A 111,637-nucleotide genomic window follows, 5' to 3' on the forward strand; every position below is an offset into this window, starting at 1 on the left:
GCGTGTTGGAGGCCAACCAGCTCGCCGCCGAGTTCTACGCCGGCCAGCTGGTCAGCGGCACCGGCCTTCCCGGCCGCCAGTTCCTGGACGGCCGCGGCTTCGACAAGGCGGCCGCAGAGCAGTTCGGGATCGGGTACGCCCCGACCGGGGGGCGCGAGCTCGGCGCGCACCTGAAGGCGAAGGGCTTCACCGACGACGAGCTGGTCAAGGCGGGCCTGGTCAGGGAGAACGGCTGGGACTTCTTCCAGGGCCGGGTGCTGTGGCCGATCCGGGACGCGGGCCGCTCGGTGCTCGGCTTCGGGGCGAGGAAGATCTTCGACGACGACCGGATGCCGGCCAAGTACCTGAACACCCCGGAGACCATCGTCTACAAGAAGTCGAACGTGCTGTACGGCCTCGACCTGGCCCGGGGCAACATCGCGCGCAAGAACCAGGCCGTGGTCGTCGAGGGCTACACCGACGTGATGGCCTGCCACCTCTCCGGTGTCGACACGGCGGTCGCGTCCTGCGGCACGGCGTTCGGCGACGAGCACGCCCGGCTCCTGCAGCGTCTGCTGGGCACCGGTGACGTCACCGGGGGAGAGGTGGTCTTCACCTTCGACGGGGACGCGGCGGGGCAGGCGGCCGCGCTGAAGGTGTTCAAGGGCGACCAGAACTTCCTCGCCCAGACCTACGTCTCGGTCGAGCCGACCGGTCTCGACCCCTGCGACCTGCGGATGCAGCACGGCGAGGCCGCGCTGCGCGAGCTCGTCGGCCGCCGGGTGCCGCTGTACCGGTTCGTGATGCGCAACGTCGTCTCCGGCTACGACCTCGACAGGGTGGACGGCCGGCTGGCCGCGCTGCGCGCTGCGGCGCCGCTGGTCAGCAGCATCCGGGACGCGTCCCTGGTGTCGGGCTACCTGCGTGAGCTGGCCCAGCTGCTGGGGATGGACCCGGAGGAGGTGCGGCGCGAGGTCAAGGTGACCGTGCAGCGGCGCGCCCGGCCCGACCAGCAACAGCGGCGGCCCGGACCGGACGACACCGACGCGTTGCCGGGGATGCCGGAGCCGCGTCCGTCCCTGCCGGTGCCGGACCCGCGGGACCGGCGCCTGGAGGCCGAGCGGGGGACGCTTCGGCTGATCGTGCGCGCGCCCGAGACCTTCGGCGAGGGGTGGAACGGACTGGCCGCGGACAACTTCCTGCACCCGGCCTACCGGGCGCTGTTCGAGGCCGTGCTGGCCGCGGGCGACGGCCCGGGCGGGTGGACCCAGCGGATCCTGCAGGCCCACCCCGACCCGGTGCTGGAGCAGCTGGTGATCTCGCTGGCCGTCGAGCCCGTCCTGCGGGAGCCGACCGAGGCCTACGCGCGCGAGTACTCCGCCCAGCTGCGCGTCCAGGCGCTGTCCCGGCAGATCGCGGACGCGAAGTCGAAGCTCCAGCGGACGAACCCGCTCGACGACCAACCCGCCTACAACCGGATGTTCGCCCAGCTGGTGGACCTGGAGAAGCAGCGCAAGGAGCTGCTGGCGCTGGCCACCGGGCCCGCCGTCTGATCGTCCGGGCCGGGGGCGGCACGGCAGGAACCGTCCCCATCGTGCCGCGGGCGGGGTGTGAGTGCGTCCACAGGAATCAGGTGTTGTCCGAATGTTGCTGCACAGTTGCGGCCCCGGCGGGTGAAACCGGACGTCGCGGTCGCAGGGTGGTGCCATGCACACCAGGTCCACCACACTGCTCGGCCCGGACAGGGAGCGGACGCTCGCCCGGGCCATCGAGGCCGGGCTGCTGGCCCGACGGCTGCTCGAGACCGGCGAACGGCCGGTCCCGGCCAGCGCGGACGAGTTGCGGGCTCTCGTCACCGAGGGTGAGCGGGCGTGGCAGGAGTTCCTGCTCGCCAACGTCCGCCTGGTCTGGAAGCTGACCGGACGCGAGGTGCGCCGCAGCGGGCTGTCGCCGGACGAGCTGTTCCAGGAGGGCTTCGTCGCGCTGGCCGACGCGCTGCGCCGCTACGACGTCGAGCGCGGCCGGTTCTCCACCTGGGCGACGGTCCGCGTCCGCCAACACCTCGCGGAGGTGGCGTCCGCGCGGTTCGGCGAACTGGCGCTGCCGCCGGGGAGGGCGTTGCGGATGCGGAGGGCCCGAGGGCTGGAGGACGCGCTCGGCCAGGAGCGCGGGGGCACCGTCGACACCGCCGCGCTGGCGGTCGAGCTCGGCCAGCGCGTCGACGACACGCGGCGGCTGGTCCGGTACCGGGCGCCGGTCGGGCTGGACCCCCTGGTGGACCCACCACAGCTCGCCGACCCGGACCCGCCCGACCCGGACGCCGCGATCTACGCCGCGCAACTGCGCCGGCTGCTCGCCCGGCTCGACCCCGAGCAGGAGCGGGTCCTGCGGCTCCGCTTCGGCTTCGTGACCGGCGATCCGATCGACCAGGCCGCCGTGGCCGGGCTGCTGGGGATCAGCGTGAGCACGGTGCGCCGCCTCGAGCAGCGGGCCATGGCGTCCCTGCGTCCGCTGCGCGCCGCGTTCGACCCCGACTGCGACGCCCCGCTCGCCGGGTGAGGCGGCGCGTGGTCAGACGGTCCGGGGGTCCAGCTTGCGCATCACCTCGTACGGGTCCCGGTCCAGCCGGCGTCCGGACCAGCCGAGCGCGCCGCGTCCGGCCGCGACCGCGACCAGCAGCATGATGACCCCCGTCGGCACCGGCCCCGCGAAGCCCTGCATGGCCCACCACACGCCGCCCCCCACGCCCGCGACGGCGAAGAACCCCATGAACCACCCGAAGACCTTGAAGAACGACCCGCGCCGCTGGCCCACCCGGGACTGGTCGCTCGGGTTCAGCACGCTGGAGGCGGCGCCGACCCCGAGCCCGAGCACGACGACGCAGGTTCCGGCGAGGATCGCGGTGAGCTGCGCGGCCCCGTCCTGCCCCTGCAGCGAACCCTCGACGATGCTGAAGCCCACCACCAGGGGGAGCAGGTACACCAGCGGCGCCAGCGCCTTCCCGCGCAGGACGCGGTGCAGCGGCGCCCCGCCCAGGACGAGGTAGGTGAACCCCCGGCCGTCGTAGCCGAACAGGTTGAAGCTGCCGGCCACGACGGACATCGCGGCGAACGCGGCAGCCTGGGCCGGCAGGCCGTACACGGCGAAGCTGGTGTGGGCGACGACGATGCCCATCACCGGCGGGATCACGAGGGTCTGGATCGCCCGCGGGGACCGGAGGAAGAAGTAGCGCAGCTGCTGGGACGCCGCCGCCGTCGTCGGCCCGGGGCGCAGGCCGCGCAGGATCGCGGGCGTCAGTGGCAGGGTCACCGGACCGCGCCGGCGACGCAGGTCGTGCGGGGTTCCGGTGGTCCCGTTCACCCGCTCGCCGAGGACCCAGGCCCAGGCCAGCACCGCCAGGGCGGTCACGGCCGCCACCACGCCGAGGCGGGCCAGGGCGTCGAGCCAGTCGCCGTCCCTCGCGCTCAGGATCGCCCGCGCCGCCGCGCCGGGCGGCGTCCAGCCGAGCAACGTGCCGATCGGGCCGTCCACGGGCTGCGTCCCCAGCGCCTCGGTGGCGGAGTGGGCCTGTTGCGCGAACAGGTACACCGCCAGCACCAGCAGGCTGGCAGCGAACGCGGCGATGTCGGTGCCGCGGCGCGACCGCATCGCACCGGCCAGCAGGGCCTGGGCCGATCGCGAGACCGTGACGCACATCACGGTGAAGGCGAGCGCGAGCACCAGCGAGGCCAGCCGCGCCGGCCACGACGCCCCGACCGCGACGACGCCGCCGGCGGCGAACAGGAACGTGAAGGTGGCGGTGGGGGAGGCGAGGGCGCCGAGGAGCAGCCCACCCACCTGCTGCCGGCCGGTGAGGGGGAACTGCTCGAGCCGCTGCGGGTCGACCACGCCGTCGGCGAGGGTCGGTTCGACGATCGGCCCGATCACCCAGGGCAGGAAGATCGAGAAGAAGGAGACGAGCAGCAGCAGGTCGCCGGCGCCGTCCCCGGACACCAGCACCGCGCTGCCGAGCCCGGCGAGCAGCCCGCCCACGCCGCCGATCACCCAGGACGCGGCGAAGTAGAGCTGGGCGCCGCTGCCGTGCCCGCGGGAGCGGCGGGCGATCGCGAGCCTCAGCCGGAGGAGGACGAGAGCCACGACAGCTCACCCTCCTCGAGGTCGCGGCCGCCGACGAGGTCGACGAAGGCGTCCTGCAGGTTTCGTCCGCCGGAGACCTCCGCCACAGTGCCCTCGGCGAGCACCCGGCCGCCGCCGATCACGACGAGCCGGTCGCACAGGCGCTGCACGACGTCCATCACGTGGCTGGCGAACACGACCGTCCCGCCGCCGCGCCGGTAGAGCTGGAGCATGTCCTCCATCACCTGCGTGTTGACCGGGTCGAGGGCGCCGAAGGGCTCGTCGAGGACGAGGACGCGGGGGCTGTGCAGCAGCGCGACGGCGAGTCCGATCCGCTTGATCATGCCGAGGGAGAAGTCGGCGATCAGCTTTTCGCCCACGTCGGCCAGGTCGAGGACGCGCAGCAGTTCCGCCGACCGGGTGGCGACGACGTCGGGGTCCATCCCGCGCAGCATCCCGGCGTACTCGAGCATCTCGGGCGCGGTCAGCCGGTCGAAGAGGACGGGGTTGTCCGGGACGAAGCCGACCCTGGCCTTGGCCGGCAGCGGGTCCGGCCACACGGGGACGCCGTCGAGCACGGCGTTGCCCTCGTCCGGCCGCAGCAGGCCGGTGAGCATGCGCAGCGTCGTGGACTTGCCCGCGCCGTTCGGGCCCGCGATGCCGTAGAAGGTCCCGCGCGGGATGGCGAGGTCGATGCCGTCCACCGCGCGCAGGTCACCGAAGGCCTTGACCAGCCCGTGCGCCTCCAGCGCTGTCGACATGTGTGCAACCCCACCCGCACCGGACGCCGGACGTGTCTCGTCCGCGGCGGCCCGCTGCGGGCGCGAGCCTATCGGGGCCGGGCCGGTGCCCGCTGTCGCCCGTACTGGGACAGCTTCGCCGCTCGTCAGCGGGCGAGGAGCGTCACAGACTCACGCGTCCACGAGCCACGGCTAGCGCGAGCGCGCTCATCGTCATGCCGTCGTCGAACTCACCGCGGCCGAGTCGCTCGAGCAGCTCTACGACGCTGAGCCAGCAGACCTCGCTGACCTCGTCGGTATCGGACGGAACTCCGTCCGCATCCTCGACCTCGGCCAGCACCGCGCCGACGCGGCCGGTCTGGATCCCCGAGTCGGGGGAGAACCAGCCGAGGAAGCTGAGTCGGCCGCGGACCCCCATCTCTTCGGCGAGCTCCCTCGCTGCGGTTTCGAGGATGTCGTCCGACTGTGCAAAGCCGCGCGGAAACCCCCACTGCCAACTGTCGAGGGGGTAGCGGTAGACGTGGACCAGGCCCAGCTTCGCTTGATGCACGGGCACCGCAACGACGCCCGGACGTCCGTCGCCGGAACCCAGACGCAGATATGTGCCCTCAGTGCCGGACGGCCACCTCACATCATCGTTGTAGAGCCGTGCGAAGCGGTTCTGGAAGACGATCGACTCGCGCAGGCGCTGGATCCGTCGGTTGAGATTCACGCTGCTCCTCGAAGGCGGATGTGTCGTGACACTACAGATATGTACCGAATCGCAAGCTGCTCCACCCAGTCTCTCACCGGTGGTCCTGAGAACGGCGAGCTGGGAACGCGTGCGTATCCAGGAGTACATGGCCCAGTGCCCGGCGCGTGTCGTGACTGATGGCGTGGGCGACCCGGTGCCGCGCCAGCGTCCCCAGCAGCGGGACGGCCGTTCCGCCGATCGAGATCGCTGCGCAGACCGCAGCGCCCACAGGATTCGTCCCGGCGCTGATGAGCGCGCCGGCTCCAGTCCCGACCGCAACACAGGACAGACTCACCACGTTCAGCCGCAGGTCGCTGGCGCGTACGTGGTAGCCGCGCCCAAGCGTGTCGGCCACGAGATCCAGGTGCGCGCTCCGACGTGATGCTCGCTCTTCATCCGATCGCGCGTCGGCTATCGCCTGCAAACTGCGCCAGAACTCACTCCCTTCCGTCCGATCGTCTCGGGCTCTGAAGAGCGCTCGCAGGCCCACGTCGAGGTCTTCAGCTCGACTCATTGCCTCGACGAAGGAGGCCACTTGCGATGGTCGCAGGGCTGCAATCGTCTCGATGCTGAACTCAGCCGCAGTGCCGTCGTCGAGGTCCACGGCCGGGATCGTCTCGAGCGCTGCGCCCTGGGAGAGTCCCAGCTGAAGAAGGCCCTTCCCTACAGGGTTGATGGGTGTCGTGAAGCTGCCGAACACTGCTCCCGTTGTATGGCCGACAACTCGGTTGTAGAGCGTGTCGACCATCTCGGTCACTGCGGCAAGCACGGTCTCGTCGCCGACGATTTGCCTGGCCGAGCGCCCACGCTTGTCCCCTGGCCAAGGCGAGCCGTGGCGTAGGTAGCTTCGAGCGTTGAACCCGCCGGCCCCAAGGCCGAGGGCGATGGCTGCATCGCGGATAGCCTCGACGAGTTGAGGTTCTGAGCTGAGTGGGGCCGTCTGAAGCGCGGCATTCAGGAGTTCGCCGAGCGTGAGGCTTGGTGCGGGTCGAGCGCGGAGGTTCGGGCCTGTGGTGGAGAACTCGTCACGGACCAGCTCCAGTAATGACTTCCGTTCGTCGTCGGGATCCAGATGACTCAGAACTTCGTCTGCGCCACCGCTGCAGTCGAGGTGCCACTCGCCTCGATTGAGCTCCGGGAATGCCGAACTGTAGAAGGATCCGTTGGGACCAGTCCGGGCCAGCATCGTGGAAACTGCTTCCTTGAAGCTGGATGCCTGATTGAGATGAAGGCGAATCGGCGTTGGTACGGTCGCATTGACGTCATTTCGAGCCTTCCACACTCGGCGAGCCACCCGCTGGAACGATAAGGAGTCCAGTGCGAACGGCTGAGGAATCACCACGGTGCGCCCCATCGCCAGTGCAGCGACGATCTCGAGAAAGAGCTGATGCTCACGGATGGCCGCCAGCGTCCTCGATCGATCGTCTCCCTCGCCCGGTGGATGGTATTCGGCACCGGTGGAGTCTGCGCTCTCCAGGTATGTGGTGGGTGCGTGTTGCCAGATAGCTCGCGCGGTCTCGGGTCGTGCGGGGTGTTGTTCGGATGGCACGCGCACCTCCTTGCTGACTGGACACCATTTTTCTCCGCGCTGATTGGGTTGGCGGGGTTTGCTCGAAGGTCCTGGAGGTCAGTTCCCCGAGAACAGGCCAGCGAGGTCCTCGTTCCACACGTCGAAGCCGAGCTTGACGATCAGCACGCTGACCACGACGAGGAAGGCGATCCGCACGAAGCCGGTGCCCCGGGCGATCGCCGTGCGGGAGCCGAGGTAGCCGCCGGTCATGTTGGCCGCGCCGAGCACGAGGCCGAGCCCCCAGTGGACGGCGCCGTGCGGCACGAACAGGAGCAGCGCGCCGAGGTTGGTGGCGAAGTTGACGATCTTGGCCTTCGCGGACGCCTCGAGGAAGTTGTAGCCGAGGACGCTGACCAGCGCGATCACGAGGAAGGTGCCCGTTCCCGGGCCGAGGAGGCCGTCGTAGCAGCCGATCCCCGCGCCGATCAGGATCGCGCTGCTGTAGTGGCGGCGTCCGGAGAAGCGCAGGTCGGTCTCGCTGCCGAGGGTGGGGCGGGCGGCCGTGAAGGCGGCGACCCCGAGCAGGGCCAGCACGATGACCGGCTTGAAGACCGCGGCGGGCAGCAGGGTGGCCAGGGCTGCACCGCCGAAGCTCCCGACGAGCGCGGCGCCGGCCATCGGCAGCGCGGTGCGCAGGTCGGGGTGGACGCGGCGGTAGTAGGTGACGCTGCTGGTGGCGGTGCCGCAGATCGAGGCGAGCTTGTTGGTGGCCAGCGCCTGGACGGGCTGGATGCCGGGGATCAGCAGGAGCGCCGGGAGCTGGAGGAGCCCGCCGCCGCCGACGACCGCGTCCACCCAGCCGGCGGCGAGCGCCACGACGGCGAGCAGCGCGACCGCCTCCCAGCCGAGGCCGGAGGGGAAGAGTGCGGACGCGTCCACGGCTGCCTTCCGTGTGGGGGGACCCGGGGATTCTAGGCCAGCCCCTCGTCGACCCCGTCCACCACAAGGTGGACGGTTTGTCGCGAGTTCGCGGCAGAAGGGTCCACCTTGTGGTGGACGGGGCTGCGCGCGGCGTCTAGGTGGACGGTCTGTCGTGAGTTCGCGGCGGAGGCGTCCACTTTGTGGTGGACGGGGCTGCGCGCGGGTGTTGTCATCCCGGGCTTGACCCGGGATCTCGGGGTCGGCGCCGGGGTTGGTGATGGAGGGTTCGCGCGCAAGGTGGACGGTTTGTCGCGAGTTCGCGGCGGAGGCGTCCACGTTGTGGTGGACGGGGCTGCGCGCGGCGTCTAGGTGGACGGTTTGTCGCGAGTTCGCCGCAGAAGGGTCCACTTTGTGGTGGGCGGGGCCGCGTCCACCTTCTTGTGGACGGTCAGGGCGCGGCGAGGACGACCCAGGCGGCGAGGACGGCGAGGACGAGGGTGAGGCCGGACGCGAGGAGAGGCAGCCGGCCGTCGGGGAGCGGGACGGCGCTGTCGTCCCGCAGGCTGCGGTGGACGCGAAGGTAGCGGCGGCGGCTCGCGACGAGCAGGGCGCACGATCCCGCCACGACCACGCCGGCGGGAAGCAACGACCACGCGTCGAGGAACGACCAGGTGAGCCTGGGTGCGGCCAGCCCGAGCCCGAGCAGCGCGATCGCTGTGCGGTACCACGCGAGGCCGGTGCGCTCGGGCTGCCGCCCTCCGGCGGGCTCGGTGCTCATCGGGTGGGCAGCGCGAGCAGGACGAGGACGCCGGCCGCGGCGAGCAGGACCGGGAGGCCCACCAGCATCGGGGTGAAGGGGATGGGCCGGCCCTCCCGCAGCGCGGTCTCGACCCGCGCCCAGCCGAACCATGCCTGGACCGGGCAGCCGATGCCGCCCAGGACCAGCAGCACGGAGGCGGCCAGCCGGAAACCCGGCTGGAGGTTCAGGGCGAGCGACTCCAGGCCGACGCCGACCGAGATCAGCGCGAGCCCGACGCTGATCCACGCCAGAAAGGTGCGCTCGTTGGCGAGGCTGAACCGCGCATCGGGCGCCACTCCGCGCGCATACACCGACTTCGGGAAGCGTGAGGTGCTCATCAGGGCCTTTCTCCGGTCGGCCCGCCCGCGCACGCGCCGGAGATCGGGACGAGGACTTCCGCGGCCACGCTAGCCCGAAGCGGACGGCAACGGGAGCCGCTCAGGCCAACGCGATCGCGTCGTCCTCGCCGACCTGCTGCGGGCTCGGGTCACTGCGGGTCGCCGCGACGGCGGCGGTGGCCGCGATCGCGCACAACCCCAGCCCGAGGACGGCGACACCGACCCAGCCGCCGGTCTGCCACAGCCATGTCGCCAACGCCCCCGCGAGCGTGCTGCCCAGGTAGTACGTGCCGAGGTATGCGCTGGACGCCTGCGCGGTGCCGCGTCCGGTGCGCTGGGCCCGGTCGACCACCCAGCCGCTGAGGAGGGAGTGCGTGCCGAGGAACGCGAACGTGATCAGGCCGAGCCCGGCCACGACCGCGGGGAGGGCGGGGAACGAGATCAGGACCACGCTGACGGCGAGGAGCGCGACCCCCGCGGTCACCGAGCGACCCCGTCCGATCCGGGCAGCGAGCGCCCTGGCAACGGCGGGCGCCGCGATACCCACCGGGTAGGCGAGGTAGACGAGGGACGCAGCCGCCCCGAGCAGGAATGGGGCGGCCTGCAGCCGGAAGGCGACGGCGTTGTACACGCCGACGAACGCGCCCATGGCCGCGAAGCCGACGGCGCAGACGAGGGCCACCACGCGGTCGGCGGGCGCCCGCAGGGTGCCGAGCAGCGTCTCGCGGAGCGCGACCGGGTGGGCGCGGAAGCCCCGCGACGGCGGCAGCAGCACGAGGAGCAGGATTCCCGCGGCGAGCGTGACCAGGCTCACGACCCCGGCAGCGAGGGGCCAGCCGCCGATCGCCGCCAGGGGGCCGGGCAGCAGCCGTCCAGCCGCCCCGCCGACGGCGGTGCCGGCTATGTAGGCGGCGTTGGCGCGCGGGTGGGACGGGCCGTCCACCTCCTCGCGCAGGTAGGCGAGTGCGGCGCCGGGCAGGCCGGCCAGGGTGAGCCCGAGCAGTCCGCGGAGCAGGAGCAGGGCCGGCCAGGTCGGCGCGACGGCGGAGAGCAGGCCCAGCACGCCGGACGCCAGCAGGGACCAGCGCATCACGGCGACCCTGCCCACGCGATCCGCGAGCGGGCCGGTGGCCGCGAGCCCGAGGATGATCGTGAGCGTCGTGATCGACAGCGCGTGCGCGGACTCGGCCGCCGTCACGCCGTAGTGGGCGGCCATCATTGGCAGGAGCGGCTGGACGAAGTACATCAGCGAGAAGTTGGCCAGCCCGCCCGCCATCAGCGCCACGACGATCCGCCGGTAGGTCGGGGTGCCGGCCGCGTGGCCGGCCCACGCGGGGGCGGCTCGGAGGGGGGTCATCCGGTCGACGGCTGCGGTCATGGGTCGATTCTGGAGTTGTTCCGAGGATGCGCGAAATGATCGAAATAGTGATTCTGATGCGCGAACAGCATCGATATGCTGCCGGCGTGGACGAACAGACCCTCCAGACCTTCCTCGTGCTCGCCGACACCGAGAACACCAGGGACGCCGCGGCCCTGCTGCGGGTCAACCAGTCGAACGTGTCCCGCGCGCTGGCCCGGCTCGAGTCCGACCTCGGCACGGCCCTGTTCACCAGGCGGGGCCGCACCCTGCAACTGAACCGCACGGGAGCGGCGTTCCGCGCGGACGCCCTGAGGATCGTGGAGGGCTTCGACCTCGGCCGCCGCCATGTCGAGGCGCTCGCCGGGCCGCAGGGGACGATCCGGCTGGGCTTCCTGCAGTCGGTCGCGCTGTGGGCGGTGCCCCGCCTCGTCCGCCACCACAGGGCCACCGCGCCCGGCAGCCGGTTCGAGTTGCGCCAGGGGTTCGCCAGGGACCTGTTCGGCTGGATCGGCACCGACGCCCTCGACGTGGCGGTCGTGACCGCGCCCGGCCCTGCCACCTCGGGCATCGCGTGGCGGCGGCTGGTCGACCAGCGGCTCGCCGTCGCCGTCCCGGCCCGGCACCGGTTCGCAGGGCTGGCCACCCTCGACGCGTCCGACCTGGACGGAGAGGACTTCATCGCCTTCTCCCGCACCACCGAGCTCCGCACGGTGATCGACCCGATGCTGGCCGCGGCCGGGGCCAGCGTCCGGATCGCGTTCGAGTCCAGCGAGATCGACACGATCCGTGGCCTCGTCGGCGCGGGACTCGGCGTGGCGATCATCCCCGAGCCCACCGCGCCCGGCGCCGACCGCGCCGTGGTCTACGTCCCCCTCGCGCCGCGCCAGTCCCGCAGCCTCGGCCTCGCCTGGAGCGCGGAGCGGGCGCTGCCGGACAGTGTCTCTGCCTTCCTCGCCGGCTCCACGGCGGCGCTGTTCTGAGGGGAGAAGTGCGCAGCCGGGCGCTGGGCCCGGCTCGTCGCGGCTCCGGGGATGGTTAGGGTGTGGGCCCAGCACCGAGGAGGAGCATGAGCCGGATCCCCGTCATCATCGACACCGACACCGCGCAGGACGACTGCGTCACCATCCTGCTCGGGTTGCTCGACCCGCGCGCGGACCTGCGGGCGATCACCATGGTGGCGGGCAACGTCGGCTTCGACCAGCAGGTCGCGAACGCCCACCTCACGCTGAACGTCGCCGGGCGCCTGGGTGAGGTGCCGGTGCACGTCGGCTGCCGGGCGCCGATCCTGCGCGAGTGGGAGTCGGCGGAGGACGTCCACGGGGACGGCTCGGGCGGCCTGTCGATGGACCTGACCGACGCGAGCAACGCCGACGAGCACGCCGTGAACGCCCTGCTGCGGCTGACGGCGGAGGCGCCCGGGGAGATCAGCATCGTGGCGATCGGGCCGCTGACCAACATCGCCACGGCCGTCGTGATGGACCGCAGCTTCCCCTCCCGGGTGAAGAGCCTGTCCATCATGGGCGGGTCGAACAACGGGCGCGGCAACATCACCCCGAGCGCCGAGTTCAACTTCTACGTCGATCCCGAGGCGGCCCAGGTCGTCCTCGCCGCCGGCTTCCCGGAGCTGACGATCATCCCGTGGGCGCCCCTGACCCTGCGCGATGCGACCTTCGCCCGTCCCGACTACGAGCGGCTGTCCGTGTCGGGGACGCCGCTGGCGCGCTTCTTCCGGCGGATGTGCGACGCCACCATCGACTACGACGAGTCGGTGGGCGTGAACGGCTCCACGCACCCGGACTCGCTCACCCTCGCCACCCTGCTGCACCCCGAGCTCGTGCAGGCCAGCGCGCCCTACCGCGTGGACGTGGAGACGGTCTCGCCGCTCACCCGCGGCATGTCGTCGATGGCGTGGGGGAAGTTCGGCCTGGCCCCGAACGCCACCGTGGTCGAGCAGGTGGACGGAGCCGGCTTCTACGCACTGCTGGCGTCCCTGCTGGCCACCCCGACCACGCCGAGCCGTCCGATCGCAGGGCTCGACTGACCCGCGGTCACCCCCGAATTCACCAAAGTCGGGGGGAGGCTCCCCCTCCCGTGTGAATCGGGCGGGCATTTGCGCTTGTCACCCGAACGGAGGTCGCCCGCACGGGGTCTTATGCACTCCTCGTCCGGTGGGGTTCGATCTTCCCGGAAGGTATCAGCCGCCGCGGCGGTACCTCCGAGGGGCAAGGACCATGGAGGGGGCCATGTTGAGGATCGACACCTGGGAGCCCGGCGCTCCGCACGCGACCGTCGGAGTCGCGACCCGCCCGGGCCACTACTTCCGCCACGCCGGGCAGAGCCCGGCATCGTTGAGCCGGCTGGTCAGGGACCACTCGACCGACTTCCGCTGCGTCGACCGGGTCACCGCCTGGGCGGACGAGTCCCGTGGCGACGGCTCCCGTGAGGCCGACTACAGCGTCCTCGGGTGGACCAGCGCCGCGGTCCTGCGCACGTCGCTGTCCCGCCGGCTGGACGCCCTCAACCCGGTGGCGGCCTTCCGTCTGCTCGACCAGCCGGAGATCGAGCAGCTCGACCGCTCCCGCAACGACTACGTCGTCCTGCGCAGCCGTCGCGGCTACGGCAACGAGTGGCAGCCCGAGCTGTCCGGCGCGGTCTCCGCGCTCGACCTCGACCTGTGGATCGGCGCCGGCCCCGGCGAGCTGGATGGTGCGGTCGCCCTCGACGTCGAGACCTACCTGCGCCGGTTCGCCGCCACCGAGTTCAGCGACTGAGGCCCACGGGCTCTATCCGCGGGCGGGCCGCAGCGGCAATACTCGCCGCATGGGACGCGACCTCGAATCCGCGACCTTCACCCGCGAGCAGCGGCAGCGCTATCGCGAGAAGGTGAAGACCTGTCTGGACGTGTTCGAGCAGATGCTCGCCTCCAGTTCCTTCGAGTTCGACCGCCCGCTGGTGGGCATGGAGATCGAACTGAACCTCGTCGACCCCGGCTACCGGCCGCGGCTGGCGAACGCGGAGGTGCTGGCCGCGATCGCCGACCCCGAGTACCAGACCGAACTCGCCCGGTTCAACATCGAGTTCAACGTCACCCCGCACCCGCTCGGCGGGGACAGCGCCGTGCAGCTGGAGAGTGACCTGCGCACGTCCCTGAACGAGGCGGAGCGGCGGTGCGCGGAGGTCGGCGCCCACATCATCATGATCGGGATCCTCCCCACGATCACGCCGGAGACGTACGAGGGCGAGTGGATGAGCGCCAACGCCCGCTACCAGGCGCTGAACGACGCGGTCCTGGCCGCGCGCGGCGAGGACATCCACCTCGACATCACCGGCCCCTCCGGGGAGCGGCTGCTGCGGTACGCCGACTCGCTCGCCCCGGAGTCCGCGTGCACGTCCATGCAACTGCACCTCCAGGTACGGCCCACCGAGTTCGCCGCGCACTGGAACGCCGCGCAGGTGCTGGCCGGTCCGCAGCTCGCCCTGGGTGCGAACAGCCCGTACTTCATGGGTGCGCAGCTGTGGGCCGAGACCAGGATCGAGCTGTTCACGCAGGCGGCGGACACGCGTCCGGAGGAGCTGAAGAACCAGGGCGTGCGGCCGCGCGTCTTCTTCGGCGAGCGCTGGATCACGTCCATCTTCGACCTGTTCGAGGAGAACACCCGCTACTTCCCCGCGATGCTGCCGGAGCTGGACGACGAGGACCCGCAGGAGGCCTTCGACGCGGGCCGGACGCCGAAGCTGGAGGAGATGCGGCTGCACAACGGCACGATCTACCGGTGGAACCGGCCGATCTACGACATCGTGGACGGACGCCCGCACCTGCGCGTCGAGAACCGGGTGCTGCCGGCGGGTCCGACGATCGTGGACACGCTCGCCAACGCCGCCCTGTACTACGGCGCACTACACACGATGGCGCAGGACGATCGTCCGCTCTGGTCGCGGATGTCGTTCGGGACGGCGCGGGAGAACTTCCTCGCCGGCGCGCGGCACGGGATCGACGCCACCCTGTTCTGGCCCGGACGCGGAGAGCTGCCGGCCAGTGAGTTGGTGCTGCGCGAACTGCTCCCGATGGCGCACGAGGGGCTCGACGCGTGGGGCGTCGCCCCGGCCGTCCGCAACCGCCTGCTCGGGGTGATCGAGGGACGCTGCCTCAGCGGCCAGAACGGCGCCGACTGGCAGGTCGCCGCGGTCCGGAGGCTCGAGGCCCGCGGGCTCTCCCGGCCGGACGCGCTGAGGGAGATGCTGGGCGTCTACGCGGTGAACATGCACAGCAACCAGCCCGTCCACACCTGGGAGCTTCCCGCCTAGGTTTTCCGGTCGCGGGAGCGGGTACCGCCTCTCCCAGAGGACCCGCGCAGGTGCGGGAACGAGCGAAGGAGTTCGACATGAGCGAACAGGGCTGGGAACGGTCCGTGGGCAACCCGGGACCGACCACCGATCCCGAGGCGGAGAAGGAGACCGACCGCGCGGTCGGCAACCCGGGGTCGACGACCAACCCCGACGACGAGCGGACCAGCACGTGGGCCATCGGCAACCCGGGTTCGACCACCGATCCGGCCGACGAGGTCACCAACGAGAAGTCGGCGGGGAACCTCGGCCCGGACGACTGAGGAGATGCGGGGTCGAGCCCGGCATGACCCACCCGCACTGTCATCCCGGGCTTGACCCACCTGCCCTGTCATCCCGGGCTTGACCCACCTGCCCTGTCATCCCGGGCTTGACCCACCTGCCCTGTCATCCCGGGCTTGACCCGGGATCTCGTGGCGAGGAGTGACCAGCTCGTCCCTAGGCGTCAGCAGCGGGCGCGGCGCCGTAGGTGACGGCCAGGTAGTCGGGGTGGCGCTGGATCCACCCCTTGATGAAGGGGCAGACCGGCAGCGCCTTGCGGTTGCCCTCGTCGCGCAGCTGGTCCAGGGCGTAGCGGGCGATCGCCGAACCGATGCCCTGGCCCTCGAACGCCGGCAGCACCTCGGTGTGGGTGAACACGACCAGGGCGTCGGTCACTTCGTATTCGGCGAAGCCGGCCAGCGCTCCGTCCACGTGCGCCTCGTAGCGCGAGTTGCCCGGGTTGTTGCTGACGACGGTCCCGCTCATGCCTGCTCCTGCCGTTCGACGATGTCGGTCCGATCGTAGGCTCACCGCAGGCCGGGGAAGACCGTGCCGAGCCCCGCGACGAGCATCTCCACCGCGATCGCGGCGAGGATCATGCCCATCAGGCGGGTCATGATCGTGCGCAGGGTCTGCGACAGGTGGTGTCCGATGTCGGCGGCGAACCAGAGCACGACGCCGAGGATCGCGATCACGACCAGCAGCGCGGCACCGACGCTGAGGTACCCGCCCAGCGAGGGGTTCGCGCCGGCCAGCAGGACCAGGCTGGTGATCGTGCCGGGCCCCACGATCATCGGGAACGACATCGGGTAGAACGAGGGGTCGTTCACCTGGGCGTGCTGCTCGCGCTCGGCCGCCGTTCCGGTGTGCGCGCTGCTTCCGGTGCCGTTCAGCATGCCCAGCCCGATCATCAGCAGCACGACGCCGCCGGCGATCCGGAAGTCGTCCACGCTCACGCCGAAGAAGGTCAGGACGAGCGAGCCGGACGCCAGGATCACCACGCCCAGCACCGTGCTGTAGAGGGCGACGCGGAGCCCGGTGCGGCGCTGGGTGGCGGCGTCCATGTCGCTGGTGAGCGAGAGGAACATCGGCAGCGCGACGAACGGGTTCATGATCGCGAAGAGCGCAGCGAACGCCTTCACGAACAGTGCGGCGTCCACGGGCTCAGCCGGCGTCGCCGATGTGGCCCGGCGCGGTCGAGGAGAGGACGCGGGCGACGAAGGCGGCGTACTCGGACATGAAGTGGCCGAGGAACGTCGCTGTCGACGCGTCGTGGACGGTCCCGTCCTCGCCGTACACGTCCGGCTTGTAGCTGATGTACACCTCGGGGGAGTTCAGCTGTGGCGCGTCGAGGAAGCTGAGCACACTGCGCATCTGCGACTGCATCACCGCCGTCCCGATCGCTCCCGTGGAGGCGCCGACGATCGCGGTCGGCTTCCTCGCGAACGAGTTCCGGCTCCGCGGCCGTGACCCCCAGTCGATGGCGTTCTTCAGCGCGCCGGGGATCGAGCGGTTGTACTCGGGGGAGATGAACATCACGCCGTCGGCGGCGGAGACGGCGTCCTTGAAGGCGATCACCGGTGCCGGCATGTCCGACTCGTAGTCGGGCGAGAACAGGGGGAGGTCGGCGATGCCGACCTCGGAGAACTCCAGTTCCGGCGGGGCGAGCCTGATCAGGGCCTTCGACAGCCGCCGGTTGATCGACGTGCTCGACAGGCTGCCGATGAGGTAGGCGATGCGGTAGGTCACGGGGGTTTCCTCTCTTGGGTCTGGCTCAGGTCTACCGGACGCCGGCCGCTCGCGACAGGGCGGGGTCGGAGGTCAGGACGACCCGGTGCGCCGCCGAGCGGGCCGATCCCGTGGGGATCGGGGCGAGGAACGGGTAGGTCTCCTGAGTCCGCAACAAAAGGAGGTCGCCATGGCCGGAGTCGTCGCCACAGCCGAGGTCAGGGTGGACGCACCCCTGGAGCGTGTCTGGGGCGCTCTCGTCGATCCCGATGACGTGAAGGCCTGGATGTTCGGTACGACCCTGACGACCGACTGGGTGCCCGGCCACCCGATCAGCTGGTCAGGGGAGTACGAGGGGACGGCCTACCGGGACTCCGGAGAGGTCCTCGAGGTGGACCGGCCGACCACGCTGTCCGTGACCCACTACAGCCCCCTCTCGGGCCGACCGGACACGCCGGAGAACCACCACACGCTCACCTGGCGGCTGGCCGGCGACGCCGAGGGCACCACCCTGAGCCTCAGCCAGGACGGCAACGCCGACGCGGAGGAGGCCGAGCACTCGCGGGCGAACTGGGCGCAGGCGCTGTCCCTGCTCAAGGCCCACGTCGAGGGCCGGTGAACGGTCAGGACCCCCAGAACCGCTGGTAGGCGTCGCTGGACGGCGCCTCCATCAGCGACCGGTAGTCGTCGGACGGGAGCGCGAGCGCGGTCCCGGCGAGGTCGTGCGGTGCGGCGAAGGACACGCCGAGTCCCGCCCGCCCGGCGGGAACACCGAAGCCGAGCAGTTCCAGCGTCGTGGGCAGGACCGAAAGCTGGTCGGCGCCCTCGCGTCCCCACGTGATCCCGTCCGGGCTCCACGCCCGGAAGAAGATGGTCCGTTCCCCGGCCCGGTTCAGTTCGTCCCTGAACTGGTCGCTGTCGCCGGTGTTCTTCACGTGGTCGCCCATCAGGACCACCACCGTGTCGTCGAGGTAGCCGTTCTGCTCGAGGTGGTCCAGGAAGCCCGCGACGGCCTTCCCCGAGCACTTCAGCGCTGTCGCGTAGCTGACGGCGTCGTCGCCCGTGCAGGACGGGTACACCGCTCCGGGGTCGTGGGTGTCGAGGGTGAGGATCGTGAGGTTGAACGGGGTCCCGCCCGCGTGGAGGTCGGCGAGGACGTCCTCCGCGTGCGCGAACATCCGGGCGTCCGACAGGCCCCAGGCCGAGATGTTCTCGCTGGTCTCCCCGGCCGCCAGCCAGTCGTCGAGGCCGTACACGCGGCTGTAGCCGTGGTCGACGAGGTAGGTGTCCTTGCCCCCGAACCGGGCGTGCGCGCCACCCACGAACGCGTTGTTGTAGCCGTGCTGGCTGAGCACGTCACCCAGGCAGGTCGCGCCGGGCAGGTAGGTCTCCACCTCCTCGCCGAGGTTGTTCGAGTTGACCCCGACGGCCAGCAGCTTGCTCTTCAGCGGGATCCCGCACTGCGTCCCGGTGATGCCCGCCATCGTCCAGCCGCCGGTGGGGTACTGCTGGAGGTCGTACGCCGCCCAGCCGCTCGTCGCGTCCTGGACGTTCGCGAGCAGGTCCTCCCCGAAGATCGAGGCGTCCCCGAAGGTGTTCTCCGTCGACTCCAGGTAGATCGTGATCAGGTTCTTCGGGTGCGCCGGCGCGGTGGTGACGGCGGGTGCCACGTAGTAGTCGGAGATCGTGCGGGTGTCGAGCGATGCGCGGACGAACTGGGGCACGCCCGCCACCACCAGCAGGACGACGAACGCGAGCGTCGCGGCCACGGCGGGGACCCACAGGCGGCCGCGCCGACGCCCGGCCGCCCCGCGGCGCGGACCCAGCAGCCAGCGAAGGGCAGCCGCCAGCGTGGTCAGGCCGACGGGGAGCACGAGGCAGAAGAGGACCGCCTCGACGAGGAGGTTGTTGTTCCCGACGCCCTCCCCCTGGGAGATCGGCAGGTTGGTGATGATCTGCTCGAAGCTGACCGCGCCGAAGCGGAACCGGATCCACGCGGCGAGCGCGACCAGGAACAGGGCCAGGGAGGACAGGAGCCAGACGCCGAAAGGGAAGACGCGCGGTGGTGTGGCGGAGTGGTGAGTCATGACGACGGGTGACCCTATCCGGTGCGCCTGTGCCGGCGCGCCGGGGGACGGGACGCACCCTGCCGCGGCCCGTGAGCGGGCTGCCGCGGTGCGAGGATGGCACCATGACCGATCCCACCACCGTCACCGCCCTTCGCACCGCCGTCGCAGCCGCGATGCCACGGGCCGTCGCCGAACTCACCGACCTCGTCGCCATCCCCTCGGTGTCGTGGCCGTCGTTCGACCAGTCCCAGGTGTGGCGCAGCGCGGAGGCGATCAGCGCCCTCGCGTCCGCCACCGGCGTGTTCGACGAGGTCGAGGTCCACACGGCCGCCATCCCCGGGACCTCCGAGACCGGCCAGCCGGCCGTCCTCGCCACCCGGGCGGGACGGCCCGGCGCAGCGTCGGGTCGTCCTCTACGCCCACCACGACGTGCAGCCGGCAGGGGGACGAGGCGCTGTGGGACTCGCCGCCCTTCGTCGCACCGAGCGCGACGGGTCGGCTCTACGGACGGGGCACGGGCGACGACAAGGCCGGCGTGCTGTGCCACACTGGCCGCGCTGCGTGCACTGCGCGACGGTCGTCGGGCGACGACCTGGGCGGGCTCGGCGTCACGCTGTTCGTCGAGGGCGAGGAGGAGTACGGGTCCCGGTCGTTCGGGCAGTTCCTGGCCGACCATGCCGACGCGCTAACGGCGACCTGATCGTGGTCGCCGACTCGGGGAACTGGGACTCCCGCACGCCGGGGATCACGGTGTCGCTGCGCGGCACGGCACGGTTCACGCTGACCGTGCGGACGCTCGGCGCACGCCCTGCACTCCGGGATGTTCGGTGGTGCCGTCCCCGACGCGATGCTGGCCACGATCCGGCTGCTCTCCACCCTCTGGGACGAGGAGGGCGTCCGTTGCCGTGGCCGGCCTTCGCACCCGCGAGGCGGCCACGCCCCCCTACGACGAGGCGCGGCTGCGGGAGGAGACCGACCTGCCGGCTCGACGCGTCCGATCGGGAGGGGCGAACTGCTCTCGCGGATCTGGAACCAGCCGTCGATCACGGTGACCGGGATCGACTACGCGTCCGTCGCCGCGGCGTCCAACACGCTGCACCCGGAGGTGAGCGTCGTGATCAGCGCGAGGGTCGCGCCCGGGCAGGACGCCCGCGACGCGTACGAGGCGCTCCGCGTCCACCTGGAGGCGCACGCGCCGTTCGGCGCGCAGCTGGAGTTCCGCGACGTCGACTGCGGCCAGGGCTTCCTCTCCGAGCCGGGATGGGCGAGCGGGCCGGCGCGCGCAGCGCTCGCGGAGGGCTTCGGCGTGGAGCCGGTCGACCTCGGTGTCGGCGGGTCGATCCCGTTCATCGCCGAACTGGCCGGAGGATTCCCGGACGCGGCGATCCTGGTCACCGCGGTGATGGACCCCCAGGGCAGCCCGCACAGCCCGAACGAGTCGTTGCACCTGGCGACCTTCGAGCACGCGATCCTCTCCGAGGCGATCCTGCTCGCCGACCTCGCCTGAGCGCGCCCGCGCCGCCCTCGGGCTCCCCGATGTATCGGGGAGCCCTGTTGCCGGCTCTTCCCTCCAGGACAACCCGGAGGAGGAGCCATGACCGTCCACGAGGACCTGGCGACCCAGTACCACCAGCAGGACACCGACTACTACTGCGGCGCGGCGAGTGCCCAGATGGTGCTGGAACAGTGCGGGGCGGGCCTGGTCGACCAGGTGACCCTCTACGCGGACAACCACGCCCACTCCACGGCCGAGTCGGGGTGGTACACCGCCCCCGACGGGCTGACCTGGACGATGAACAACCACCAGTCGAGCAAGTACTTCGTCCTGGACGCCCGCGACGACGAGGACTCGATCTCGCGGATCATCGCCTGGACCATCCACCACTACCGGATCTCGCCGATCGCGATGGTCTACGGGTGGGCGCACTGGATCGTCGTCCGCGGCGTCACCACGTCGGCGACGCCCACGTCCTTCCTCGACCCCGGCTACACCATCAGCGGCTTCGACGTGAACAACCCGTGGCCGCCCACCCCGGCGCCGCCGGGACCCCCGCCGCACACCGCCGGCGACGTCTGCGGCTCGGGAGGGAACCGTGGGGTGGCGGACGAGCACATCTCCTACGCCACCTGGCAGGCCGACTACATGACCGGCATCCCCAGCGGACACTGGGCGGGCAAGTTCGTGGCGGTCTGCGACCCCGAGCCGCCCGGACGCGCCGTCGGCTTCGAGCGGGAGCCGTTCCGGCCTCGCTTCGACGGTGCGGAACTGCTGGACGCCGAGGTCGCGGGCCGGCTGTCGCTCGAACTGGTCGAGGAGGCGGGCCTGACCGAGCGCGCGCGGTGGCGCAAGGCGTTCGGCGCAGAGGTGGTCGGAAGGCCGGAACTCGTCCAGCGGCTCGACCGCCCTGACTCCTTCTACTACCTCGTGCCGCGCGGCGGCGACGGGATCGCGACGTCCGTGGTGGCACTGGACGCGCGCTTCGGCACCTACCAGCAGTCGCGGATCGTGACGCGACGCCGCCAGCCGGCGTTGCTCACCCTCGGCAGGGACGCCATCGAGGAGTTCGTGTTCGGCAGGGTGCACCAGCTCCCCGGCCGACAGGGCGAACTGCGGATCCGTCCGGACATCGCGTGCGTGAGCCGGAACTGGGTGTGGCGGCCGTGCCGCGAGTCGCTCTCGCCGTACTACCCGTTCACGCTCGTCAGCTACGGGCCGCACCGCCTCTACCTGCGCAGCGACGGGCGGATGTTCTCGCGGCTGACGGCGGGGGCGAGGGGAATCTAGGCTGCGCGGTATGAGCGCAACCGACGATGCCCGGGCGGTCGGGGCCGCCCGGGCAGCCACCGGGGCGGGGCCGGACGTGCCGTCCCGGGTCGAGGTCGTGCGACGCCTGGACCGTCCGGTCACCTACCGGCTGGTGTTCCTGGGTCGGCCGGGGGAGTCGGGCTGGGTGGCCGCGGTCGGCGAGGACGGGGCGGTGCTGTCGTGGGCGGCGTCGGCGACGGGGCTGGCCACCGTCCCCGCAGGGTCGGGGGAGCTGTGCTGGTGGCCGTCGGCGCGGACTGCGTCCGCCCTGTACCCGGTGCGGCGGATCGGGCCGGACACCTTCGTCGGGCTGGACGGGCGTCCGGTCACCGGCCCCGCGGAGGGCTGACCGCGCCACGTCCGGACGCCTCGGCGATGGCGAAGATTGCCACCCCGGCGACCGCAGACGCGACCGGCGGGCGTCCCTAGCATGAGGCGTACCGCCGGAGAAGAGGGGCCATGGCGGCAGGAACGGGCAGGGTCTTCATCAGCTACCGCCGCCAGGAGACGGCGTGGCCGGCCCGCCAGCTCTACGAGTTGCTGGCGGGGCGGTTCGGCGCGGAGAAGGTCTTCAAGGACGTCGACAACATCGCCCCGGGCGAGGACTTCGTCGAGAAACTGACCAGCGCCGTGGCGAACTGCCAGGTGCTGCTCGCGCTGATCGGCCCGCAGTGGCTGGACCTGCGGGACGCGGAGGGCAATCGGCGGCTCGACGACCCGAACGACTTCGTGAGGCTGGAGTTGTCCGCCGCGCTCCAGCGCGGGGTGCTGGTGGTCCCGATCCTCGTCGACGGGGCGCGGATGCCGGCCCCGGCGATGCTCCCGGCCGAGCTCGTGCCGCTGACCAGGCGCCAGGCCGTCGAGATCAACCCGGTCGGGTTCAACACCGACCGGCTGATGGCCACGCTCACCCAGGTGCTCGATCATCCCGAGGCCGAGCCAGAGCCAGAGCCGGTCCCGGTCGCGGCGGCGCCGGAACCGTCGGTCCCGCGGCCGGATCCGTCCCCGGAGCCGCCCGCCGGCGACGCCGAGCCACCGCCCGACGCGGCGACCGGGACCGACACGACGGAGCCCGTTGCGGTCGCCCTGCCGCCACGTCGGCGGCTGCTCGTCCCCGTGCTGGCCGGCGCGGGCGTCCTCGCCATCGCGGCGGCGGTGTGGCTGGTGCCGGGCGCCCTGCGTCCCGCAGCCACAGCCACGCCGGACGCGGTGGCGACGGCAGCGCCTCCGTCCACGCCCGCACCGACGGGTGGCGAGGACTCGCCCGTCGCCGCGGAGTTCCCGACGATCGTCGCCCACCGGGGTGGGCTCGAGGCGCACCAGTTCGAGACGCAGCAGGCGATGGAGGCGGCCGCGCTGGCGGGCTACGCGGTGGAGACCGACGTCCGGTACACCAGCGACGGCGTCGCCGTCCTCGTCCACGACGACCGGGCCACGAAGGGCCTGGACTGCGGCGGCTCGGACGTCAGAGTGTCCAGGGTGACCTGGGCGAAGCTCCGTGCCACGTGCCACTCCAAGCCCACGTCGGTCGACCCGGCGTCCTACGACGTGCCCACCCTGGACGCGACGGTCGAGGCCGTCGCCGCGGCCAGCCCCGACGCGTGGATGCTGGTCGAGGTGAAGACCGACCAGACGCCCGCCCAGCGCAAGGCCTACCTTGCGACATTCACCAAGTACGGGATGGGCGACCGGCTGGTGGTGACGTCGTTCGACCGGTCGCGGCTGGCGGCGATCGGGTCGGTCGACCCCGAGGTCCGCCGGATGCTGTTCGTCCAGGGCAAGCGGGTGGCCGCCTCCGACCTGGCGTCCGACCAGCTGTGGGGGGTGGCGGTGGCGCAGGGGATCGCGACGGCGGGTTACGTCGCCGACCTGCAGAAGGCGGGGCTGCGGGTGATGGTCTGGGTACCCAACGACGAGGAGCACTGGGCGGCCGCCGTCGCGTTGAAGCCCGACATCGTCATGACCGACTACCCCGGCCGCTACGCGAAGTGGCTGGCCGCCCGCTGACGGCACGACGGGAACCGTCCCCAGCGTGCCGCGCGCACGGTCAGCCGACGCGGCGGTAGGTGGCGGTGAAGTGGTCGGGAGGGACGAGCCAGCGGTGGCCGTCGGCGTCCTCGACCAGCCAGGAGCCGGGGACGGCGATGGTGGTGCCCTCCTGGGTCGCCACCTCCTCGGCGTCCCTCGCCAGACGGGCACGGACGGTGCCGGCCCGCCGCCACGTCCCGTCGGCGAGCTGCTCGTGCGTCGCCCGGAAGCTCTCGTCGGTGACCGTCCGACGGCCGCCCGTGGCGTCGGTCACCAGCCAGCTGCCGGCCGGCGCGGTCAGGCGCTCGCCGGTGGGCGCCGTCCAGGCGAGCGGCGCCGTGAGTGGCTCGGCCTCGACCCCGCCGAGCCGTTCGAACCTGGCCCACGCCTCCGCCCCCGTCCGCACCGGACGGTAGCCCAGCGCCCGCAACTGCACGAGGGTGTCGATCACGCCCACCCTGGTGCGCTCGCGCGCCTCGGGCGGCAGGTCGGCCCACGGCCTCAGCAGCGGGTGGCGGCGCGCCGGGTCGTCCCGTGTCGCGCCGTACTCCCAGCCGTCCGCCCGGTAGTGGGCGAGCCAGGACGCATGCTCGGCGACGGCGAGCCGCTCCAGCTCCGGACCGCTCAGGTCGAACAGCCTGCTGCCCTCCGCGATCCGCGCCCCCGCCTCGTCGCAGGCGAGTTGCGCGGGATCGAAGCGCACGTCCTCGGGTGAGGTCGGACGCCACGAGCGCCCCAGCGCGGCCATCGCGTCGAGGACAGAGTGCAACTGGCGGCGGTTGGACTCCCGGTAGAACTCGCGGGGGAGGTCCTCCCAGGCGACGGCGAGCGGCGAGCCGGGGAACCGCCGCCGGTACCGGTCGTGGACGGCCCGGGCTGCCCGCTCCCACGCGTCGCCGCGGCGGCCGTCGGCCCCGGTGAGGGCGAGGCTGAACGGCACCACCTGCCCGACCACCGGCTGGGCGCCGGGCGGGACGTCGTCGCGCGCCGACAGCTCGAACACCGGGAGGTCGGGGAACCGGACGCCGAGGCGTCCGCCCAGCCGGGTCCCCGCGACGGTGATGACGACCGCCGTCCCCGGCCCGGCCGCCCTGACCAGTCCGACCACCGTGGCGAGGTCGGGCTCGGCGTCGACTGCGCCGACCTCGAGTGGATCGAGGGCGAACCGGTGCTGGCGCAGCCGGTGGTCCGCCACCACCTCGTTCGCTGCCGGCCCCACGACCGTCACGACGGGCGGCGTGGCGTCCTCGTCACAGAACTGGTCCTCGCGCCCGCGCTGGGACAGCTCCGCGCACACGGCGAGGGCCAGCGTGGTGTCGCCGACCAGCAGCACCCGGGCGGGAGGGAGGTCACGCAGCCGCTCGACGAGGTCGGAGGCGGTGGCCTCGTAGGTGCCGATCGCGTCCACCACGAGGTGGGGGTCGCCGATCTGGGAGGTGGTCCAGTCGTCGGCGTGCCACGGGTCGTCGATGCGGGCGACCAGGGTGAGGGTCGTGGCACCGCCCGACACGGTGCTGCCGTCCGCGAGGGCGTCCTTCAGCTGGGCGGCGCGGGCCCTGTTCAGCGCCGAGTCGCCGGAGAGCAGGTGGACGCGTCGCACCCGCCGCCACAGCGACGCGCTGCCGAGGTCGAGCGGGTCGCCCGCGGGCGTCCTCAGCACCAGCAGCCCCGCGGCACGGGCCCTGGTCTCGAGCGGCGGGTCGGCGTCCTCGACGAGCAGGACGCAGCGGCGTCCACCCCTGCGATCGGCGGCCAGCCCCGCGACGACCGGCCAGGAGGTGTCGTCGAGGCCGACGACCAAGGTGACCGTACGTGCCCTGAGCAGTCCCAGTCGGTCGAGCTGGGCGCGGGAGACCGTCAGGAGCAGCGACACCGCACCGGACAGCGTCGCGACGATGGCGAGGAGCCGGGCGAGGTGGAGGGCCAGCGGCGCGGGATGGACGCAGGCCTCGCCCGGCCCGAACGGGAACTCGAACCCGCCCAGGAACAGGCCCAGGGTGTCGGCGACCGCGTCCCACAGGGCAGGCCGGCTCCCCGCGCAGGGGAGGTAGGACGCGAGCCCGAGGACCCCGGCGGCGATCGCGCAGGCGGCGGAGAGGACGAAGGGCACCCGCACGCCGTCGTAGGGGCGCGACGCGAGCAGCAGCCCCAGCGATGCGGCGGCCAGCGCCAGCGCCACGGTCATCGCCGTGGCGGACCCGGGGGTGGCGAGCCAGGCCAGGAAGCGGGGAGCGGAGTCCCGCAGGCCGGGGAAGAGGGCGGTGGCCGCGAGCCAGCCCAGCAGCAGGAGCCAGGCGCCGGTCGCGACGAGGGCGGCGCCCCGCAGCAGCGTCGACGGCCGCACCACGCTGCTCCCCATGGCCACCCCCGCGCTCAGGTGCACGAAACGCTACCCGGGCTGGGTCGCGTGTCCAGTGGTACAACAGCGGAAACCGGCGCCCACCCTGAGGGTGGACGCCGGTCTCCGTGTTCACGTCAGCGGTGCGAGTGCCCCGAACGGGCGAGCTGCTGCCGGGCCATCCACTGCCAGATGTGCTGGCCGGTGTCGGTGCTCGGGTCGTTGCGGGCGACGTAGATCCACGACCAGTGGCCGTTGTAGACCACTCCGTCCCAGGTCACGTCGTCGTAGGCGCTGAAGACCGCGGTGTCGATGACGTCGGCCATGTGCTGCCCGTTGGTCGCGAACGGCACGACCGGGTCGTTCTTGGCCTGCACGATCCAGGTCGGGGTGCCGCGCAGCGTGGACAGCTCGTCATCGGTGAGCATGGTCGTGGTCCCGAACTGGACGACCGGTGCGATCGGCACGACCGCGGCGAAGCGGCCGGGGTTGTCGACGGCCAGCTGCGGGGTCATGTAGCCGCCGTTCGACGCGCCGACCACGTAGATCCTGCGGGTGTCGATCCGGTACTTCTTGACCACCGAGTCGATCAGCTTCGTCAGCTTGGCCGAGTAGCCCATCGCCGGGTCGTTCAGCCAGTAGTCGGTCGCCTGCGGGGCCAGGACGTAGGCGCCGCCGAAGATCCGCTGGGCCTTCGCCGTGCTGAAGCCGAGCGCGCCGCGGTTCGCGACGAGCGGCAGGACGTCCTCCTGGGACTGCGCCCAGCCCCCCTCGCCGCCGCCGTGCAGCCACACGATCAGCGGACGCTCGCCCCTCGAGTTCACGGGCGTGTACAGGCGGTAGTTGAGGCCGGCGGCCTTCCCGTACCCGTACGCGTCGACCTCCGGGTCGACCAGGTCGCCCTGGGTGAACGACGTCAGCGTGACGCTCTGGCCGTCCTTCAGGGAGATCGGGGCGTTCTGGGTGATCGTGTAGGTGAGGTCGAGCAGGATGTTGCGTCCGACGCCGTTCGCCCAGGCGAACGTGAACGCGCCGCTGGTCGTGAAGCCGTACTCGAGGTCGATCACGATCCGGCCCCGCCGGTCGAGGTGGACGCCGGTGACCGTCCGGTCGACGTCGTAGGTGCCGAACACGGTGGTCGGGTCGAGGCCGAAGGGATCGGTGCCCTTGGCGTGGACGCTGAACGTGCTCGTGTCCAGGCTGGACGCGCGCACCTTCAGCCGCGAGGTGTCGAGGGTCACGGAGACGACCTGCTGGCCGCCGTCGAGGACCCGGGCGTCGAGGGTGAAGGGGACACTGCCGGTCGTGGGGGGCCGGGTGCCGTGGCCACCCGCCTGGGCGGGCGTGCTGGCGAGGGAAAGGAATGCGAGCGCCGTCACCAGAAGGGTGACGAGAATGCGCAGCTTCTTCATCGAAGCTCCTCGGGGTGGGGGGATGGGTCTCGTGCGGTGTTCCGGCAACGATCGCCGCTCCATCGCGCGATCTCCCGAACCTAGCGCCGTTCGGGATTCGAGGTCAATGGTCCTGCCGCGCGGTAGAATCGGCGTATCCCAGTGCTGCTCGCCGCTCCGCGGCGTGGCTGTGCCGTGTCCGACTCCCGGAAGTAGCGATGCCCGCACCTGCCCCCGACCTCCCGACCGAACCCATCGACCTGCGCCTGGTGGTGACCGACCTCGACGGGACGCTGCTCGACGGCGAGGGCCGGGTCCCCGAACGACTCTGGGACCTGCTGCCGCTGCTGAGGGAGCGTGGAGTGGTGCTCGCTCCCGCCAGTGGGCGCCAGTACCCGGCGCTGCGCCGGCTGTTCGCCGGCAACACCGAAGGGATGGCCTTCATCGCGGAGAACGGGACCTTCGTCGTGCTGGACGGAGCCGAGCTGAGCTGCACGCCGGTCGACCCCGGGTTCGCGCGGGAACTCGTCCGGATCGTCCGCGAGTTGCGGTCGGCCGGACACCGGCTGGGGCTGGTGTGGTGCGGTCGCGGCACGGCCTACGTGGAGTGGGACGACCCGGAGTTCGTGGCCCAGGTGGCGACCTACTACGCCTCCCTGGAGGTGGTGGACGATCTGCGGGACGCACCCGAGCCCGCGATCAAGTTCGCCGTCTACGACTTCGGGGACCCCGACTCCGGGTCCACACGGATCCTCACCGAGCGCTGCGCGCCCCACCAGGTCGTGCCGTCCAGCGCGCACTGGGTCGACATCATGAGCCCGGCGGTGAACAAGGGGGCGGCGCTCAGCGCGCTGCAGCGCACCCTCGGGATCAGCCCCGACCAGACCGTGGTGTTCGGGGACTACCTGAACGACCCGGAGATGATCACGGACGCGCCGTACTCGTTCGCCATGGCGAACGCCCACCCGGACGTGCTCGAGGCGGCCCGGTTCGTGGCCCCGCGGAACACCGAGCAGGGAGTGGTGCGGGTGCTCGAGCACCTGCTCGAGGCCTCCGCGCCGGCCGCCTGAGTCACCCGAAAGAATGACAACAACTGCATTTCGACCGCTATTGTCGCCCGAAAGAATGTCACCCGTTGGGATGACGTGGTTGTTTATCTCCTCGAAAATGTGACAATTCTCCGCACTTTCCCTTATGCTCCTTCGTGGGGGGCGGGTGAGCGTGCTGGCTAGCATACTCACTGCCGATAGAGGGTGCAGTACAGGAAACCGGAGGAATGCGACGATGCGCAGCAGGGGCGGAAATGAACGTGGTGTCACCCATCTGGAGTACGCGTTCATCATTGCCCTGATCTCGATCGTCGTGATGACCGGGGTGTCGACGACGGGGATCAGTTCTGCGGCAGGCCTGTGCCGAGCCGCCACCACGCTGGGCCAGAAGGACGCCTGCGTGGCGAAGGCCGCAGCCACGGCCGCCACGACGGCCGCCACGGCCGGCGGTTCTTCCTCGGCAACGACCGGCGGGTCGGGAGGCGCGGGCGGTACCTCCGGCTCGTCAGGGTCCGCGGGGACGGCGGCCACGGCGACGGCCACGTCGAGTGCAACGACCGCGGCCGCCGCGACAGCGAGCGCCACGCCGACCGCGTCCGCGTCGGCCACCAACTCGGTGGGCACCATGACCTTCAACACCGCGGTGATCGACCAGGACGAGGTGCTCTCCGACCTGTCGGCCCGCGTCAACCTGGGCTGGTTCCCGAGCAACTGGAGCCAGGTCACCTACCCGGAGACGATGACGATCGACGTCACGTGGTCACCCGCGTTGGCGGTCGACAAGGTCACCACCGGCAGCGACGGGACCTGGACCTGGACCCAGGTCGAGCCGGGCCACATCCGGCTGACCCGCACCGGCAGCTTCGACACCAGTGGCTTCCAGCCGGAGCCGGAGATCCTGCTGAAGAAGCCGGCCACCACCCAGACCGTCACGGCCACGTTCACGGCCTCGGCGCCCAATACGCCCACCGTCACGCGCACGTCGACGACAACGTCGTACCCCTACTGAGCCGGCACCGCCCGGGGCACCGGAGGGGTGTGCCCGGAGGGCGTCGGTGGTTAGGGTCGTCGCATGACGGTGGGCGTGGAGGGGGAGGAGGCTCCCCGGCAGGGAGCCGCGGGCGGTGAGAGCGCACTGACCGTGCTGCTCGCGCTCGGGGCGAACCTCCTGATCGCGGTGGCGAAGACGGTGGCAGCCGTGCTCACCGGCGCCGCGTCCATGCTGGCCGAGGCCGCGCACTCGTGGGCCGACACCGGCAACGAGATGTTCCTGCTGATCGCGCAGCGGCGCGCCGCGCGTCCGCCCGACCGCAACCACCCGCTCGGCCACGGCCGCGAGGTGTACGTGTGGTCGCTGTTCGCGGCGATCGGGCTGTTCGCGGTCGGCGCGGGGGTGTCGATCACCCACGGTGTCCAGGAATTGCTCAACCCCGAACCGGCGGAGGACTTCGTCATCGCCTATGTCGTGCTCGCGGTCGCCTTCGTCCTGGAGGGCGTCTCGTTCCTCCAGGCCAGCCGGCAGGTGCGGGCGGGCGCCGACCGGTTCGAGCGGGACGTGTGGACGCACGTCATGCAGACCTCCGACCCGACCGTGCGGGCCGTGTTCTTCGAGGACGCGGCGGCGCTGATCGGCATCGTGATCGCCAGCGCGGGGATCGCGGCCCACCAGCTCACCGGATCGGCGGTGCCGGACGCGATCGGCTCGATCCTGGTCGGCATCCTGCTCGGCGTGGTCGCGATCGTCCTGATCGACCGCAACCGTCGCTTCCTCGTCGGCGAACTGGCCGACGACCGGGTGTGGAACGCCGCGCTCGCAGAGCTCTCCGCCCAGCCCGAGGTGGAGCGGGTGACCGAGCTGAGGCTGACCCTGGTCGGGGCGGGCCAGGTGTACCTCTCCGGGGCCGTCGACCTGGTCGGCAACCCGGACGAGGCGACGGCGGCCACGCAGCTCGCCGCCCTCGAGCGCCGCATGGCCAGGGCGCAGGGCATCGTGCTGGCGATCATCTCGCTGTCGTCCCCCGGGGACCCGACTCTCGCACCGCGCGAGCGTGCCTCGAACGGTCCCTGAGGAGCGCGGGTGAGGAACGAGCCCGCGCGTCACGAAGGGCCGCCGTCGCCCAGTGTCGTCACACCCTGATGACCAGCTCCCCGTGCAGGATGCTGATCCAGCCGTCAGGGTCGGCCGCCCAGGCGCGCCACGCGTCGGCGATCCCCTCCAACTCGGCACGGGTGGCCGCGCCGGAGGCCAGCAGCTGGTCGGCGATCGCGGTGCGCGTGATCCGGTCGGCCCACATCGTGCCCCAGGTGGTGCGTGCGTCCGCGTCCGCGTAGCACCAGGTCGAGGACGACGCGGTGACGTCGGCGCAGCCGGCGGCGTGGGCCCAGGCGAGCAGCATCCGGCCGGCGTCCGGCTCGCCGCCGTTGGCCCTCGCCGCGAGGTGGAACAACTCCTGCCAGCGGTCGAGCCCTGCCGAGGCGGGATACCAGGTGAAGCCCGCGTAGTCCGCGTCCCTGACCGCCACCACGCCGCCGGGACGGCACACGCGCACCATCTCGCGCAGCGCCTGCACGGGATCGGCGACGTGCTGGAGGACCTGGTGGGCGTGGACGACGTCGAAGCTGTCGTCGGCGAACGCGAGGGCGTGGACGTCGCCGACCGCGTAGTCGACGTTGGTGATGCCGCGGCGTTCGATCTCGGCCCTGGTCAGGGCGAGGATGTCGGCGGACGTCTCCAGTGCGGTCACCGACCCGTCGTCGACGAGCGCGGCCAGGTCGGCGGTGATCGAGCCAGGGCCGCTGCCGACGTCGAGGACCCGCATTCCCGGTGCCAGGAACGGCAGCAGGTAGGCAGCGGAGTTCGCGGCGGTCCGGCTGCGGTGGGAGTCGACGACCGTGTCGGCATGGCCGTGGGTGTAGCGGGCCGTCACGCGGTTGCCCCGTCCGTGCCGGGCTGGACGCGGGCCATCTCGGCGGCCAGCGCAGGGTTGTGCAGCGCGACGTGCGCCGCGATGTTGTCGCGGACGTCCGCGGTCTTGTTCTGGCTGAGCTTGGACCGGGCGTCGAAACGGTCGACCCGCAGCCGCAGGCCGACGGTGCCCTTCGCCAGCCGGCGGGTGCCCTCGGGGTCCTCGGCCAGGCTGTGGCCACCGTCCCGGTGCGCCTCGAAGTGGTCGGTGAGCCGGCTCAGCATCGCGTAGTTCTCCTCGTCCCCCAGGAGTTCGGGCGTGCCGTACAGGTGGGCGGTCAGGTGGTTCCAGGTCGGCACGATGTCGCCGGGGCCGTACCAGCTCGACGAGATGTAGTCGTGGGGGCCCTGGATGATCACGAGGACCTCGTGCCTGCCGAGTTCGTGGAGGGTGTCGTCGGGGCGTCCGAAGTGGCTGAGAATGGTGATCTGCTCGGCGTCCTCGTCCAGCAGGACCGGGTAGTGGGAGGCGACGAGCCCGGTGCTCGTCGGCGACACGAAGGTCGCCCAGGGGTTGTCCCTGACGAGCCGCTTGACCTCCTCGGGGTCGGTCATCAGGTAGTGCGGCGTGTAGCGCATCGGGCGTCCTCCGGGTTCGGGTCGGGGGCTGTCCCGGGTGCCCAGGACCCTCCCGACCCGAGCATTATGGGCTGGTCCCGATCCCGGTGGGGGGTGGGGACCGCCGGTGTGGACGCGACCGGGCGGCGGTTGTCGGTAGTGTGGCCCGAGGCATGAGGACCGCCGCGTCCGTGGGCGGCCTACGACAGGAGAAGCGTGAACCCGTACGAGAACCAGAAGACCATCACGTTCGTGGTGCCGTGCTACAACTCGGCCGAGTACATGGACCACTGCATCACGTCGCTGCTGACGGGGTCGAACGACGTGGAGATCATCATCGTCGACGACGGCTCCACGAAGGACGCCACCCCGGAGAAGGCCGACGAGTGGCAGGCCGCCCACCCGGACCTGATCAAGGTGATCCACCAGGAGAACAAGGGCCACGGCGGAGCGGTGATGGCCGGCCTGCGCGCGGCGACGGGCGTCTACCTCGCGGTGATCGACTCCGACGACTGGCTCGACAGGGACGCGCTGAGCCTGATGCTGAGCAAGCTGCGCCGCTTCATCGACAGCGGCAGCCCGGTCGACCTGGTGATCGCGAACTACGTGTACGAGCACACCTACACCGGCACCAGGAAGGTCATCCGCTACAACGGCGCGATGCCGAAGAACCGGGTGTTCACGTGGAACGAGACCGGCTTCTTCGGGCCGGGACAGAACATCCTCATGCACGCGACGATTTACCGGACGCAGGTGCTGCGCGACTCCGGTCTCGACCTGCCCGAGCACACGTTCTACGTCGACAACATCTTCGTCTACGTGCCGCTGCCGCACGTGAAGACGCTGTACTACCTGCCGGTGGACCTGTACCGGTACTTCATCGGGCGCGACGACCAGTCGGTGAACGAGAGCGTCCAGATCCGGCGCCTCGACCAGCAGATGCGGGTGACCCGGATCATGGTGGAGTCGGTGAAGCTCCCCGACGGTGCCGGCAACCTCAAGCTGGCCGCCTACATGACCGGCTACCTCGGCCTGATCGTGGCCGCGTCGTCGATCTTCTGCCTGCTCGCGGGGACGCCGGAGGCGCTCGCTCAGCGCCGGCAGATGTGGGACCACATCGACGCCACCGACCGGCAGCTCAAGGTGAAGCTCGGGTTCTTCCAGCCGCTCGTCCTCGCGGCGAACCTGCCGGGCCGGATCGGCCGGAAGGTGTCGCTGGGCCTGTACCGGACCGCGCAGAAGCTGTACCGCTTCAGCTGAGCCCGGAGGTGGCGTCGGGCGCCTGCGCCTTCGCGTCCGCCTCGGCCCGCGACATCGTCGCGTGGTACTCGGGGTGGACGCGGGCGAGCGCGATGACACCGATCACGGCGACGATTCCGAGCACGACGAGCGAGAGCCCGGACGCGACGGTCAGCCGGTGGCCCTCGCCGAGCACGGCGATGCCGAACAGGACGGCGACGACGGGGCTGGTCACGGTCATGGAGGCGACGACGACAACGGCCGGGCCGGTGGCGTAGCCCTGCTGGGCCATCAGGCCGGCGAGGCTGCTGCCGATCACGAGGGCGCCGGCGATGGCCCAGATCCGGGGGTCCTGCCACCACGTGTGGTCGGTGGCGTACTCGATGATCGCCTTCACCAGGGCGGCCTCGAGCCCGTAGAAGACGGCGCCGCCGGAGGCCCAGAACAGCGATCGCCACTGCCTGGGTCCGCGCGACGCGAACGTGGCGAACGTCGCGGCGACGAGGTAGATGACGCCCGCGGCCACGATGATCGGCAGGAACTCCAGTTCCTCGGGCGCGGAGGCGTGGGTGGCCACCACGATCACGAAGGCGACGGTGGCGAGCACGGTGATCACGGTCGGGATGACCACGCGGGACGGACGGGACCCGATCGACTTCGCCGACAGCACCACCGACCAGGGGAACGCGAGCAGGCCGACCGGCTGGACGACGGAGACCGGGGCCATGGTCAGGCCCAGGACCTGGCACACCATGGAGACGCCCATCAGCCCGAGGCCCATCCACCAGTTCCGGTCCCGGACCAGCCGGAGCAGCTGTGCGAGGTCCATGCGGGTCTTGGCGTGGTTGTCCTCGACCTGCTCGCCGACGGCGGAGTGCTGCACCTTGGCCGAGAGGGCGAAGCAGAAGGAGCCGAAGACACCGAGCGCGATCGCGATCGGGATGTTCTGGCTCATCAGGGCTTCCTTCTGCTCTGCCGGGAGTCCATCAGGGCGACACCCTACCGGCAGGGAGTGGGGTGGTCAGGGACGGGAGGGGTACCAGTCGCGCACGACGGAGTCGAAGTGGCTCAGCGCCGAGGCGATCGCCATGTGCATGTCCAGGTACTGGTAGGTACCGAGTCGACCGCCGAAGAGGACCTGTGGTTCGCGGGCGGCGAGCTCGCGGTAGCCGCCGAGACGGTCGCGGTCCTGGGGGGTGTTCACGGGGTAGTACGGCTCGTCCCCCGGGCCGGCGAAGCGCGAGAACTCGCGCATGATCACGGTCTTCGGGCTGGTGTAGTTGCGCTCGGGGTGGAAGTGCCGGAACTCGTGGATCCGGGTGTAGGGCACCTCGAGGTCGGAGTAGTTCATCACGGACGTGCCCTGGAAGTCGGCCACCGGAGCGACCTCGAGCTCGAAGTCGAGGGTGCGCCAGGACAGGGAGCCGAGCTGGTCGGCGAAGTAGCGGTCGACGGGTCCGGTGAACACGACCGGGACGTTGCCCACAACCGCGGAGCGGTTCAGCGGTTGTGACTCGTCGAAGAAGTCGGTGCCGAGGCGGACCTGGATGCGGGGGTGGTCGGCCATCCGTTCGAGCCAGGGCGTGTACCCGTCCACGGGGAGGCCCTCGTGGGTGTCGGAGAAGTAGCGGTTGTCGTAGGTGAACCGGACCGGCAGCCGGGAGATGATCTCGGGGCCGAGCTCCTCGGGGGCGGTCTGCCACTGCTTGGCCGTGTAGTTCATGAAGAACGCCTCGTACAGCGGGCGTCCGATCAGGGAGATGCCCTTCTCGACGAAGTTGGACGGGGTGCGTCCGTCCAGCTCGGCGGCCTGCTCGGCGATCAGGGCCCTGGCCTGGTCGGGGGAGAGGGCGGAACGGAAGAACTGGTTGATCGTGCCGAGGTTCACCGGCATCGGGAACACCTCGCCGCGGTGGGTCGAGTAGACCCGGTGGACGTAGCTGGTGAACTGCGTGAAGCGGTTCACGTACTCCCACACGCGTTCGTTGGAGGTGTGGAACAGGTGCGCGCCGTAGCGGTGGTACTCGATCCCGGTCTCCGGCTCGACCTCGCTGTAGGCGTTGCCACCGATGTGGTCGCGTCGGTCGATGATCGTGACGTCGAGGCCGAGCTCGTTCGCTGCGCGTTCGGCCATGGTCAGGCCGAACAGGCCCGAGCCGACCACCAACAGGTCCATGCAGTTCTCTCCTCCGGGCGTCGCGGACGCCGGGAGGCGTCGTCGCGTGGGCTGGGGACGTGGTCAGCTTAGGGGCTGTTGGGTGGCGCGGGTGCCACGGGGCGGGTGGGGCGGCCGGGTGGCGGGGCGTCCGGCGGGGTCACGGGCCGGGGCGGGAGTCGCCCTCCAGCACGGCCATGGCGGCGGACCTGCCGGGGATCCCGCTCACGCCGCCGCCCCGGCGTGCGCCGGCGCCGCACAGCAGGACGCGGTCGTGGGCGGTGGCGACGCCCCAGCGCTCGGCGGGCGTGCGGGGTTCGTCCTCGAGCCAGGGCCACTGGAGGGGGCGGTGGAAGATGTGGCCCCCCGGCAGGGCGACGTCGTTCTCGAGGTCCACGGGCGTGCGTGCCTCGAGGCATTTCCGCCCGTCCGCGTCGAGGGCGAGGCAGTCCTCGATCGGCTCCGCGAGCACGGCGTCGAGCGAGCGGAGGGTGGCGGCGAGGGCGGCGTCCCTCGCGCCGTCGGGGTCGTCGCGGAAGAGCCGTGCCGGGAGGTGCAGGCCGAAGAGGGTGAGCGTGTGGTGGCCGCTCTCGCGGAGGTCGGGCCCGAGGATGGACGGGTCGGTGAGCGTGTGGCAGTAGATCTCGGCCGGTGGCACCTGCGGGAGCCGGGCGTGGGCGGCCTCGGCGTGGGCCGTCGCCAGCTGCCGGTAGGTCTCGTTGACGTGGAAGGTACCGGCGAATGCGGTCGCCGGCGAGACGGTGGTGTCCCACAGCCGGGGCAGGCGGCGCAGCACCATGTTGACCTTGAGCTGGCTGCCTTCCGGCTCATCCGATGGCTCCGCGCCGACCAGCCGGTCGAGAACGTGTGGGGCGGCGTTGACGAGGACGTGCCCGGCGGAGACGGCGTAGTCCGTGCCGTCGGCGTCCGTCCAGTGCACGTCGGCACCGCCGGGACGGGGGTCGATCGCGCGAACCGTCGCCCGGGTGAGCAGCTCCGCGCCGGCCGTTCGGGCCGCGCCGGTGAGGGCATCGAGCAGGGCGCCCATCCCGCCGACGGGGACGTCCCAGTCGCCGGTCCCGCCGCCGATCACGTGGTAGAGGAAGCAGCGGTTCTGCTGCAGGGTGGGGTCATGGGCGTCGGCGAAGGTGCCGATGAGCGCGTCGGTGAGCACGACACCCCGGACGAGGTCGGAGGCGAAACTGCGCTCGATGAGGTCGCCGATCGGCGTGTGCAGGTCGGCCCACCACTCCTCGCCGACAGCGGCGCGTACGGCGGCGGCGGTCGGCAGCGGCCCGGTCACGGTGGGGAAGACCGCCTCGGCGAGCGCACGCGTCCGGCGGCCGAACTCCTGCCAGCGCGAGTGGTCGGCGCCGGCGCCCACGGCGGAGAAGGACTGGCGGGTGGCGGACGGGTCGCCGGTGTCGACGAGCAGGCCGCGCGAGGGGTCGTCCGGCCGGGGGGTCCAGGACGCGACGCGTCGGCGCCTCAGTTCGAGGCGGAGCCCGAGCTCGGCGACCACCGTCCGCGGCAGCAGTGAGACCAGGTAGGAGTAGCGGGACAGGTTGGCGTCCACACCGGGAAAGACCCGCGCCGAACCGGTCGCTCCGCCGAGGTGGTCGGCCCGTTCGAGCACGAGGACGCTGCGTCCGGCGCGCGCGAGGTAGGCCGCTGCGGTCAGCCCGTTGTGGCCGCCGCCGACGACCACCGCGTCGTAGCGGCTGCGTGTCATGGGTTCACCGTAAGGGCAGGCTCGCGGTCGGAGAAGAAGTGTCAGAGGCGGCTTGTAGCGTCAGGTCATGGAGGCAGGGTTCGGGCAGTGCACGGACGGCGAGTTGCTCGCCGTGATCGGTGCTGCGCTGGACGCGCTGAACGATGAGCGGCTGCGGCTGCCCACCGGCCGGGAGCAACTGGAGCTGCTGGAGGCGTCGGTGCGGCTGGACGCGCGGCTGCGCGCGTGGCAGGCCGGAGTGGCGGCGCGGGTGGAGGCAGGGGAGGTCGCGTGGGAGGAGTACGGCACGTCGACCACGACCTGGCTGGCCGAGCGCCTGAACCTGACCCGCAGGGAGGCGGCGAGGCTCGTGGCGCGCGGCCAGGGGCTGGCGCGGTTCGGCACGGTGGCGCGTGCGGCGGGGGCCGGCGGGGTGCTGCCGGAGCAGGCCGAGGCGATCACCGGCGTCCTGGAGGCGCTGCCCGACGACCTGCCCGGGGAGGCGGTGCGTGAGGCGCAGGACCTGATGGTGGGGTTCGCGGAGGTGCACAACTCGACGGAGCTGCGCCGGCTGTCGGCGCACCTGCTGGAGGTGCTGGACCCGGAAGGGGCCGACGCGCGGGAGGCGGAGCGGCTGGAGCGGGAGCGGGTCCGGGCGCTGCGCGCGCGGCACCTGGTGTTCACGCCCGACGGGGAGGGGTCGGTGCGCTTCCGGGGCAGCCTGCCGGTGGCCGAGGCCGAACCGTTCCTGCAGATCATCGACGCGTACGCCGCGCAGGCGAAGCGGGGGCTGGACCGCCTGGATCCGACGGCGGAGCACCTGACGCCGGGGATGTGGCGGGCGGATGCGCTGGTGGCGATGGTGCACCGGCACGGTCAGGACGCGCTGGCGCCGACGCATGGCGGGGACCGTCCGCGGGTGGTGGTGGCGCTGTCGTACGACAAGCTCGCGAAGGCGGCCGGGGACCGGGGGTTCGCCGGTGCGCAGCTGGTGGGGAGCGGTGAGCCGGTGCCGGCGTCCGTGCTGCGTCGCTGGCTGTGCGACGCGGACGTGTTGCCGGTGGTGCTGGGCGGGCCGTCGGAGGTCCTTGACGTGGGCCGCGCGCAGCGCCTGGTCACGCCGGAGCTGCGGGTGGCGCTCGAACAGCGGGACGCGGGCTGTGTGTTCCCCGGCTGCGACCGTCCGCCGCGGGACTGCCACGCCCACCACATCACTCCCTGGTGGGCGGGCGGGGTGACGGCGCTGCACAACCTCGCCCTGATGTGTCCGCACCACCACGGCATCGTCGAGCCCGGCCACGACCCGACCGCGGACCGGTGGAGCGTCCAGCTCCGGGACGACGGCGTCGCCGAGGTCCTCCCGCCGAAGCGGGTGGACCCCCGTCGAAGGCCGCGAACCCACGCCCGGTTCGTCCTGAGGCGCTGAGGGTCTCCCGGACGCTGAGGAGCGAGCGTGGCGAGCGTCGCGCGGGGCCGGCGACGGGGTCGCTACGCGGTCATCGACGCGATCGCGCCGGCGAAGTAGGGAACGAGCCAGATGGCCCAGACGACGACGCTGAACCGGTGGAATCCGGCGAGCTCCGAGGGCCGCTTGCGAACCAGGACGACGATGGCCCAGGCGAGGTGGACGGCCATCAGTGCGATGGCTGCGGTCCCGGTCCAGGCCATCACCGTCTGCGCGAAACCGACCGGGATGCCGGCCGCCTGATTCGCTGACGCGATCCGGGTCATCAGTAAGGTTCCGGTGGCGTCGCAGAGCAGCCCGAGGCCGAAGAGGGCGACGTGCCACGGCTTGAGGACTCGCTGGATCCGCTCGCCCCAGACCCCGACCGAGTAGAAGACGAGGGCGAGGTTGATGGTGACCAGCGCTGCGACGAACATGACGACCCTTCTGTTGGCGACGGTGTGTCGCTAACGCGATCCAGAGTAGGGTTAGCGACACAGCGTCCGCAAGTTGGGGACATGGCGTCGCAAAGGCAGGAGGTGGTGTGATGCCCAGGATCGACGCGCCCACGGTCGTCGAGCACCACGCCAAGGTCAAGGCGCGTCTGGTGGACGCGGCGGAAGAACTGCTCAGGGCGGGGGAGCCGCTCACGGCGCAGGCGGTGAGCGACGCGGCGGGTATCGCCCGGAACAGCATCTACCGGTATGTCGATGCCGTTGCCGACCTGCGTGGGCTCGTGATCGAGAGGTACCTGCCCGCCTGGCTCGATGCCGTCGCGACCGAGTTGGCGGACGCTGGTGATCCGGAGTCGCGGATCGTCCGCTGGGTGACGGCGAACCTCGACCAGGCGGCGTCCTCGGGGCACGGCTGGCTGATGGCGATCGTGCCGGCCGGGGCTGCGGACGAGGTGGACGCGGCCCACGCCGGAATGAGGGATGTGCTGGACCAGTCGTGGCGGGAACTGCTGGAGGAGGATCCATCGAGGGCTGCGGCCGCGTCCGCGGTCACGGCCGGCATCCTCGAGGGCGGCTTCCGGCAGCTGGCCTCAGGGAGCGAGGTCGACCTGGTCGTGGAGGTGGCCCGCACGGCGACCGATGCCGTGGTGCGAGCGGTCACCGGAACGCGCGGGAGTGTACTCGGGTAGGGGGAGTGGGGCTCGTTGGCGGTGCGACGGGTGGGAGCTGGCCGGCTGTTGACCAGGCACGCCGCCGGTCGAGGTGTGTGAAGTCGATCGCCAGTGGCGTTGCTGGCTCTCGAAGCGCCTGGGCCCGGTGCATCATGGGCGCATGAGGGTCCGGAGGTGCGGAGCGGGCGTGGTGGCTGCGTCGCTGCTGGGCCTCGGTGTGATCGCTGGCTGTACGCAGGGCACCGCGCTGGACACGCCCCGTCCCGGTGCGTCGACAGCTTCACCGACCACGCTGCGCGTCCGGCTGGAGGCGACGACGACCGGCACCGGTGCGGCACAGGTCACCTATCGCGGTGACCGGGGGGTGGCCGAAGACGCGACCGAAGCGTTCCAGGGCTCCTGGCGGCGAGAGTTCGACATCCCTCCCGAGAACCCGAACGACAGCCTCCTGCACACCCAGCTCTGGGTTCAGGATCGCTCCGGGACGAAGGTCACCGTCACCTGCCGGATCACGGTGCTGGCCGACAGGCAGGAGTACGTCCAGGACGCCCAGCAGCGCACCGGCCGCGACGCCCAGATGACCTGCGCGGCCGGCCAGGACTAGGGCCGGCCAACGCACAGCTCCCACGTATCTGCCTCGCCGAGGGACGTCGGCCGACCACATGCGACGCCCCGTGCTTCGAAGGGATCCGGCCTGCGGTCACGCATCCCGCATGTTCGTACAGGGCTTCCCGGTCCCCTCGGAGGGGACTGCCGTGGCGGTCCGCAAGAATGCTTAGCTAGTCCTTGATGTTCGACATCCCCCACACGACCTCGGAGGTGTGTGCATGCGTGCACTCCGCTTAGTTGCAGCGCTATTGGTCCTTCTCGGCCTAGCGGGGTGTGGGTCTGCTGGCGACACGGTCATGCCAAGTGTTGTCGGCAAGCAGTTGGATGTCGCCAAGAGCGACATCAAGCGCGCGGGCTTCAGCGGGGAGGTTGAGGTTCTGGGTGGCGGACTGCTCGGCATTCTGGATGAGTCGAACTGGCTGGTGTGCGAGCAGTTGCCGGCCGCTGGCGAGGTTGTGGCCGACGCGCCTCGTCTGAGGGTCGATCGCTCCTGTGAGAGCCAGGCCAACGAGACGTCGGCGCCAACCAGTTCGGCATCGGTGGACGAAGCATCCGCAACTCCCACCGATGAGCAGCCGGCGAGCGCGGACGCGAATGCAGCGATTCTGACAGTGAAGAACAACAAGGATCTGGCTGCTCTCAGGAAGCTCGGCGATTACTGCGACGACAAGATCGCCGCGTTCGCCGAGACCTACCGCGGACGGACAATCCGGTTCGATGGAAGCATCGGCGCCATGAGCCCCCACGGCGACTACAGGACGCGGTACGACATCCTTCTCGGCTTCGGAGACGACGGCACGTCTACGAGAGGACCGTCGTTCCAGTTCCGTGATGTCAATACCACCTCTGATCTTGGCTTTGAGGGAGCGGTCCCAGACACGATTCGAGTGGGGGACAACCTTCGAGTGACCGCCAACGTCGGCGAGTTCGTCGATGAACAGTGCTTGTTGCTGCTGGAGCCGGTCTCGACAGAGCTCAGGTGAGTGCCTATGCCTCGCGAGCGAACCATGGAAAGCCGCCGCCGAGTCGACCGGCCTGCGGCTCTGTTCGCTGGTACTGCGGCGCGGTAACAAGTCGTGAGGGCGACTGACGCCTGGGACGCACCTCGTTGATCCTCCTGGACGGGATGTTGTGGCGAGTTCGCGCGCCGACCGTGGCTCGCCGCGAGGGATTCTCGATGTCCTGAGCAGCGTCGGCAAAGGCGCAGCAGGAGCAATGTCTGGTCTCAGCAGATCACGCAGCAGCGCCGCCTCAGGTATTCGGTGGAGGACGACCAGATCGTCGTGCCCACTGCTCAATTCCAATACGACGTTGGATCGTGGTCGCTGCCAGTGGTCGCTGCCGGAGGGCGTCCGACCATGCCGGGGTTATTCTCCGGGCTCGGAGACGCAAAGGCGGGGCGGACAGCCGTCGGGTTCAGTACCTCCGCCAGCCATCGATCTGACACGTCCGCAGTCTTCGCAGTTCGGACGCTCATCTCGACCTTCAGGGAGTTGCCCGTGATGGTGCCGTGGGCGACGGGGATACGGCCGGCGGCCTCGCAAGCCCGGATCAGGTCGATGGTGTTGGCGGAGCTGGTCGAACTCAGCTGGCCAACAACCGCTCCTCCCACCCTGACCTCGACGACTGCTACGGCGGAGCGTGCGCGCTGAATCTCCGCGGAGTGCAGCGTTGCAACGACGGACGCCGACGTCCTGCCCGTCAGCAGCGGCGCCAGCACGTCCTGGTGCGCTTCCTCCCCGGAGACCTGCATTGAAGACGTCGCGGGGAGGACCACGTACGGATCGTTCGGAAGCGGGGACGGTGGCTCGACCTCATCGGCTCGCGGCATCAGAAGAGTCACTCGTCCGCGCAGTCGTTCGCCTCTGCGTGCCCAGAGTCTTGCTGACACCTCTAGCGCCTGGCCGCGCGATCGGAGGCTGCGGATGATGGGTGCGTAGAGCGCGGCTTCGCCTTCGGCGAGGTAGCCGACGACCCTGCCGTTGATCAGGACATCCAGAAAGCCGGAACCGTCAGCCGACTCGAGCAGGAGGGCCGGTACGTCGTTGAGCTCGACACCCGATTCCGTCACGGGCACGCCAGCTGCCGAGTAGGCGGACTCGAGGCCTCCTCGATTCATGAACTCGCCTTCTACCTCGCACGAGTAGACCGTCCACCCCCACGCTCGCACGGGCCGCCGGTCAGCGGGCAGGGGAGCCGTGGTGAGGCCATCCGGCCTGACATCGATCGAGCCATGCCTGCAGTAACCGGGGACTCGGATGGTCCCGCCCGCGGCGTCGATCACCGGCGCATACCTGACGGCGATTCGATGCGGGATATAGCCGAGCTTGCGATTCCCGATCCAGGCGCCGATCGCGTTGGCGTCATGCGTGTTGTTGGGCTCTCGCTTGAGCCGTACCTCGACCGGACCATCCCCGGTGTAGTCGATCGCGCTGTGATAGGACGTGCCGACCACCGGTAGCCAGGTGTCATCGGGTTCAGGCTGACCGGCTGTGGACGCGATCCCTACGGCGTCAGCACCCCTGACCTCCGGTGCCGTGCGTTTCCGGTTCCTCGACCAAATGATGACGATGAGGGCAACGACAGCGACGGCAATCAGGAATGGGGTCATCACGTCCTCGACACTGGAGAATCCGGTACAGGCCCGTCATATCACTCGTGGCCCGCAGAAGGGGTGGTTCCGAGCGATTTCGGAGTGCCCGGAATGTCCGAGAACCTAACGTTCTGGACGAGCTGTCGTCGGGCATCACTTCAGGCTGACGGCCCGCACAGCGTTCGTGTCGGGGTCGGCGACATAGGCCGTGCGCGTGGTCGGGTCGACGGCGACGGACTGGGCATCAATGTCGAGTTCGATCGGCTGCGATGTGCCCGTCAAGACGTTGTACTCGCGGAGTTGCTGGCCGTGGGCAACGTAGAGCCGCTGTCGCTTGGAGTCCGTGGCGATGGCGCCCGCACCGACGAAGGCGACCGAGACACGCTGAAGCGTGCGGGTGCGGAAGGTGTAGAGCACGCCGGACACGTTGACCGCATAGAGCTTGTGCTCCGCGGTATCAACCGCGATCGACACACCCGGGTATGCGTCCACCTTGGACAGGCGCCGGCCCGATGAGAGGGAGTACGTCCAGACCGAGCCGTCCTCGTGGGCGATGAAGAGCCGGCCCGCCTCTGCATCCAGGGCAAGATCCGACGGCCCGCGTCCGGCCGCGAAGGTGGCCGTCGTCTTGTGTGTCTTGAGATTGATGGCGTACACCTTCTTGCCGGCGCGGTCGGCGACGTACAGCGTGTTGCCCGAGACTGCGATCCCGACCGGCTTGCCGGGGACATCGATGGTGTCGAGGACCGACATGGACGCGGCGTCAATCACCGTGGCGTCACCGGACACGTAGTTGGCGGTGTACAGGCGCTTGCTCTTGGTGTCGACGGCCACGTCCATCGGCTGTTCACCCATTCTCAGCGTGCCTGTCGGCGTGTTCGTGGACGTGCTGGCCGCCGGACCGGCGACCGGCGTGGACGGGAGGATTCGACTGGTGGGGAACGACGCCGGGTGAGTGATGGCGTGCATGGCAAACGCGGTGGAGGTGAGGAACAGGATCGGTCCGATAACCAGTGCGGCGAGAGCGACGATCAGGCTTCGCCGACGCTTGCGCTCGCGCGCCACCTGTCGCGGAGTCGGAGGCAGGGCGGTTCCCGCGGCCGCCTCACGGGTCCCGCGACAGCCGGGGTAGCGGCCGCACCCCCAGAAGAGCGAGCCCGCGTGAGGCCCACGCCGGGCCTTGTGCAGAACCATCGGTGACAGACAGACGGGACAGCTCGGAACGCTGCGGGGAGTGGGTGGGCCGAAGCTCGGGGCAGTCGGCGGGGTGAACGCGGGCGAGGGGAAATCGGGTCGCGGCGCACCTACCGGGCGGTACGCGTTGCCGCTGGCGACCAGCGCCATGACCGCGGGGCCGTCGAGCAACTCCGTCCCGGTCTGGCGGCCGAACTCGATCGCTTCACGGCTGAAGGTGCCGGAGGTGACCACGATGCCGCGGGTGGCGCGATTGGCGGCGACGAGCCCGAACAGTTCGCGGATCACAGGAGCGCCGACCTGCCATTCCTTCCAGTGCTTGCACTGGACGAAGATGCGCTCACTGCCACGCGTGAGGATCAGATCAATGCCGCCGTCGGCACCAGGAGACGTGGGTAGGACGGCGTATCCCTGCAACCGGTAGGCAGAGCCCACGAGATCCTCGAACTGGCGCCAGTCGAGTTGGCGCAGCCAGTCCTGGCCAAGCGAGTTGGGGGAAGTGGTCGGATTGGCGTGGGGCTGAGGCGACCCGGGCGAACCCGCTTGCTCACTCACAAGACGCCGCCGCGGGTGCGCGTCTCGCCGGCGAACGGCGGCATGGCGATCATCGTCTCCTCGGGTGGCTGTGCTCTCAATCTTGTCGCGCAGGGCTTCCCATCGCAGTCGCCCGTAAGGGGTCTGTTTGCCACGGATTCGAAGCGATCGCTGGGCCGCTCGTCCGGGTCGGACTGGTCGATCTCGAGCGCGGCGAGGTCAGTTCTGCGGATGCGATCCGTGCCGCGTTGGTTCGCCGGGCTGGGAGGTGACCGCCGGGACCCCTGCTCGGATCAATGGCCGTAGTGGTAGCGGCAGGCCGCAATTCTGATCTCGTCTCCCACGATCTTGTAGACCAGGCGGTGCTCGTCAGTGATTCGGCGCGACCAATACCCGGCGAAGTCATGCCTGAGGGCCTCGGGCTTGCCGATTCCTTCGTTGCCGTTGCGGGAGACGTCCTCGATCAGGGCATTGATGCGCTTCAGGACCCTGCGGTCCTGAGCCTGCCGCCACAGGTAGTCGGCCCAGGCGTTCTCGTCCCAGACGAGCCGCATGATCAGTCTGCGTCGATCAGTTCGTGCTGCTCGCCGCGGCCAGCCTCCAGGCGTTCCATGGCATCGAGGAGGCGGCGTGCGTTCGCCGGAGAGCGCATCAGCTAGGCCGTCTCTTTGAGGGCCTCATAGTCCTCCAGGGACACGATCACGACGGGATCGTGCCCGGCGCGTGTGATCACGATCTCTTCGCGGTCGTCGACCACCGCGTCAAGCACCTCGGCGTAGCGAGCGCGTGACTCGGTGTAGCTCAGGGTCTTCATTCTCACCATCCCTTCGACCTGTACAGAAAAGCGTACATGTGTGGATGTCGGGACTCAACCTTGGTAACTCACTGGACGGGGTGGGGCGGGCGGGGCTCGAACCCGCAACCCAGGGATTGTAAGTGACCCGAATGTGTCGCTGAAGAGGACATATTGCACAGCTATTGCACGCCGTGTGCAACAAGGACGCGTTCAGGGTCGATTTCTGGCCAATTCTGGCTATACGTTGATGTCGGCGCAGGGGGATCGGGGTGTGTTCCTGACCACGGCGTCGTCCACCCGGGAGGCGGTCGAAGAGGGGAAGCGGGTGAACCTGCGGATCGAGCTGATCGACGGCAAGCGGTTGGCCGAGTTGATGCTTCGCCACGGCGTCGGCGTGCAGGCCAAGACGAGCGTCACCCTGTTCGACCTGGACGAGGATTTCTTCGAGGAGCTATGACCAATCGAGATCGCATCCTGGAGGCGTTGGGGTCCTCCGTCGAGCCTCTGAACGACGACGAACTGGCTCGGCGGGCCGGCATTTCCCCGCGTCAGACCGTCAACATGCTGTGTCGGGCGATGGAGGCCGAGGGCGTTCTTCGACGGTTCCGTGGTGCCGACGGCAAGATCGTGAACCAGGTAGTCAGCGGTGATCTGCCTGCGGTCCCGTTGCAAGCGCCCCCGGAACCCAAGCGACCGCCGGTCCGAGCTGACGGGCTCGCGATGGAGCCGTTGACCTCTGTGCCTTCTGACCCTGCCTCCGGCGACTCACAGGTGCAACGGTTGGCGGAGGGCCACATGCTCGTCGCGCTGGGCAAGCGCCTTGGCCTGTCGCTGGCTCCGCGCCGGATCTTCCATCCGTCCGGGGCGCGGGTCGAGATTGATGGGGCGGACGACAATCTGACTGTACTGGTCGAGTGTTGGGCGCATCAGGGCTCGGCGAAGGTCGCACAGAAGTACAAGCTCGTTGTTGATGCCACCAAACTCAGCTGGATCGCGAAGTCCCTCGACCCGAGACCGGACCGGCTGATTCTGTGCGTAAGCGACCCCGCAGCAGTGGGGCATCTGAGTGGAGTGTCGTGGCACGCTCAGGCGATCAGGGAGATGGGTGTTGAGATCGAGATCGTGAACCTCGACCCATCGCTGGTGTCGGCGCTGAACGCGGCGCAGAAGCGGCAGTACCGATGAGCTCCGCCAACTCGGCCGATTCTCGGCGGCTTGTGGACAAGTTGTGGGCCTACTGACGAGGTTCGGCGGGCACGGGATCGGGCGTGCGTGACTTCCGGCTACAGCGCAGGTATCAGGTCGGTGTGCCCGAAGTCGTCGCCGACGAAGAGCAGTGGCTCTCCGGTGGTGGCGGCCAGGGCGTAGGAGTAGGCGTCGCCGAGGTTCAGCTGGGCCGGATGCCCGCTGCCGCGTCCGAAGTCGCGGAGAGCCTGGCCGGCGACGCGGGCTTGGTCCTCGGTGAACGGGACGATCTCGACCTCGGCTTCGGTGAGCAGGCGCTCGAGCCGGCGTTGCTGAACCGTGGACAGGCGGTTTGCGGCCATGGCATGCAGTTCGACCAGCGTTGCGGCGGACATCCGCGCCGGGCCGTCCGCCAGCACTCGGGCGATGTCTGCCGCCTTCGACTCGCCGAGCATCAGGGCCACGATCGCGGACGTGTCGACGATCACCGCGGGAGGCCGTCGGCGGCGTACAGGTCCCGGTCGGTGTCACGCAGGGCCTGCCGTTCGACGTCGCTGAGGTCGACCTGAATAGCGCGCACGACCGCGTCGATCCGGACCTTCCGGCGGGCCGGTGTGCCCTCAAGTTCGGCCAGCCGGTGCTGAACGGCGTCGTCCACCGCCCCGGTCTGGGAGAGTCCGGTCAGTTCGGCTAGGCGCCGCACCCGAGCGTGGATATCCTCGTTCTTGATGTTGAGGCTCATGGTAGAAGTCTAGCGCCCATATCTACCATTCTGCCGATCCTGATGCGCGGCATGCGTCCGAAGCTTCTGAGAGACTGCATCCGTGAACGACTCGCGCCGCTTGGTGGACAAGCTGTGGGCCTACTGCGACGTCCTGCGTGACGACGGAGTCGGGGTCATCGAGTACACCGAGTAGCAGGTGCTGGTGAATCCGACTGACGAATCGATGGTCCGAGACGGCTCTGTGCAGACAACCATGGGCGATCCGAAGGGGGCTCGAAGGCTGCTCTATCAGAAGCTGGGCTGGTGCATGATCCGGCTGCAACAGATCGAGTGGTGCATGAAGTGGCTGGCCAGCCGCACAGAGTTCGAGGTCCACGCGGGAGTTCTGACCGAACAACTCGAACGACATGAAGCGCGGATCTCAAAGCAGACCCTTGGCTCGGTCACTGAGGTGGTGAGCGCTGGGCTCCTCAAGCCGCTGGACTGGGAGCCGCCGGACGATGACGTCGACGGACCATCGAGGGCAAAGGTGCGGCTGGGCATGGCCGTCGGGCTCGAGGATGACCACCTGGAGTCCGTGCGCAGCAGGATGAAGGACCTTGTGGCAGGTCGAAACACACTCGTCCATGGGCTGATTGCCAGCCACGACATCTGGAGTGATGAGGGGTGTGCCGCTGCCGAGACGTACGTGGACGAGACTCTCTCCCTCGCTGGCGCCGTACTCACGGAGCTACGTAGCTGGACGTCGAACCTTGAAGATCTTGCCCGGATCGCGGCCAGTTCCGAATTCGATTCGATTCTCGTTGATCCGCCAGGACCAGGGACCTGACTCGTGCAAGAGGGCCGAAGAAGCGCCTGGGTGAGCGGTCCGATTGCACGACGTGTGCGCCCTATCGTGCAGCAGAAGAGGTCTGGTGCAACCTTGTGGCTGGTTGCGGGGGCCCCGTGTGACGGCAGGATGCCTAGTGAACGATCGGTAGAACGCTGGTGGGGCGGGCGGGGCTCGAACCCGCGACCCAGGGATTATGAGTGACCCGAATCTGTCGCTGACTAGGACATATTGCACGGCTATCGCACGCCGTGTGCAACAAGGACGCGTTCAGGGGCGGTTTCTGGCCATTTCTGGCTATACCCCCACCCCTATCGCGACCATCGCTGGCGCCTGATCAAGCTTACCGCGTGAGCTGGGAAGTGGCATCTGACAAGGTAGGACGATAGTCGTGGCCGAAGGGCTGGACGCCGGGCGACATCCAGAGCGCCTGCCTCGCTTTAAGGCAGCCGAGGAGCCCGTCACCCAAGGAAACAGCCCCGATAATTCCGCCGTCCACCGAACGTCCCTAGTGATCAGCTTGGCCACGAGGGAAGACGCTATTGCACGCTATTGCATGCAACTATTCCAGTGGCAGTATCCCTGGGTCTCCAGGTACCCCTCTGGGGTACGCCTGAAAGGGGCGGGGGTATCCGGCTCCGATGAGGCCGGATGGAGGCTGATGGACCGTCTGTTCGCTAGCGTTGCAGTAAGGGAGGTGACACTGTGGGAACCCTGACGATCAGGCATCTCGACGAGCGCACGCACGCCCGGTTGCGGGCCCGGGCCGCCAGGAATGGCCGATCGGTCGAGGCAGAGGTCTGCAACATCCTGAACGCGGCGGTCAACCTTCCCGAAGAGAACTTCCTGCTGGCGCTGCACGCGGCCACTCGAGAGGGGGGCGGCGTCAATCTGCGGCTGGAGCCGCGGAGTGACCCGCCACGTCCCGTGGGGGCCCACTGTGTCGCCCCTTTCGGTGTCGGTGGGACCGCACAGGGCGCCGAACCCAATGTGTGAGGAACCGTGTCAACGGCGCACGCAAGTTGCCGAGGGACTCAGAGCGCGGAGCGAGCGCCTTGCCGGGATATACCTCGCGGCCCTACGTGAACTCGCCAGTCCTCCTAGCACCGGTGGGGAGGCCGCTCGAGTCTCGATTATCTGTCATTGCATGCGAGAGCTCATCAACGGGCTCCCGGCCGCCATGGCAGCCAACGCGGTACCGCGTCCAAAACCCAGTTCAAGCTCACTTGTCGCCAGACTTCCGGACGTGCTTTCGGGGCACCCACAACTCGACCTCCGCGCCCAGCAGGCGATGGTGCCCGTGCCGGCCGAAGTTGCCGCGGTTATCGCAGATCTTGTGGAAGCGGCGGTGAAGGAGCGCGGTCTCAACGTCGTCAACGCTGCGGCACTCCTGACTGACGGGACAGACCCCGCACACCCTCTGATTGGGCAATGGAAAGCGGCCCAGGGCTTCTTCCTTGAGTGGGCCCACCTTGATCGGAATTCCGACGGTGGACGAGAGCTTCCTTCAGACTCTGAGATCACCGCCCACATCCGTGTCGTCGAGGACGTCATCGAGGTCCGCACTAGTCTGTTCTTCACGAACCTCAGCGCCGTGGAAGACATCTTGGCGCTTGCCAATGCGCAGGAGGAGGGACATCCCCATGAGTAGCTACACGCGACCTTTGGACGATCAAGTTCGTGAAGCGCTCCGTCGGATTCCCACGCCACAACTGCGGCGGGCCTTCTTTGAGGGTCTCAAGAATCCTCTCTGGCTCGAGCCACTCAAGAACGAAGGAGCCTTTCGAAAGCCGCCGGCCCGAGTCGTCATGGGCGATGGGACGACGAGCGACCCCTACTGGCCCGAGATCGAGTACGTGGTGCGCGTCGCCGGGAATGCGCCAGCGGTTGCAGTCGACATCCTCGTCGCGCTCAAGGACAGCGACAACGCTTGGGTGCGTCGTGCGCTCTTTGCGGTGGGGGCCGCCGTCCCTGCCTCGGAGGCCGCCCGGCTCAAGCCGGTGCTCAAGTCATGGGTCAGCTCGGGCTTCGGATGGCGCACTGATCCTCGCGAAATGGTCCGCTTTGCCGTGAATCTCATCGCGGGTGGCGAACGAAAGACTGGTGAGTGGGTTGCCAACGCGCTATTCCAACCATCGGTCCCGGAGGGCTCCACAGAGCCCAGCCTGTTGCTCGATGAGTATTGGTATGAGGCATCACTCCCGCAGGTGGCCCAGGCGCTCGGGCCCGATGGTTTGCCTGTAGTGCTGGGCTGGCTCGTTGCATACGAGAAGGCTGCGGGCCGGATGGATGGCTGGTCCCTTTCCCGTCCCAGTATCAAGGAACGCCGTGAGATGCACCGGGGGGTCCAAGACGCACTAATCGATGCGACCCGAGACCTCGCACTCGAACGAATGAAAGCTGAACCACGCGGCACTGTGAAGCGACTGATCGGCGCCAACCTAATGCTTGCTCGCAGAATCGCCATGTTTGTGATGACTGCTGCCTTGGCTGGGGCAGAGGCGGAAGCTCCCGACGTTCCCGAACTCGTCTCGGTCGCTCAGGCACTGCTGTTGGAGCCGCATTCAAGGGACGAGCGTTGCCGAGTTGAGTTCGGTGAACTCGCACGCGAAATCTCGCGCCATGCGCCGTCCGCACTTGATCCGCTTGGCGACTTCGTTGCCGATGGAGTCGCGGTCCGCGCCAGCCAGGTCCGGGAGCGAGCGAGCAGAGACGAAGAAGACTCCGACGTCGACATCGAAGCACGTGTCACTGAGTCGACCGAGCGCTGGGAACACCTGTGGTTGGCGTCGGTCGGACCATCCGCATTACCCGTCGTGCTCGCCCGGCGGTTGGCGGAGCTCGATGACCGCTTAGGCGTGATTGAGGACCCCCTCCGTCCGCCACTCTTGATCACCGGCTGGACAGGGCCGAACAGCCCAATGACGCAGGAAGAGATGGCCGCGATGAGCCCCGAGGAGCTCATCGCCCACCTCGAGAGCTGGCACGATCTCGGCGACGGATGGGGACCCGAGCCATCTCACGAAGGGCAGGCCCGTGAGCTGACGGCGCTCGTCACTGCCTACCCGCAGATGACGGCCACCACTAGTGGCCTCGTCGCGAGGCTCCGCCCCACGTACTTGCGAGCGATCCTGCGGGGGTGGGAAGGCGCGTTCAAGGCAGGTCTTGAGTTGGATTGGGACCAAGTCGAAGAGACATTGCGTGACGTGCTTACGCACGGTGATGAACTCGATCTCCCGCGGGAGGGCGGCGATGGAGACGATGACCCAGATTTCAGGTGGGCGAAGGAGGCCGCGGAAGATCTGCTTGCTGAACTCGTGAAGAAGTCTGCACCGCCACGCGTGCCTACGGGGCGTCTCCAGCGGCTTGCGGACCTTCTGATCGTCCTTCCATCGAGCGACCAGGAATGGTCCGAGTATGTCGCGGAAGACCGGGCGGACGGGATGGATCCGTTGACCCTGTCGATCAACCAGCGGTGGCCGATCCACCTTCGGGGTCTCGCCGCCTTGGTGAGTCATGGCCCGTCTGTGCCGTGGAGCGACCGTGCGAGAGCGGTCCTTCTCGGAGAATTGGCGCGACAAGACCCGCAAGGGGCTTCTTGCGCCGTGATCGGGGAGCACCTCGGCCGGTTCGTGAATGCGGACGAAACATGGACCAAGTCGCATGTTCGCACCTGGTTTGGCGATGTCGAGGAAATCTCTCACTGTCAGCAGATCGCTCTATCCACAGCCATGGCTGTCCACCGGTACCACAGCAGCTTGTACAAGTTGCTCGCCCCTTCGATGCTGGCCGCGTTGGCGCTGTCGGAGCCCATCGTCGACGGGTTGCAGTTCGACAACTCGACCCCGCGTGAGCGGATTGGTGAGTGGGCGGTGAGGGCGCTCGCGTTCGGTCATGTCGGCTGGGACGACCCGGTCGTTACCGCATTCTTCTCATCGGCGGATGCGGTCGAGCGGGGCGCGGCGCTCGGACATGTCGCTTGGGAGTTCATGCACGCCGAGAGCGTGGAGGACGGCATTCGGGATCGTTTCGCGGGTGTCTGGGATGCTCGTATCACCCACGTTGAGTCAAATCCCTCCGACTCGGCTGAACTCCGAGAGTTCTTCTGGGTAGTTCGGTGTCGCAAGTTCGACCCTGAGTGGTGGCTGCCACGCCTCAAACGATCGCTGGAGCTCGACCCTGAGCTGGCGGCACAGCGCTACATGATCGGCAAGGACATCGCGAGTGCCGCCGATGTCAACGCCCGCTTGGCGCTCGATGTGACAAGGCTCCTGGTCAAGGCACCGCAGTCCCGAGGATTCGCGATGATTGAGATGTCTCGCCATGCGATTCCCGTGGTGATCGCCCGGGCGCTCGCCGCCGGTGACGCCCAACTGGAGGTCGATGCGACCGAATTCATGAACGAACTCGGAGAAGCGGGCAACCTCGAACTCGCCAAGCAAGTGCAAGCAGTCCTCGATGGAGCAATCACGCAGCAGGATGTTCTCGAGTGATCTGAAGTGCGTTGCATGCTGCGAGCTGGTTACCTATATGGGCCGGCACCAAGCACTGCTGGTGCGTAAGCCCGCCGGAAGGCCCTGCCTGCGCGACCGTCGACGTGATGAGCCCGACGGTGGCGGCCAGACTCCCAGATCGATACACACCCGCTACACACTTGGTCCGGTGGGCCTGCGGCAACCTTCCTCCGGCTGTGGATAACCCCACGATCGACGCCATGCGCTAGAATTCTGTACATGACCACACTGTCGCTGGCTGAGGCTCGTGCCCATCTGTCGAAGCTCGTGGAGTCGGCCGTCTCCACGCACGAGCGGTTCGAGGTGACGCGCAACGGCGATCGGGTGGCGGTCCTGCTTGGTGCGGATGACTACGACTCCCTGCTGGAGACGCTCGACATCCTGAGCAATCCCGACGAGGTCGAGGCGATCCGGGCAGGCCTTGTCGACCTGGAGAACGGCGAGATCAGTTCGGCGGATGAGGTCCGTGCCGCGCTCGCTGCGCGCGGACGCTAGCCGTGCCCGACCTGTACGAGGTGGTGTTCACCCGGACGGCCCGTCGGGCACTCGAACGGGATCTCCCCGAGAAGGTCGCGGCAGCCGCGTTCGAGTTCATCATGGGTGCCCTGCGGGAGAACCCGCGACGAGTCGGCAAGCCGCTGCGTGAGCCGCTGGCTCCGCTGTACGCGGCGCGGCGGGGCGAGTACCGGGTGATCTATCGGATCATCGACCAGCGTCTCGTCATTGAGGTCGTCTCGGTCGTGCATCGCCGGGATGCGTACCACTCGTGACCTATGCGCCCGCTGCAGCCGTCCGCTCCTGAATGAAGCGATCGAGGATGTCGGCGATGGTTTGGTTGAAGATGGCGGGCCAGATGCCGTGGTCCCCGTCCCGAACTTGGATGAGCTCGACGGGCTGGTGCGCGCTTCGGAGCGCTTCATGGTGGTAGACGCTCTGCGCGAATGGGATCAGTCGGTCCTTCGACCCGTGGATCATCAGCAGTGGTGCGAGTGGCCGGTCGGCCGCGACCCAGCTCGACGGATTGGCTTCGTGGAGCAGGGCAGGTGCGGTCGAGGGTGAGATCCCGCCGAGGAGGCGACCCTCCGGACTATCGGGGTCGGAGTGGTCCATGGTCGTGGGTTCGTCGTTGAGGCGGCCAAGGTCGGTCGGCCCGTAGAAGTCGATGAACGCCTTGATGTCGAGGGGTTGACCGGGCTCGTCATCGAACTGATCGAGGTCCTGCGTGGCGTGGACCATCAGGGCGGTGTGCCCGCCGGAGGAATCTCCGGCCATCACGATCAGGTTCGGATCGATGGAGTATTCGTCCGCATGGGCGCGGAGCCAGCGGACGGCGGTCTTGGCGTCCTGCACCTGCGCAGGGAACCCTGTCAAGCTGGACGGCCGGTACTCCACGATCGCGATCGTGTAGCCGCGCTCGGCGAACCGGCACCAGAACGCCATCGATGCTCCCAGCGGCTGCTCGCCCCACGCCGAGCCCTGGACGAACACCACGCATGGGAACCGGTCGCTGAACACCTCGGAGGGCTCGGCGAAGGTCGCGTCCCGACTCGGCTGGATGATTTGAAGGTGCAGCGTGCGCCCGCTCTTGATCGCGTAGGGCACGTTCAGGTGCACGTACACATTCCGCAAGCCGCGAGCAGCTTCGACCACCTGCATGCCGGCGGCTCTTGCCATCGAGTGCGGGAACTCCTCGTGACTCATCTCTGTGGGGTGCACGCCACCATCGTGGCAGGCGCCCGCGGGAATCGCTGGTCTGCGGGCCCATCCCGAGGCCAGCCGTCCATCGAGGCTGGGAGCCATGCAGCCCGTTCGTCAGATTCATCGGGCCAACCGTGTCCGGAACGACCCACTTCCAAGGCTTAGACGCTATGGGTGGTTCCCGTGGTTGGGGGTTGCGGGCCGGGGCCTCGCTGGCACACCCTTCGTGGGTTGCTGGGCGGGGGCTGCCTGCCCGGCCTATCCGACATGTGTGGGGAGGCCCCGGTGTTTCAGAGCGCACGAGTGTCGGGCTGGACGTGCACGCCCGTTCGGTTGCGGCGCACGGGATGGATGAGGTGACTGGCGAGGTGTTTGCTGCCAGCCTCGCCCCGGGTGCGGAGGTTCATGACTGGCTGGGGAAGCTGCCAGGGCCGGTAGCGGTGTTGTACGAGGCTGGCCCGACGGGGTTCGGGCTGGCGCGCGAGCTCCGCGCGGCCGGTATTCGGTGTGAGGTGGCGGCACCCTCGAAGCTGCAACGCCCCGCCGGCGACAGGGTCGAGAACGACGCCAGGGATGCCGAGCACCTGTGCCGATTGCTCCGGCTGGGTGAGTTCACCCCGGTGAGGGTGCCGGACGCGGCGACTGAGTCGGCCCGGGATCTGGTTCGTGCCCGGGAGGATTGCCGCAAGGATCTGATGAGGTCGCGGCACCGGCTCTCGAAGCTGTTGTTGCGTCAGCAGATCGTCTACGACGGCAACGCCTGGACCGGCGCTCATCGAGACTGGCTGGCCCGGCAACGCTTCGATGATCCGAACCTGCAAACCACGTTCGATGAGTACCTCGACCAGGTACTCTCCACCCTGGCCCGTCGGGACCGTCTGGATGCCCGGATCGAACAGCTGGCCGGCGACTCGCCGTGGACGCCGATGGTGCGCCGGCTGTGCTGCCTGCGCGGGATCTCGACTCTGACCGGGTTCGCGCTCGCGGTCGAGATCGGTGACTGGACCCGGTTCGACGGTAACAGCATCGGCGCCTACCTCGGCCTGGTCCCCAGTGAGCACTCCTCGGGCAGGTCCCGGATGACCGGGCCGATCACCCGGACCGGAAACGCTCATGTCCGGCGGTTGCTGATCGAGGCTGCGCTGCACCACATGCGGCCTTACCGGAAGGGGAAGGTGCTTCGGGACCGGCAGGACCTCGCCAGCCCGGCGGCCCGGGCTCGCGGCGACGCCGGGAACCGTCGCCTGCACGCCCGCTGGGTCGGGTTCCAAGCCCGCAAGAAGCGCACCACGTCGCCACCGTCGCTATCGCCCGCGAACTCGCCGGCTGGTGCTGGTCGATCGCCGTGATCGACGACCAACCCTAGAAAGAGCTTGCCCTGGCAACGGTCACCGGGGCTGGTGGCTGCATCCCGGAGCGGACCCGCGACCGCCTTATGAGCAACCCCAGCAACGGGGCGACGCTCGAGCTTGGACAGCGAAGAACCGCGCCGAGCCGGAACACCGTCCTGCGGTAACCAACCCGCGCATATCAGACTGACACCAGCGTCGACCACGACCCGCGCACCAGCCCCGAACACAGACAGCCAGAGCAACAAGAGGCGCCGCCAAGCACCCAGCCCGGCGGCGCCTCGCCATGCCCTCTTGGCAGCCGAACCCCGCTATCAAGGGAGGCTGGTCGCGTGGTCCTGCGTCCACGCGTCCAGCTCCATCGATAGCACCAAGCCCGGAGCCTTCATCTCGCTGTCCGCCGCCGCCGACATCCTCGGGATCAGCGTCCACACGCTGCTTCGGCGGATCGCGGCCGGCGAGCTGCCCGCTTTCCGTACGTGTCGCCGCATCAATCGCGTGCGGGCCAGCGACCTCGACAAGCTGCTTCGACGCGTGCCGTCGGCGAACGGCTGGTAGGCAGATGCCGCGGACCCACGCCGCAGCGCCCGGGCTTAGTTCCGGGGAGTGACTTCTGGGTTCTCGCTTGGCGCGCCCATGTCGTCAGCAGGAGGCTGCGGGCCAGTCTGCCCGCTGCGATGGTCATCCTCATCGGGCCCGGCGACGAGCGAACGGGCGCCTCTCGCGTTGCGGGGTTGTGGAACACCCAGCGCGAATCTGTACGGCACTCGGAAGCGCTCATACTCGGGCGTCAAAGCCTGTAGCGCGGCCACTCGGTGGCCACTAGACGGCAGGTACACCCTCACTCCTTGGGAAGTGGCCCGAACGGAGGCCTGAACATGTCCAGCAAGCAAAGCCTCGTGGTATGCGGCAGCGGCTCGAATCGTCTCTCTGGGTGCGATCCGACGTGGATCCAAAGCCGCCCGCTCCTCACGGGCTGTTCCAACTTGTTCACCCACCACGCCGGTTGGCTCGTCGGCCAACACCTGGCTCTTGGAGTCGGGCGCACGATCAGCGCGGGACTCAGGCTCCGCTATACCTTTGGCACGTTCCTCTTCTGCTCGCCGCCGTCGTGCACGCAAAGCGTACCTGCCCCATGTGTAGATGAGGACGATTGCCCCGTACACGACTCCGAACGCGATTGCGATCCAAGCGCGCTGAGGAGGACTGAACTCCACTCGTGGAGCGTTGGGATCTCTGGGGCCGAGAGTCAGGTAAAAGGCTGTGCCCGTAGCAATGCCCAGCACAATCGCGAGAACAACACCAAGACCGTAGCGACGGACCCACCTCCGACGGCGACTCATCTCCCTAACGCCCGAGATGCGAACTGAGGTCTTGCTCCGGCGGGGAACTCCATCGCAGAGGATTGTCACCGCCATTGGCTCTTGCGGCTTCATGATGCGGGGAAGGAGTCTGATGGTGAAGGTACCGTTCTCCGGATCGCTGACCAGATCCCAAGCATCCGGATCAGAGGTGCCGTCAGCGAGGATGCCGACCGCTCTGGCTTGTGTGTAGTCGATCTCCACAAGGCCGCCCTCGAAGTCGCGAACACTCACGTCCTTGGGTCCAAGATTGCACACTGTGACGTTGACCAGCGAGGGAACTTTTACTGCTTGGCCGCGCCAGCGCACCTCGAAGTCTTGGTCGAGCCCGGCCAGCCCGAGGAGTGTTATGGCCCCCTTGACATCCATGGCGCTTCTGCGCGACACCCACAGACCGATGGCGATCCCTGCGATACCGATGAGAGCGCCGACGATGCCGAGGATGATGCCGAGGTCCACGTCGGGCATTCTCGCATGAGATAGCTCCGACGTGTGCGACCTGAGACTAGACCCGCGCCGGACGGCCAAACTCCAAATCGCAGCGGCCGCCGCAGGCCTCGGATAGACACGAGCCGATCAAGTCAACACCCCACAAGCTGGGGGGCCGCCTGATCATCTCAATAGCGGAATTGGTGTGCGGTTGCTCCCATTGGGGCGTCCGCCCGCATCTGATCGGCCGCACAGAAGGGCGCGCCGGGCGAGCCATCATCTTGGGTCAAGCCTGGCAACAAGCCACTTGGAAATGTCTGCGGCCGTGCTAGCCCAAGTGAGGGCCTTACCTACGGTCACTTGATCACCGTCGCCGTGAGCTACCTTCTTGCGCATTGCAACGAGCGCGCCGAGATGGTTACGTCTAGCTCCGTCGTCTGCGTCCAGGAAGAGTTCGAGGTCATCGCGCCACGTCGTATCAAGCGTCCCCAGGAAATCGAGCAGTTGGGACGGCGTCACGCCCAGCCCATTGCGAAGCCCGGAGACGACACGGCGATGTAGCCGAGGGTGCCCGATCGCCGCACAATGCTGATCGGTTAGGTCGTCGCGGACCGCTTCTATAAGGCCGGCCGACCGCAACACCAGGTATCGGGCGAGTGCTGGAGAAGCCTCGTCCTCGTCGGGCAGCGATCGAAGTAGTCCGCTCAATTCGCTATGGGCCTGGAGTCGCTGCTTGACTGAGATGGGTGGCCACGTGGCGTTTGACGGCGACATCGGTCACGAGACTGGAGTGGTGAGGAGTTGGCGAGCTCGGGAAAGCCTGAGCTTGACGGAGTCATTATCCGCGGTGGCTCGGGAGGTGGCGCGATCGAACTCCTCATCCGCCTTGAGGACCTCGATGCGCAGAAGAAGGTCCTCAGGTGCCGGCCCAGCAGTCAGTGCCTCCATCACTGCAACGAAGATCGCTTCCGTCTGGGCAGCGTTCACCTGCGCGTTGCCCTCGCGCCGCAGAGCCCACGAACCTGCGAGCCGCGATATGGCTTCGGCGGCCGCGATGAACTTTTCCCCCGCGTCTGTGGTGGCAGCCTCCGACGCGCGGAGGTCCTTCGCGAAGTTGTTCAGGAATATCTTCAAGGGGCGCTTGTAGGAGGCTGACCTCTCATACATGGCCAAGATTCGCAGGATTAGCTCGTGGTCGCGCAGGCGGGCGGATGGCTCGCCGCCGTAGAGCGAACGCCAAGACGGCATCCTATTTATAGCCGCAATGCTGTCCATCAACTGCCCGGAGAACAATGCCACCCGAATTTCATGTGGGGTGAGCTGCGTGCCACCCGAGTTCAGGCGTTCAAAGATCTGGTATATGGCATCGTACATCTCGTTCGATCCATCGGCCGCGACGATTGTTGCCTGCATGTACGAATTGTCTAGGGCGATCCTCTGCTCCTCATCAAGCTTGGCGTAGCTCAAGCCCTTGAAGGCGTCGTCAACGTTCTCCAGCGCAAAGACTCGTTCATTGTGGATACCGCCATAGAACCGCCTGAGGGTCTCGAGACGCTGCTGTCCATCGAGAACGAGAAGACGGTTGTCACCGGGTTGCTTCACAAGGAATATGCCTGGAATGGGATAGCCGAGCAGGAGCGATTCTACGAACTTGTCCATCTGCTTCTTGGTCCAGACGAATCCGCGCTGGAACTTAGCAGATTGAACCTTGTCCGGGGGGGCGCCGAATCTTGGAATGATCATTGTTTCCTTTTCGAGCCTGGAAACAAGTCCGTCTACGGGGTAGTCCTGAGTTGTGAAGGTCACCGCGACCGCTTCGCCAATCGAGTCGGACTGATCGTCCATTTCCTCAGTGCTAAGACTTCTCTTGAGCAAGCTAGACAGCTCGTCCTCTTGGTCGTCGGACGCGGGCTGGTCGGGCTGGTCGGGCACGTTCATGCCTCCGAGCGTCCCACATGAAGCGCTCGCGCCCGAGCCGCCACGGCGTGAGTCTTCGTGTCCTGCACGCCGCAAATCTGCCGGCTGGGGCTCAGGTAGCCAAGCGGGAGAGCCTCTCGGCGATCATCTGGTCTGGACCCTTGGCTGTGTGCCGATAGAGCAGCGCGGTGTTGGCCGTGGAGTGGCCAAGTCGCGCCTGGAGATCGGCGAAGGTCGCACCCTGCCGAGCGGCCATGACGCCGCCGGTGTTGCGGAGGTCGTGGAAGCGGAGGTCGGAGCGGCCGGCGATCGTCGCGGCCTTCTTGAAGTAGCCGGCGATGGTCGACGGCCACTGCTGACGTCCGTTCGCCGCGGGGAAGAGGAGGCCCTCCTGGCCGGGTGCGGCGAAGATCTCGAGATGCTCTTTGATGATCGGGATCAGGTGGGGCGGAATCGCCACGTCGCGAATACCGGCTTCTGACTTGGGCGGGCTCGACCTGAATCTTGCGGTTCACCCAGACCACGCCGCGGCGCACTTGGATCACGCCCGTCCAGCGCCCGCTCGCGTGCCGCAGCCTGACGTCCTTGCGACGCAACTCGGCGATCTCGCCGTAGCGCAGCGCGCACCAGGACGCCAGCAGCACCATCAGCTTCCACTTCTCCGGCATGTTCTCCACGATCGCGTCGAGTTCCTCGATCGAGGCCGGCTCGAGGCGGCGTCGCTTCGGCTGGTAACCGGCCCCGCGAATATGTACCGGGCTGGCCTCGATTAGGTCCTCGTCGACGGCGCTGTTCATGATCGCCCGCAGCAGCCCGTACGCCTTCGAGTTCGCCCGCGGGGTGTCGCCGTTGCCCTCCAGGGTGTCCTCGTACCAGCGGCGCACGGCGCCCTTGGTGATGTCGCGCAGCCGCATCCCTCCAAAGGTCGGCACCAGAGTGGTGCTCCAGCGTCGCCTCGTAGTTGGCCCTCGTGGACGCCCGCAGTGGCTCGCCCTTGTCGGTGCGGCGCTTCGCTATCCACTTCTTCGAGTAGGTCTCGAAATCCGGCGTCGTCGACGCCGCTCGCGCCCTCTCGGCGCGGTGCTTCGGGGGAGACCACTCCTTGGCCTCGATCAGCTTGCGCTCCTCGTGGAGCCAGCCCTCGGCGTCAATCCTGGCCGGGAAGGGGTTCCGGTGCGGCGCTTCGCAGTCCGGTCCACGAGGGCCGCGTCCCATGCCGGATCGAGCAGGGGACTCATAATCCCCGGGTAACCATCGGTGGCGGCGGCCCTTCGTGACGCTTCGCTCGTTCCTCGCGAAGCCCTCAGGGGCCGTTGTGTTGCGCGTGGGGCGGGCGGGGCTCGAACCCGCGACCCAGGGATTATGAGTCCCCTGCTCTGACCGGCTGAGCTACCGCCCCGGAGCGTGCTGGTTCAACGTAGCGACTGGCGTTCCGGCGTGTCCAAAGCGCGTGACCGGGTAGCCTCTCCGAACGGAGTCCGCGACAGGACCGGGAGAAGATGGACGCACTGCAGATCACCATCTGGGTGGTCACCCTCGCCGGGCTCGTCGGGCTCGCCGCGGTGTTCTACACCTCGCAGCGGCTCGGCGTCCGGCTCGCCGCCCTCGGCGTGTTCGGCGCCTTCTACCTCGCCGTCCTGCTGTGGGGGCCCATCGACGACACCTGGTCCAACGTGACCATGATCTCCATCCTCGTCGCCACCATCGGCCCCCGAATGGCCCGCTCCGCCGGCGGATCCGGCAAGGAAGGACCCTCCCGTGACTGACTCCACCTGGGAACAGCCCGGCTTCGAGGACAGCCTCGAGGCCACCGCCGTGAACCTCATCACCAACTTCGTCCAGGAGATCTTCGCCGACCTCGACCCCCTCGAACTCGTCCGGGCCGGCGCCCCCGAACTCTCCGCCGAGGACCAGCGCACGGTCGCCCACCTCATCGACGAGGCCGTCGTCGAGATCGAGGTCGACTTCAGCGGGCACGAACACTGACGGGAGCGCGTACTGGCGGGCGCCCTTCGTGACGCCGAAGGGTTCGTTCCTCACCCTTCGGCTCCTCAGGGAGCGTGAGGAGAGGCTGTAGCGTTCGTCCCTCACCCTTCGGCTCCTCAGGGAGCGTGTGGGAGGCCCGGCTGCTCAGCCGAGGTGGCGGCGCAGCGACTGGGCGTTGCGGACCGCGTGGCCGTCCCCATCGTTGTTGAAGTACGTGTAGACATCTCGCCCCTGGGCCAGCCACTCCCTCGTCCGATCCGCCCACCACGACATCGACGCCTCGTCGTAGCTCCCGCCGTACAGGTGGCTCTTGTCCGGTCCGTGCAGCCGCACGTAGGCAAACCCCGCCGTCGCCCGCAGGACGCACGGCAGCCCGCCCCGCTCATCACCACGTACGCCGCCCCGCGGCGCTCCAGCAGGGCGAACACGTCCTCGACGTGCCAGCTCGGGTGGCGGAACTCCACCGCCACCCGCCACGACCGCGGCACCGCACCAAGGAACCAGTCCAGGCGCGCATCGTCCCTGCTCATCCCCGGCGGCAGCTGTACCAGCACCACACCCAGCCGGTCCTCCAGGATCGCGAGCGGTTGCGCCATCCGGGCGATCCAGCGCTCCGGCTCGTACAGCTTCTTCGCGTGGGTCAGCGCCCGCGGCGCCTTCACGGTCAGCGCGAAGCCGGGCGGCAGCCGGCGCCGCCACGACCGGAACGACGCGTCGCCGGGCCACCGGTAGTGGCTCGCGTTCAACTCCACCGTGTCGAAAAGGTTCCCCGCGTAGAACTCCAGGCGCTTCGCGTCCGGCACCTCCGGCGGGTACACCACGCCCCGCCAGCTGTCGTACACCCAGCCGGACGTGCCGATCCACGCCCTCGGCGACCCACTCCCACCCGACACGCCTGCCCCCTCCCGTCCCCCCAGTACCCCGACGACCCTGCGGCATGATGGGCGCGTGGACGAGACAGGTCGCGGCCTGATGGCCCGGATCGACGGCGCCTTCTTCGTCCTCGCCGGCCTCGCCGCCGTCTACCTGGCGTACCTGACGCTGCGCGAGGGCATCACCCCCGGCTGGCCGATGCTCCTCGTGGTCGTGTTCTGGGTGCTCGTCTCCTACCTCGTCCTGCCCCGCGTCCACCGCATCCTCAGCCGCGTCTACGTCCCCGACTACTTCATCGGACGCACCCGGACCGCCGACGGACTGCTCGGTGACCCGGTCAACCTCGCCCTGATGGGCTCAGCGGACCAGATCCACCACGCCCTCCGCGCGGCCGGGTGGACGCGCGCCGACGACCTCACCCTCGCCAGCGGCTGGCACATCGTCACCAGCACCCTCACCCGGCGCAGCTACCCCCAGGCTCCGGTCAGCCCCCTGCTCCTGTTCCGCCGTCGCCAGGACTTCGCCTACCAGCAGGAAGTGGACGGCAGCCCGTTCCAGCGCCACCACGTCCGCTTCTGGAAGTGCCCCGACGGCTGGTTCCTGCCCGGCGGCCTCCGCGTCGACTGGCTCGCCGCCGGCACCTACGACCGCAGCGTCGGTCTGTCCCTGTTCACCCTCCAGATCACCCACAAGATCGGCGCGGACGTGGACGTCGAGCGCGACCACGTCGTCGCCACCGTGAGGGACGCGAACGCTGCGGCGACCGTCCGCGTCCTGCCCGACTTCTTCACCGGCTACCACTCCCGCAACGGCGGCGGCGACCTCATCGAGACCGACGGCGACCTGCCGATCATCGACCTGACCGCGCTCGTCGCGCCGGCCGAATCGTCCGGTCCGCCGCCCGATCCCGGCCGGATCAGCCGCCCGGTGCAGACCGTGATCGGTGCGCTGATGACCTTCGTGCGCGGGCTGGTCTACGCCGCGCTGGCTTCGTTCGCCCTGATCGGGACGAGCGACGCCGACGAGGGCACGGCGGCCGCGTCGGCGCTCGTCGCAGTGATCCTGGGGCTCGGCGCGCTCGGTGACCTCCTCCTTGCGGGGGCGACCTTCGCCGGCCACAACTGGTCGCGGCTGCTGCTGTGCGCATCGAGCGTGCTCGGCGTGGGGTCGGTCATCACCGAGCGGCTCGTCGGCAACCTCGGTGGGCCGCTCCACGAGGGGCTGCTGCCGCTGGCCACCAGCGTGCTGGTGCTGCTCGCGCTGTCCAGTGACTCCGCGCGCGAGTACGCGCTCGGGCGGCGGCGGGGACGGCGGAAGGTGGCGGGCGGCCCTTCGTGACGCTCGCTGCGCTCGCTCCTCAGGGGCCGGTCAGCGGACCACCATGGCGAGGCCGCCGAAGCCGGGGAGCTCGACCGTGAAGCCGCCCAGGGCGTCCACGTCGTCGACCTTGCGCCTCGTGGCCAGGTCGGTGACCCGGCCCTGCGGGAGGTGCTCGGACTGGACGCGTCCGGTGATCCTCTCCGGCCCGAAGTTCAGCGCCGTGATCTGCACCAGCCCGTTCTCCAGCCGGTTGATCATCACGAGCATGCTCTTCCACGGCACGTCCGGGACGTCCAGCAGCGTGCCGGTCGCGATCCCCGAGCGCTTGCGCAGCTTCAGCACCTCCGCCAGCCGGGACGCGAACGAGCCCGGGTTCTCCAGCTGCTGCGGCAACGGGCCGTACAGGGCGGTGGCGACCGGCATCCCCGACGCCGACTTCTTCGCCTCCGGCGCCACCCCCATCAGGTCGTACGCACCCCGCTCGATCCAGCGCGTGTCACCCGTCCCGATCAGCGGACGCACCTTTGTCCGGTCGACCGGCAGCGCCCCGACCAGGTCCCACCCCGAGAGGGCGAACACGCCGGGCTGCCACGCGTTGTACATGCACAGCAGCAGGTGGGCGTTCGCGATCCGGCGGACGTCGGCCTCCGTGATCGACTCCAGATCCGTGATGCCCAGCGACGCCGTGATCACCGACGCCGTGGTGCAGGCGATCCCGTTCTGGACGAACAGCGCGTTGTAGGGCGCCGCGTCCCCGGTCAGCTTCAGTCGCATCGTCTCCCGCACGTACTCCGCCAGCTCGCCGCCGGTGGTCTCCCCGCCGGCCAGCTCGTACGTGGTATCCCGGTGCGGCCCGGCGAAGTGGACCAGCTCATAGGTCAGCTCGTCGTGGTTCTGCAGCGCGTGCACCAGCGACGCCTGATCCACCCCGATCCGCTGTGCCTCCCGCAGCGTCAGCCGCAGGAACTCCGTGTCTCCCGTCGCCAGCGCGAACTGGTAGGCGGGCCGGGTGACGAAGTCGTAGGACAGGTCGGGTCCCACCGCGCTGGTGTGCTTGATGTCGTCGATCGCCAGGTTCAGTTCCTGGAAGGTGAAGCCGCCCACCTTGCGCACCATCGAGCCGATCAGCTGGTTCGCCGCCTGGCTCAGCGGGTGCCCCTCCGACCAGCCGGGCCCGGCGTCCACCTTCTCCACGCCGAGGAAGCCGTTCGCGTCCAGCCGCAGACCGCCCGAACCCAGGTCGAGCAGGCTGTGCAGCGCGTCCCCCATCACCAGCCGCATGCCCGCGAACGTCGGGTCGAGCCAGTTGATGGTGGGCTGGCCGTCCTTGAAGTAGTGCAGGTACACCCAGCGGCGCAGCCGGCCCTTGTAGTCGAAGATCGGGGGAGTGACCGACCAGTTCGTCTCCTTCACTCCCGGCTCGTAGAAGATCACCCGTTGCAGCGCGCCGATGATGTAGCCGCCCTCGGCCAGCTTCCGCTCGGTCTCCGCGTCCAGGTTCACCGAGTCGCGGCCCTCCGGGACGTCCGGCAGCAGGTGCCACGCGTCCTGCGGGATGTCGACCATGTGGTAGATGCCGGGGTAGTCGAGGTAGTTCAACTCGGCCAGCCGGAAGTCCGCCCCCTTGCCGGTGTGGCCCGGGACGATGTCGTCGATGATCGTGCCGTGGCGCCGCGCGGCGTTCGCGCACATCGCCCGGAACTCCTCCTCGGTGCCGAACGCGGGGTCGATCTGCATGCTGATCCGGTCGAAGTGGCCGTCGACGCTCGGCGTCGGCTCCCAGCCGGAGATGCCGCCGGCCAGCTTCAGCGGCCCGGTGTGGACGGCCTCGATGCCGATCTTCGCGAACGTGCCCCACAGGTCCTCCGCGCCCAGCGAGGCGAGGAACGACTCACCCGGACCGGTGATGTGCGAGATCGGGTAGGCCGTGCACCAGACGGACGCCTGCCGCACCGCAGCCCTCGGGTCCGGGTGCGCGTACGGGTTGGCCCACATCGCGTGGTGCCCGGCGAGCTGGCGTCCCAGCGTCATCGAGTCGTGCAGCATCGACTGCCGCTCCAGCCACTCGATGTAGGCCGGGTTGCGTCCGTCCGGCTCGAACGGCGGCAGCGGGACGACCTCGGACGCCGTCGCGTGCCGGTGGGCCTTCGGACGCAGCCGCTCCGGGCGGGCGGCGTACGCCGTGGGCTCCAGCAGGAACTCGATCGTCCGGTCCTCGTCGGGAACCTCGGGCTGGGCCTGGTCGACGCTCATTCCCACAAACCTAATCGACGTCCGTCCGTCCCGCACAGCCCCGCCGCGGCCCCGGTCTAGGCTGAGGCCGGGCCGCCGGGGTGGGGCCCTGCGTCCGACGACAACACACGAAGGAGCCCGCGTGGTCGACCACAGCGACGAGCCGTCGGCAGAGGGGTCGTCCGCCGCCCCCGCCCGATTCGTCGAGGCGGCGTTCGCGTCCGAGTCGGCCGTCTACGGGGTGGTCCTGGTCTCGGGTCTGCTCGTGATCGTCGCCAACCAGTCGGACGCCGAACTCGACGAGGTGCTGCTCAAGGTGCTCGGCACGTCCGCGGTGTTCTGGCTCGCCCACGTCTACAGCGCGGCGTTCGCCGAACTCGGCCAGGACCCTGCGCCCGGCTCCGCCGCCCACCCGAGCATGCTGGCCGCGCTGGGGCACGCGCTGCGTCGCTCCTGGGGGCTGCTCGGCTCTGCCATCGTCCCCACGATCATCCTGGGCCTCGGTGTGCTCGGCCTGATCGCCCCGACCCTCGCGATCTGGGGGACGCTGTGGATCGACGTCGCGATCCTCGCCGCGCTCGGCTACTGGAGCGTGTCGCGCTGGTCCTCACGCGTGGTCGTGCGCCTCGTGGGCGCGTTCGGCACGGCGCTCCTCGGCGTGGCCCTCATCATGCTGAAGGCCCTCATCCACTGACCTGGACGGCCAGCCCTACTTCGGGCCGAAGCGGAACGCCCGCACGATCTGGACCACGCCCAGGATCACCAGCGACACGCCCAGCAGCAGCCACAGGAACGCGGCGCCCCACAGCGGGGAGGAGAGCACCGTGATGCCGGCGACGATGCTGATGATCGAGTAGATAATCGTCCACGCCTTCGACGCGGCGTCACCGATCATCGTGATCCCCACGATGCCCTCGACGATCCACGAGATGCCGACGATGATCCCGAGCAGGACGGCGAGGCCGGCTGCGGTGGCGCCGAGGTTCGCGAGCGAGACGACGGCGGCGACGAGGAAGATCACGCCCAGCACCAGGTAGCCGATCCGCGGCCAGGTGCCGAGCTTGCGGGAGAAGATGCCGATCGCGATGTTCACCAGGCCGGCGATCGCGGCATACGCGGCGATGATCCCCGCCACGACCATGGCGGTCTTGCCCGGCCAGGCCAGGATCAGGATCCCCACCACCAGCGAGACCAGGCCGCTGATGCCGAGGGTGGCGCGGATTCCGTTGGTGACCGACTTGTCGAGTTCGTTCAGGTCGGTCTCGAAGTACGTGCTGGGCATGTCACTGCTCCTGTCTGGGGGCTCGAACAGCTCCAGTCTGGCAGGGGGAGGGCCGGAAGCGGCGGAACCTCGCCTTGTGGTGCCACGTGCCGGGTCGGGCGCGGCACTGGTGGCGGGACGTCAGATACCCGGACGCGACAGCGCGTTGATTGCGGCCGAGGTGATCGCACTGCCGCCGCGGCGTCCGCGCAGGACGAGGTAGTCCAGGCCGAGCTGGTTGGCCGCGAGGGCGTCCTTCGACTCGGCCGCACCGACGAAGCCGACCGGGATGCCGACGACCGCCGCCGGCCTCACGCCGGTCTCCTCGACGACCTCGAGCAGGTGGAAGAGTGCGGTGGGAGCGTTGCCGATCGCCACGACGGCGCCCTCCAGCCGCGGCAGCCACAACTCGACCGCAGCCGCCGTCTTCGTGGTGCCGCGCTCGGCGGCGTGGGCGGCGACCTCGGGCGTCCCGAGCAGGCAGATCACGTCGTTGTCGGCGGGCAGCCGCGAGCGGATCACGCCGCTGGCGACCATCTGCGAGTCGCACAGGATCGGGACGCCCCCCTGCAGCGCACCCCGGGACGCCGCGACGAAGCCGTCCGACCACGCCAGGGACGCGGGCAGGTCGGTCTGCGCGGCGGCGTGGATCATCCGGACGGCCACCTCGGCCAGGTCTTCGGGCATCCCCGACAGGTCGGACTCTGCCCGGATGATCTCGAACGAGCGGCGGTAGATCTCCGCGCCGTCGGTCAGGTAGTCGTAGCTCACAGCCCTTCCTCGTTGACCAGCTCGACGAAGCGGTTGCGGATCCGCCGCGCCCGCAGCGGGTCGTGCGTGGTGATCGCCGCGACGGTGACGCCGGACGCGTCGCCGGTGGCCGGCGTCCACGCCGAGCCGTCGTCGGCGGAGTCGGCGCGGACGCAGAAGGTGTGCCGGGCCTCGGCGTCGGCGACCACGGCGGCATTCGCGTCCGGCGAATCGGTGAGGGCCAGCACGTACCAGGCCCCGTCGAGGTCGGACGGGTCGTACCCGCGGGCGTGCCAGGTGAACGCGCCGGCCTCGGCCAGGGCGGCGAGGGACGTGTGCAGCTCTGGGGCGACGACCTCGACGCGCGCGCCCGCCTCCAGCAGCTTCGGCACCCGACGCCGGGCGACGCACCCGCCGCCGACCACGACGACCTTCCGGCCGCTCAGCAGCAGGCCGGTCAGGTACGCCGGTGAGCCGGCGGTCGTGCGGGCGCGCAGCGCGCCCTCCTTGTACCGCTGGGCGACGACCTGGGCGAGTTCGTCGCAGGGGCCGATCACGTTCGCGATCCGGATCGCAGCGTCGGGGTGCGTGGTGCGGAACGCGTCCACCTGCTGGTGCACCCACTCGTCGAGCCGTCCGGTGAACAGGAAGTGCGGCATCACCACGATCCGGCGGCTGCCGGACGCGTAGTACTGGTGCAGGATCTGCGGCAGGGTGGGCCGCGCGACTTGGATGAACGCCGACAGCACCTGGTGGTAGCCGCCGGTCTCGAAGACCACTCGCGACAGCCGGACGTGGTCGGCGTTCGCATCGGTGACCGTGCAGCCGCGTCCGACCATCACCACGTCGGTCTCCTCCGCGGGCCAGTCGCCGCGGGCCGAGGCGATCCGGGCGTGGACGGCGTCGAGCATCGGCTTCGGCGAGCCGAGGTGCCGGGTGTACACCACGGTCGCGTCGAGGTGCCGGGCCTTGGACGCGTCGATCGCCTCGGGGATGTCGTCGCGGACGTGGCCGCCGACCCCGATCATGAGCGGCACCACGACGGCGGCCGGTGCGTCCTCCAGCACCAGGTCGAGGGCCTCGTCGATGGTCGGCGGGGTCAGTTCGACGAAGCCCGCCTCGACGCGCACGTCGGGCAGCAGGGCGCGCACCTTGTCGACGAGGACGGACGCGGCGCTCGCTCCGGCGTTCACGCGGGTGCCGTGGCCCGCGACCACGAGCGGTGGCGGGGAGGCGGGGATGCCGGCGGGCAGGGGAGCGGGATCGGTGTGCGTCATGGCTTCATCCAGTGGTAGTCGCGCGGGGTCACCATGACGGTGCGTCCCGTGCCGGCGGGCAGGTAGCGGGTGGTCGACGAACCGACCACGACAAGGGAGTTCATGTTCACGACCGCCGGATCGAAGTCGGCCAGCGTCGACAGCGTGACCTTCTGGTCCGGCCGGTCGGCCTCCTCGACCACGGCGACAGGGGTCTGCGGCGGCCGATGGGCGGCGAACAGGGCCAGCGCGTCCGGCAGGTGGTGAAGGCGCGTCCGGCTGCGCGGGTTGTACAGCACGGTGACCAGGTCCGCCTCCGCTGCTGCCTCGACCCGCTTGAGGATCGTTTCCCAGTCGGTGTGCAGGTCGGACAGCGAGATGGTCGCGTGGTCGTGGCCCAGTGGGGCGCCGAGGATGGCCGACGCGGCGAGGCTCGCCGTGACGCCCGGCACGATCTCGACGTCGATGCCGTCGGTGCCCTGTTCGAGGGTGGGGGAGGCCATCGCGTAAATCGCCGGGTCGCCCGAGCAGACCAGGGCCACGTTGTGGCCCGCCCGCGCGAGCTGGATGGCGGTGGCGGTGCGCTCCTCCTCCTTGCCCATCGGGGTGGACGCGATCCGCACGCCCGGCCGAAGGAGGTCCTTCACCTGCGCGACGTAGGGCCGGTAGCCGACCACGACCGACGCCTCACGGATGGCCTGCTGGGCACGGGGAGTCGTGAGGTCGCGGGAGCCGGGGCCGAGCCCGATCACCGTCAGCCTGCCGCGGGCGGGGAGCCGTCCGATCGCGCAGGTGGCCTCGGGCGTCTTCTGCTTGTCGACGACCAGGGTCGCGCCGTGGGCGAGGACCGACGCCTCGGCGACGCTCGGGGTGCCGACGGCATGTTCGGCGTGGGCGGAGGGGTTGGGTGCGTCCTGGGCCGCCAGCGTCTCGGCGGGATAGGTGACGAATGGGACGCCGAGGCGGGTGGCGAGTTCGACCAGCCCTTCCTCGTCGGCCTTCGCGTCGACCGAGGTGATCGCGGCGAGCGCGCGAAGGTCGAGGCCGGCATCGGCGAGGGTGGTGGTGAGCAGCGCGTGCAGCGCATCGACGGAGGTACCGCGGTTGCAGCCCATTCCCGCGACCAGGCTGGGCGGGTTCAGCACCACGGTGGGGACGGCGGCGTTGTGGCGGCCCTTCGTGACGTCGTCGCTCGTTCCTCGCGACGCCTCCTCAGGGACCGTTGACGTGGTGGTGCTCGCCGGTCCCTGAGGAGCGAGCGGAGCGAGCGTCACGAAGGGCCGCCGCACGTCCTTCTCGTCCGTGACCCGCACGACGGCGACGGCGTCCGCGGGTACGTCCTCGCCGGCGTCGACGACGGTCACGTTCTTCGGCAGCGGGGGTAGCGGCCAGCGCTGTGTCCGCACCACGGCCACGGGCTCGCCGTCCAGGATCGCCCTGGTCACGCCGGCGACGTCGCCAGACCACGGCCAGCTCAGCGTGTCGAGGCCGGGCAGGCCGACCGCGTCGGTCGCCGTGGTGAGCACGGCGGTCCCGCCGAGGGCGTCGGCAATCCGCCGGGCGAGGTCGTTGGCTCCGCCGCCGTGGCCGCCGACCAGAGGGACGGCGAAGCGCCCGGCCTCGTCGACGACGACCACGCCGGGGTCGGTCTTCTTCGAGGCCAGCAGTGGCGCGATGATCCGGGTGGTGGCGCCGAGGGCGAGGTGGCTGATGATCAGGTCGCACTCGGCCCACGCCTGTGGCAGGCCGGTCACCGCGCCCTCGGCGTAGCGGCGGGTCGGGCCGCCGAGGGCCTCGTCGATTCGGGCGGCATGGACGAGGCTGGCCGTCCCGCTGGTGACCTGGCCGATGACGGTCTCCCGAACTCCTGGGCCGTCCGCGCACGGCGTCGAGGCGTCCAGAACGTCCGGGGGAGCGGCAAGCACCAGCACGACGTTGGGCTCGACGGGTTCGACGGCCGCCGCGGCGGCCGGGCCCAGCACGCGCACCCGCTCGTCGGGTTCGCCGAGCCGTTCGGCCAGCACGAAGGTGCGTGCGCGTCCGGCCAGACCGGCGGCCAGTTCCCGGATGCCGTGCTCTGCGGAGGTGAACACCGCGACCTTGGGGTGACTGCGGGCCAGGGCCAGCGCCGGTTCGAGCGGGCGGCCGTGCACGCTCACCACGACCGCGTCGTCCCAGGGGAGCCCGACTCTGGCGAAGGCGGTCGCGATCGACCCCACCGACGGCACCACCCGCGGACGCAGGCCCGCCGCACGCAGCGAACGGACTACGCCGTAGTACAACGGGTCTCCGCTCGCCACGACGACCACGTCGTCCGCTTCGGGCAGGCCGGCGATCCGGGTGACGGCGGCGGACAACGCCCCGAGGGTGATCCGGCGCTCGTCGGGCACGGCGAGCCGGTCGAGGTGACGGCTGCCGCCCACCACCCAGTCGGCGGCGGCCGCGGCCGCGACAAGCTCGGCGGTGGGATCGCCCAGCAACCCGTGGACGGTGATCATTCGCTGCTCCTGGTGACCAGGGGGCTGCCGTCGGAGGCGCGGTACTCGTGCCGGAAGCCCGGGTGGTAGAGGTGGCTGCGGGTGGTCGATTGCTCGGCCAGAGCCGGTCCGACGAGCACCACGGTGTGCTTCCAGAGCTTGTGCTCCTTCATCGTCGCCGACAGCTCGTCGAGCCGGCAGCGCAGCATCAGTTCGTCCGGCCAGCTGACCCGGTAGCCGACGATGCACGGCGTCTCGGCGGCGTAGCCGCCCGCCAGCAACTCGTCCTGCAAGGCCTTGTTGCGGGCCGCGGACAGGTACAGGGCCATGGTCGCGCCGTGGGCGGCGAAGCCGCGGACGGTCTCCCGCGGCGGCATCGGCGTGCGTCCGCCCTCGAGTCGCGTCAGGATCAGCGACTGCGAGACCTCGGGGACGGTGATTTCGGCGTCCATCCGCGCGGCGGCGGCGGAGAACGCCGAGACGCCGGGGATCGTCCGGTGCGGGATGCCGATCGCCTCGCAGATGCGGCGCTGCTCAGCGGTCGCGCCGTAGATGGAGGGGTCCCCGGTGTGGACGCGGGCCACCAGCAGCCCCTCGTCGTGCGCGCGCTGGTAGAGCGGGGTGATGTCCTCCAGGGACGCCGTGGCCGAGTCGACGACCAGCGCATCGGCGCGGGCCCCCGCCACGATGCCGGCGTCCACGAGGCTCGATGCCCAGATCACGATGTCGGCCTCGGCGATCACCCGCGCGCCGCGCAGCGTGATCAGGTCGGACGCGCCCGGGCCGGCGCCGACGAAGACGACCTCGCCGCTCACAGCCGTCCTCCGGTCTCGGTGCGGACGGGGGCGACCAGCACGGTGGAGAAGTACGGCGCCGACTCGGCGTCCACCTCGGACAGGGGAGTGAGGCTCTCGCCGGGGAGGCCGATGTTCACGCCCAGCACGCCGTCGCGGCCGCGGCTGCGGATCAGGTCGAGCAGGGCGGGGAGCTGGCGTCCGCCCTTGTAGGCGACCACCGTGTCCGCGGTGTCCAGCGCCGACCCGACGACGTCGAGGCCCGCCGTGACCGGCACCAGAGCGAAGCTCTCCTGCCCCTCGACGAGCGGGGTCAGGCTGGCCGCGGCGAGCGCCTGGGCGGCAGTGATGCCCGGCACGACCGACACGCCGACGTCGGGCACCACTGCCTGTACCTGGGCGGCGAGGTAGCTGAACGTCGAGTAGACGCTCGGGTCGCCGACGGTGGCGAAGGCGACGACGCGCGCCCCCGCCCGGAAGGCGTCGACCGCGGCCTGCGCGGACGCCTCCCACGACTTCCTGCGCTGCGTGCCGACACCGCGGCGCTGCGCCATGCTGAACGGGACGCGGCGGAGCTTCGTTGCGGCGGCAGGGCAGGCGGCCAGCACGACCTGCTCGGCCCGGCCTGCGTCGTCACCGCTGGTCTCCGTGCTCGGCACCAGCACGACATCGGCCCGCTCGAAGACCCGAACGGCCTTCAGCGTGACGAGTTCGGGGTCGCCCGGACCCACGCCAACGCCCACGAGAGTGGGTGTGCTCACGGCAGGCTGTGCCAAGAGAGCCTCCTCAGGTTTCCGCGCCCGATGAACTCGGCAGCGAGGCGAGTTCCTGGCTCCCGGACGCCGTCCGGTCACAGTGGCGGGACCGCCCCGGATTCGCCTCTCGGCCCACCGGAGTTCCTGCGCACATCGCTGCCCGGACCCAGTCTGGCACACTCGGGGGCGAAGAATTACCACCGGGAGAGGACGGTCGATGGGACGCGGACGCGGCGCGCTGGCTGCCGGTCTCGCGCTCGGCTGGCTGGCCGACCAGGCCCTCGGCGACCCGCGCCGGTTCCATCCGGTGGCCGGCTTCGGGCAGGCCGCCGGACGGCTCGAGCAGGCGCTGTACGCCGACGACCGCGCGCGCGGGGTCGTGTTCGAGGCGGCGTTGGTCGGGGGCGCGCTGGGGCTGGGTGCGGTCCTCGAAAGGGCCGTCGCGGGGCGTCCGGCACTGCGGGTACTGGCGGTTGCCGCCTCGACCTGGGCCGTGCTCGGCGGACGCTCGCTGGCCCGAGAGGCCGAGGCGATCGCCGACCTGCTCGGGGCGGAGGACCTGGCCGGCGCGCGGGTCCGCGTGCGCAACCTGGTCAGCCGCGATCCGGAGACCTTGGACGCGGACGGCGTGGCCCGCGCGGCGCTGGAGTCGGTCGCCGAGAACACCTCGGACGCGGTCGTCGCGCCACTGTTCTGGGGCGCAGTCGCCGGTGTCCCCGGGCTGCTCGGCTACCGCGCGATCAACACCCTCGACGCGATGGTCGGCTATCGGAACGAGCGCTACCGGAACTTCGGCTGGGCCGCGGCGAAGCTGGACGACGCCGCCAACTGGCTGCCCGCGCGACTCTCGGGTGCCCTCGCGGCGCTGGCCGCGCCGCTGGTCGGGGGTGACCCGCGCGACGCCTTCCGGGTCGTGCGTGAGCAGTCCGGGGATCACCCCAGCCCGAACGGCGGGGTGGTCGAAGGCGCGTTCGCCGGCGCGCTCAGGGTCACCCTTGGCGGACGCAACACCTACTTCGGCGTCGAGGAGGACCGCGGCGAGCTCGGCACTGGTCCTGCACCCACGCCGACCGACCTTGCGCGGGCCAACCGGCTCGCCCTCGCCGTGTCGGCCGGCGCCGCCGTCGTCTCGGTCGGCCTCGCTCTGGCACGGTCTCAGGGGAGGCCCGCGAGGAACGAGCGGAAGCCGGTGGCACGGCCCCTGAGGAGCCCCGCGAGGAACGAGCCGGCGGCAGGAGCACGGTCGCTGAGGAGCCCCGCGAGGAACGAGCGGGGCGTCACGAAGGGCCGGCGACCGTGAGCGTCCTGCTGCTGGGCGGGACAGCGGAGGCGCGCGAACTGGCTGCGGCGTTGGTGGCCGCGGGCATTGCGGTCACCACCTCGCTCGCGGGGGACGTGGCCGAGCCCCGGCTGCCGGACGGCGAGGTGCGCGTCGGCGGCTTCGGCGGGGCCGAAGGGCTCGCACGCTACCTGCGCGAGCATGACATCAGCGCCGTGGTCGACGCCACGCATCCCTTCGCGGCACGGATCTCCGCGAACGCCGCGCAGGCCTGCGCCACCACCGGCGTCCCGTTGCTCCGGTTGGAGCGTCCCGGCTGGTCTCAGCGGCCCGACGCGTCCGGCTGGCACTGGGTCGACTGCCTGGACGACGCCCGGACGGCCGCCGAAGCGCTGGGCAACCGCGTGTTCCTCGCGGTCGGGCGCCAGGAGCTGGGCACGTTCGCGGGCTGGGCCGACCGCTACGTTCTGGCAAGGGTCGTCGATGCGCCCGACATCGAGGTCCCCGGGACGTGGGAGGTCCTGCGCGCCCGCGGCCCGTTCCGGCTGGCGGACGAACTCGACCTGCTCGCGAGCCGCGCCATTGACGTCCTCGTCACCAAGGACTCCGGCGGCGCCACCGACGCCAAGCTCGACGCCGCCGCGCAACTCGGCGTGCGGGTGGTCGCCGTGCGCAGGCCGCAACCACCTGCCGGCGTCCCCGTCGTGGAGACGGTCGACCAGGCGCTCGCCTGGCTCGCGCGCGGCTGAAGCGGTCAACAGCGCGCGTCAGCGGCGGCGCAGCAGGTACGTGTCGAACATCCAGCCCTTGCGCGCGGCGGCCTCCGCGCGGGTGGAGAGGACCTCGTCCCTGACCTCCGCGAGGTCGCCCGAGATCAGGATTTCGTCGGGGGTGCCCAGGTAGGCGCCCCAGTAGAGGTCCAGACCGGCCGGGTCGATGTGCACGAACGTCTGCCGCCCGTCGAGCATCACGACCACGTCGTCCACGTCGGCCGGCATCCCGTGCCGAAGCAGCCGTGCCGGACTGACCTGCACGGCGCGTCCCTGCCGGTTCAACGGGATCCGGTGTCGGGCTGCCAGCGCGAGGACACTGCTGATCCCCGGCAGCACGCGGAGCCCGATCTCCCGACCGTCGACCCCGCACGAGCGGACGAGCTCGGTCGCGATCGCCAGCGTGCTCTCGTACAGCGACGGGTCGCCCCAGACCAGGAAGCCGCCGACCTCCCCGTCGCCGAGGTGGGCGTCGACGGCTGCGCTCCACTGTTCGAGACGGAGGGCGCGCCAGCGCGCGACGGCCGCGTCGTAGTCGGGCGCTGTGCGCCACGGCCGCGGGGGGTCGCGCAGCTCGACCGTCCGCACGGGCTCCTCGCGATGCCGCTCCACCACCACGCGCCGCGCCTCGACGAGGTCGTCCAGCTCGTCCTCCTTGAGCACGACGAACAGCACGTCGAGGGACTTGATGGCCCGCACCGCCTCGAGCGTGACCCAGTCCGGGTCGCCGGCCCCGACGCCGATCAGCAGCAACTCGCGTTTCACGCGGCCCACGCTACGGGAACCGCGGGGGTGGCCGGTGCCGGGGGAGTCCCGCCGGGCGACCGCGGACTCAGCGGACCCGGAGCCCGGCCAACGCGGCGACGAAGGCGTCCGCGACGGCCGGGGCGGGCACCTTCACCCGGACCCACGTCGGGCCGAGGCCGGGGAACGACTCGCCCCTGCGCACCGCGAACCCGGCCCGCGCGAGCGCAGGACGGACCGACGTCGGCCCGCACGAGGTGGTGTCGACGAGCACGAACGGCGCGGTGCCGGGGACACTCGGGAACCCCGCCGCGGCCAGTGCCGCGACCAGGTGGACGCGATCCGCGGCGACCTCGCGATAGCGGGCGGCGGCCTCGGCGAGGGCGGACGCAGCGCTGGTCGCGACCATCGCTGCGGCGGCCGGTGCCGAGACCGGCCAACTGGGCTGAGCCTCGGCGAGCCGGGCGATCAGCGCCGGGTCCCCGACGACGTAACCCACCCGCAGTCCGGGGAGCCCCCACGTCTTCGACAGCGAGCGCAGGACGAGCCGGTCGCGCATGCTCGGAGCGATCAGGCTCTGGCTCTCGTCCGTGGCGTCCATGAACGCCTCGTCGATGACCAGCAGGCGGCCGCGTCCCGCGTCCAGCAGGTGGTCGCGACGGTGCAGCCAGCCGGTGGGATTGGTCGGGTTACCGACGAACAGGGCGTCCGCCCACGCAGGGAGGTCGCCCAGCGGCGGCCCAGCCGGGTCGGCCGACTCCCCGGCGGCCACCGGCAGCAGCCAGCGCTGGACGGCGTGGCCGGCAGCCCGCAGCGCCGCCTCCGGCTCGGTGAACTGGGGATGCACGACGAGCGGGTGGGACGCGGTCAGGGTGCGCGCGATCAGGGCGAACCCCTCGGCGCCGCCCGCGGTCGGGAGCACCATCGTCGGGTGGACGCCGTGGGAGTCCGCGATCGCTTCCCTGGCTGCGGCGGCGTCCGGGTAGCGGGCGAGGTCACTGCGTCCGATCACCTCGGCGAGCCAGCCCGGGGGACCCGGCTGGACGTTCACGGCCAGGTCCACCAGCCCGGGGCCGAGGTCGTGGTCGCCGTGGTGGTGCAGGTCGATGCCGTCGACGGTGGACTCGGGACGCGGGGGACGGGCTCCCGTTCCCGCCGTGGCGAAGCGGGCAGCGGCGTCGGCGAAGCGTTGTGCGCAGGCGGGGTGGCCCGCCCAGTGCACGTGCAGGTAGGACGAGTGCAGGTTCGGGCCGGTGAAGCCCTCCGGGCGTCCGTCCCACATCCATGCCGGCGCGCCGTGGCCGGGCTCGGTCCGGGTCCGGTGGAACTCGTGGCCGCGGACGGTCGTGCCGGCGGCCGCGAGGAGCGTATCGGCCGGCGCCTCGGCCGAGCGGTAGCCGAGGGTGAGCCGCGGCGTCATCCGGGCGCCGGCGGCGAGCGCGCCGACCATGGGGTGCCCGTCGAGGTGCTCGCCCAGGTAGAGCTGGCCCGCGCACTCCGCCACGGTCGGCAGGCCGTCGGCGACCGCCTCGGCGATCGCCCCGCGCAGGCCGGCGTTGCGGCTGAGCTCGACCGCGTGCACCTCGGGGAAGCCGCCCCCCACGTACAGGCCGGCGATCCCGGTGGGAAGCGCGGTGTCACGCAGCGGGTCGATCTCGACGACCCGGCACCCTGCGGCCTCCAGCAGCTCGGTCGTCTCCGCGTAGCGGAACGTGAACGCACGGCCGGCCATCACCCCGACCAGCGGGCGCCCCGCCACGGGCGTGACCACCGACGACGGTCGCCAGGCCTCCCCGGCGAGGTCGGACGCGGTCGCGGCGAGCCCGAGGACGCCGTCGAGGTCGACGTGTGCCGCGACGTGGGCGGCGAGCGCGTCGATCATCGCCGCCGACTCCCGCCGCTCGGCGGCAGGCACGAGGCCGAGGTGTCTCGACGGCGCAGAGACCCCGGCGTTGCGGGGCACCATCCCGAGCACGGGCACGCCGGCCCCCTCGAACACCGAGGCCAGCTCCGCGGCGTGGCGGGTGCTCGCGACCCGGTTCACCACGACGCCCGCGATCCGGACGGTCGGGTCGAAGCCACGCAGGCCGAGCGCAGCGGCCGCAGCGGTGCGCGAGGAACCCGCGGCGTCCACCACCAGGAGCACGGGGGCATCGATGAGCCGGGCCACGTGGGCGGTCGAGCCGAACCCGCCGCTGGCCAGCTGGCCGTCGAACAGGCCCATCACCCCCTCGACGATCGCCACGTCCGCCGGCGTGGGCGTCCCGACGCCGTGCAGGAACAGGTCGCTGACGAGGGCCTCGCTGGTCAGGACCGGGTCGAGGTTGCGTCCGGGCCGCCCGGTCGACAGGGCGTGGTAGCCGGGGTCGATGAAGTCGGGGCCGACCTTGAAGCCCGCCACCTCGTGGCCGGCGCCGCGCAGGGCTGCCATCAGGCCGGTGGCGATCGTGGTCTTGCCCGCCGAGGACGCCGCAGCGGCCACCACGAGCCGGGGGATCCTCACCATTCGATGCCCGCCTGGCCCTTCTGTCCGCTGTCGAAAGGATGCTTCACCTTGCGCATCTCGGTCACGGTGGTGGCGATCGCGCACAGCTCGGGCGGCGCTCCCCGCCCCGTGACCACGACGTGCTGGGTACCGGGTCGGTCGCGCAGGGTGGCCACGACCTCGGCCAGGTCCACCCAGCCGCGGGTGAGCGGGTAGGTGAACTCGTCGAGGACGTAGAGCTGGTGGCGTTCGTCCGCCAGCCGCAGGGCGACCTCGGCCCACGCGTCTCGGGCGGCCTGCGCAGGGTCGGGGGCGTCCTCCGGCTTGCGCACCCAGCCGCGGCCCTGCCCGCTGGCGAACCACTCGACCGGTCCGCCGGCGCCGGTGCGGTCGTGCTCGGCACCGAGCGCCTCCAGCGCCGCGCGCTCGCCGCTGACCCACCGGCCCGACTTCACGAACTGGAACACGCCGATCGACCAGCCCTGGTGCCACGCCCGCAGCGCGAGACCCATGGCTGCCGTCGTCTTGCCCTTTCCCTCGCCGGTGTTCACGACGAGGGCGGGACGCAGGCGTCGCTCGCGAGCGGTCAGCCCGTCCTCGGGCACGACCGGGGGCACACCGTCAGGCAAGGGTCGTCTCCGTGGTCACAACCCCCGATTCTGCCGTACCGGGATGCCGCCCCTGACCGCGACGGCGGGATCCGGCCCCGATCCGTTCCCCTCGATCTCGACTGGTTATGGTGCTGGCATGGACGCGCGCAGCTCCCGCCAGCTCTCCGCAGGGCTCCCCGATGACGCCTTCGCCACGGACGGCCTGCTCACCAAGCGGGTGCTGCGGGCGTACGCGCTGGCGATGCTGGCCCCGGTCGGGGACGAGGTGCTGTGGGACCTCGGCGCGGGGACGGGCAGCATCGGCATCGAGTGGTGCCGGCTGCACCCCGGCAACACCGCCGTGGCGGTCGAGCGGGACCCCGAGCGCCGCGTCCGGATCGAGCTGAACGCCGCAGCCCACGGGGTCGGCGGACGCGTCCGGGTCGTGCCGGGGCGGATCCGCGACGCGCTGGAGGACCTGCCGGACCCCCGGGCCGTGTTCGTGGGCGGGGGGATCTCGGCGGACGTGCTCTCCCGCTGCTGGGAGGCGCTGCCCTCGGGCGGACGGCTGGTCGCGCACAGCGTCACCGCCGACTCCGACGTCGTCCTGCTGGACGCCTACCGGCACCGGGGCGGCGAGCTCGTCCGGATCGGGGTCGAGAACGCCGGGCCGATCGGACGCTACGTCGGCTTCACGCCGCTGCGCACGGTCGCTGCCTGGGCCGCGACCAAGGAGTGAGCCGAGTTCGTCCGACGATCGACCAGTTCTACGCGAAATTGCGTAGACGGGCGCGATCGGTGGCAGGATCACGGTGTCGTCCACGACACGGAACCCGGTGCGAGTCCGGGACGGTCGGGCCACTGTGACCCAGCGATGGGAAGTCAGATACGTGCGTGGGCGAGCTGTTCCTTTAGGCCACGTCACCTAGAAAGGGAACTCGTCGATGCACATCGCTGAGGGATTCCTGCCTGTTGCCCACTGCGTCGCCTGGTACGCAGTCTCGACCCCGTTCGTCATCCACGGAGCGCGCAAGGTCATCCAGAATCTCGCAGGAGCACCCGGAGTCACGGCTGCTCATCGCCGCCGCCGGTGCCTTCACCTTCGTCCTTTCCTCGATCAAGCTGCCCTCTGTCACCGGGTCGTCGTCGCACCCGACCGGCACCGGTCTGGGCGCGGTCCTCTTCCGTCCGCCCGTGATGGCGTTCCTCTCCACGATCGTCCTGGTCTTCCAGGCGCTCCTGCTGGCCCACGGGGGGATCACCACCCTCGGCGCCAACGTGTTCAGCATGGGGATCGCCGGGCCTTGGGTCGGCTTCGCCTTCTGGACGCTGAGCCGCCGGCTCGGCTGGCACCGCAACGTCGGCGTGTTCCTCGCGCTGGCCTTCGCCGACCTGTCCACCTACCTGGTCACCAGCGTCCAGCTGGGCCTCGCATTCCCCGACCCGGTGTCGGGACTGGCCGGTTCGGTGGCGAAGTTCATGGGCGTCTTCGCCATCTCCCAGGTTCCCCTGGCGATCGCCGAGGGCATCCTCGGGGTGCTGGTGTTCCGCCTGCTCACCGACGTCGCGAAGCCGGAGCTCGAACGTCTCGGCGTGCTCACGCCCGCCGTGAAGGAAGCGGTGGCCTGAGATGAGCAGGAGGACCTGGACGACGATCGCCCTCGTCGCAGCGCTGGTGCTCGTCTTCGGCGTCAGCTTCGTCGTCGGCGGGCTGCACACCAACCCCGACGAGCGGTTCGTCGGCACGGACTCGGCCGCCACGGCCCAGATCGAGGCGTCCCACCCCGGCTATGTGCCGTGGTTCGAGCCGTTCTTCCAGCCCGAGTCGGGTGAGGTGGAGTCGGGGCTGTTCGCGCTCCAGGCCGCGATCGGCGGGACGGTGCTCGGGTTCGCCATCGGCGCCCTGTGGGGACGCCGGCGCGGCGAAGCCGTTGCCCCGGTCACGACGGGCCCCGCTCCCGCGTCCGAACCGACGGACTGATGCATGGTCTCGCGCTGGACCACGCCGCGTGGTCCAGCCCGTGGCGGTCCCGATCGGTCAGGGACAAGGGGTTGCTCTCGCTCGGTCTGCTCGCGGCTGCGGTCTCGTTGCCGGCGATCCCGGGGGCCGCGGCGGTGGGCGTGGTGAGCCTCGTCCTGCTCCTCGGCCCGATCCGGGTCGGGTGGGCGCGGCTGGGCCGGATCGTCGTGGTGCCGCTGGTCTCGATCCTGATCGGGGTCGCGACGGTCGCGGTCAGCGTCAGCTGGGACGCCGGCCTGCGCGTCCGGGTGACCCCGGTGGGGACGGAGGCAGCCGCCGGCCTCGCCGTCCGCGCGGTGGCGGCGACCCTGGCCATGTTCACCCTGGCCTGCTCGACGCCGATGATCGACCTGCTCAGCGCGCTCCGCAGGCTCCGGGTGCCGGAACCGCTGGTGGAGATCGCCGCGCTGGTCTACCGGTTCACGTTCGGACTGCTGGAGAGTGTCGGCGCGATCCATGCCGCGCAGGAGGCGCGGCTCGGCTACGCTAGCCGGACGGCCGCGATGCGGTCGGCGTCCATGGGTGTGGCGGTGCTGCTCCTGCGCTCCTGGGACCGGGCGCGTCGGCTCGAGGACGGGCTCGCCGCCCGCGGGTACACCGACTCGCTGCGCACCCTCGACCCGCCCCGGCGGCGCTCGGCAGCGTTCCTTGCCGCGAGCGTGGCGGTGCTGGTCGCGCTCGTCGGGGTCACCGTGGCCTGGGAGGTGCGGCGATGAGCCACCGGCAGCTCGCTGCGTCCGGGCTCGAGGTCGCCTTCGGGCAGCGGCGGGTGCTGCGTGGGGCGAGCCTGGAGGTCCCGAGTGGGCAGCGGCTCGCCCTGCTCGGGGCGAACGGCTCGGGGAAGACGACCCTGCTGCGGACGCTGGCCGGGTCGGTCCGGCCCGGGGCGGGTGAGGTGCTGGTGGACGGAGGAACGCTCGCGTTCGACCGCGCAGGACTGAAGTCGCACCGGCAGGTCGTCCAGCTGGTGGCCCAGAACCCCGACGACCAGCTGTTCGCCGCGGACGTGTTCCGGGATGTCTCCTTCGGGCCGCTGAACCTCGGTCTCGGGGAGGCGGAGGTGCGACAGCGGGTGGACCACGCGCTGGCCGTGCTGTCGATCGAGGACCTTGCCGAGCGGCCCATCCACGAGTTGTCCTACGGGCAGCGCAAGCGGGTGGCGATCGCGGGGGCGCTGGCCATGGAGCCCTGCGTGATGCTGCTCGACGAGCCGACCGCCGGCCTGGACCCGCAGGGGGTGGACGAGATGGTCGCCGCGCTGGAGAGCCTGCGGGCCGCGCACACGACCGTCGTGATCTCCACCCACGACGTCGACTTCGCGCTGTGGTGGGCCGACCGGGTCGCCGTCCTGGTCGACGGGGTCGTGCACCACGGCGACCCGGTCGCCATGCTGTCGGACGCGGACCTGGTCGCGTCCGCCCGCCTGCGCCGCCCGCTGGTGCTGGAGGCCGCCGCCCAACTGGGCGTCGACCCCACCGGCGTCACCGACATCGCGGGCCTCGTCGCCGCCGTCCTCGCCGACGCCGCGGCCTGACGCGGCACGCCAGGAACCGTCCCCAGCGTTCCCCCGGCACGATGGGGACGGTTCCTGTCGTGCCGTCCGGAACAGCGAGTTCCTCCGGTGGCGGCGGCCCTTCGTGACGGTCGGCGGGCTCGTCCCTCACCCGCCGGCCTCCTCAGGGACCGTTTCGTACCCGGTGTCCTCAGGCTGGTGCCCGTCGCGGGAGTGCTCAGGGGCCGTGGGGGCAGGCGACCGCTCGCCTTTCGGTCCCTGAGGAGCGGTCGTGAGGAACGAGCGACCGCGTTACGAAGGGCGCTCGCCGGAACGTTGAGCGCCACCGTTCGTGCCCGAGAGCCACCGTTCGCGTCGAGAGCCCGTGTCTGAACGAGGGCTGTCGACGGGAAGGGTGGCCCTCGGTGACTGGAGTGGATCTTGCCGGGCACGGGGGGACGGTTCTCTCGTGCCGGGCACGGGGGGGACGGTTCTTTCGTGCCGTGGCGTTCAGCGGGTGAGGGCGAGCAGCGCGTCGAGGTCGACGTGCTCCTCCAGGGCGTCGGCGAGGACGTCGAGCATCTGCGTGCGGCGCTCGGCGAAGCCGGGCTGGTCCTCGGCGGGCGTCCACGACGAGCCGACGGTGGCGGCCAGTTCGGTGAGCCACGCGCGCCGGAACGCGTCGTTCTCGAAGGCGCCGTGCCAGATCGTGCCCCAGGTGTTGCCCAGCCGGACGCCGTCGAGGAACGGCTCGCCCCCGGTCGGCTCGACCACCCCGTGGTGGATCTCGTAGCCGACCACCTCGTGGCCCCGCCACGACCCGCGGGGGCGGCCGAGCACCTTCTCCGGGCTGAACCGGACGCGGACGGGCAGCAGGCCGAGGCCCGGTTCGGTGCCGCGCGCGGACTCCACGGGGTCGTCGATCACCTCGGCGAGCATCTGGTAGCCCCCGCAGATGCCCAGGATCGGACGGCCCGCTGCCGCCCGCCGGGCGAGGGCGTCGGCCAGGCCCAGCCGGCGCAGCCAGTCGAGGTCGGCCAGGGTCGAGCGGCTGCCGGGCAGCACCACGAGGTCCGCGCTCTCGATGTCGGCAGGCGTCGCGGTGGCGAACACGTCCAGCCCGGGCTCAGCGGCCAGCGCATCGAGGTCGGTCGCGTTCGAGATCCGCGGGAACCGGATCGCGGCCACCCGGAGCGTCCCGGCGCGGCCGGGAAGGCGGGGCCACTTCGCGAAGGCGAGCGCGTCCTCGCTGTCCAGCCAGACCTGGTCGAGCCAGGGCAGGACGCCGAAGCAGGGGAGTCCGGTCCGGGCGGTCAGCTCTTCCAGCCCGGGGTCGAGGACGGACTGGTCGCCCCGGAACTTGTTGACCAGGTAGCCGGCGAGGGTGGCCCGGTCGGCGTCGTCGACGATCGCCCAGTGGCCGTAGACGGACGCGAGCACGCCGCCCCGGTCGATGTCGCCGACGAGCACCACGGGCAGGCCGAAGCGCCGGGCCAGCCCGAAGTTCACGTAGTCGCCGGCGCGCAGGTTGATCTCTGCCGGCGACCCGGCCCCCTCGGCGACGACGAGGTCGTAGGACGCGTCCAGTTCGGCGTAGGCGGCGAAGGCGGCCTCGGCGAGCCGCGTCCGCCCGCCCACGTACTCGCCCGCCTCGAGGGTGCCGGCGGGCTGACCGCGCAGCACGATGAACGAGCGGCGGTCGGTGCCGGGCTTGAGCAGGACGGGGTTGTGCACCGATGACGGCTCCACCCCGGCGGCGAGGGCCTGCAGGTACTGGGCGCGGCCGATCTCGGAGCCGTCCGCGCACACCATGGAGTTGTTGCTCATGTTCTGGGCCTTGAACGGGGCGACCCGGAGGCCGCGGCGCGCGAACGCGCGGCACAGCCCTGCGGCCACGAGCGACTTCCCGGCGTCGGAGGATGTGCCCGCCACCAGGAGTCCCGCCATGCCCGCATCCTCCCATGCTGCGCGCGGTGCGGACGCGCCACCGCACCTCTGCGCCTTGCCGTCCGTCCCGGCCGCGGGCAGCATCGGGGGATGACCAAGTACCTCATCACTTTCCCGAGCCGGGCGATGGTGCTGACCGAGGAGGAGTTTCCCGCCGTCGTGGAGGACTCCCATGCCGTCATCGAGGAGGCGAAGGCCGCCGGCGTGTATGTGTTCGGCGGCGGGATCGACGAGTCGGTCGCGCCGGTGCGGGTGTCCGCGGACGGGTCGGTGGCGTCCGGCACCTATCCGGGCTCGGAGCTGACCGGGGGGTTCACCGTCCTCGAGATCCCGACACGAGAGGAGGCGGAGGAGTGGGCGCGGCGGATCGCCGCGGCCTGCCGCTGCGACCAGGAACTGCGCGAGTTCGGGTACGACCCGGCGAGCTGAGCCTCCCGGGCCGGGGCCGCGTCCCGACGCCGGGGCCCGTCTCGATGTGAGTTGGTCCACCGAACACGGTGGACGAAGTCACACTCAAGGACGTCGGCGCGGTCCGAAGTGAGGTCGGCGGCGGCCGGTGTGGGTGCGAAACCCCTGATCAGGGGCCGAACAAAGCGAAGCTCCCCCGCCTGGACTCGAACCAGGAACCTACGGATTAACAGTCCGACGCTCTGCCAATTGAGCTACAGGGGATCGCGCTGGGCGCGAGTCGTTACGTTACCAGAAGTTCAGCCCACGTCGTATTCGGCGCGGAGGCGGGCCAGCTCGTCGCCGACGACGGGGTCGGCGGCCACCTGCTCGGGGGTCGTGCCCCGTCCCGGAGTGGCACTCCAGACCAGCGCGGCGGCATCGTCGCCGAGGTTGCGGCGGGCCGTGATCACCGCGGACCCCGCACCTGCCAGGGACACGGTGCGGACCACGGCGATGCTCGCGGTCACCCGCTCGTTGAACAGGTCGGGGAGCAGCCCCGTCTCGACGAGTTCGAGCTCGCCCTGTTCGCCGTCGACCGTGGTCCAGCGCAGGGTGTTCGTCTCCCGGGTCCATCCCCCCGTCGCGATCTCGTGCCAGGGGAGTTCCCGCGTCCCGTCCGGCCCGGCGAACATCAGCGCGTCCGCCAGCCCGAGGACCTGCCCGACCGGACTCCGTCCGGACGCGAGGACGCGGCGGCGGCCGGTCAGCTGCCGGAGGTCGGGGTCGTCGATCGTCGTGCGTCCGAAGAGGGCCATGCTCCCATTGTGGCTGGTGCTGGCGGCCCAACGCGGGCGCTCGCTCCGCTCGCTCCTCAGGGACCGTTGACGTCGCTCGGTGCGCTCGCTCCTCAGCGACCGTGGACGGTGAGCTCGCTCCTCACCAACCGCTGTCGGCGAACGCGAGGCCCCGGACGGCCGGCAGGTCGGGCTGCGCCCAGTCCAGCCAGACCAGGCGGTACCGGACGCACCACGCCAACTGGTCGTGGTCGGTGCTGGACGCGGGCAGCTGCTCCAGCGGCCGGACGAAGTAGCACGACAGCGTGATCGGCGTCCCGTCCACCATGGTCGTGGAGCGGTCGAGGAGCGCCCCGACCTCCGCCTCCACGCCCAGCTCCTCGAGGATCTCCCGCTCCAGCGCGGCCTCCGGGCGCTCGCCCGGCTCGAGCTTGCCTCCCGGGAACTCCCAGCGCCCGGCCGCCGTCAGCCCGGCCCGCCGTCGGCACGCCAGCACCCACTCACCGTCGATGAACACTCCGGCCACGACGTCCACGGTCAGCCCGCCACCCTGCGCAACACGGCCAACGTCGCCTCGACGTCTTCGTCGGTGGTCGACCCGTTGCACAGCGCCACCCGCAAGACCGCGCGGTCGTGCCAGCGCGAGCCCGACGTCCAGGCCTTCCCGTCGGCCAACATGTCGCGCACCACCTCCCGGGTGCGCTCGTCCGACCCGAACCGCGCGCAGACCTGCGTGAACACCACGTCGTTCAGCACCTCGGCGCCCGGGATCGCGCGGATCCCCTCGGCGAACATCGTCGCGTGCCGGCAGAACCGCTCGACCAGCTCCGCCACGCCGCTGCGTCCCAGCGCGGCCAGCACCGCCCATACCGGCACCGCCCGCGCGCGCCGCGACATCTCGGGGACGCGGTCGAACGGGTCGCCGCCCGCTTCGTCCTGGATCAGGTACTCGCCGCGCATGCCCATCGACGCCCGCATCGAGGCGTCGTCCCGGACGATCGCGATCCCGCAGTCGTACGGCACGTTGAGCGTCTTGTGCGCGTCGGTCGTCCACGAGTCGGCCGCCGCGCAGCCCTCGACCAGGTGCCGCAGCCTCGGGGACGCGGAAGCGAACAACCCGAACGCCCCGTCCACGTGCACCCACGCCCCCGCCCTGTGCGCGACCGCGATCGCGGCGGGGAAGTCGTCGAACGCCCCCGAGTGGACGTTGCCGGCCTGGAGCACCACGATCGCCGGAGCCCCGGCCGCCCTGTCGAGGTGCCACGCCAGCGCGTCCACGTCTATCCGGCCCTGGTCGTCGGACGCGACCGGCTCTGGACGGCCGAGGCCCGCGAACCGCAACGCCGAGTCGACCGAGTCGTGGCGCTCGTCCCCAACCAGGACGCGCACCGCGGGCGAGCCCGACAAGCCCTGCACCGCAGTGTCCCAGTCGGCCCGGCGCAGGACGGCGTCCCGCGCGGCGACCAGGCACGTCCAGTTCGCCATCGTCGCCCCTGTGACCAGCCCGACACCGGAGTCCGCCGGCAGCCCGAGCAGGTCCAGCAGCCACGCGTCGACGACGTGCTCCACGGCGACCGTGCCGGGCGTCACCGCCTCCAGCGCGCTGTTCTGGTCCCACGCCGAGGTCAGCCAGTCCGCGGCCAGCGCGGCCGGGTGCGTCCCACCGATCACCATCCCGAACCAGCGCGGCGAGGCCATCGCGGTCAGTCCCGGTTCGACGGCCGCGGCCAGGTGCCGCACGACGTCCGGCGCGGGGCTCGGGTGGTCCGGCAGGTCGCCGAGCAGCGCGGCGACGTCCTCGGCCGCCGCTCTCCCGGGCACGTCGCGGGTCGGCAGGGAGTCCAGCCAGTCGAGCGCCAACCGGTGCGCGACCTCCAGCGCCTCGTGCAGTTCCGACATCGAGAGCACCTCCCTGCTCGGCCATTATTCGCCGGTTCGGCGCGCCGCGCGCCCGGGACTACTGCGTAGCTTCCTCCCACACGACGTCTCCCGGGGCCTGGTCGGGACGCCATCCCCGCCAGACCGGGGCCCGGAGCCGCCCCGGCCCCGTCCGCTCCGCGTAGGTGACCTCGCCGACCAGCACCGGCTCCACCCACCGCGCGTCCCTCGCGTCCTCGGCGGGGACGCCGTCGATGCCCGGCCGGTCGGTGGCCAGCGGTGCGAGCAGTTCCTGGGCCGCCTTCAGGCCGGCGTCGGTGAAACCCGAACCCACCCGGCCCACGTAGACCAGCCGGTCGCCGTCCGGCACCGCGACCAGCAGCGAGCCGAGCGAGCCCGCGCGGTTGCCCTGGCCCGGGCGCCACCCACCCACCACGACCGACTGCGCGCGGGTGTGCTTGATCTTCAGCCACGTCCGCGCCCTCCGGCCCGGCTCGTAGGGGGACCCGCGCCGCTTGGCGACCACCCCCTCCAGGTGGAAGGAGAGGCTCGCATCCAGCGCCGAGGCGAGGTCGCCGTGGAACTCGGGAGGGACGTGGACGCGCCCGGCTGCCTGCGTCGGCTCGAGGGACGCGAGCAGCTCGCGGCGCACCTCGTACGGCTGGGCGGTGAGGTCCTGCCCGTTGAGCGCGAGCAGGTCGAACAGCATCAGCTGCGCGGGGGCGGACGCGGCGAGCGCGGCGATGTCGGTGGCCTTCGTGAGGTTGATTCTCGGCTGGAGCAGGCCGAAGTCGGGCGCCCCGCGCGGATCCAGCACCACGATCTCCCCGTCCAGCACGGCGTCGTCGCAGGGCAGCGCGGCCAGGTCGGGGATGAGGTCGGGGTAGCGGGCGGTCTCGTCGCGTCCGCTGCGGCTGGTGAGGGAGGCGCTGCCATGGTCGAGGCGGACGATCGCGCGGACCCCGTCCCACTTCATCTCGAAGGCCCAGTCGTCCTCGTCGCCGAGGCTCGCGGGGGTGGCGAGCGTGGCCAGCATCGGCGTGAGTGCTTCGGGGGTCGTGGCGGGGGCCCTTCGTGACGCTCGCTGCGCTGGCTCCTCAGGGACCGTGGAAGGCTCGGCGGCCCTTCGTGACGCTCGCTGCGCTCGCTCCTCAGGGACCGTGGAGGGGGCTCGCTCCTCAGGGGCCGTGGAGGGGAGCTGGTCCTCCGGGAGGGCCATGCGGTGCATGAGCCAATCCTTGCCGGTGCGGATCAGCGCGAAGCGGGCCGGGCTGCCGCCGAGGCCACCGTCGGGGCGGCCGTGCAGGACGACGATCACCTCCGCGTCCCGCCACTTCTCCAGCTCGTAGGTGCCGGCGTCCCAGATCGTCACCGTGCCGCCGCCGTACTCGCCCTTCGGGATCGTCCCCTCGAACGACCCGTACGCCAGCGGGTGGTCCTCGGTGGGGACGGCCAGGTGGTTCTGCTTCGGGTCGGTCGGGGGACCCTTCGGCACCGCCCAGCTGACCAGGACCCCGTCCCGCTCCAGCCGGAAGTCGTAGTGCAGGCGGCGCGCGTGGTGCTCCTGGATCACGAACGAGCGCCCGTCCGTGTGCTGCGGGGCGTCGGAGGGGACGGGCTCCGGCGTCTTCGTCGCATCCCGCATGCCGCGGTACGTGGCGAGGCGGTCGTCGGTGGCGGCGGCCCTTCGTGACGCTCGCTGCGCTCGCTCCTCAGGGACCGTTGACGACTGGTCCGCGGGGGACGCGTCCGGGGCGAGGGCAGCGAGGAGGTCGCCGGCGTCGGCGAGGCGGGCGAGGACCTCCCCGAACTCGAGGTGGCGCAGGTCGGGGTCGGCGAGCTCGTCCCACGTCCGCGGCGCAGCGACGGTCGGCCGCGTCCGCCCACGCAGCGAGTAGGGCGTGATCGTGGTCTTGTTGCCGTTGTTCTGGCTCCAGTCGATGAACACCTTGCCGGGCCGCTCGGTCCGCCGCATCACCGCGGTCACCCGGTCGGGATGCTCGGCCTGCAGCGCCTCCGCCAGCTCCTTCGCCAGCGCGGACGCCCCGGCCGGGTCCAGCGAGCCGTCTAGGTGGGCGTACAGGTGGATGCCCTTGCTCCCGGACGTCACTGGGTAGGCGGGCAGCCCCGCCCCGTCCAGCACCTCCCGGACCCAGCCCGCCACCTCCGCGCACCCGGCGAGGTCGACGCCCTCGCCCGGGTCGAGGTCGAGGACCAGCCGGTCCGGCGGCAGGGGAGTGCCGTCCTCGGCGAACCGCCACTGCGGGACGTGCAGCTCGAGCGCGGCGAGCTGGGCCAGCCAGACCAGCGTGGCCACGTCGTCGGCGACCGGATAGTCGTTGGTGCCCTCCGAGTGCGTGATCGGGTACCGCCGCACCCAGTCCGGCGTCCCCTTCGGCAGGTTCTTGGCGAAGAACACGTTCACGTGGTCGCCCTCGGCGCCCGTCCCGTCGGGCCAGCGCTTGCGGGTGATCGGACGCTGCCGCAGGTGTGGCACGAGGACGCGTCCGACCTCCGCGTAGTAGGCGATCACCTCGCCCTTCGTCGTGCCGGTGGCGGGATAGAGCACCTTGTCGAGGTTGGTCAGGCTGACGGCGCGGCCGTCCACGACCACCTGCTGTGCGTCCCCACCCGCCATGCGGGCCATCCTGCCCGAGCCGCCGGACGGGGTCGAGGGCTCGTGGCCCCCGACGGCGGTGCCTCAGGGGACGGCGGCGCCGAGAGCCTCCCCGATCGGCTCGCGAACCACCAGGGTGGCCAGATGGTCGTGGTCGGTGGCCGCGGTGTTGATCAGGACCAGTTCGTCGCCCCCGAACGCCCCCAGCAGCCCCGCGGCGGGGTACACGACGAGGGAGGTGCCGCCCACGATGACGGTGTCCGCAGCCCTCAGCGCCTGGATCGCGGCGTCCATCACCGCGGGGTCGAGCGCTTCCTCGTACAGCACGACGTCGGGCTTGATCACGCCCCCGCAGGCACAGGTGGGCACCCCATCGGCTGCCAGGACCGCGTCCAGCCCGAACCCGCGACCGCAGCGCACACAGGTGTTCCGGTGGACGCTGCCGTGCAGCTCGAGGACGTCCTTCGACCCCGCGCGCCGGTGCAGGCCGTCGATGTTCTGGGTGATGACGGCGGTGAGCCGGCCCCGCTGCTCGAGCCGGGCGAGGGCCAGGTGGGCGGCGTTCGGCCTCGCGTCCGGGTACAGCAGGTGTGAGCGGTAGTAGTCGAAGAACTCCGCGGTGTGCCGGACGAAGAACGAGTGGCTGAGCACCTCCTCGGGGGCGTACCGGGTGCCGGTGGACCGGGAGTACAGGCCGTCGGCCGAGCGGAAGTCGGGAATCCCGCTCTCCGTGGACACCCCCGCGCCGCCGAAGAACACGATCCGGCGGCTCTTCTCGATGATCCGGGCGAGTTCGCTGGCCACGCTCGCGACCCTACGCCGTCACCGTGCACAGATCCGGGTCTAGGCTCCGGCCATGCAGTTCGCCGCACCGGTGGATGCCGCCGCAGCGAGACCCGGCATCGAGGACCGACTGGCCGCGCTCGTCCGCGTCCCGACCGTCTCCGCAGAGCGGGAGGTCAGCGGGGACGGGCCGTTCGAGGACCTGGTCGCGCTCCTCGGCGAGCTGTATCCGCTCGTCCATGCCCACCTGGCCAGGGAACGGTTCGGGCTCGGGCTGGTCTACACCTGGTCGCCCGCCGCTGACGCCGACGCCGACCCGGTCGTCCTGATGGCGCACTACGACGTCGTCCCCGTCGCCGGGCAGGAGGCGGAGTGGACGGTGCCGCCGTTCGAGGGCCGGGTCGCCGACGGCCACGTGTACGGGCGCGGGTCGCTGGATGACAAGGGCGCGCTCTGCACCCTGCTGGACGCGGTCGAGAACCTCCTCGCCGAAGGCTGGACGCCCCCGCGCCCCGTCCTGCTCTGCTTCGGCCCGGACGAGGAGGTGCACGGCGCCACCGCCCGGCAGATGGCCGCCGCGCTGCACGAGCGCGGCGTCCGACCGTGGCTGGTGCTCGACGAGGGCGGAGCGATCAGCGAGATCCCGTTCCCCGGCGTCAGCGGGGCGTTCGCCGTCGTCGGTCTCGCCGAGAAGGGCGTGATGACCGTCGAGCTGGCCGCGGGCGGTACGGGCGGCCACGCGTCCGCGCCGACCGGGCTGACCGCCGTCGGGCGGATCGGGCGGGCGGTCGCCCGACTCAACCGCAACCCGTTCGACGTCCGGATGTCGCGGACGGTCGTCAGCCTGCTGGTCGCGCTCGCCGACCACGCCGAGGGGGCGTACGCCAGGGCCTGGCGGGCCGCGGCGGCCGCGCCGTGGCTGGCGGCCCGCCTGCTGGCCGTGGCCGGGGGCGCCGACGGCGCGGCGCTCGTCCGGACCAGCCTCGCCCCGACCATGCTGACCGGCGGCAGCAGCGCCAACGTGCTGCCCTCCCACGCCACAGCGACGCTGAACATCCGGGTGAACGTCGGCGAGACCACGACGGGCGTCGTGGCCCGGCTGCGCAGGGTGATCGCCGACCCGGAGGTCTCGGTGCGGGTCGTCGAGGGCGACGAGCCGACGCCCGAGTCCCCGTCCGACGGCGCGCAGTTCGCGTTGATCGCCGCGAGCGTGGACGCGGGCTACCCCGGGGTGCCGACCATCCCGTACCTCACCACCGCCGCCACGGACGGCCGGCACTGGCACCGGTTCTGCCCGTTCGTCTACCGGTTCATGCCGCTGTACGTCCCCGAGGCCGACCGTGCCGGCATTCACGGACGCGACGAGCGGGTGGCCGTCGACAGCCTGGTCCGCGGCGAGCGCTGCTACCGGGCGCTCTTGAAAGGGCTCCCCGCATGAGTGAGACGGCTTCCGCCACCGACGCCGGCCGCGTCCGCTTCGGGGCGCTCGGCGCCGTGGTCGGATTCCTGGTGTTCGTCGAACTCACCAGCGGTGTGATCCAGGGCTTCTACACGCCGCTGCTCACCGACATCGCGCGCCACTTCGGCGTCCCGGACGCGGACGTGAACTGGCTGGAGGGCGGCCAGGCCATGGTGGCGGCGATCGTCATCCCCGCCTTCGCCAAGCTCGGCGACATGGTCGGCCACCGGCGCATGCTGCTGGTCTCCACCGCGCTGACGGCGCTCGCGAGCGCCGCCATGCCGCTGACCGGCAACTTCTGGCTGTTCCTGCTGGCGTGGTCGCTGCAGGGGTTCTACGTGGTGTGGCTGCCGCTGGAGACCGCGCTGGTCTTCTCCCGCGCCCGGGCCACCGGCCACGCGTCCGCGCTGACCCGGAGGGCGGCCGGGCTGCTCGTCGCTGCGCTCGAGGTGGGTGTGATCATCGCCGCGCTGTCGGCCGGCCAGCTGATCGACGTCATCCCGCTGCCGTACATCCTCTGGATCCCCGCCGTGGCGGTGGCGGCCTGCTTCTTCGTGATCCTGTTCGGCGTGAAGGAGTCGCCCGAGCTCCACGGCGGACGGTTCGACACCACCGGCCTGCTGCTGGTGGCTGCCGCGCTGCTCGCGTTCACCGGCGGCCTGTTCCTGCTCCGAGTGAACGGCCCGGGCAGCGTCGTCGCGTGGCTGGCCCTGGCCGCGGGGCTCGCGCTGTTCTACCCGTTCGTGCGGTGGGAGCTCCGCCACGACGACCCGGTGGTGGACGTGCGGATGTTCGCCAACCCCTCCCTGTGGCCGGTGTTCCTGACCGCGGGCCTGTTCGGGGTGAGCGTGCTGGGCGCGCAGGCGCCGCTGTCGACGTTCGCGCGCACCGACCCCGCGACCTACGGGTACGGTCTCGGCGCGACCAGCGGCCAGACCTCGATCCTGATCGGGGTGTACGTGCTCTCGCTGGCCGGCGGTGCGCTGCTGTTCCCCCTGGTCACGCGGGTGGTCACGCCGCGGTGGGCGCTGGTCGGAGCGAGCACCATCGTCGGCATCGGGTACCTGCTGTTCCTGCCGTTCCACGCCACCTACGCGCAGACCCTCACCAACATGGTGGTCGCCGGCCTCGGCTCCGGCGCGCTGGTCGCCGCGCTGCCCGCCGCGGCCGCGTCCGCAGCCCCGCACGGGCAGACCGGCGTCGCGACCGGCCTGACGAACTCGGTGAAGACGGTGGGTGGCGCGGTCGCGTCCGCCGTGTTCGGGATCGCGCTGGCCACGCACGCCGACGGGTCGGCGGCCGGCACGGCGGGCTCCTTCAGCGGCTATGTGACGGTCTGGACGGTGTGCGGCGTGACCGCGCTGGCCGCGGCCGTCGCCCTCCTGTTCGTTCCGAGGACGGCGTTCAGCGACACCACCCCGACCGCCTGAGGGACGGTCAGCGGAGCAGGTCGAGGACGGTGCGTCCCACTCCGTCGGCGTCGTTGCCGGGGACGACCTCGAAGCCGGCCGCGAGCAGGCTGGGGTGGCCGTTCGCCACGACGTAGCCGCGGCCCGCCCACGCCAGCATCGCGGCGTCGTTCGGCATGTCCCCGAACGCCACCACGTCGGAGGCGTCCACGCCGAGCTCCGCGCAGAGCAGGGCGAGCGTGCTCGCCTTCGTCACGCCCGGTGCGCTGACCTCGACGAGCCCGTACGCGCCGGAGGTCATCGAGTGGGTGAGGGTGAGGCGGTCGCCGACGGCGGCGGCCGCCCGCTCGGCCAGCGCGTCGCTGTCGAGCGTGGTGTGGTAGCCGAGGAGCTTGATCACCGGCCCGATGCACCACAGCAGTTCCGGCAGTTCGGCCACGACGGCGGCGTCGCCCGTCCGCTCCACCGAGGGGCAGGACGGCTCGCCCGCGAACCCGGTCGCGGTCTCGAAGCCGAAGGTGGTGCCGGGCACGGCCGTCCGGATCGCCTCGGCGACCTCCAGCACTACCGCGGGGTCGAGCGGGAAGCTGCGGACGATCGTCCGCCCGGCGAGGTCGAATACCGCGGCGCCGTTGCTGACGATCACCTGTGAGTGCGCCTCGGCCAGGTCGTCCAGCACGTCCAGCCACCGCAATGGACGGCCGGTCGCCACGACGAAGGGGACACCGAGCTCGGCCGCCCTGCGCGCGGCGAAGAGGTTCGTGGCGGAGACCCGGTGGTCGGGGCCGAGGAAGGTGCCGTCGAGGTCGGTGGCGATCAGCCGTGGGCGGAGCGCCGACGGCCCGGTCACAGCCGGGAGTTCGGTGTCGGAGATCCCGGCCCGGACGGGGAGCCCGACTGCGGCGACGGCGACCCGGACTGCGGCGAGGGGGACGCAGACGCCGACGACGGGCTGGGCGACCCCGACTGCGGGGACGGCGAACCCGACTGCGGGGACGGCGAGCCCGACTGCGGCGACCCGGACGCGCTGGTCGGGACCGGCGGCGGGGGAGAGACCGGCGGGGACTGCTGGAAGATCAGGATCGCGATCAGCACGGCGAGGGCGGCCAGCAACAGCATCAGCAGCCAGGAGACGAGGATCGACAGCCAGCCCGCCCGGTCGTGGCGGCCCGGCCACGGCAGCGGCCAGAGCCGGGCGACGCCCGGCCGCGTCCGGTCGAGCCAGGGCAGCTGGTAGTCAGGCCCCGCGGGCGCACCCTGGGGCGCCACCCTGGACATGTCGACCTCCGCCAGGATCCGGGAGGCCTCCTCCTGCGAGGCGGGGGACGCGTCGTAGGCGAGCGCGACCCACGGGGTGGCGGGGACGTCCTCGCCGATCTTCGGGTCGTCGAGCTTGTCGTCGGCGTACCGGCCGCCGAGGCGTCCGTCGGCCTGGCCGTGGCCCCCGCGGGCGAGGACCGTGTCGATGTGCAGCTGATTGACCGTGCCGGCGAAGCGCTCCCTGGCGCCGGCGTCCGCCGCCGCCCCCTCGGAGAGCAGGATCAGGATCGCCGGCGCGTTCACCGCGTCGTGCCCGATGTAGGCCACGCCGGACGGTGCGGCCACCAGGCGGGCGTCGAGCCAGTAGTCGCCGACCTTCGGGGGGTCCGACGGCAGCAGGGGGGACAGCCGGGGCGGCTGGGGGCCGTCGGTCGGCGGTTCCGGTGCGGTCATCTCGTCCTTCGTCGGTGGGTCGGGCGGCCCGTGTGCCCCCATTGTGCCGCACGGTCCCGGGCGCGCCGTGGTTGCACAGGGGACCCACAGTGCCAGCCGGTATCGTGGACCGAAGTCGCCCTGCCGCACGTCACCAGGAGAATCGCGTGACCGATCCGACCCCGCCCGCCGCCGCGTCCCAGCCCGCCCAGGCTCCCGCATCCGATGCGGCGAAGTCCGCGAAGATCCTCGGCGACGCCATCGCCCAGGTGCAGCGGGTCATCGTGGGCCAGGAACACATGGTCGAGCAGTTGATGGTGGCCCTGCTGGCCAAGGGCCACTGCCTCCTCGAAGGCGTTCCCGGCGTGGCGAAGACCCTCGCGGTACGCAGTTTCGCCACCGTCGTCGGCGGCCAGTTCGCCCGCATCCAGTTCACGCCCGACCTGGTGCCCTCCGACATCGTGGGCACCCGGATCTACTCCGCGCGGCAGGAGAAGTTCGACATCGCGCTCGGCCCGGTGTTCGTGAACTTCGTGCTCGCGGACGAGATCAACCGCGCGCCGGCCAAGGTGCAGTCGGCGATGCTCGAGCTGATGGCGGAGAAGCAGGTGTCGATCGGCGGCACCACCTACCCGGTGCCGGAGCCGTTCATCGTGATCGCGACCGAGAACCCGATCGAGTCCGAGGGTGTGTATCCGCTGCCCGAGGCGCAGCGCGACCGCTTCCTGCTCAAGGTGGACGTGCCGTACCCCCGGGGCAACGAGGAGTTCGAGATCCTGCGCCGGATGAGCGTCCGGCCGCCGACCGCGAACCCCGTGCTCAACCCCGAACTGGTCAAGCAGCTGCAGGACCAGGCGTCGGAGGTGTTCGTGCACAACCTCGTCGCCGAGTACATCGTCCGCCTCGTCCTGGCCACCCGGACCCCGGAGGAGTTCGGGATGCCCGACCTGACCAGCGTGATCCAGGTCGGCTGCAGCCCGCGAGCCACGCTGGGCCTCGTGGCGGCCTCCCGGGCGCTGGCCCTGATCCACGGCCGCGACTACGTGCTGCCGACCGACGTCCAGGCCGTCGCCAGGGACGTGATGAGCCACCGCCTCGTGCTGGGCTTCGACGCGGTCGCCGACAACATCACCCCGGCGCAGGTGATCGAGCGCATCCTCGCGATGGTGCCGCCGCCCACGCCGGTGTGGAACAACCAGCCCCACGCGGCCGGCCAGCCCGCGCACGCCGCGCACCAGGCCCGACACTGAGCGTGACCCTCCAGCCCGGCTTCGCGCCACCGCCCGACGACCTCGGCGCGGTGGCCTCGGTGCTGCACGAACCGACGTCGGCGACCATCCCGCTGCACAAGCTCGCCCCCGAGGCGGCGCTGCGACGGCTGGAACTGACGGTCGTGCGGCGCCTGGAGGGCTTCCTGCACGGCGACCACCAGGGCCTGCTCCCGGGCCCGGGGACGGAGGCGAACGACGCCCGCCTCTACGTCCCCGGCCAGGACGACGTCCGCAAGATCGACTGGGCGGTGACCGCGCGCACGACCACGCCGTACGTCCGCGACACCATCGCCGACCGGGAACTCGAGATCTGGGCGCTGCTGGACGTCACGCCGTCCATGAACTGGGGGACCGAGGGCGTGACCAAGCGTGACCTCGGGATCGCGGCGATCGCGACGATCGGCTTCCTCAGCCAGAAGATGGGGGACCGCTTCGGCGGCCTGGTGATGCGTCCCGACCAGATCAAGCGCTTCCCCGCGCAGTCCGGACGCACTGCGCTCTACGGGCTGCTGCGCCGCATGCTGACCGAGCCGATCGTCACCGACCACACGACCGGCCCGTATTCGCTGGCCGCGGGGATCCAGCGGATGGCCAGGACCGAGCGCCGCCGCGGGATGCGGCTGGTGGTCTCCGACTTCCTCACCCCGGGCGACTTCGAGCTGGACCCGAACGTCGAGCCGGAGTGGGAGCGTCCGATGCGGCAGCTGGCCGTCCGCAACCAGGTGCTGGCGATCGAGGTCGTCGACAAGCACGAGGTCGAGTTCGCCGACGTCGGCGACCTGCTGATCCGCGACCCGGAGACCGACTTCGAGCGCTACGTGAACACCTCCGACGACGCGGCCCGCGAGCGGATGGACGCGGCCACCGCCGCCCAGAGGGAGCGGATCCGGATCGCGCTGCGCAGGGCTGGCGCCGCCCACATCCAGTTGCGCACCGACAGAGACTGGGTGCATGACATCGCCCGCTTCGTCCTGGCCTACCGGAGGACGGCCAGCATGCTGCACCAGCCGCCGAGCGGGGTGACCAAGTGACCTGGCCGCCGTCCTTCCTCCAGCCCGAGCGGCTCTGGATCCTGCTCGTGGTGCCGCTCCTGGTCGCGGCGTACATCTATCTGGTCCGGCGCAAGAAGAAGACCGGGATGCGGTTCACCAACACCGCCATCCTGTCCCGGGTGGTGCCCAAGCAGTCGCAGTGGCGTCGACACCTCGCCGTGGGGCTCTCGCTCGCCGCGCTGCTCGCGCTGAGCCTGGCGTGGGCGCGTCCGAACGGCATCGAGATGGTGCCCAGGGAGCGGGCGACGATCGTCCTGGTCATCGACACGTCCCGGTCGATGGCGGCGACCGACGTCCAGCCGACCCGGCTGGACGCGGCCAAGACCGCGGCGCAGACCTTCGTGAAGGCGTTGCCCGAGCAGTACAACGTCGCGGTGGTGAGCCTGTCCGGGAACCCGGCCGTGGTGCTCCCGCCGACGACCGACAGGACCCAGGTGCAGCAGGCGATCACCAGCCTCAAGCTGGCCGACTCGACGGCGATCGGGGAGTCGATCTACACCGCGCTGAACGCCCTCCAGCTGGCGCCGAAGGGGACGGACTCGTCCACGGCTCCCGGCGCGATCGTGCTGCTCTCCGACGGCCAGAACACCGCAGGGCGCGCGCCCGCGCAGGCGACGGCGGAGGCGAAGAAGGAGGGCGTGCCGATCTACACGATCGCCTACGGCACCGAGAACGGGTACGTCGACCTCGACGGCACGCGGGAGCGCGTCCCGCCGGACACCGAGTTGCTGGCCACCATCGCGCAGGGGTCGGGAGGGCAGTCGTTCTCCGCGGAGAACCTCGAACAGCTGAACAAGGTGTACAACAACATCCGCAGCGAGGTGGGCTACACCCCGACGAAGAAGGAGACCACCGCGCTGTGGGCGGGCTACGGCCTGGCGTTCGCGGTGGTGGCGGCACTGGCGGCGGTGTCGCTGGGAGCGAGGTGGCCGTAGATGTTCGACCTTGAGTTCATGCGACCCGAGCGGCTGTGGTGGCTACTGCTGATCCCGCTGCTGGTGGGGCTGTACCTGTTCCTGCTGTGGCGGCGCGCGCGCAAGGCGCGTCCGCACCAGATCACGAACCTGCAGCGCGTCCTGCCCAGACAGCAGGCGTGGAAGCGCCACGTCGCCGTCGGCGCGGCCGTGCTCGCGCTGGCCGCGCTGAACGTCGCCTTCGCGCAGCCGAAGGGGCAGGTGGAGGTGCCGAGGGAGCGGGCGACGATCGTGCTGGCGATCGACGTGTCGCGCTCGATGATCGCCGAGGACGTCGCGCCCAACCGGCTCGCTGCCGCGAAGTCGGCGGCGCAGGACTTCCTCGAGATGCTGCCGACCGGGTTCAACGTCGCGCTGGTCAGCTTCGCCGGCACGGCCGCCGTCGTGGTGCCGCCCACCACCGACCGTGGGGTGGTGTCGGCGGCGATCGAGAACCTCCAGGTGGCCCCGTCCACGGCGATCGGCGAGGGCATCTACTCTGCGCTGGACGCGATGGCGCAGGCGCCGCCCGACCCGAACGACCCCGACAGCACGGCGCCCGGCGCGATCGTGCTGCTCTCCGACGGCTACACCAACGTCGGGCGCCCGTCCGACCAGGCGGCGCAGCAGTCGAAGAAGGAGGGCATCCCGATCTACACGATCGCCTACGGCACGGAGAACGGCTACGTCGAGAACGACGGCCGTCGCGAGCCCGTCCCGGTGAACCCCGCGGAGCTGCGGCAGATCTCGCAGATCTCCGGCGGCAAGGCGTTCGCCGCAGGTTCGGAGAACGAGCTCAAGCAGGTGTACTCCTCCATCGCGCGCCAGGTGGGCTACATGAAAGTCGACCAGGAGGTCACCGAGGCGTACGCCGGCTACGCGCTGGGGTTCGCGATCCTGGCCGGCATCGCTGTGATCTCGCTGGCCGCCCGCTGGCCGTAGCAGCCGTCCGGCCCGTGGCGGCTAGTTCAGCCGCGGGCGCCGAAGATTGCCGTGCCGAGCCGGACGACGGTGGCACCGTGCGCGATGGCGAGCTCGAAGTCGCCCGACATCCCCATCGACAGCTCGTCGTAGCCCTGGCCGTCGACCGAGGCGTCCCGCAGCCGGCGCTGGACGTCGACGACCCGCTCGAAGCAGGCGCCGACCTGCGCGGGATCGGGGGACGGGAGGGCGAGGGTCATCAGGCCGCGCACCTGGAGCGCATCGAACGGGGTGAGTCCCTTCGCGAAGGCGGGGACGTCCTGCGGGGGGAGCCCGAACTTGGAGTCCTCTGCGGAGGAGTTCACCTGGATCAGCACGTCGAGCCGGCGTCCGGCGGTCTGCAGGCGGCGGTCGAGCTCTGCGGCGAGCGGGAGGGAGTCGAGCGCCTGGAACTCGCTGGCGAACCCGGCGACGACGCGGGCCTTGTTGGTCTGCAGGTGGCCGATCATCACCCACTCCAGGCCGGGGGTGCCCTCCAGATCGGAGGCCTTGGCGCTGGCCTCCTGGACTTTGTTCTCGCCGAAGCGCGAGTAGCCCGCAGCGTGGGCGGCGAGGACGTCGGAGGCGGGCCGGGTTTTGCTCACCGGCAGCAGCCGGACCGAGCCGGGCGCCCTGCCCGCCTCCACGCACGCCGTGTCGATGCGCGCCCGGACCGCGGCGAGGTTCGCAGCGATGTCGGGCATGCCCCAAGCTAACCAGCAGCAGCCCGCGGCGTCATATCCGCCCGGGCGGCACGTTGGGAACCGTCCCCATCGATCCCCACGACGGCACGAAGCACAGAGAGCCGCCTCTCCTGCGAGGGCCCGAGACTCGGGAACGCCGTGATCAGCAGGCGGCTTCGGCAGGGCCGGAGTGAGTGGGGCTGACCGCGACGTTTCCTGGGTTATGGCGGGGTCCTCGACAGGCCGGTGAGCTGATCGCGACCTTTCCGGGGTTATGGCGGGGTCCTCGACAGGCCGGTGAGCTGACCGCGACCTTTCCGGGGTTATCGGCTCGGTGGAGCGGCGCATTACCCGGGGAACCTCGCGGTCACTCAGCGAGGCCGCCGCACCACCGCTGATAACCCGGTGAACCTCGCGGTCCCACCAGCACGTGGGGACGGTTCCTTCGTGCCCGGCACGATGGGGACGGTTCCTATCGTGCCGCTCCCGCCCGGGGCTGGTACGGACGGGACGGGTGGGGCAGAATGGGCACGTCCCCGTGGGACTGAGGTGGCTGGGGAAGGCACATCTCAGCGAAAGGGGACGCCGACTATGTCCAGCACGCGCGGGATCATCCTGGTCCACTCCGCGCCGGCAGCGCTGCGCCCGCACATCGAGTGGGCCGTGGGCGCTGTGTTCGGCGCGCCGGTCGAGCTCCACTGGTCCCCCCAGCCCGCCGAACCGCGCTCCCTGCGTGGTGAGCTCACCTGGCACGGACGCATCGGCACCGGCGCGCAACTGGCCAGCGCCCTCCGCGGCTGCGCGCGGGCCCGCTTCGAGGTGACGGAGGACGCCTCCGCCGGCCAGGAGGGAATGCGCTGGGCGTACACGCCGCGACTGGGGATCTTCGCCGCGTCCATCGGCGTCCACGGCGACATCATGGTCCACGAGGACCGGCTCAAGCAGGCCATCCTCGCCGACGCGCTCGGCCGCCAGCCGCTCGCCGAGGGCGTCGCGGAACTCCTCGGCGCCCGCTGGGACGCCGAACTCGAGGCGTTCCGCCAGGCCGGGGACGGCGCACCCGTCCGCTGGCTCCACCAGGTCGGCTGAGCCGGCGCGAAAACGGGGACGCGGGTCAGGCGGTCAGGTTCGCGTTCGTCACCGCGACGGCGACGTTGGCGCCGCCGAAGCCGAACGAGTTGTTGATCGCGGCCAGGTCGCCCTCGGGCAGCGGACGCGCGACGTTGGCGGCGATGTCGATGCCGAGGTCGGGCTCCGGGTTGTCGAGGTTGATGGTCGGCGGCACCAGCCGGTCGCGCAGGGCGAGCACGGTGGCGACCGTCTCCAGCGCGCCCGCGCCGCCGAGCAGGTGGCCGGTCATCGACTTCGTGGAGGTCACGATGCAGTCGTCGACCGCGCTGCCCAGACCCTGCCGGATCGAGCCGGCCTCGGTCAGGTCGCCCTGCGGCGTGGACGTGCCGTGCGCGTTGACGTGACGGATGTCGGACGCGCTCAGCCCCGCGTCCCTGATCGCCTTCGTCATCGCGCCGAACTGGCCTTCGCCGGTGGGGTCGGGCTGGACGATGTCGTGGCTGTCGGCGGTGATGCCGGCACCGGCCAGCGTGCCGTAGATCTTCGCCCCGCGCGCCTTGGCGTGCTCGAGCGTCTCGATGACGAGGAGCGCGGAGCCCTCGCCCATCACGAAACCGTCGCGGTCCACGTCCCACGGACGCGACGCGCGCTCGGGCTCGTCGTTGCGTCGGCTGAGCGCCTGCATCTGGCCGAAGGCCGCGATCGGCAGCGGGTGGATGGTCGCCTCGGTGCCGCCCACGAGCGCGACGTCCGCCCGGCCGAGCCGGAGCTGGTCGATCGCCAGTGCGATCGCCTCGTTCGAGGACGCGCACGCCGACACCGGGGTGTGGACGCCGGCCTTCGCGTGCACCTGCATGCCGACGTTCGCCGCGGGGGCGTTGGCCATCAGCATGGGGATCGTGAACGGGCTCACCCTGCGGTAGCCCTTGTCGCGCTGGACGTCCCAGTTGTTCAGCAGCGAGTGCAGGCCGCCGATGCCGCTGGCCAGCGACACGATCAGGCGCTGCGGGTCGACCAGGTCGGGGTCGGTGCCCTCCCAGTCGAAGCCGGCGTCCGTCCACGCCTCCTGCGCGGCGATCAGCGCGAGCTGGGTCGACCGGTCGAGCCGGCGTGCCTTCACCCTGTCGATGATCTCGGACGGGTCGACCGCCACGTGCGCGGCGATCTTCACCGGGAGGTCGTCCGCCCACTCCTCGGGGATGCGGGTGACGCCCGAGCGGCCGGCCAGCAGGCCTTCCCAGGTGGACGCCAGGTCGCCGCCGAGCGGTGTCGTGGCCCCGAGGCCGGTGATCACGATCTCAGTCATGTCTCTCCGAGGTGAGGTGCGGGATTGGTCGGCCGGTGGGGTCGGGTCCGCCGGGTGCCGGCGGGCCCGACCGGGTCGGGCACAGCGTCAGCTGTGGGCCTCGATGTAGGCGACGGCGTCGCCGACCGTCTTCAGGTTCTTGGACTCCTCGTCCGGGATGGTGACGCCGAACTTCTCCTCGCAGCCGACGAGGATCTCGACCATCGCCAGGCTGTCGACGTCGAGGTCGTCGACGAACGACTTGTCGAGCTGCACGTCCTCGACCGGGGTGCCGGCGACGTCGTTGACGAGCTCGGCGAGCTGGGCCCGGATCTCTTCGGTGGTTGCCATGGGTTTCTCCTTACTAGGTGGGGCTTGCTGTCCGGACGCGTCCGGGGAATCAGGGGAGGGTGATGACCTGGCCGGCGTAGACCAGGCCGGCGCCGAAGCCGATGATCAGGGCGGTCTGGCCGCTCTTCGCCTGGCCGCTGGTCAGCAGCTCGTCCATCGCCATCGGGATCGTGGCGGCCGAGTTGTTGCCGAGGTGGCGGATGGAGCGGGCCACGACGACGTTCTCGGGCAGCTTGAGGTAGCGCAGCAGGGTGTCGGTGATCCGGTCGTTGGCCTGGTGCGGGATGAACACCTCGAGCTGGTCCGGCGAGACGCCCGCCTCGTCGAGGCACTTCCTGGTCGCCTGGGCGATGAAGCTCGTCGCCCACTTGAACACCGAGCGGCCGTCCATGCCGAGCTTGGGGAACTCCCCGCTCGACACGGCCTGGTGCCAGTCGGCGGTCTGCCAGATCACGCCCTCCTGGGAGCCGTCGGAGCCCCACACGACCGGGCCGATGCCGTTGGTCTCGCTCGGCCCCACGATGACAGCGCCCGCGCCGTCGCCGAACAGGAACGCCGTGCCCCTGTCGTGGATGTCGGTGATCTCGCTGATCGTCTCGCCCGCGATCACGAGGACGTACTTGGCCTGGCCGGAGCGGACGATCGACTCGGCCTGCGCGAGGCCGTAGCAGAAGCCCGCGCACGCGGCCGACACGTCATAGGCGGCCGCGTCCGGGATGCCCAGCTCCGTGGCCAGCTTGGGGGCGAGCGCCGGGGTCTGGTGGTAGTGCGAGATCGTGGAGAGGATCACCGCACCGATCTCGGACCGGTCGATGCCGGCCCGCTCGATCGCCTTGCCGGCCGCCTCGAGGGAGAGTGTCTCGATGTTCTCGCCCTCGCCGATCCAGCGGCGCTCCCTGATCCCGGTGCGCTGCGTGATCCACTCGTCGCTGGAGTCGATGAACTGCAGGAAGTACTCGTTGTCGATCACCCGCGACGGGGTGGCTGACCCGACGCTGTAGATGCGGGCGTAGGCGGGGCCGGTGCTGGCCTTGATCTCGGTCATGGTGTCCTGTTCAGTCCTGGGCCGGGGAGATGCGCAGCAGCGGCTGTCCTGCCGAGACGGGGTCGCCGTCCTCGACCAGCCACTCCGCGACCGCCCCGGTGTGGGCGGTGGTGACCTCTGTCGTTTCCCTGGGGTTGCTCACGGTCCCGACCGGCGCGCCCGCGGCGACCACGACCTCAACCTCCACGCCCACAGTCTTGCGGAACTCACCCTTTCCCGGGGAGACCACGACCAGCGGGGACGGGGTGCCGGGCACCGGCTCGGCCCAGCTGGTGTCGCCGTGCCGGGCCACGAACTCCTGGGCAGCGCCCAGTTGGTCGGGGGTGTTCAGGGCGAACAGCTCGACGCCCTTCAGGTTGCGCTTGGCGATCCCGGTCAGCGTGCCGGCCGGCGGCAGTTCGAGCAGGCCGGTGACGCCGAGGTCGGCCATCGTGGCCAGGCACAGGTCCCAGCGGACGGGGTTCGCGACCTGTCGGACGAGCCGCGCGAGGTACTCCTCGCCGGACTCGACGATCTGGCCGTCGGCGTTGGACAGCAGCCGGGTGCGCGGGTCCTGGGTGGTGATCGCCCTGGCGAGGCGCTCCAGGTGGGCGACCGCCGGCTGCATGTGGACGGTGTGGAAGGCGCCCGCCACGCTGAGCTGGATCAGCCGCGCCCGCGCCGGCGCCGCGGCCTGCAGGTCGGCCAACTGCTCCACGGTGCCGGCGGCCACGATCTGGCCCGAACCATTGTTGTTGGCCGCGGTGAGCCCGGCCGCCTCGATCGCGGCCAACACCTCGGCCTGGTCGCCGCCGACGACGGCCATCATGGACGTGGGCCGCGCCGCGGACGCGAGGGCCATCTGCTGGCCGCGCTCGCGGACGAAGACCATCGCCTGCTCGGCGGAGAGGACGCCGGTCGCCGCCGCGGCCGTGATCTCGCCGACGCTGTGGCCGGCGGCCAGCCCTGTGCGTCGGAAGCCGTCGGCGGGGCTCGGGAACAGGGCCAGCGCGGTGGCCAGGCCGGACGCGACGAGGAGCGGCTGGGCGATCGCGGTGTCCCTGATCGTCTCGGCGTCGGCCTGCGTGCCGTAGAAGGCGAGGTCGAGCCCGGCGACCGTCCCCAGCCAGTTCAGCCGGTCGGCGAAGGCGGGGTCCTCGAGCCAGGGGGAGAGGAATCCGGGGGCCTGGGCGCCCTGTCCGGGCGCGACGATTGCGAGCACGTCTCTACCTTTCCGAACGCCGCGGGACGGCATGGGGTGTTACGCGACGAATTTCTGGCGGCCGACTTTGTGGAAACCCTACAACGATCGCTGTCCGCAGCCCCCGGAAGCGTGCGGGCGAGTTGTCGGGATCGGTGTTCCGGGCGTCAGCCGAGCAGCCGCCCCAGCGTGAGCGCGAGGCGCAGCGCGTAGCCGTCCCTGGGGTCGAGCGGGGAGTACCCGGTGAGCTCGTGGATCCGGCGCAGGCGGTAGCGGACGGTGTTCGGGTGCACGTACTGGGCCCTCGCCGTCGCCTCGATCGAGCCGCCGGAGTCGAAGAAGGACGCCAGCGTGTCGGCGAGGTCGCGGCCGGCCGCCACGATCGGCCGGTACAGGTTGTCGGCCAGAGTGCGGCGGGCGTGGCCGTCGCCGGAGAGCGCGCGCTCGGGCAGCAGGTCCTCCGCGGCGACCGGACGCGGCGCGTCCGGCCAGGCTCGGGCCGAGCGCAGCCCGGAAAGGGCGGCCCTCGCGCTGCGGACCGCCTCGGCGAGGTCGGCCACGATCGGGCCGACCACGACCGGCCCGCGGCCGAACTGGACGGCGAAGTCCCGCACCTGGCCCATCAGCTCGTCGGTCGAGCCGAGCTGCCCGCCGATCAGCAGCACCAGCCGGTCGCCCTGCGGCGCGGCCAGCAGGTCGAGGGAGTGCCGGGCGGCGATCAGCCGGATCAGCTCCACGGCGCGGCCGGGTTCGGCGGGGGCGGACCCGATCACCACGGCGATCGCGGGCGGCGAGGCCCAGCCGAGGGTGGAGGCGCGGGACACCACCGACTCGTCCGCCTCGCCGCGGATCACGGCGTCCACGACGAGGGCCTCCAGCCGCGCGTCCCAGGCGCCGCGGACCTCCGCGGCCCGCGCGTACACGCGGGCGGCGGCGAAGGCGACCTCGCGTGAGTAGCGGAGGATGCCGGTCCGCAGCGGGGTCTGCTCGTCCTCGGGGAGTTCGCCGATCCGGTCCTCCACCGTGTCGATCGTCGTGCGGACGAGGTCCACGGTCTGGTCGAGGGTGATCCGCCGGGCGAGTGCACGGGGAGCCGCGTCGAAGATGGCCGCGGGTGCGGCGGTCCGTCCGCCGGCCGCGTACCACTCGAGGAAGCCGTCGATGCCGGCCCTGGCCACCAGCGTGATCGAGGAGCGGTGTTCGGCGTCGAGGTCGGCGAACCACGGGTGCTGCTCCGCGATCCGGGACAACGCTGCCGTCGTCATCTCCGCCGCCGCGGCGGCGAGCCGGTGGGAGATCACCTCGCGAACCTCCGGCGGTGGCCAGCCGGCCACCTCGTCCGCATCGCCCATGGCCGGAATCCTAGACACCGTGCGACGCTGGTGCGGTGCCAGCACCGGACGGCGTCGCCGCGCTCAGGGAGATCGCCTACCTGATGGAACGCACGCTCACCGACCCCTACCGCGTCCGCGCCTTCCGCGCGGCGGCCGACGTGGTCGCGGGCCTCTCGGACGCCGAGCACGCGCGGATCGCCGGAACCGCGGCCTGGCGTGAGTTGCCGGGGGTGGGGGAGACAACCGCCACCGTCCTCGCCCAGGCCGCGGCCGGACGCGTCCCCGACCGGCTGGCGAAGCTCCGCACGGAGGCCCGTCCGCTCGCGGTGGGCGGGGAGGGGCTGCTCGCGCAGCTGCGCGGTGACCTGCACACCCACACCGACGCCTCCGACGGCAGCGTTCCGCCGGAGCAGTCCCGGGCCGTGGCCGCGGCGCTCGGCTACGAGTACCTCGCCATCACCGACCACTCGCCGCGGCTGACCGTCGCCAACGGGCTCAGCGCGGAGCGGCTGCGTGCCCAGCTCGCCGACCTCGCCGTCCTGAACCGGGAGGACGGTCCACGCCTGCTCACCGGCATCGAGGTGGACATCCTGCCGACCGGAGGACTCGACCAGGACGGCGAGCTGCTCGACGAGCTGGACGTCGTCGTGGCCAGCGTCCACTCCGAGCTGCGGATGGCCGCAGAGCCGATGACCCACCGCATGGTCGCGGCGATCGCGGACCCGCGCACCGACGTGCTGGGCCACTGCACGGGGCGCCTGGTCACCGGAGGACGGGGGACGCGCCCGCAGAGCACCTTCGACGCGGAGGTCGTGTTCGAGGCGTGCCGGCAGTTCGACGTGGCGGTCGAGATCAACTCCCGCCCCGAGCGCGCCGACCCGCCGGACGACCTGCTCGCCTTGGCGCGGGAGACCGGGTGCCTGTTCGCCATCGACTCCGACGCGCACGCCCCGGGCCAGCTGGAGTTCCCCGCCTACGGTGCGGCGCGGGCCGTGGCGGCCGGGATCCCCGCGGAGCGGATCGTCAACACCTGGCCGCTGGCCGACCTGCTGGCGTGGACGCGGAGCCGGGGCTGATTTGCTGAACACCGGCTGCGCGACCACTCGACGGTCCGGGTAAGGTCAGCCTTGCGCAACGATCGTGTGTAGTAAATCGTCCGAAAGGCTCCCAGTGGCATCTCGAGATTCCGTCGGTCCGATCCTGAACGGGTTGCCGACCAATCTGCCCGACATCGACTCCGAGGAGACCGCCGAATGGCTGGAATCCCTCGACATGATGATCGACGAGGACGGGCGCAACCGCGCCCGCTACATCATGCTCCGGCTGCTGGAGCGCGCCCGTGACCAACGCCTCGGCCTGCCGTCGCTGACCGCGACCGACTACGTCAACACGATCCCGCCGGAGCAGGAGCCGTGGTACCCCGGTGACGTCGACCTCGAGCGGAAGTTCCGCCGACTGCTGCGCTGGAACGCGGCGATCATGGTGCACCGCGCGCAGCGTCCGGGCGTCGGCGTCGGCGGCCACATCTCGTCGTACGCGTCGTCGGCGACGCTGTACGAGGTGGGCTTCAACCACTTCTTCCGCGGCCAGGACCACCCCGGCGGCGGCGACCAGGTGTTCTTCCAGGGCCACGCCAGCCCCGGGATGTACGCCCGCGCGTTCCTCGAGGGCCGGCTGGACGAGAACGACCTGAACGGCTTCCGCCAGGAGAAGAGCCACATCGTCGACGGGCGGATCCGTGCGCTCCCGTCCTACCCGCACCCGCGGCAGATGCCGGACTTCTGGCAGTTCCCGACCGTGTCGATGGGTCTGGGCCCGATCGCGGCCATCTACCAGGCCCAGTTCAACAAGTACCTGGGTAACCGCGGCCTGAAGGACACCTCGGACCAGCGCGTGTGGGCGTTCCTCGGCGATGGCGAGATGGACGAGGTCGAGAGCCGCGGCGCCCTCCAGCTGGCCGCCTACGAGGGCCTGGACAACCTCACCTTCGTCGTGAACTGCAACCTGCAGCGCCTGGACGGACCGGTCCGCGGCAACGGCAAGATCATGCAGGAGCTGGAGAGCTTCTTCCGCGGCGCCGGCTGGAACGTGATCAAGGTCGTCTGGGGACGGGGCTGGGACCCGCTGCTCGCCGCCGACAGGGACGGCGCACTGCTGAACGTGATGAACTCCACCACCGACGGCGACTACCAGACCTTCAAGGCGAACGACGGTGCCTACGTCCGGCAGAACTTCTTCGGCCGCGACCCGCGGACGGCGAAGATGGTGGAGGACTGGTCGGACGACCGGATCTGGAAGCTGACCCGTGGCGGCCACGACTTCCACAAGGTCTACGCGGCCTACCAGGCGGCCACCGAGTTCCACGGTGCGCCGACCGTGATCCTCGCCCACACCATCAAGGGCTACTTCCTCGGCAGCCATTTCGCCGGCCGCAACGCCACGCACCAGATGAAGAAACTGGCGCTGGACGACCTCAAGCAGTTCCGCGACCGGCTCGACATGCCGATCACCGACGCGGTGCTGGAGGAGAACCCCTACCAGCCGCCGTACATGAACCCCGGCCCCGACGACGAGCGGATCCAGTACATGCTGGAGCGCCGCAGGGCGCTCGGCGGGTTCGTCCCGGAGCGGCGCGACAAGCCTGCGAAGCTGCCGCTGCCGGCCGCCGGCGCGTACAGCGGGGTGAAGAAGGGTTCCGGCGCGCAGCCGGTGGCCACCACGATGGCCTTCGTCCGGCTGCTCAAGGACCTGATGCGGGACAAGGAGTTCGCCCCGCACGTCGTCCCGATCATCCCGGACGAGGCCCGCACGTTCGGGATGGACTCGTTCTTCCCGACGATCAAGATCTACTCCCCGCACGGGCAGAACTACACGCCGGTCGACCACGAGTTGATGCTCGCCTACCGGGAGTCGGTGCAGGGACAGATCATCCACACCGGCATCAACGAGGCCGGCTCCGCCGCCGCGTTCCAGGCGGTCGGCTCGGCGTACTCCACGCACGGCGTCCCGATGGTGCCGATCTACGTGTTCTACTCGATGTTCGGGTTCCAGCGGACGGCGGACGCGTTCTGGGCGGCCGGCGACCAGCTCGCCCGTGGCTTCCTGATCGGGGCGACCGCCGGACGCACCACGCTGACCGGCGAGGGCACCCAGCACATGGACGGCCACAGCCCGATGATCGCAGCGACGAACCCGGCCGTGATCTCCTACGACCCGGCGTACGGCTACGAGATCGCCCACATCGTGGAGGACGGCCTGCGCCGGATGTACGGGGAGAAGCCGGAGGACGTGTTCTACTACCTCACCGTCTACAACGAGCCGATGCCGCAGCCGGCCGAGCCCGAGAACGTGGACGCCGAGGGCATCGTGAAGGGCCTGTACCTGCTCAAGGAGGGCAGCTTCGACGGCGTCGGGGAGGACGCGCGGCGCGCGCAGTTGCTCGCGTCCGGCGTGGGCGTGCCGTGGGCGCTGGAGGCGCAGGAGCTGCTCAAGCGCGACTTCGGTGTCGTCGCCGACGTGTGGAGCGTGACCAGCTGGACCGAGTTGCGCCGCGACGGCCTGCGCTGCGACGAGCACGCGTTCCTGCACCCCGGCGAGGACAACCCGGTGCCGTGGGTGACGCAGAAGCTGCAGGGGCGCCCCGGGCCGGTGATCGCGGTCAGCGACTACATGCGCCAGGTGCAGGACCAGATCATCAACTGGGTGCCGCAGCCCTTCACCTCGCTGGGCGCGGACGGCTTCGGCTTCTCCGACACGAGGGCGGCGGCGCGCCGGTTCTTCCACATCGACGGCCCGTCGATCGTGGTGCGGACCCTGCAGCAGCTCGCCGCGGCCGGAGAGGTCGATCCGTCCTGGCCGGCGAAGGCGGCAGAGCAGTACCGGCTCCTCGACGTCACGGCCGGTGCGTCCGGTGCGGTCGGAGGGGACGCCTGAGCCGACGCCTTTTCACGACGGTAGGCTTTCTGGCAGTCTGAAAGCCTTACCGGCGACCGTTGTGAGAGTGGGGAGGAGCGCGTGAGCACCGCGCCCGGGCCAGCGCCCGTACCGTCGGCTGTCGCCGCGCTCGGCATCACGCAGGGACTGGCCGTCCAGGAACTCGGATGGGACTCCGACGTCGACGAGGGCCTGCGCTCGGCGGTGCTGGACGTCCTCGGCGAGGATTTCGTCTACGAGGCCATCGAGGCGGTGGACGTGGTCCTGCTGTGGTGGCGTGACGAGGACGGTGACCTCGGTGACGGGCTCGTCGACGCGCTCACCGACCTCACCGACCGTGGCCACGTCTGGCTCTTCACGCCGCGGATCGGCAGGGAGGGGCACGTCGACCCCGCCGACCTGTCGGAGGCCGCGCTCACCGCCGGCCTGGCCATGGCCAACACGGCGTCGGTGTCGAGGACGTGGGAGGCCCACAAGCTGGTCCGGCCGAAGGGCGGACGCCGTTAACACAGGGCTGCCGCCCCGGCGGCGCGCGGGGCGTGTGCTGTCCGCACTCGTCGCGGGAGTGCTGGCCTCGGGGTGCACGACGGAGCCGACGACTCCGGCCTCGACGTCCGCCACCCCCGGGGTGGAGACGCCGGCAACGGGTGCGACGACGCCCGCCGCAACGGCCACCGCGACGGCCACCGCCACGCCCACGTCGACCGCGTCGGTGGTTCCCACGCTCGCTGTCGGCTCGGTCTCGAACTTCCGCGACGTCGCCGGCGACGGTCTCGCCCTGCCCGACGGTGGCCACCTGGCGACCGGCGTGGTCTACCGCTCGGCGAAGCTCTCCACCGCATCGACGGCCGACCTGCGCCGGTTGTCGAACGCGGGGATCGAGCTGGTGATCGACCTCCGCACGCCGTACGTCGCGTCCCGGTCACCGGATCCGGCGATCAAGGGCGCCGACCACAGGATGGTGAACATCTACGCGGTGACCCGCTCCCCGACGGTGACCTACCGCACGGTCGCTGCGGCGCGGGC

At 70.7% G+C, this 111,637-nt stretch carries 108 protein-coding genes, 2 tRNA genes, 2 pseudogenes and 2 riboswitches (2 of these 114 cut by a window edge); of the genes and pseudogenes, 54 read left to right on the forward strand and 58 right to left on the reverse strand.

All coding sequences use genetic code 11. The features are described from left to right. Positions 1–1,532 carry the 3' portion of a DNA primase gene (dnaG, locus tag QM779_RS02600; RefSeq protein WP_428531168.1) on the forward strand. 343 nt of this gene lie to the left of the window's left edge, so only the last 1,532 of its 1,875 coding nucleotides appear in the window; its start codon lies beyond the left edge, outside the window; the stop codon is at positions 1,530–1,532. A gap of 154 nt (positions 1,533–1,686) precedes the next feature. Further along, on the forward strand, positions 1,687–2,538 hold the full coding sequence (locus QM779_RS02605; RefSeq protein ID WP_428531171.1) for a sigma-70 family RNA polymerase sigma factor: 852 nt from the start codon (positions 1,687–1,689) through the stop codon (positions 2,536–2,538). 12 nt (positions 2,539–2,550) lie between these two features. On the opposite strand, the gene QM779_RS02610 is transcribed toward QM779_RS02605, so the two are convergent. The 9 genes from QM779_RS02610 to QM779_RS02650 form a co-directional block, all read right to left on the reverse strand. After that, positions 2,551–4,116, reverse strand: a complete 1,566-nt coding sequence (locus tag QM779_RS02610; protein ID WP_428531174.1) for a hypothetical protein — start codon at positions 4,114–4,116, stop codon at positions 2,551–2,553. Further along, complete coding sequence (locus tag QM779_RS02615) at positions 4,092–4,856, reverse strand: ABC transporter ATP-binding protein (protein WP_428531177.1); 765 nt, start codon at positions 4,854–4,856, stop codon at positions 4,092–4,094. Before QM779_RS02615 ends, QM779_RS02610 begins: the two co-directional genes overlap by 25 nt. Before the next feature lie 142 nt (positions 4,857–4,998). After that, entirely contained in the window at positions 4,999–5,547 is a 549-nt protein-coding gene (locus QM779_RS02620) for an NUDIX hydrolase (protein ID WP_428531180.1), read from the reverse strand. Positions 5,548–5,620: 73 nt separating this feature from the next. Further along, positions 5,621–7,117: a hypothetical protein gene (locus QM779_RS02625; RefSeq protein ID WP_428531183.1), complete on the reverse strand. Its 1,497-nt coding sequence runs from the start codon at positions 7,115–7,117 to the stop codon at positions 5,621–5,623. Between the two features lie 78 nt (positions 7,118–7,195). Then, the gene (locus tag QM779_RS02630) at positions 7,196–8,017 is read right to left on the reverse strand and encodes a sulfite exporter TauE/SafE family protein (protein WP_428531186.1); all 822 of its coding nucleotides are present in this window, start codon (positions 8,015–8,017) and stop codon (positions 7,196–7,198) included. Positions 8,018–8,049: 32 nt separating this feature from the next. After that, positions 8,050–8,232, reverse strand: coding sequence for a hypothetical protein (locus tag QM779_RS02635; protein ID WP_428531189.1), 183 nt, complete (start codon positions 8,230–8,232; stop codon positions 8,050–8,052). 215 nt (positions 8,233–8,447) lie between these two features. Next, positions 8,448–8,777: a DUF202 domain-containing protein gene (locus tag QM779_RS02640; RefSeq protein ID WP_428531192.1), complete on the reverse strand. Its 330-nt coding sequence runs from the start codon at positions 8,775–8,777 to the stop codon at positions 8,448–8,450. Beyond that, a complete protein-coding gene (locus tag QM779_RS02645; RefSeq protein WP_428531195.1) occupies positions 8,774–9,136 on the reverse strand; it encodes a YidH family protein in 363 nt (120 codons plus the stop codon). The genes QM779_RS02640 and QM779_RS02645 overlap by 4 nt, the downstream gene beginning before the upstream one ends. Positions 9,137–9,236: 100 nt before the next feature. Next, positions 9,237–10,514, reverse strand: a complete 1,278-nt coding sequence (locus QM779_RS02650) for an MFS transporter (protein WP_428531198.1) — start codon at positions 10,512–10,514, stop codon at positions 9,237–9,239. A gap of 86 nt (positions 10,515–10,600) precedes the next feature. Between QM779_RS02650 and QM779_RS02655 the strand changes: the two genes are divergently transcribed. The 5 genes from QM779_RS02655 to QM779_RS02675 all read left to right on the forward strand — a co-directional run bounded on the left by QM779_RS02655 (position 10,601) and on the right by QM779_RS02675 (position 15,103). Beyond that, positions 10,601–11,476, forward strand: a complete 876-nt coding sequence (locus QM779_RS02655; RefSeq protein WP_428531201.1) for a LysR family transcriptional regulator — start codon at positions 10,601–10,603, stop codon at positions 11,474–11,476. Positions 11,477–11,562: 86 nt separating this feature from the next. Then, positions 11,563–12,537 (forward strand): nucleoside hydrolase, encoded by a 975-nt coding sequence (locus QM779_RS02660; protein WP_428531204.1) that lies wholly within the window; start codon positions 11,563–11,565, stop codon positions 12,535–12,537. A gap of 202 nt (positions 12,538–12,739) precedes the next feature. Beyond that, a complete protein-coding gene (locus tag QM779_RS02665) occupies positions 12,740–13,267 on the forward strand; it encodes a hypothetical protein (protein WP_428531207.1) in 528 nt (175 codons plus the stop codon). Positions 13,268–13,316: 49 nt separating this feature from the next. Then, the gene (locus QM779_RS02670; protein ID WP_428531210.1) at positions 13,317–14,801 is read left to right on the forward strand and encodes a glutamate--cysteine ligase; all 1,485 of its coding nucleotides are present in this window, start codon (positions 13,317–13,319) and stop codon (positions 14,799–14,801) included. Between the two features lie 77 nt (positions 14,802–14,878). Next, entirely contained in the window at positions 14,879–15,103 is a 225-nt protein-coding gene (locus tag QM779_RS02675) for a hypothetical protein (protein ID WP_428531213.1), read from the forward strand. A gap of 175 nt (positions 15,104–15,278) precedes the next feature. Here QM779_RS02675 and QM779_RS02680 read toward each other — a convergent pair whose 3' ends face one another. The 3 genes from QM779_RS02680 to QM779_RS02690 are packed head-to-tail and all read right to left on the reverse strand — an operon-like array spanning position 15,279 to position 16,850. Continuing rightward, on the reverse strand, positions 15,279–15,587 hold the full coding sequence (locus QM779_RS02680; protein ID WP_428531216.1) for a GNAT family N-acetyltransferase: 309 nt from the start codon (positions 15,585–15,587) through the stop codon (positions 15,279–15,281). Between the two features lie 41 nt (positions 15,588–15,628). Continuing rightward, on the reverse strand, positions 15,629–16,261 hold the full coding sequence (locus QM779_RS02685) for a MarC family protein (protein ID WP_428531219.1): 633 nt from the start codon (positions 16,259–16,261) through the stop codon (positions 15,629–15,631). 4 nt (positions 16,262–16,265) lie between these two features. After that, positions 16,266–16,850: an NADPH-dependent FMN reductase gene (locus tag QM779_RS02690; RefSeq protein WP_428531222.1), complete on the reverse strand. Its 585-nt coding sequence runs from the start codon at positions 16,848–16,850 to the stop codon at positions 16,266–16,268. Between the two features lie 169 nt (positions 16,851–17,019). Between QM779_RS02690 and QM779_RS02695 the strand changes: the two genes are divergently transcribed. Further along, the gene (locus QM779_RS02695) at positions 17,020–17,448 is read left to right on the forward strand and encodes an SRPBCC family protein (RefSeq protein WP_428531225.1); all 429 of its coding nucleotides are present in this window, start codon (positions 17,020–17,022) and stop codon (positions 17,446–17,448) included. 4 nt (positions 17,449–17,452) lie between these two features. Here the strand turns inward: QM779_RS02695 and QM779_RS02700 are convergent, their stop codons facing one another. Then, positions 17,453–18,916, reverse strand: coding sequence for an LTA synthase family protein (locus QM779_RS02700; protein ID WP_428531228.1), 1,464 nt, complete (start codon positions 18,914–18,916; stop codon positions 17,453–17,455). Here QM779_RS02700 and QM779_RS02705 point away from each other — a divergent pair. The 5 genes from QM779_RS02705 (at position 18,915) to QM779_RS02725 (ending at position 23,711) form a co-directional block, all read left to right on the forward strand. Further along, positions 18,915–19,598 carry a M20/M25/M40 family metallo-hydrolase gene (locus tag QM779_RS02705; RefSeq protein ID WP_428531231.1) on the forward strand — a complete coding sequence of 228 codons (684 nt, stop codon included), beginning with the start codon at positions 18,915–18,917 and terminating at the stop codon, positions 19,596–19,598. The two genes, QM779_RS02700 and QM779_RS02705, sit on opposite strands and share 2 nt — an antisense overlap. A 120-nt stretch (positions 19,599–19,718) precedes the next feature. Then, positions 19,719–20,405 carry a peptidase dimerization domain-containing protein gene (locus tag QM779_RS02710; RefSeq protein ID WP_428531234.1) on the forward strand — a complete coding sequence of 229 codons (687 nt, stop codon included), beginning with the start codon at positions 19,719–19,721 and terminating at the stop codon, positions 20,403–20,405. A gap of 87 nt (positions 20,406–20,492) precedes the next feature. Beyond that, positions 20,493–21,683, forward strand: coding sequence for a hypothetical protein (locus QM779_RS02715; RefSeq protein ID WP_428531237.1), 1,191 nt, complete (start codon positions 20,493–20,495; stop codon positions 21,681–21,683). A gap of 10 nt (positions 21,684–21,693) precedes the next feature. Beyond that, on the forward strand, positions 21,694–22,053 hold the full coding sequence (locus QM779_RS02720; protein WP_428531240.1) for a hypothetical protein: 360 nt from the start codon (positions 21,694–21,696) through the stop codon (positions 22,051–22,053). A gap of 110 nt (positions 22,054–22,163) precedes the next feature. Further along, positions 22,164–23,711 (forward strand): glycerophosphodiester phosphodiesterase family protein, encoded by a 1,548-nt coding sequence (locus QM779_RS02725; protein WP_428531243.1) that lies wholly within the window; start codon positions 22,164–22,166, stop codon positions 23,709–23,711. Between the two features lie 40 nt (positions 23,712–23,751). Here the strand turns inward: QM779_RS02725 and QM779_RS02730 are convergent, their stop codons facing one another. Beyond that, positions 23,752–26,115, reverse strand: coding sequence for a RyR domain-containing protein (locus QM779_RS02730; RefSeq protein ID WP_428531246.1), 2,364 nt, complete (start codon positions 26,113–26,115; stop codon positions 23,752–23,754). Positions 26,116–26,207: 92 nt separating this feature from the next. Next, entirely contained in the window at positions 26,208–27,482 is a 1,275-nt protein-coding gene (locus tag QM779_RS02735) for a prolyl oligopeptidase family serine peptidase (RefSeq protein WP_428531249.1), read from the reverse strand. Between the two features lie 197 nt (positions 27,483–27,679). Between QM779_RS02735 and QM779_RS02740 the strand changes: the two genes are divergently transcribed. From QM779_RS02740 to QM779_RS02750, 3 genes are all read left to right on the forward strand, one after another. After that, positions 27,680–28,531, forward strand: a complete 852-nt coding sequence (locus tag QM779_RS02740; protein ID WP_428531252.1) for a Cof-type HAD-IIB family hydrolase — start codon at positions 27,680–27,682, stop codon at positions 28,529–28,531. Between the two features lie 214 nt (positions 28,532–28,745). Continuing rightward, positions 28,746–29,519 carry a Flp family type IVb pilin gene (locus QM779_RS02745; protein ID WP_428531255.1) on the forward strand — a complete coding sequence of 258 codons (774 nt, stop codon included), beginning with the start codon at positions 28,746–28,748 and terminating at the stop codon, positions 29,517–29,519. Between the two features lie 63 nt (positions 29,520–29,582). Continuing rightward, positions 29,583–30,578, forward strand: a complete 996-nt coding sequence (locus QM779_RS02750; protein ID WP_428531258.1) for a cation diffusion facilitator family transporter — start codon at positions 29,583–29,585, stop codon at positions 30,576–30,578. A 58-nt stretch (positions 30,579–30,636) separates the two neighbouring features. On the opposite strand, the gene QM779_RS02755 is transcribed toward QM779_RS02750, so the two are convergent. Together QM779_RS02755 and QM779_RS02760 are read right to left on the reverse strand one after the other, a co-directional pair. Then, the gene (locus QM779_RS02755; RefSeq protein ID WP_428531261.1) at positions 30,637–31,437 is read right to left on the reverse strand and encodes a class I SAM-dependent methyltransferase; all 801 of its coding nucleotides are present in this window, start codon (positions 31,435–31,437) and stop codon (positions 30,637–30,639) included. Continuing rightward, positions 31,434–32,054, reverse strand: a complete 621-nt coding sequence (locus QM779_RS02760; RefSeq protein WP_428531264.1) for an FMN-binding negative transcriptional regulator — start codon at positions 32,052–32,054, stop codon at positions 31,434–31,436. The genes QM779_RS02755 and QM779_RS02760 overlap by 4 nt, the downstream gene beginning before the upstream one ends. Positions 32,055–32,249: 195 nt before the next feature. Between QM779_RS02760 and QM779_RS02765 the strand changes: the two genes are divergently transcribed. Beyond that, positions 32,250–33,293 carry a glycosyltransferase family 2 protein gene (locus QM779_RS02765; protein ID WP_428531267.1) on the forward strand — a complete coding sequence of 348 codons (1,044 nt, stop codon included), beginning with the start codon at positions 32,250–32,252 and terminating at the stop codon, positions 33,291–33,293. Here QM779_RS02765 and QM779_RS02770 read toward each other — a convergent pair. The 3 genes from QM779_RS02770 to QM779_RS02780 all read right to left on the reverse strand — a co-directional run bounded on the left by QM779_RS02770 (position 33,286) and on the right by QM779_RS02780 (position 37,159). Next, the gene (locus QM779_RS02770) at positions 33,286–34,227 is read right to left on the reverse strand and encodes a hypothetical protein (RefSeq protein WP_428531270.1); all 942 of its coding nucleotides are present in this window, start codon (positions 34,225–34,227) and stop codon (positions 33,286–33,288) included. The two genes, QM779_RS02765 and QM779_RS02770, sit on opposite strands and share 8 nt — an antisense overlap. 66 nt (positions 34,228–34,293) lie before the next feature. After that, a complete protein-coding gene (gene glf, locus QM779_RS02775; RefSeq protein ID WP_428531273.1) occupies positions 34,294–35,448 on the reverse strand; it encodes a UDP-galactopyranose mutase in 1,155 nt (384 codons plus the stop codon). 139 nt (positions 35,449–35,587) lie between these two features. Further along, positions 35,588–37,159: a phytoene desaturase family protein gene (locus QM779_RS02780; RefSeq protein ID WP_428531276.1), complete on the reverse strand. Its 1,572-nt coding sequence runs from the start codon at positions 37,157–37,159 to the stop codon at positions 35,588–35,590. A 67-nt stretch (positions 37,160–37,226) separates the two neighbouring features. On the opposite strand from QM779_RS02780, the gene QM779_RS02785 reads away from it, so the two are divergent. Next, positions 37,227–38,564, forward strand: coding sequence for a DUF222 domain-containing protein (locus QM779_RS02785; protein ID WP_428531279.1), 1,338 nt, complete (start codon positions 37,227–37,229; stop codon positions 38,562–38,564). 62 nt (positions 38,565–38,626) lie between these two features. Here the strand turns inward: QM779_RS02785 and QM779_RS02790 are convergent, their stop codons facing one another. Continuing rightward, on the reverse strand, positions 38,627–39,019 hold the full coding sequence (locus QM779_RS02790; RefSeq protein ID WP_428531282.1) for an HsmA family protein: 393 nt from the start codon (positions 39,017–39,019) through the stop codon (positions 38,627–38,629). A gap of 110 nt (positions 39,020–39,129) precedes the next feature. Between QM779_RS02790 and QM779_RS02795 the strand changes: the two genes are divergently transcribed. The 3 genes from QM779_RS02795 to QM779_RS02805 all read left to right on the forward strand — a co-directional run bounded on the left by QM779_RS02795 (position 39,130) and on the right by QM779_RS02805 (position 41,300). Beyond that, the gene (locus tag QM779_RS02795; protein ID WP_428531285.1) at positions 39,130–39,726 is read left to right on the forward strand and encodes a TetR/AcrR family transcriptional regulator; all 597 of its coding nucleotides are present in this window, start codon (positions 39,130–39,132) and stop codon (positions 39,724–39,726) included. A gap of 142 nt (positions 39,727–39,868) precedes the next feature. Further along, positions 39,869–40,312 (forward strand): hypothetical protein, encoded by a 444-nt coding sequence (locus QM779_RS02800; RefSeq protein WP_428531288.1) that lies wholly within the window; start codon positions 39,869–39,871, stop codon positions 40,310–40,312. A gap of 223 nt (positions 40,313–40,535) precedes the next feature. Further along, the gene (locus QM779_RS02805; protein WP_428531291.1) at positions 40,536–41,300 is read left to right on the forward strand and encodes a DUF4839 domain-containing protein; all 765 of its coding nucleotides are present in this window, start codon (positions 40,536–40,538) and stop codon (positions 41,298–41,300) included. 311 nt (positions 41,301–41,611) lie between these two features. Here the strand turns inward: QM779_RS02805 and QM779_RS02810 are convergent, their stop codons facing one another. From QM779_RS02810 to QM779_RS02825, 4 genes are all read right to left on the reverse strand, one after another. Continuing rightward, positions 41,612–42,928, reverse strand: coding sequence for an HIRAN domain-containing protein (locus QM779_RS02810; RefSeq protein WP_428531294.1), 1,317 nt, complete (start codon positions 42,926–42,928; stop codon positions 41,612–41,614). A gap of 135 nt (positions 42,929–43,063) precedes the next feature. Next, complete coding sequence (locus tag QM779_RS02815; RefSeq protein WP_428531297.1) at positions 43,064–44,659, reverse strand: restriction endonuclease; 1,596 nt, start codon at positions 44,657–44,659, stop codon at positions 43,064–43,066. A 272-nt stretch (positions 44,660–44,931) separates the two neighbouring features. Continuing rightward, entirely contained in the window at positions 44,932–45,192 is a 261-nt protein-coding gene (locus QM779_RS02820) for a Txe/YoeB family addiction module toxin (protein ID WP_428531300.1), read from the reverse strand. A gap of 101 nt (positions 45,193–45,293) precedes the next feature. Then, positions 45,294–45,452, reverse strand: a complete 159-nt coding sequence (locus tag QM779_RS02825; protein ID WP_428531303.1) for a type II toxin-antitoxin system Phd/YefM family antitoxin — start codon at positions 45,450–45,452, stop codon at positions 45,294–45,296. A gap of 229 nt (positions 45,453–45,681) precedes the next feature. Between QM779_RS02825 and QM779_RS02830 the strand changes: the two genes are divergently transcribed. Next, complete coding sequence (locus tag QM779_RS02830; protein WP_428533037.1) at positions 45,682–45,891, forward strand: restriction endonuclease; 210 nt, start codon at positions 45,682–45,684, stop codon at positions 45,889–45,891. Continuing rightward, complete coding sequence (locus tag QM779_RS02835) at positions 45,888–46,619, forward strand: hypothetical protein (protein ID WP_428531306.1); 732 nt, start codon at positions 45,888–45,890, stop codon at positions 46,617–46,619. Before QM779_RS02830 ends, QM779_RS02835 begins: the two co-directional genes overlap by 4 nt. Before the next feature lie 98 nt (positions 46,620–46,717). Here QM779_RS02835 and QM779_RS02840 read toward each other — a convergent pair whose 3' ends face one another. Together QM779_RS02840 and QM779_RS02845 are read right to left on the reverse strand one after the other, a co-directional pair. After that, the gene (locus QM779_RS02840) at positions 46,718–47,107 is read right to left on the reverse strand and encodes a type II toxin-antitoxin system VapC family toxin (RefSeq protein WP_428531309.1); all 390 of its coding nucleotides are present in this window, start codon (positions 47,105–47,107) and stop codon (positions 46,718–46,720) included. Then, the gene (locus QM779_RS02845) at positions 47,104–47,361 is read right to left on the reverse strand and encodes a type II toxin-antitoxin system VapB family antitoxin (protein ID WP_428531312.1); all 258 of its coding nucleotides are present in this window, start codon (positions 47,359–47,361) and stop codon (positions 47,104–47,106) included. The genes QM779_RS02840 and QM779_RS02845 overlap by 4 nt, the downstream gene beginning before the upstream one ends. A 184-nt stretch (positions 47,362–47,545) precedes the next feature. On the opposite strand from QM779_RS02845, the gene QM779_RS02850 reads away from it, so the two are divergent. The 6 genes from QM779_RS02850 (at position 47,546) to QM779_RS02875 (ending at position 53,456) form a co-directional block, all read left to right on the forward strand. After that, positions 47,546–48,172: a hypothetical protein gene (locus tag QM779_RS02850; RefSeq protein ID WP_428531315.1), complete on the forward strand. Its 627-nt coding sequence runs from the start codon at positions 47,546–47,548 to the stop codon at positions 48,170–48,172. 705 nt (positions 48,173–48,877) lie between these two features. Continuing rightward, positions 48,878–49,168, forward strand: a complete 291-nt coding sequence (locus QM779_RS02855) for a FitA-like ribbon-helix-helix domain-containing protein (RefSeq protein WP_428531318.1) — start codon at positions 48,878–48,880, stop codon at positions 49,166–49,168. A 151-nt stretch (positions 49,169–49,319) separates the two neighbouring features. Next, on the forward strand, positions 49,320–49,823 hold the full coding sequence (locus QM779_RS02860) for a hypothetical protein (RefSeq protein WP_428531321.1): 504 nt from the start codon (positions 49,320–49,322) through the stop codon (positions 49,821–49,823). Next, positions 49,816–52,665 carry a hypothetical protein gene (locus QM779_RS02865; RefSeq protein WP_428533096.1) on the forward strand — a complete coding sequence of 950 codons (2,850 nt, stop codon included), beginning with the start codon at positions 49,816–49,818 and terminating at the stop codon, positions 52,663–52,665. Before QM779_RS02860 ends, QM779_RS02865 begins: the two co-directional genes overlap by 8 nt. Before the next feature lie 240 nt (positions 52,666–52,905). Beyond that, positions 52,906–53,181: a type II toxin-antitoxin system Phd/YefM family antitoxin gene (locus QM779_RS02870; RefSeq protein ID WP_428531324.1), complete on the forward strand. Its 276-nt coding sequence runs from the start codon at positions 52,906–52,908 to the stop codon at positions 53,179–53,181. A gap of 2 nt (positions 53,182–53,183) precedes the next feature. Further along, entirely contained in the window at positions 53,184–53,456 is a 273-nt protein-coding gene (locus tag QM779_RS02875; protein WP_428531327.1) for a type II toxin-antitoxin system RelE family toxin, read from the forward strand. A gap of 1 nt (position 53,457) precedes the next feature. On the opposite strand, the gene QM779_RS02880 is transcribed toward QM779_RS02875, so the two are convergent. Beyond that, entirely contained in the window at positions 53,458–54,360 is a 903-nt protein-coding gene (locus QM779_RS02880) for an alpha/beta hydrolase fold domain-containing protein (RefSeq protein ID WP_428531330.1), read from the reverse strand. A gap of 194 nt (positions 54,361–54,554) precedes the next feature. Between QM779_RS02880 and QM779_RS02885 the strand changes: the two genes are divergently transcribed. After that, complete coding sequence (locus tag QM779_RS02885; protein ID WP_428531333.1) at positions 54,555–55,733, forward strand: IS110 family transposase; 1,179 nt, start codon at positions 54,555–54,557, stop codon at positions 55,731–55,733. A gap of 294 nt (positions 55,734–56,027) precedes the next feature. Beyond that, a complete protein-coding gene (locus tag QM779_RS02890) occupies positions 56,028–56,291 on the forward strand; it encodes a helix-turn-helix domain-containing protein (protein ID WP_428531336.1) in 264 nt (87 codons plus the stop codon). 35 nt (positions 56,292–56,326) lie between these two features. Here the strand turns inward: QM779_RS02890 and QM779_RS02895 are convergent, their stop codons facing one another. From QM779_RS02895 to QM779_RS02910, 4 genes are all read right to left on the reverse strand, one after another. Continuing rightward, positions 56,327–57,562 (reverse strand): hypothetical protein, encoded by a 1,236-nt coding sequence (locus tag QM779_RS02895; protein ID WP_428531339.1) that lies wholly within the window; start codon positions 57,560–57,562, stop codon positions 56,327–56,329. A gap of 738 nt (positions 57,563–58,300) precedes the next feature. Then, complete coding sequence (locus tag QM779_RS02900; RefSeq protein WP_428531342.1) at positions 58,301–59,461, reverse strand: DUF262 domain-containing protein; 1,161 nt, start codon at positions 59,459–59,461, stop codon at positions 58,301–58,303. Between the two features lie 91 nt (positions 59,462–59,552). Next, on the reverse strand, positions 59,553–59,900 hold the full coding sequence (locus QM779_RS02905) for a tyrosine-type recombinase/integrase (protein ID WP_428531345.1): 348 nt from the start codon (positions 59,898–59,900) through the stop codon (positions 59,553–59,555). 865 nt (positions 59,901–60,765) lie between these two features. Beyond that, positions 60,766–60,839: transfer RNA gene (locus QM779_RS02910), tRNA-Ile, on the reverse strand. Between the two features lie 100 nt (positions 60,840–60,939). Here QM779_RS02910 and QM779_RS02915 point away from each other — a divergent pair. Together QM779_RS02915 and QM779_RS02920 are read left to right on the forward strand one after the other, a co-directional pair. Continuing rightward, complete coding sequence (locus tag QM779_RS02915; protein ID WP_428531348.1) at positions 60,940–61,206, forward strand: hypothetical protein; 267 nt, start codon at positions 60,940–60,942, stop codon at positions 61,204–61,206. Beyond that, positions 61,199–61,426, forward strand: a complete 228-nt coding sequence (locus QM779_RS02920; protein WP_428531351.1) for a hypothetical protein — start codon at positions 61,199–61,201, stop codon at positions 61,424–61,426. Before QM779_RS02915 ends, QM779_RS02920 begins: the two co-directional genes overlap by 8 nt. A gap of 144 nt (positions 61,427–61,570) precedes the next feature. On the opposite strand, the pseudogene QM779_RS02925 reads toward QM779_RS02920, so the two are convergent. Continuing rightward, positions 61,571–62,319: pseudogene (locus QM779_RS02925) on the reverse strand (DUF72 domain-containing protein). 55 nt (positions 62,320–62,374) lie between these two features. On the opposite strand from QM779_RS02925, the gene QM779_RS02930 reads away from it, so the two are divergent. Then, positions 62,375–63,637, forward strand: a complete 1,263-nt coding sequence (locus QM779_RS02930; RefSeq protein ID WP_428531354.1) for an LssY C-terminal domain-containing protein — start codon at positions 62,375–62,377, stop codon at positions 63,635–63,637. A 30-nt stretch (positions 63,638–63,667) separates the two neighbouring features. On the opposite strand, the gene treS is transcribed toward QM779_RS02930, so the two are convergent. Then, positions 63,668–65,872 carry a maltose alpha-D-glucosyltransferase gene (gene treS, locus QM779_RS02935; RefSeq protein WP_428531357.1) on the reverse strand — a complete coding sequence of 735 codons (2,205 nt, stop codon included), beginning with the start codon at positions 65,870–65,872 and terminating at the stop codon, positions 63,668–63,670. Between the two features lie 121 nt (positions 65,873–65,993). Here treS and QM779_RS02940 point away from each other — a divergent pair, with 121 nt between their 5' ends. Next, positions 65,994–66,545: a hypothetical protein gene (locus tag QM779_RS02940; protein ID WP_428531360.1), complete on the forward strand. Its 552-nt coding sequence runs from the start codon at positions 65,994–65,996 to the stop codon at positions 66,543–66,545. Between the two features lie 15 nt (positions 66,546–66,560). On the opposite strand, the gene QM779_RS02945 is transcribed toward QM779_RS02940, so the two are convergent. The 6 genes from QM779_RS02945 to cobI form a co-directional block, all read right to left on the reverse strand. Beyond that, entirely contained in the window at positions 66,561–67,133 is a 573-nt protein-coding gene (locus tag QM779_RS02945) for an HdeD family acid-resistance protein (RefSeq protein ID WP_428531363.1), read from the reverse strand. A gap of 120 nt (positions 67,134–67,253) precedes the next feature. Continuing rightward, positions 67,254–67,883, reverse strand: a complete 630-nt coding sequence (locus tag QM779_RS02950) for a precorrin-8X methylmutase (protein WP_428531366.1) — start codon at positions 67,881–67,883, stop codon at positions 67,254–67,256. After that, complete coding sequence (locus QM779_RS02955) at positions 67,880–69,139, reverse strand: CbiX/SirB N-terminal domain-containing protein (RefSeq protein ID WP_428531369.1); 1,260 nt, start codon at positions 69,137–69,139, stop codon at positions 67,880–67,882. The genes QM779_RS02950 and QM779_RS02955 overlap by 4 nt, the downstream gene beginning before the upstream one ends. Continuing rightward, positions 69,136–71,616: a precorrin-3B C(17)-methyltransferase gene (gene cobJ / locus QM779_RS02960; RefSeq protein ID WP_428531372.1), complete on the reverse strand. Its 2,481-nt coding sequence runs from the start codon at positions 71,614–71,616 to the stop codon at positions 69,136–69,138. The genes QM779_RS02955 and cobJ overlap by 4 nt, the downstream gene beginning before the upstream one ends. Next, entirely contained in the window at positions 71,613–72,410 is a 798-nt protein-coding gene (gene cobM, locus QM779_RS02965; protein ID WP_428531375.1) for a precorrin-4 C(11)-methyltransferase, read from the reverse strand. The genes cobJ and cobM overlap by 4 nt, the downstream gene beginning before the upstream one ends. Next, on the reverse strand, positions 72,407–73,150 hold the full coding sequence (cobI, locus tag QM779_RS02970) for a precorrin-2 C(20)-methyltransferase (protein WP_428531378.1): 744 nt from the start codon (positions 73,148–73,150) through the stop codon (positions 72,407–72,409). Before cobI ends, cobM begins: the two co-directional genes overlap by 4 nt. Positions 73,151–73,192: 42 nt before the next feature. Beyond that, positions 73,193–73,341: riboswitch (cobalamin riboswitch) on the reverse strand. A gap of 20 nt (positions 73,342–73,361) precedes the next feature. On the opposite strand from cobI, the gene QM779_RS02975 reads away from it, so the two are divergent. After that, positions 73,362–74,444 (forward strand): cobalamin biosynthesis protein, encoded by a 1,083-nt coding sequence (locus QM779_RS02975; protein WP_428531381.1) that lies wholly within the window; start codon positions 73,362–73,364, stop codon positions 74,442–74,444. Further along, a complete protein-coding gene (locus QM779_RS02980) occupies positions 74,441–75,172 on the forward strand; it encodes a cobalt-precorrin-6A reductase (RefSeq protein ID WP_428531384.1) in 732 nt (243 codons plus the stop codon). The genes QM779_RS02975 and QM779_RS02980 overlap by 4 nt, the downstream gene beginning before the upstream one ends. An 18-nt stretch (positions 75,173–75,190) precedes the next feature. On the opposite strand, the gene cobF is transcribed toward QM779_RS02980, so the two are convergent. The 3 genes from cobF to cobO all read right to left on the reverse strand — a co-directional run bounded on the left by cobF (position 75,191) and on the right by cobO (position 79,051). Continuing rightward, positions 75,191–75,958 carry a precorrin-6A synthase (deacetylating) gene (gene cobF / locus QM779_RS02985; RefSeq protein WP_428531387.1) on the reverse strand — a complete coding sequence of 256 codons (768 nt, stop codon included), beginning with the start codon at positions 75,956–75,958 and terminating at the stop codon, positions 75,191–75,193. Between the two features lie 67 nt (positions 75,959–76,025). Beyond that, positions 76,026–78,443 carry a cobyrinate a,c-diamide synthase gene (locus QM779_RS02990; RefSeq protein WP_428531390.1) on the reverse strand — a complete coding sequence of 806 codons (2,418 nt, stop codon included), beginning with the start codon at positions 78,441–78,443 and terminating at the stop codon, positions 76,026–76,028. After that, positions 78,437–79,051 carry a cob(I)yrinic acid a,c-diamide adenosyltransferase gene (gene cobO, locus QM779_RS02995; protein ID WP_428531393.1) on the reverse strand — a complete coding sequence of 205 codons (615 nt, stop codon included), beginning with the start codon at positions 79,049–79,051 and terminating at the stop codon, positions 78,437–78,439. Before cobO ends, QM779_RS02990 begins: the two co-directional genes overlap by 7 nt. A 118-nt stretch (positions 79,052–79,169) precedes the next feature. Between cobO and cbiT the strand changes: the two genes are divergently transcribed. The 5 genes and pseudogenes from cbiT (at position 79,170) to QM779_RS03020 (ending at position 82,566) form a co-directional block, all read left to right on the forward strand. After that, positions 79,170–79,751, forward strand: coding sequence for a precorrin-6Y C5,15-methyltransferase (decarboxylating) subunit CbiT (gene cbiT / locus QM779_RS03000; RefSeq protein WP_428531396.1), 582 nt, complete (start codon positions 79,170–79,172; stop codon positions 79,749–79,751). A gap of 53 nt (positions 79,752–79,804) precedes the next feature. Further along, positions 79,805–79,924, forward strand: a riboswitch (cobalamin riboswitch). Positions 79,925–79,956: 32 nt separating this feature from the next. Continuing rightward, positions 79,957–80,641, forward strand: a pseudogene (locus QM779_RS03005) (energy-coupling factor ABC transporter permease). A 1-nt stretch (position 80,642) separates the two neighbouring features. Further along, positions 80,643–80,993, forward strand: a complete 351-nt coding sequence (locus QM779_RS03010; protein WP_428531399.1) for an energy-coupling factor ABC transporter substrate-binding protein — start codon at positions 80,643–80,645, stop codon at positions 80,991–80,993. Further along, a complete protein-coding gene (gene cbiQ, locus QM779_RS03015) occupies positions 80,993–81,748 on the forward strand; it encodes a cobalt ECF transporter T component CbiQ (RefSeq protein ID WP_428531402.1) in 756 nt (251 codons plus the stop codon). The genes QM779_RS03010 and cbiQ overlap by 1 nt, the downstream gene beginning before the upstream one ends. Then, complete coding sequence (locus tag QM779_RS03020) at positions 81,745–82,566, forward strand: energy-coupling factor ABC transporter ATP-binding protein (RefSeq protein WP_428531405.1); 822 nt, start codon at positions 81,745–81,747, stop codon at positions 82,564–82,566. The genes cbiQ and QM779_RS03020 overlap by 4 nt, the downstream gene beginning before the upstream one ends. Positions 82,567–83,034: 468 nt before the next feature. Here QM779_RS03020 and QM779_RS03025 read toward each other — a convergent pair whose 3' ends face one another. Beyond that, positions 83,035–84,471, reverse strand: coding sequence for a cobyric acid synthase (locus QM779_RS03025; RefSeq protein WP_428531408.1), 1,437 nt, complete (start codon positions 84,469–84,471; stop codon positions 83,035–83,037). Between the two features lie 90 nt (positions 84,472–84,561). On the opposite strand from QM779_RS03025, the gene QM779_RS03030 reads away from it, so the two are divergent. Next, a complete protein-coding gene (locus QM779_RS03030) occupies positions 84,562–84,900 on the forward strand; it encodes a YciI family protein (RefSeq protein ID WP_428531411.1) in 339 nt (112 codons plus the stop codon). Between the two features lie 170 nt (positions 84,901–85,070). Here the strand turns inward: QM779_RS03030 and QM779_RS03035 are convergent. From QM779_RS03035 to QM779_RS03060, 6 genes are all read right to left on the reverse strand, one after another. Continuing rightward, a tRNA-Asn gene (locus QM779_RS03035) sits at positions 85,071–85,143 on the reverse strand. A gap of 35 nt (positions 85,144–85,178) precedes the next feature. Continuing rightward, positions 85,179–85,676, reverse strand: coding sequence for a hypothetical protein (locus QM779_RS03040; RefSeq protein ID WP_428531414.1), 498 nt, complete (start codon positions 85,674–85,676; stop codon positions 85,179–85,181). A 121-nt stretch (positions 85,677–85,797) separates the two neighbouring features. Then, the gene (locus tag QM779_RS03045; RefSeq protein WP_428531417.1) at positions 85,798–86,181 is read right to left on the reverse strand and encodes a (deoxy)nucleoside triphosphate pyrophosphohydrolase; all 384 of its coding nucleotides are present in this window, start codon (positions 86,179–86,181) and stop codon (positions 85,798–85,800) included. 11 nt (positions 86,182–86,192) lie between these two features. Continuing rightward, positions 86,193–87,554: a pyridoxal phosphate-dependent decarboxylase family protein gene (locus QM779_RS03050; protein WP_428531420.1), complete on the reverse strand. Its 1,362-nt coding sequence runs from the start codon at positions 87,552–87,554 to the stop codon at positions 86,193–86,195. Between the two features lie 58 nt (positions 87,555–87,612). Further along, positions 87,613–90,171 carry an ATP-dependent DNA ligase gene (locus tag QM779_RS03055; RefSeq protein ID WP_428531423.1) on the reverse strand — a complete coding sequence of 853 codons (2,559 nt, stop codon included), beginning with the start codon at positions 90,169–90,171 and terminating at the stop codon, positions 87,613–87,615. A 63-nt stretch (positions 90,172–90,234) separates the two neighbouring features. Then, a complete protein-coding gene (locus QM779_RS03060) occupies positions 90,235–90,954 on the reverse strand; it encodes an NAD-dependent protein deacylase (RefSeq protein ID WP_428531426.1) in 720 nt (239 codons plus the stop codon). Positions 90,955–91,006: 52 nt separating this feature from the next. On the opposite strand from QM779_RS03060, the gene QM779_RS03065 reads away from it, so the two are divergent. Both QM779_RS03065 and QM779_RS03070 read left to right on the forward strand, forming a co-directional pair. Further along, entirely contained in the window at positions 91,007–92,371 is a 1,365-nt protein-coding gene (locus QM779_RS03065) for a M20/M25/M40 family metallo-hydrolase (protein WP_428531428.1), read from the forward strand. Then, positions 92,368–93,822 (forward strand): MFS transporter, encoded by a 1,455-nt coding sequence (locus QM779_RS03070; protein WP_428531431.1) that lies wholly within the window; start codon positions 92,368–92,370, stop codon positions 93,820–93,822. Before QM779_RS03065 ends, QM779_RS03070 begins: the two co-directional genes overlap by 4 nt. Positions 93,823–93,829: 7 nt before the next feature. Here QM779_RS03070 and QM779_RS03075 read toward each other — a convergent pair whose 3' ends face one another. Next, positions 93,830–94,651, reverse strand: a complete 822-nt coding sequence (locus QM779_RS03075) for an HAD family hydrolase (protein ID WP_428531434.1) — start codon at positions 94,649–94,651, stop codon at positions 93,830–93,832. Next, positions 94,648–95,514 (reverse strand): hypothetical protein, encoded by an 867-nt coding sequence (locus QM779_RS03080; RefSeq protein ID WP_428531437.1) that lies wholly within the window; start codon positions 95,512–95,514, stop codon positions 94,648–94,650. The genes QM779_RS03075 and QM779_RS03080 overlap by 4 nt, the downstream gene beginning before the upstream one ends. Positions 95,515–95,738: 224 nt before the next feature. Here QM779_RS03080 and QM779_RS03085 point away from each other — a divergent pair, with 224 nt between their 5' ends. The 4 genes from QM779_RS03085 to QM779_RS03100 are packed head-to-tail and all read left to right on the forward strand — an operon-like array spanning position 95,739 to position 99,711. Beyond that, complete coding sequence (locus QM779_RS03085; RefSeq protein ID WP_428533040.1) at positions 95,739–96,743, forward strand: AAA family ATPase; 1,005 nt, start codon at positions 95,739–95,741, stop codon at positions 96,741–96,743. A 50-nt stretch (positions 96,744–96,793) separates the two neighbouring features. Continuing rightward, positions 96,794–97,795, forward strand: coding sequence for a DUF58 domain-containing protein (locus QM779_RS03090; protein WP_428533043.1), 1,002 nt, complete (start codon positions 96,794–96,796; stop codon positions 97,793–97,795). Continuing rightward, positions 97,792–98,751, forward strand: coding sequence for a VWA domain-containing protein (locus QM779_RS03095; RefSeq protein ID WP_428531440.1), 960 nt, complete (start codon positions 97,792–97,794; stop codon positions 98,749–98,751). Before QM779_RS03090 ends, QM779_RS03095 begins: the two co-directional genes overlap by 4 nt. Further along, positions 98,752–99,711, forward strand: a complete 960-nt coding sequence (locus QM779_RS03100) for a VWA domain-containing protein (protein ID WP_428531443.1) — start codon at positions 98,752–98,754, stop codon at positions 99,709–99,711. It abuts the gene before it with no gap. Positions 99,712–99,737: 26 nt separating this feature from the next. On the opposite strand, the gene QM779_RS03105 is transcribed toward QM779_RS03100, so the two are convergent. After that, positions 99,738–100,433, reverse strand: coding sequence for a YggS family pyridoxal phosphate-dependent enzyme (locus QM779_RS03105; protein ID WP_428531446.1), 696 nt, complete (start codon positions 100,431–100,433; stop codon positions 99,738–99,740). Between the two features lie 570 nt (positions 100,434–101,003). Between QM779_RS03105 and QM779_RS03110 the strand changes: the two genes are divergently transcribed. Beyond that, positions 101,004–101,501 (forward strand): DUF3145 domain-containing protein, encoded by a 498-nt coding sequence (locus tag QM779_RS03110; RefSeq protein ID WP_428531449.1) that lies wholly within the window; start codon positions 101,004–101,006, stop codon positions 101,499–101,501. A gap of 25 nt (positions 101,502–101,526) precedes the next feature. On the opposite strand, the gene QM779_RS03115 is transcribed toward QM779_RS03110, so the two are convergent. The 5 genes from QM779_RS03115 to QM779_RS03135 form a co-directional block, all read right to left on the reverse strand. Next, on the reverse strand, positions 101,527–102,789 hold the full coding sequence (locus QM779_RS03115) for a beta-ketoacyl-[acyl-carrier-protein] synthase family protein (protein ID WP_428531452.1): 1,263 nt from the start codon (positions 102,787–102,789) through the stop codon (positions 101,527–101,529). A gap of 87 nt (positions 102,790–102,876) precedes the next feature. Beyond that, complete coding sequence (locus tag QM779_RS03120) at positions 102,877–103,119, reverse strand: acyl carrier protein (RefSeq protein ID WP_415154541.1); 243 nt, start codon at positions 103,117–103,119, stop codon at positions 102,877–102,879. 49 nt (positions 103,120–103,168) lie between these two features. Next, entirely contained in the window at positions 103,169–104,164 is a 996-nt protein-coding gene (locus tag QM779_RS03125) for a beta-ketoacyl-ACP synthase III (protein ID WP_428531456.1), read from the reverse strand. A gap of 10 nt (positions 104,165–104,174) precedes the next feature. Then, the gene (locus QM779_RS03130; RefSeq protein WP_428531459.1) at positions 104,175–105,365 is read right to left on the reverse strand and encodes an acyltransferase domain-containing protein; all 1,191 of its coding nucleotides are present in this window, start codon (positions 105,363–105,365) and stop codon (positions 104,175–104,177) included. A gap of 146 nt (positions 105,366–105,511) precedes the next feature. After that, positions 105,512–106,696, reverse strand: coding sequence for a PucR family transcriptional regulator (locus tag QM779_RS03135; protein WP_428531462.1), 1,185 nt, complete (start codon positions 106,694–106,696; stop codon positions 105,512–105,514). Between the two features lie 35 nt (positions 106,697–106,731). On the opposite strand from QM779_RS03135, the gene QM779_RS03140 reads away from it, so the two are divergent. From QM779_RS03140 to QM779_RS03155, 4 genes are all read left to right on the forward strand, one after another. Beyond that, on the forward strand, positions 106,732–107,754 hold the full coding sequence (locus tag QM779_RS03140; protein ID WP_428531465.1) for a PHP domain-containing protein: 1,023 nt from the start codon (positions 106,732–106,734) through the stop codon (positions 107,752–107,754). 64 nt (positions 107,755–107,818) lie between these two features. Further along, on the forward strand, positions 107,819–110,611 hold the full coding sequence (gene aceE / locus QM779_RS03145; protein WP_428531468.1) for a pyruvate dehydrogenase (acetyl-transferring), homodimeric type: 2,793 nt from the start codon (positions 107,819–107,821) through the stop codon (positions 110,609–110,611). 81 nt (positions 110,612–110,692) lie between these two features. Next, entirely contained in the window at positions 110,693–111,118 is a 426-nt protein-coding gene (locus QM779_RS03150) for a DUF3052 domain-containing protein (RefSeq protein ID WP_428531471.1), read from the forward strand. A 34-nt stretch (positions 111,119–111,152) separates the two neighbouring features. After that, a protein-coding gene (locus QM779_RS03155; RefSeq protein ID WP_428531474.1) for a tyrosine-protein phosphatase crosses the window boundary here: on the forward strand, positions 111,153–111,637 show its 5' portion. Its footprint extends 442 nt past the window's final position; 485 of the gene's 927 nt are visible here — the first part of the coding sequence; it begins with the start codon at positions 111,153–111,155; its stop codon lies beyond the right edge, outside the window.

Origin of the sequence: Propionicimonas sp., assembly GCF_049840635.1 — a bacterium.
GTDB lineage: Bacteria > Actinomycetota > Actinomycetes > Propionibacteriales > Propionibacteriaceae > Propionicimonas.

Bases quoted from the DNA above. Each gene is read 5' to 3' on its own strand.
- QM779_RS02860 (WP_428531321.1), top strand. From the start codon at position 49,320: ATGCGAGAGCTCATCAACGGGCTCCCGGCCGCCATGGCAGCCAACGCG.
- QM779_RS02955 (WP_428531369.1), bottom strand. From the start codon at position 69,139: ATGACGCACACCGATCCCGCTCCCCTGCCCGCCGGCATCCCCGCCTCC.
- QM779_RS02760 (WP_428531264.1), bottom strand. From the start codon at position 32,054: ATGCGCTACACGCCGCACTACCTGATGACCGACCCCGAGGAGGTCAAG.
- QM779_RS03125 (WP_428531456.1), bottom strand. From the start codon at position 104,164: ATGACCGAGATCAAGGCCAGCACCGGCCCCGCCTACGCCCGCATCTAC.
- glf (WP_428531273.1), bottom strand. From the start codon at position 35,448: ATGGACCTGTTGGTGGTCGGCTCGGGCCTGTTCGGCCTGACCATGGCC.
- QM779_RS02785 (WP_428531279.1), top strand. From the start codon at position 37,227: ATGGAGGCAGGGTTCGGGCAGTGCACGGACGGCGAGTTGCTCGCCGTG.
- QM779_RS02885 (WP_428531333.1), top strand. From the start codon at position 54,555: ATGGGTGGTTCCCGTGGTTGGGGGTTGCGGGCCGGGGCCTCGCTGGCA.
- QM779_RS02605 (WP_428531171.1), top strand. From the start codon at position 1,687: ATGCACACCAGGTCCACCACACTGCTCGGCCCGGACAGGGAGCGGACG.
- QM779_RS03110 (WP_428531449.1), top strand. From the start codon at position 101,004: ATGTCCAGCACGCGCGGGATCATCCTGGTCCACTCCGCGCCGGCAGCG.
- QM779_RS02865 (WP_428533096.1), top strand. From the start codon at position 49,816: ATGAGTAGCTACACGCGACCTTTGGACGATCAAGTTCGTGAAGCGCTC.
- QM779_RS02675 (WP_428531213.1), top strand. From the start codon at position 14,879: ATGAGCGAACAGGGCTGGGAACGGTCCGTGGGCAACCCGGGACCGACC.
- cobJ (WP_428531372.1), bottom strand. From the start codon at position 71,616: ATGATCACCGTCCACGGGTTGCTGGGCGATCCCACCGCCGAGCTTGTC.
- cbiQ (WP_428531402.1), top strand. From the start codon at position 80,993: ATGCATGGTCTCGCGCTGGACCACGCCGCGTGGTCCAGCCCGTGGCGG.
- QM779_RS02880 (WP_428531330.1), bottom strand. From the start codon at position 54,360: ATGGCAAGAGCCGCCGGCATGCAGGTGGTCGAAGCTGCTCGCGGCTTG.
- QM779_RS02695 (WP_428531225.1), top strand. From the start codon at position 17,020: ATGGCCGGAGTCGTCGCCACAGCCGAGGTCAGGGTGGACGCACCCCTG.
- QM779_RS02680 (WP_428531216.1), bottom strand. From the start codon at position 15,587: ATGAGCGGGACCGTCGTCAGCAACAACCCGGGCAACTCGCGCTACGAG.
- QM779_RS02660 (WP_428531204.1), top strand. From the start codon at position 11,563: ATGAGCCGGATCCCCGTCATCATCGACACCGACACCGCGCAGGACGAC.
- QM779_RS02975 (WP_428531381.1), top strand. From the start codon at position 73,362: ATGGGACGCGGACGCGGCGCGCTGGCTGCCGGTCTCGCGCTCGGCTGG.
- QM779_RS02640 (WP_428531192.1), bottom strand. From the start codon at position 8,777: ATGAGCACCGAGCCCGCCGGAGGGCGGCAGCCCGAGCGCACCGGCCTC.
- QM779_RS02810 (WP_428531294.1), bottom strand. From the start codon at position 42,928: ATGACCCCATTCCTGATTGCCGTCGCTGTCGTTGCCCTCATCGTCATC.
- QM779_RS02745 (WP_428531255.1), top strand. From the start codon at position 28,746: ATGCGCAGCAGGGGCGGAAATGAACGTGGTGTCACCCATCTGGAGTAC.
- QM779_RS02710 (WP_428531234.1), top strand. From the start codon at position 19,719: ATGTTCGGTGGTGCCGTCCCCGACGCGATGCTGGCCACGATCCGGCTG.
- QM779_RS02835 (WP_428531306.1), top strand. From the start codon at position 45,888: ATGACCAATCGAGATCGCATCCTGGAGGCGTTGGGGTCCTCCGTCGAG.
- QM779_RS02800 (WP_428531288.1), top strand. From the start codon at position 39,869: ATGAGGGTCCGGAGGTGCGGAGCGGGCGTGGTGGCTGCGTCGCTGCTG.
- QM779_RS02845 (WP_428531312.1), bottom strand. From the start codon at position 47,361: ATGAGCCTCAACATCAAGAACGAGGATATCCACGCTCGGGTGCGGCGC.
- QM779_RS02780 (WP_428531276.1), bottom strand. From the start codon at position 37,159: ATGACACGCAGCCGCTACGACGCGGTGGTCGTCGGCGGCGGCCACAAC.
- QM779_RS02720 (WP_428531240.1), top strand. From the start codon at position 21,694: ATGAGCGCAACCGACGATGCCCGGGCGGTCGGGGCCGCCCGGGCAGCC.
- QM779_RS03115 (WP_428531452.1), bottom strand. From the start codon at position 102,789: ATGACTGAGATCGTGATCACCGGCCTCGGGGCCACGACACCGCTCGGC.
- QM779_RS02665 (WP_428531207.1), top strand. From the start codon at position 12,740: ATGTTGAGGATCGACACCTGGGAGCCCGGCGCTCCGCACGCGACCGTC.
- QM779_RS02990 (WP_428531390.1), bottom strand. From the start codon at position 78,443: ATGGTGAGGATCCCCCGGCTCGTGGTGGCCGCTGCGGCGTCCTCGGCG.
- QM779_RS02895 (WP_428531339.1), bottom strand. From the start codon at position 57,562: ATGCCCGACGTGGACCTCGGCATCATCCTCGGCATCGTCGGCGCTCTC.
- QM779_RS03105 (WP_428531446.1), bottom strand. From the start codon at position 100,433: ATGCCCGACATCGCTGCGAACCTCGCCGCGGTCCGGGCGCGCATCGAC.
- QM779_RS02750 (WP_428531258.1), top strand. From the start codon at position 29,583: ATGACGGTGGGCGTGGAGGGGGAGGAGGCTCCCCGGCAGGGAGCCGCG.
- cbiT (WP_428531396.1), top strand. From the start codon at position 79,170: ATGGACGCGCGCAGCTCCCGCCAGCTCTCCGCAGGGCTCCCCGATGAC.
- QM779_RS03025 (WP_428531408.1), bottom strand. From the start codon at position 84,471: ATGGCGGGACTCCTGGTGGCGGGCACATCCTCCGACGCCGGGAAGTCG.
- QM779_RS02615 (WP_428531177.1), bottom strand. From the start codon at position 4,856: ATGTCGACAGCGCTGGAGGCGCACGGGCTGGTCAAGGCCTTCGGTGAC.
- QM779_RS02820 (WP_428531300.1), bottom strand. From the start codon at position 45,192: ATGCGGCTCGTCTGGGACGAGAACGCCTGGGCCGACTACCTGTGGCGG.
- QM779_RS03020 (WP_428531405.1), top strand. From the start codon at position 81,745: ATGAGCCACCGGCAGCTCGCTGCGTCCGGGCTCGAGGTCGCCTTCGGG.
- QM779_RS03030 (WP_428531411.1), top strand. From the start codon at position 84,562: ATGACCAAGTACCTCATCACTTTCCCGAGCCGGGCGATGGTGCTGACC.
- QM779_RS02670 (WP_428531210.1), top strand. From the start codon at position 13,317: ATGGGACGCGACCTCGAATCCGCGACCTTCACCCGCGAGCAGCGGCAG.
- QM779_RS02740 (WP_428531252.1), top strand. From the start codon at position 27,680: ATGCCCGCACCTGCCCCCGACCTCCCGACCGAACCCATCGACCTGCGC.
- QM779_RS03010 (WP_428531399.1), top strand. From the start codon at position 80,643: ATGAGCAGGAGGACCTGGACGACGATCGCCCTCGTCGCAGCGCTGGTG.
- QM779_RS02700 (WP_428531228.1), bottom strand. From the start codon at position 18,916: ATGACTCACCACTCCGCCACACCACCGCGCGTCTTCCCTTTCGGCGTC.
- QM779_RS02735 (WP_428531249.1), bottom strand. From the start codon at position 27,482: ATGAAGAAGCTGCGCATTCTCGTCACCCTTCTGGTGACGGCGCTCGCA.
- QM779_RS03050 (WP_428531420.1), bottom strand. From the start codon at position 87,554: ATGTCGGAACTGCACGAGGCGCTGGAGGTCGCGCACCGGTTGGCGCTC.
- QM779_RS02715 (WP_428531237.1), top strand. From the start codon at position 20,493: ATGACCGTCCACGAGGACCTGGCGACCCAGTACCACCAGCAGGACACC.
- QM779_RS03135 (WP_428531462.1), bottom strand. From the start codon at position 106,696: ATGGGCGATGCGGACGAGGTGGCCGGCTGGCCACCGCCGGAGGTTCGC.
- QM779_RS02790 (WP_428531282.1), bottom strand. From the start codon at position 39,019: ATGTTCGTCGCAGCGCTGGTCACCATCAACCTCGCCCTCGTCTTCTAC.
- QM779_RS03100 (WP_428531443.1), top strand. From the start codon at position 98,752: ATGTTCGACCTTGAGTTCATGCGACCCGAGCGGCTGTGGTGGCTACTG.
- QM779_RS02650 (WP_428531198.1), bottom strand. From the start codon at position 10,514: ATGACCGCAGCCGTCGACCGGATGACCCCCCTCCGAGCCGCCCCCGCG.
- QM779_RS02900 (WP_428531342.1), bottom strand. From the start codon at position 59,461: ATGAACGTGCCCGACCAGCCCGACCAGCCCGCGTCCGACGACCAAGAG.
- QM779_RS02795 (WP_428531285.1), top strand. From the start codon at position 39,130: ATGCCCAGGATCGACGCGCCCACGGTCGTCGAGCACCACGCCAAGGTC.
- QM779_RS02645 (WP_428531195.1), bottom strand. From the start codon at position 9,136: ATGAGCACCTCACGCTTCCCGAAGTCGGTGTATGCGCGCGGAGTGGCG.
- QM779_RS02770 (WP_428531270.1), bottom strand. From the start codon at position 34,227: ATGAGCCAGAACATCCCGATCGCGATCGCGCTCGGTGTCTTCGGCTCC.
- QM779_RS02830 (WP_428533037.1), top strand. From the start codon at position 45,682: ATGTCGGCGCAGGGGGATCGGGGTGTGTTCCTGACCACGGCGTCGTCC.
- QM779_RS02915 (WP_428531348.1), top strand. From the start codon at position 60,940: ATGGACGCACTGCAGATCACCATCTGGGTGGTCACCCTCGCCGGGCTC.
- treS (WP_428531357.1), bottom strand. From the start codon at position 65,872: ATGAGCGTCGACCAGGCCCAGCCCGAGGTTCCCGACGAGGACCGGACG.
- QM779_RS02725 (WP_428531243.1), top strand. From the start codon at position 22,164: ATGGCGGCAGGAACGGGCAGGGTCTTCATCAGCTACCGCCGCCAGGAG.
- QM779_RS02825 (WP_428531303.1), bottom strand. From the start codon at position 45,452: ATGAAGACCCTGAGCTACACCGAGTCACGCGCTCGCTACGCCGAGGTG.
- QM779_RS03040 (WP_428531414.1), bottom strand. From the start codon at position 85,676: ATGGCCCTCTTCGGACGCACGACGATCGACGACCCCGACCTCCGGCAG.
- QM779_RS02635 (WP_428531189.1), bottom strand. From the start codon at position 8,232: ATGACAACACCCGCGCGCAGCCCCGTCCACCACAAAGTGGACGCCTCC.
- QM779_RS03080 (WP_428531437.1), bottom strand. From the start codon at position 95,514: ATGACCGCACCGGAACCGCCGACCGACGGCCCCCAGCCGCCCCGGCTG.
- QM779_RS03120 (WP_415154541.1), bottom strand. From the start codon at position 103,119: ATGGCAACCACCGAAGAGATCCGGGCCCAGCTCGCCGAGCTCGTCAAC.
- QM779_RS02870 (WP_428531324.1), top strand. From the start codon at position 52,906: ATGACCACACTGTCGCTGGCTGAGGCTCGTGCCCATCTGTCGAAGCTC.
- QM779_RS02805 (WP_428531291.1), top strand. From the start codon at position 40,536: ATGCGTGCACTCCGCTTAGTTGCAGCGCTATTGGTCCTTCTCGGCCTA.
- QM779_RS03070 (WP_428531431.1), top strand. From the start codon at position 92,368: ATGAGTGAGACGGCTTCCGCCACCGACGCCGGCCGCGTCCGCTTCGGG.
- QM779_RS02705 (WP_428531231.1), top strand. From the start codon at position 18,915: ATGACGACGGGTGACCCTATCCGGTGCGCCTGTGCCGGCGCGCCGGGG.
- QM779_RS03065 (WP_428531428.1), top strand. From the start codon at position 91,007: ATGCAGTTCGCCGCACCGGTGGATGCCGCCGCAGCGAGACCCGGCATC.
- QM779_RS02945 (WP_428531363.1), bottom strand. From the start codon at position 67,133: ATGCCCAGCACGTACTTCGAGACCGACCTGAACGAACTCGACAAGTCG.
- QM779_RS03055 (WP_428531423.1), bottom strand. From the start codon at position 90,171: ATGGCGGGTGGGGACGCACAGCAGGTGGTCGTGGACGGCCGCGCCGTC.